At 36.4% G+C, this 115,343-nt stretch carries 118 protein-coding genes and 1 tRNA gene (2 of these 119 only partly in view); 70 read left to right on the top strand and 49 right to left on the bottom strand.

Annotated elements, in window-relative coordinates; all coding sequences use genetic code 11:
* The 6 genes from ileS to trpS all read left to right on the top strand — a co-directional run.
* Positions 1-1,663: the final stretch of an isoleucine--tRNA ligase gene (gene ileS, locus LC814_RS07775; RefSeq protein ID WP_226063374.1), read on the top strand. 1,964 nt of this gene lie to the left of the window's left edge; 1,663 of the gene's 3,627 nt are visible here — the last part of the coding sequence; the start codon falls outside the window, past its left edge; the stop codon is at positions 1,661-1,663.
* Between the two features lie 64 nt (positions 1,664-1,727).
* The gene (locus LC814_RS07780; protein WP_226063375.1) at positions 1,728-2,108 is read left to right on the top strand and encodes a TraR/DksA family transcriptional regulator; all 381 of its coding nucleotides are present in this window, start codon (positions 1,728-1,730) and stop codon (positions 2,106-2,108) included.
* Between the two features lie 82 nt (positions 2,109-2,190).
* The gene (locus LC814_RS07785) at positions 2,191-2,433 is read left to right on the top strand and encodes a DUF6576 domain-containing protein (RefSeq protein ID WP_226063376.1); all 243 of its coding nucleotides are present in this window, start codon (positions 2,191-2,193) and stop codon (positions 2,431-2,433) included.
* Positions 2,434-2,439: 6 nt separating this feature from the next.
* Entirely contained in the window at positions 2,440-2,640 is a 201-nt protein-coding gene (locus LC814_RS07790) for a DUF2683 family protein (RefSeq protein WP_226063377.1), read from the top strand.
* Positions 2,640-3,278, top strand: coding sequence for a lipoprotein signal peptidase (locus LC814_RS07795; RefSeq protein WP_226063378.1), 639 nt, complete (start codon positions 2,640-2,642; stop codon positions 3,276-3,278). Before LC814_RS07790 ends, LC814_RS07795 begins: the two co-directional genes overlap by 1 nt.
* Before the next feature lie 67 nt (positions 3,279-3,345).
* Positions 3,346-4,314 (top strand): tryptophan--tRNA ligase, encoded by a 969-nt coding sequence (gene trpS, locus LC814_RS07800; RefSeq protein ID WP_226063379.1) that lies wholly within the window; start codon positions 3,346-3,348, stop codon positions 4,312-4,314.
* 33 nt (positions 4,315-4,347) lie between these two features.
* Here the strand turns inward: trpS and LC814_RS07805 are convergent, their stop codons facing one another.
* The 6 genes from LC814_RS07805 to LC814_RS07825 form a co-directional block, all read right to left on the bottom strand.
* Positions 4,348-5,043: a YjjG family noncanonical pyrimidine nucleotidase gene (locus LC814_RS07805; RefSeq protein ID WP_226063380.1), complete on the bottom strand. Its 696-nt coding sequence runs from the start codon at positions 5,041-5,043 to the stop codon at positions 4,348-4,350.
* Between the two features lie 25 nt (positions 5,044-5,068).
* Positions 5,069-5,203: a hypothetical protein gene (locus LC814_RS12505; RefSeq protein WP_262903702.1), complete on the bottom strand. Its 135-nt coding sequence runs from the start codon at positions 5,201-5,203 to the stop codon at positions 5,069-5,071.
* A gap of 39 nt (positions 5,204-5,242) precedes the next feature.
* A complete protein-coding gene (locus LC814_RS07810; RefSeq protein ID WP_226063381.1) occupies positions 5,243-5,833 on the bottom strand; it encodes an RNA polymerase sigma factor in 591 nt (196 codons plus the stop codon).
* Between the two features lie 177 nt (positions 5,834-6,010).
* A complete protein-coding gene (locus tag LC814_RS07815; RefSeq protein ID WP_226063382.1) occupies positions 6,011-6,499 on the bottom strand; it encodes a hypothetical protein in 489 nt (162 codons plus the stop codon).
* Positions 6,500-6,572: 73 nt separating this feature from the next.
* Positions 6,573-7,853, bottom strand: coding sequence for a methionine adenosyltransferase (gene metK / locus LC814_RS07820; RefSeq protein ID WP_226063383.1), 1,281 nt, complete (start codon positions 7,851-7,853; stop codon positions 6,573-6,575).
* A gap of 188 nt (positions 7,854-8,041) precedes the next feature.
* Positions 8,042-8,995 (bottom strand): hydrogen peroxide-inducible genes activator, encoded by a 954-nt coding sequence (locus tag LC814_RS07825; protein WP_226063384.1) that lies wholly within the window; start codon positions 8,993-8,995, stop codon positions 8,042-8,044.
* A gap of 90 nt (positions 8,996-9,085) precedes the next feature.
* On the opposite strand from LC814_RS07825, the gene LC814_RS07830 reads away from it, so the two are divergent.
* The 6 genes from LC814_RS07830 (at position 9,086) to LC814_RS07855 (ending at position 14,024) form a co-directional block, all read left to right on the top strand.
* Positions 9,086-10,519 (top strand): catalase, encoded by a 1,434-nt coding sequence (locus LC814_RS07830; RefSeq protein WP_226063385.1) that lies wholly within the window; start codon positions 9,086-9,088, stop codon positions 10,517-10,519.
* Between the two features lie 103 nt (positions 10,520-10,622).
* The gene (locus LC814_RS07835; RefSeq protein WP_226063386.1) at positions 10,623-11,390 is read left to right on the top strand and encodes an enoyl-CoA hydratase-related protein; all 768 of its coding nucleotides are present in this window, start codon (positions 10,623-10,625) and stop codon (positions 11,388-11,390) included.
* A gap of 35 nt (positions 11,391-11,425) precedes the next feature.
* The gene (locus LC814_RS07840) at positions 11,426-11,863 is read left to right on the top strand and encodes a deoxycytidylate deaminase (RefSeq protein ID WP_226065783.1); all 438 of its coding nucleotides are present in this window, start codon (positions 11,426-11,428) and stop codon (positions 11,861-11,863) included.
* Positions 11,860-12,768 carry a site-specific tyrosine recombinase XerD gene (gene xerD / locus LC814_RS07845; protein WP_375373390.1) on the top strand — a complete coding sequence of 303 codons (909 nt, stop codon included), beginning with the start codon at positions 11,860-11,862 and terminating at the stop codon, positions 12,766-12,768. The genes LC814_RS07840 and xerD overlap by 4 nt, the downstream gene beginning before the upstream one ends.
* The gene (locus LC814_RS07850) at positions 12,768-13,280 is read left to right on the top strand and encodes an NUDIX hydrolase (protein ID WP_226063387.1); all 513 of its coding nucleotides are present in this window, start codon (positions 12,768-12,770) and stop codon (positions 13,278-13,280) included. The genes xerD and LC814_RS07850 overlap by 1 nt, the downstream gene beginning before the upstream one ends.
* A 66-nt stretch (positions 13,281-13,346) precedes the next feature.
* Positions 13,347-14,024, top strand: coding sequence for an RluA family pseudouridine synthase (locus LC814_RS07855; protein WP_226063388.1), 678 nt, complete (start codon positions 13,347-13,349; stop codon positions 14,022-14,024).
* Between the two features lie 3 nt (positions 14,025-14,027).
* Here LC814_RS07855 and LC814_RS07860 read toward each other — a convergent pair whose 3' ends face one another.
* Both LC814_RS07860 and LC814_RS07865 read right to left on the bottom strand, forming a co-directional pair.
* Complete coding sequence (locus tag LC814_RS07860) at positions 14,028-16,223, bottom strand: outer membrane beta-barrel protein (protein ID WP_226063389.1); 2,196 nt, start codon at positions 16,221-16,223, stop codon at positions 14,028-14,030.
* 124 nt (positions 16,224-16,347) lie between these two features.
* Positions 16,348-18,624, bottom strand: a complete 2,277-nt coding sequence (locus LC814_RS07865; RefSeq protein WP_226063390.1) for an aconitate hydratase — start codon at positions 18,622-18,624, stop codon at positions 16,348-16,350.
* 168 nt (positions 18,625-18,792) lie between these two features.
* On the opposite strand from LC814_RS07865, the gene LC814_RS07870 reads away from it, so the two are divergent.
* From LC814_RS07870 to LC814_RS07910, 9 genes are all read left to right on the top strand, one after another.
* Positions 18,793-19,167: a DUF2752 domain-containing protein gene (locus tag LC814_RS07870; RefSeq protein ID WP_226063391.1), complete on the top strand. Its 375-nt coding sequence runs from the start codon at positions 18,793-18,795 to the stop codon at positions 19,165-19,167.
* Positions 19,168-19,202: 35 nt separating this feature from the next.
* Positions 19,203-19,955 carry a WG repeat-containing protein gene (locus LC814_RS07875; RefSeq protein ID WP_226063392.1) on the top strand — a complete coding sequence of 251 codons (753 nt, stop codon included), beginning with the start codon at positions 19,203-19,205 and terminating at the stop codon, positions 19,953-19,955.
* Positions 19,956-20,136: 181 nt separating this feature from the next.
* Positions 20,137-22,254: a TonB-dependent receptor gene (locus LC814_RS07880; protein ID WP_226063393.1), complete on the top strand. Its 2,118-nt coding sequence runs from the start codon at positions 20,137-20,139 to the stop codon at positions 22,252-22,254.
* 108 nt (positions 22,255-22,362) lie between these two features.
* Positions 22,363-23,121 (top strand): HU domain-containing protein, encoded by a 759-nt coding sequence (locus tag LC814_RS07885; RefSeq protein ID WP_226063394.1) that lies wholly within the window; start codon positions 22,363-22,365, stop codon positions 23,119-23,121.
* Positions 23,088-23,606 carry an acyl-CoA thioesterase gene (locus LC814_RS07890; protein ID WP_226063395.1) on the top strand — a complete coding sequence of 173 codons (519 nt, stop codon included), beginning with the start codon at positions 23,088-23,090 and terminating at the stop codon, positions 23,604-23,606. Before LC814_RS07885 ends, LC814_RS07890 begins: the two co-directional genes overlap by 34 nt.
* A 13-nt stretch (positions 23,607-23,619) precedes the next feature.
* Positions 23,620-24,555 (top strand): 2-hydroxyacid dehydrogenase, encoded by a 936-nt coding sequence (locus LC814_RS07895; RefSeq protein ID WP_226063396.1) that lies wholly within the window; start codon positions 23,620-23,622, stop codon positions 24,553-24,555.
* Positions 24,556-24,638: 83 nt separating this feature from the next.
* Positions 24,639-25,898: a serine hydrolase domain-containing protein gene (locus LC814_RS07900; RefSeq protein WP_226063397.1), complete on the top strand. Its 1,260-nt coding sequence runs from the start codon at positions 24,639-24,641 to the stop codon at positions 25,896-25,898.
* A gap of 28 nt (positions 25,899-25,926) precedes the next feature.
* Complete coding sequence (locus LC814_RS07905; protein ID WP_226063398.1) at positions 25,927-27,603, top strand: Ig-like domain-containing domain; 1,677 nt, start codon at positions 25,927-25,929, stop codon at positions 27,601-27,603.
* Positions 27,600-28,058 (top strand): heme-binding domain-containing protein, encoded by a 459-nt coding sequence (locus LC814_RS07910; protein WP_226063399.1) that lies wholly within the window; start codon positions 27,600-27,602, stop codon positions 28,056-28,058. The genes LC814_RS07905 and LC814_RS07910 overlap by 4 nt, the downstream gene beginning before the upstream one ends.
* An 83-nt stretch (positions 28,059-28,141) precedes the next feature.
* On the opposite strand, the gene LC814_RS07915 is transcribed toward LC814_RS07910, so the two are convergent.
* From LC814_RS07915 to LC814_RS07925, 3 genes are read right to left on the bottom strand one after another with little or no spacing between them, the layout of a single operon-like run.
* Complete coding sequence (locus LC814_RS07915; protein ID WP_226063400.1) at positions 28,142-28,471, bottom strand: hypothetical protein; 330 nt, start codon at positions 28,469-28,471, stop codon at positions 28,142-28,144.
* Positions 28,471-29,286 (bottom strand): 3-methyl-2-oxobutanoate hydroxymethyltransferase, encoded by an 816-nt coding sequence (gene panB, locus LC814_RS07920; protein WP_226063401.1) that lies wholly within the window; start codon positions 29,284-29,286, stop codon positions 28,471-28,473. Before panB ends, LC814_RS07915 begins: the two co-directional genes overlap by 1 nt.
* Positions 29,287-29,332: 46 nt before the next feature.
* Positions 29,333-30,046 (bottom strand): Crp/Fnr family transcriptional regulator, encoded by a 714-nt coding sequence (locus LC814_RS07925; protein WP_226063402.1) that lies wholly within the window; start codon positions 30,044-30,046, stop codon positions 29,333-29,335.
* 90 nt (positions 30,047-30,136) lie between these two features.
* Here LC814_RS07925 and LC814_RS07930 point away from each other — a divergent pair, with 90 nt between their 5' ends.
* From LC814_RS07930 to LC814_RS07970, 9 genes are all read left to right on the top strand, one after another.
* On the top strand, positions 30,137-32,527 hold the full coding sequence (locus LC814_RS07930) for a heavy metal translocating P-type ATPase (RefSeq protein ID WP_226063403.1): 2,391 nt from the start codon (positions 30,137-30,139) through the stop codon (positions 32,525-32,527).
* Between the two features lie 135 nt (positions 32,528-32,662).
* Positions 32,663-32,842, top strand: a complete 180-nt coding sequence (ccoS, locus tag LC814_RS07935) for a cbb3-type cytochrome oxidase assembly protein CcoS (RefSeq protein WP_375373406.1) — start codon at positions 32,663-32,665, stop codon at positions 32,840-32,842.
* A 22-nt stretch (positions 32,843-32,864) separates the two neighbouring features.
* A complete protein-coding gene (gene ccoN, locus LC814_RS07940; protein WP_226063405.1) occupies positions 32,865-35,144 on the top strand; it encodes a cytochrome-c oxidase, cbb3-type subunit I in 2,280 nt (759 codons plus the stop codon).
* Positions 35,145-35,168: 24 nt separating this feature from the next.
* Positions 35,169-35,360 carry a cbb3-type cytochrome oxidase subunit 3 gene (locus tag LC814_RS07945; protein WP_226063406.1) on the top strand — a complete coding sequence of 64 codons (192 nt, stop codon included), beginning with the start codon at positions 35,169-35,171 and terminating at the stop codon, positions 35,358-35,360.
* A gap of 21 nt (positions 35,361-35,381) precedes the next feature.
* Complete coding sequence (locus LC814_RS07950) at positions 35,382-36,260, top strand: cbb3-type cytochrome c oxidase N-terminal domain-containing protein (RefSeq protein ID WP_226063407.1); 879 nt, start codon at positions 35,382-35,384, stop codon at positions 36,258-36,260.
* Positions 36,261-36,354: 94 nt separating this feature from the next.
* Positions 36,355-37,803 carry a cytochrome c oxidase accessory protein CcoG gene (gene ccoG, locus LC814_RS07955; RefSeq protein ID WP_226063408.1) on the top strand — a complete coding sequence of 483 codons (1,449 nt, stop codon included), beginning with the start codon at positions 36,355-36,357 and terminating at the stop codon, positions 37,801-37,803.
* Positions 37,804-37,809: 6 nt separating this feature from the next.
* A complete protein-coding gene (locus tag LC814_RS07960) occupies positions 37,810-38,265 on the top strand; it encodes a FixH family protein (protein ID WP_226063409.1) in 456 nt (151 codons plus the stop codon).
* The gene (locus tag LC814_RS07965) at positions 38,256-38,999 is read left to right on the top strand and encodes a sulfite exporter TauE/SafE family protein (RefSeq protein ID WP_226063410.1); all 744 of its coding nucleotides are present in this window, start codon (positions 38,256-38,258) and stop codon (positions 38,997-38,999) included. The genes LC814_RS07960 and LC814_RS07965 overlap by 10 nt, the downstream gene beginning before the upstream one ends.
* A 76-nt stretch (positions 39,000-39,075) precedes the next feature.
* Positions 39,076-39,858: a hypothetical protein gene (locus tag LC814_RS07970; RefSeq protein WP_226063411.1), complete on the top strand. Its 783-nt coding sequence runs from the start codon at positions 39,076-39,078 to the stop codon at positions 39,856-39,858.
* Positions 39,859-39,913: 55 nt separating this feature from the next.
* Here LC814_RS07970 and serS read toward each other — a convergent pair whose 3' ends face one another.
* From serS to LC814_RS08025, 11 genes are all read right to left on the bottom strand, one after another.
* Complete coding sequence (gene serS / locus LC814_RS07975) at positions 39,914-41,182, bottom strand: serine--tRNA ligase (RefSeq protein WP_226063412.1); 1,269 nt, start codon at positions 41,180-41,182, stop codon at positions 39,914-39,916.
* A 64-nt stretch (positions 41,183-41,246) separates the two neighbouring features.
* Positions 41,247-41,744 (bottom strand): hypothetical protein, encoded by a 498-nt coding sequence (locus LC814_RS07980; protein WP_226063413.1) that lies wholly within the window; start codon positions 41,742-41,744, stop codon positions 41,247-41,249.
* A 15-nt stretch (positions 41,745-41,759) separates the two neighbouring features.
* Positions 41,760-43,010, bottom strand: coding sequence for an oligosaccharide flippase family protein (locus LC814_RS07985; RefSeq protein WP_226063414.1), 1,251 nt, complete (start codon positions 43,008-43,010; stop codon positions 41,760-41,762).
* A gap of 2 nt (positions 43,011-43,012) precedes the next feature.
* A complete protein-coding gene (locus LC814_RS07990; protein WP_226063415.1) occupies positions 43,013-44,659 on the bottom strand; it encodes an asparagine synthetase B family protein in 1,647 nt (548 codons plus the stop codon).
* Between the two features lie 60 nt (positions 44,660-44,719).
* The gene (locus tag LC814_RS07995; RefSeq protein ID WP_226063416.1) at positions 44,720-45,841 is read right to left on the bottom strand and encodes a glycosyltransferase; all 1,122 of its coding nucleotides are present in this window, start codon (positions 45,839-45,841) and stop codon (positions 44,720-44,722) included.
* 99 nt (positions 45,842-45,940) lie between these two features.
* The gene (locus LC814_RS08000) at positions 45,941-46,432 is read right to left on the bottom strand and encodes a hypothetical protein (protein ID WP_226063417.1); all 492 of its coding nucleotides are present in this window, start codon (positions 46,430-46,432) and stop codon (positions 45,941-45,943) included.
* Positions 46,422-46,598 carry a hypothetical protein gene (locus LC814_RS08005; RefSeq protein ID WP_226063418.1) on the bottom strand — a complete coding sequence of 59 codons (177 nt, stop codon included), beginning with the start codon at positions 46,596-46,598 and terminating at the stop codon, positions 46,422-46,424. Before LC814_RS08005 ends, LC814_RS08000 begins: the two co-directional genes overlap by 11 nt.
* Positions 46,598-47,380, bottom strand: coding sequence for a (Fe-S)-binding protein (locus LC814_RS08010; RefSeq protein ID WP_226063419.1), 783 nt, complete (start codon positions 47,378-47,380; stop codon positions 46,598-46,600). Before LC814_RS08010 ends, LC814_RS08005 begins: the two co-directional genes overlap by 1 nt.
* A gap of 67 nt (positions 47,381-47,447) precedes the next feature.
* Entirely contained in the window at positions 47,448-48,779 is a 1,332-nt protein-coding gene (locus LC814_RS08015; protein WP_226063420.1) for a 4Fe-4S dicluster domain-containing protein, read from the bottom strand.
* A gap of 11 nt (positions 48,780-48,790) precedes the next feature.
* The gene (locus LC814_RS08020) at positions 48,791-49,741 is read right to left on the bottom strand and encodes an MlaD family protein (RefSeq protein WP_226063421.1); all 951 of its coding nucleotides are present in this window, start codon (positions 49,739-49,741) and stop codon (positions 48,791-48,793) included.
* Between the two features lie 122 nt (positions 49,742-49,863).
* Positions 49,864-52,011 (bottom strand): SurA N-terminal domain-containing protein, encoded by a 2,148-nt coding sequence (locus tag LC814_RS08025; protein WP_226063422.1) that lies wholly within the window; start codon positions 52,009-52,011, stop codon positions 49,864-49,866.
* Positions 52,012-52,246: 235 nt separating this feature from the next.
* Between LC814_RS08025 and lon the strand changes: the two genes are divergently transcribed.
* On the top strand, positions 52,247-54,652 hold the full coding sequence (gene lon, locus LC814_RS08030; protein ID WP_226065788.1) for an endopeptidase La: 2,406 nt from the start codon (positions 52,247-52,249) through the stop codon (positions 54,650-54,652).
* A gap of 152 nt (positions 54,653-54,804) precedes the next feature.
* Here the strand turns inward: lon and LC814_RS08035 are convergent, their stop codons facing one another.
* Entirely contained in the window at positions 54,805-57,051 is a 2,247-nt protein-coding gene (locus tag LC814_RS08035) for an inorganic phosphate transporter (protein WP_226063423.1), read from the bottom strand.
* A gap of 266 nt (positions 57,052-57,317) precedes the next feature.
* Between LC814_RS08035 and LC814_RS08040 the strand changes: the two genes are divergently transcribed.
* The 8 genes from LC814_RS08040 (at position 57,318) to LC814_RS08075 (ending at position 65,387) form a co-directional block, all read left to right on the top strand.
* Entirely contained in the window at positions 57,318-58,427 is a 1,110-nt protein-coding gene (locus LC814_RS08040; protein WP_226063424.1) for an AI-2E family transporter, read from the top strand.
* A gap of 156 nt (positions 58,428-58,583) precedes the next feature.
* Positions 58,584-60,224, top strand: a complete 1,641-nt coding sequence (pgi, locus tag LC814_RS08045; RefSeq protein WP_226063425.1) for a glucose-6-phosphate isomerase — start codon at positions 58,584-58,586, stop codon at positions 60,222-60,224.
* Between the two features lie 31 nt (positions 60,225-60,255).
* Positions 60,256-61,140, top strand: coding sequence for a bifunctional 5,10-methylenetetrahydrofolate dehydrogenase/5,10-methenyltetrahydrofolate cyclohydrolase (locus tag LC814_RS08050; RefSeq protein WP_226063426.1), 885 nt, complete (start codon positions 60,256-60,258; stop codon positions 61,138-61,140).
* Positions 61,133-61,765 carry a 7-carboxy-7-deazaguanine synthase QueE gene (locus LC814_RS08055; protein WP_226063427.1) on the top strand — a complete coding sequence of 211 codons (633 nt, stop codon included), beginning with the start codon at positions 61,133-61,135 and terminating at the stop codon, positions 61,763-61,765. The genes LC814_RS08050 and LC814_RS08055 overlap by 8 nt, the downstream gene beginning before the upstream one ends.
* 36 nt (positions 61,766-61,801) lie before the next feature.
* Positions 61,802-63,175 carry a sugar transferase gene (locus LC814_RS08060; protein WP_226063428.1) on the top strand — a complete coding sequence of 458 codons (1,374 nt, stop codon included), beginning with the start codon at positions 61,802-61,804 and terminating at the stop codon, positions 63,173-63,175.
* 40 nt (positions 63,176-63,215) lie between these two features.
* Entirely contained in the window at positions 63,216-63,968 is a 753-nt protein-coding gene (locus LC814_RS08065) for an MlaE family ABC transporter permease (protein WP_226063429.1), read from the top strand.
* Complete coding sequence (locus LC814_RS08070; RefSeq protein ID WP_226063430.1) at positions 63,968-64,786, top strand: ABC transporter ATP-binding protein; 819 nt, start codon at positions 63,968-63,970, stop codon at positions 64,784-64,786. The genes LC814_RS08065 and LC814_RS08070 overlap by 1 nt, the downstream gene beginning before the upstream one ends.
* A complete protein-coding gene (locus LC814_RS08075) occupies positions 64,770-65,387 on the top strand; it encodes an outer membrane beta-barrel protein (protein WP_226063431.1) in 618 nt (205 codons plus the stop codon). The genes LC814_RS08070 and LC814_RS08075 overlap by 17 nt, the downstream gene beginning before the upstream one ends.
* Positions 65,388-65,426: 39 nt before the next feature.
* On the opposite strand, the gene LC814_RS08080 is transcribed toward LC814_RS08075, so the two are convergent.
* Positions 65,427-65,750, bottom strand: coding sequence for a hypothetical protein (locus LC814_RS08080; protein WP_226063432.1), 324 nt, complete (start codon positions 65,748-65,750; stop codon positions 65,427-65,429).
* Between the two features lie 69 nt (positions 65,751-65,819).
* Entirely contained in the window at positions 65,820-66,629 is an 810-nt protein-coding gene (locus LC814_RS08085; protein WP_226063433.1) for a M48 family metallopeptidase, read from the bottom strand.
* Between the two features lie 162 nt (positions 66,630-66,791).
* Here LC814_RS08085 and LC814_RS08090 point away from each other — a divergent pair, with 162 nt between their 5' ends.
* Both LC814_RS08090 and LC814_RS08095 read left to right on the top strand, forming a co-directional pair.
* A complete protein-coding gene (locus LC814_RS08090; protein ID WP_226063434.1) occupies positions 66,792-67,322 on the top strand; it encodes a DUF4251 domain-containing protein in 531 nt (176 codons plus the stop codon).
* Positions 67,323-67,384: 62 nt separating this feature from the next.
* Complete coding sequence (locus tag LC814_RS08095) at positions 67,385-67,990, top strand: DUF4251 domain-containing protein (protein ID WP_226063435.1); 606 nt, start codon at positions 67,385-67,387, stop codon at positions 67,988-67,990.
* Between the two features lies 1 nt (position 67,991).
* On the opposite strand, the gene meaB is transcribed toward LC814_RS08095, so the two are convergent.
* Positions 67,992-68,975, bottom strand: a complete 984-nt coding sequence (meaB, locus tag LC814_RS08100; RefSeq protein ID WP_226063436.1) for a methylmalonyl Co-A mutase-associated GTPase MeaB — start codon at positions 68,973-68,975, stop codon at positions 67,992-67,994.
* Positions 68,976-69,134: 159 nt separating this feature from the next.
* Here meaB and LC814_RS08105 point away from each other — a divergent pair, with 159 nt between their 5' ends.
* The 4 genes from LC814_RS08105 to LC814_RS08120 are packed head-to-tail and all read left to right on the top strand — an operon-like array spanning position 69,135 to position 70,867.
* Positions 69,135-69,446, top strand: coding sequence for a cytochrome C (locus LC814_RS08105; protein ID WP_226063437.1), 312 nt, complete (start codon positions 69,135-69,137; stop codon positions 69,444-69,446).
* A 10-nt stretch (positions 69,447-69,456) separates the two neighbouring features.
* On the top strand, positions 69,457-69,798 hold the full coding sequence (locus tag LC814_RS08110; protein ID WP_226063438.1) for a tRNA-binding protein: 342 nt from the start codon (positions 69,457-69,459) through the stop codon (positions 69,796-69,798).
* A gap of 26 nt (positions 69,799-69,824) precedes the next feature.
* A complete protein-coding gene (locus LC814_RS08115; protein ID WP_226063439.1) occupies positions 69,825-70,523 on the top strand; it encodes a 3'-5' exonuclease in 699 nt (232 codons plus the stop codon).
* Positions 70,524-70,540: 17 nt separating this feature from the next.
* A complete protein-coding gene (locus LC814_RS08120) occupies positions 70,541-70,867 on the top strand; it encodes an SUF system Fe-S cluster assembly protein (RefSeq protein ID WP_226063440.1) in 327 nt (108 codons plus the stop codon).
* A 39-nt stretch (positions 70,868-70,906) separates the two neighbouring features.
* Here LC814_RS08120 and LC814_RS08125 read toward each other — a convergent pair whose 3' ends face one another.
* The 3 genes from LC814_RS08125 to LC814_RS08135 form a co-directional block, all read right to left on the bottom strand.
* Positions 70,907-71,311 carry an OsmC family protein gene (locus LC814_RS08125; RefSeq protein ID WP_226063441.1) on the bottom strand — a complete coding sequence of 135 codons (405 nt, stop codon included), beginning with the start codon at positions 71,309-71,311 and terminating at the stop codon, positions 70,907-70,909.
* Between the two features lie 121 nt (positions 71,312-71,432).
* Positions 71,433-71,840 (bottom strand): OsmC family protein, encoded by a 408-nt coding sequence (locus LC814_RS08130; protein WP_226063442.1) that lies wholly within the window; start codon positions 71,838-71,840, stop codon positions 71,433-71,435.
* A 21-nt stretch (positions 71,841-71,861) separates the two neighbouring features.
* Entirely contained in the window at positions 71,862-72,710 is an 849-nt protein-coding gene (locus LC814_RS08135; RefSeq protein ID WP_226063443.1) for a hydroxymethylglutaryl-CoA lyase, read from the bottom strand.
* A 185-nt stretch (positions 72,711-72,895) separates the two neighbouring features.
* Between LC814_RS08135 and pepT the strand changes: the two genes are divergently transcribed.
* Positions 72,896-74,155: a peptidase T gene (gene pepT / locus LC814_RS08140; RefSeq protein WP_226063444.1), complete on the top strand. Its 1,260-nt coding sequence runs from the start codon at positions 72,896-72,898 to the stop codon at positions 74,153-74,155.
* Positions 74,156-74,248: 93 nt separating this feature from the next.
* On the opposite strand, the gene LC814_RS08145 is transcribed toward pepT, so the two are convergent.
* The 3 genes from LC814_RS08145 to LC814_RS08155 form a co-directional block, all read right to left on the bottom strand.
* Positions 74,249-74,322, bottom strand: a tRNA-Asn gene (locus LC814_RS08145).
* A 74-nt stretch (positions 74,323-74,396) separates the two neighbouring features.
* On the bottom strand, positions 74,397-75,734 hold the full coding sequence (gene rseP, locus LC814_RS08150; protein ID WP_226063445.1) for an RIP metalloprotease RseP: 1,338 nt from the start codon (positions 75,732-75,734) through the stop codon (positions 74,397-74,399).
* A gap of 111 nt (positions 75,735-75,845) precedes the next feature.
* Positions 75,846-76,289 carry a DUF6646 family protein gene (locus LC814_RS08155; RefSeq protein ID WP_226063446.1) on the bottom strand — a complete coding sequence of 148 codons (444 nt, stop codon included), beginning with the start codon at positions 76,287-76,289 and terminating at the stop codon, positions 75,846-75,848.
* 130 nt (positions 76,290-76,419) lie between these two features.
* On the opposite strand from LC814_RS08155, the gene LC814_RS08160 reads away from it, so the two are divergent.
* Positions 76,420-77,175 (top strand): amidohydrolase, encoded by a 756-nt coding sequence (locus tag LC814_RS08160; RefSeq protein WP_226063447.1) that lies wholly within the window; start codon positions 76,420-76,422, stop codon positions 77,173-77,175.
* 2 nt (positions 77,176-77,177) lie between these two features.
* On the opposite strand, the gene trxA is transcribed toward LC814_RS08160, so the two are convergent.
* The 12 genes from trxA to LC814_RS08220 form a co-directional block, all read right to left on the bottom strand.
* A complete protein-coding gene (gene trxA, locus LC814_RS08165) occupies positions 77,178-77,477 on the bottom strand; it encodes a thioredoxin (RefSeq protein WP_226063448.1) in 300 nt (99 codons plus the stop codon).
* Between the two features lie 42 nt (positions 77,478-77,519).
* A complete protein-coding gene (locus tag LC814_RS08170) occupies positions 77,520-77,726 on the bottom strand; it encodes a hypothetical protein (RefSeq protein WP_226063449.1) in 207 nt (68 codons plus the stop codon).
* Complete coding sequence (locus LC814_RS08175) at positions 77,723-78,034, bottom strand: rhodanese-like domain-containing protein (RefSeq protein ID WP_226063450.1); 312 nt, start codon at positions 78,032-78,034, stop codon at positions 77,723-77,725. Before LC814_RS08175 ends, LC814_RS08170 begins: the two co-directional genes overlap by 4 nt.
* Positions 78,027-78,242: a DUF6132 family protein gene (locus LC814_RS08180; protein WP_226063451.1), complete on the bottom strand. Its 216-nt coding sequence runs from the start codon at positions 78,240-78,242 to the stop codon at positions 78,027-78,029. The genes LC814_RS08175 and LC814_RS08180 overlap by 8 nt, the downstream gene beginning before the upstream one ends.
* Positions 78,243-78,336: 94 nt before the next feature.
* On the bottom strand, positions 78,337-78,705 hold the full coding sequence (locus LC814_RS08185; protein WP_226063452.1) for a rhodanese-like domain-containing protein: 369 nt from the start codon (positions 78,703-78,705) through the stop codon (positions 78,337-78,339).
* 6 nt (positions 78,706-78,711) lie between these two features.
* Positions 78,712-80,121: an MBL fold metallo-hydrolase gene (locus tag LC814_RS08190; RefSeq protein ID WP_226063453.1), complete on the bottom strand. Its 1,410-nt coding sequence runs from the start codon at positions 80,119-80,121 to the stop codon at positions 78,712-78,714.
* Positions 80,122-80,180: 59 nt separating this feature from the next.
* Entirely contained in the window at positions 80,181-80,564 is a 384-nt protein-coding gene (locus LC814_RS08195) for a hypothetical protein (protein ID WP_226063454.1), read from the bottom strand.
* Positions 80,561-81,364 carry a sulfite exporter TauE/SafE family protein gene (locus tag LC814_RS08200; RefSeq protein ID WP_226063455.1) on the bottom strand — a complete coding sequence of 268 codons (804 nt, stop codon included), beginning with the start codon at positions 81,362-81,364 and terminating at the stop codon, positions 80,561-80,563. Before LC814_RS08200 ends, LC814_RS08195 begins: the two co-directional genes overlap by 4 nt.
* A gap of 72 nt (positions 81,365-81,436) precedes the next feature.
* Complete coding sequence (locus tag LC814_RS08205; protein WP_226063456.1) at positions 81,437-81,880, bottom strand: hypothetical protein; 444 nt, start codon at positions 81,878-81,880, stop codon at positions 81,437-81,439.
* A gap of 87 nt (positions 81,881-81,967) precedes the next feature.
* On the bottom strand, positions 81,968-83,956 hold the full coding sequence (locus LC814_RS08210) for a TonB-dependent receptor plug domain-containing protein (protein WP_226063457.1): 1,989 nt from the start codon (positions 83,954-83,956) through the stop codon (positions 81,968-81,970).
* A 123-nt stretch (positions 83,957-84,079) separates the two neighbouring features.
* Positions 84,080-84,946, bottom strand: a complete 867-nt coding sequence (locus LC814_RS08215) for a FixH family protein (RefSeq protein ID WP_226063458.1) — start codon at positions 84,944-84,946, stop codon at positions 84,080-84,082.
* 108 nt (positions 84,947-85,054) lie between these two features.
* Complete coding sequence (locus LC814_RS08220) at positions 85,055-85,417, bottom strand: hypothetical protein (RefSeq protein ID WP_226063459.1); 363 nt, start codon at positions 85,415-85,417, stop codon at positions 85,055-85,057.
* A 131-nt stretch (positions 85,418-85,548) separates the two neighbouring features.
* Here LC814_RS08220 and LC814_RS08225 point away from each other — a divergent pair, with 131 nt between their 5' ends.
* From LC814_RS08225 to LC814_RS08260, 8 genes are all read left to right on the top strand, one after another.
* Positions 85,549-87,075 carry a helicase HerA-like domain-containing protein gene (locus LC814_RS08225; protein ID WP_226063460.1) on the top strand — a complete coding sequence of 509 codons (1,527 nt, stop codon included), beginning with the start codon at positions 85,549-85,551 and terminating at the stop codon, positions 87,073-87,075.
* Between the two features lie 16 nt (positions 87,076-87,091).
* Positions 87,092-88,318 carry a 3'-5' exonuclease gene (locus LC814_RS08230; RefSeq protein WP_226063461.1) on the top strand — a complete coding sequence of 409 codons (1,227 nt, stop codon included), beginning with the start codon at positions 87,092-87,094 and terminating at the stop codon, positions 88,316-88,318.
* 203 nt (positions 88,319-88,521) lie between these two features.
* The gene (lysA, locus tag LC814_RS08235; RefSeq protein WP_226063462.1) at positions 88,522-89,721 is read left to right on the top strand and encodes a diaminopimelate decarboxylase; all 1,200 of its coding nucleotides are present in this window, start codon (positions 88,522-88,524) and stop codon (positions 89,719-89,721) included.
* A gap of 66 nt (positions 89,722-89,787) precedes the next feature.
* Complete coding sequence (locus LC814_RS08240) at positions 89,788-90,279, top strand: hypothetical protein (RefSeq protein WP_226063463.1); 492 nt, start codon at positions 89,788-89,790, stop codon at positions 90,277-90,279.
* A 203-nt stretch (positions 90,280-90,482) separates the two neighbouring features.
* The gene (gene miaB, locus LC814_RS08245; protein ID WP_226063464.1) at positions 90,483-91,916 is read left to right on the top strand and encodes a tRNA (N6-isopentenyl adenosine(37)-C2)-methylthiotransferase MiaB; all 1,434 of its coding nucleotides are present in this window, start codon (positions 90,483-90,485) and stop codon (positions 91,914-91,916) included.
* Between the two features lie 227 nt (positions 91,917-92,143).
* Complete coding sequence (locus tag LC814_RS08250) at positions 92,144-93,424, top strand: sigma-54 interaction domain-containing protein (protein WP_226063465.1); 1,281 nt, start codon at positions 92,144-92,146, stop codon at positions 93,422-93,424.
* Positions 93,424-93,990, top strand: a complete 567-nt coding sequence (locus LC814_RS08255; RefSeq protein ID WP_226063466.1) for an LptE family protein — start codon at positions 93,424-93,426, stop codon at positions 93,988-93,990. Before LC814_RS08250 ends, LC814_RS08255 begins: the two co-directional genes overlap by 1 nt.
* A gap of 1 nt (position 93,991) precedes the next feature.
* Complete coding sequence (locus LC814_RS08260) at positions 93,992-95,845, top strand: DUF8458 domain-containing protein (RefSeq protein WP_226063467.1); 1,854 nt, start codon at positions 93,992-93,994, stop codon at positions 95,843-95,845.
* A 31-nt stretch (positions 95,846-95,876) separates the two neighbouring features.
* Here LC814_RS08260 and LC814_RS08265 read toward each other — a convergent pair whose 3' ends face one another.
* Genes LC814_RS08265 through LC814_RS08280 form a run of 4 tightly spaced genes read right to left on the bottom strand, consistent with a single transcriptional unit; the run spans position 95,877 to position 98,318 of the window.
* Positions 95,877-96,524: a DUF4126 domain-containing protein gene (locus LC814_RS08265; RefSeq protein ID WP_226063468.1), complete on the bottom strand. Its 648-nt coding sequence runs from the start codon at positions 96,522-96,524 to the stop codon at positions 95,877-95,879.
* Positions 96,525-96,584: 60 nt separating this feature from the next.
* A complete protein-coding gene (gene rnpA / locus LC814_RS08270; protein WP_226063469.1) occupies positions 96,585-96,965 on the bottom strand; it encodes a ribonuclease P protein component in 381 nt (126 codons plus the stop codon).
* Positions 96,958-97,686: a tRNA threonylcarbamoyladenosine dehydratase gene (locus tag LC814_RS08275; protein WP_226063470.1), complete on the bottom strand. Its 729-nt coding sequence runs from the start codon at positions 97,684-97,686 to the stop codon at positions 96,958-96,960. Before LC814_RS08275 ends, rnpA begins: the two co-directional genes overlap by 8 nt.
* Entirely contained in the window at positions 97,683-98,318 is a 636-nt protein-coding gene (locus LC814_RS08280; RefSeq protein ID WP_226063471.1) for a TatD family hydrolase, read from the bottom strand. The genes LC814_RS08275 and LC814_RS08280 overlap by 4 nt, the downstream gene beginning before the upstream one ends.
* A gap of 82 nt (positions 98,319-98,400) precedes the next feature.
* On the opposite strand from LC814_RS08280, the gene LC814_RS08285 reads away from it, so the two are divergent.
* The 8 genes from LC814_RS08285 (at position 98,401) to LC814_RS08320 (ending at position 106,822) form a co-directional block, all read left to right on the top strand.
* Positions 98,401-99,027: a TetR/AcrR family transcriptional regulator gene (locus LC814_RS08285; RefSeq protein ID WP_226063472.1), complete on the top strand. Its 627-nt coding sequence runs from the start codon at positions 98,401-98,403 to the stop codon at positions 99,025-99,027.
* Between the two features lie 106 nt (positions 99,028-99,133).
* Positions 99,134-100,108 (top strand): outer membrane protein assembly factor BamD, encoded by a 975-nt coding sequence (locus LC814_RS08290; RefSeq protein ID WP_226063473.1) that lies wholly within the window; start codon positions 99,134-99,136, stop codon positions 100,106-100,108.
* A 41-nt stretch (positions 100,109-100,149) separates the two neighbouring features.
* Positions 100,150-100,473 (top strand): DNA-directed RNA polymerase subunit omega, encoded by a 324-nt coding sequence (locus tag LC814_RS08295; RefSeq protein ID WP_226063474.1) that lies wholly within the window; start codon positions 100,150-100,152, stop codon positions 100,471-100,473.
* A 137-nt stretch (positions 100,474-100,610) separates the two neighbouring features.
* On the top strand, positions 100,611-101,807 hold the full coding sequence (gene coaBC, locus LC814_RS08300) for a bifunctional phosphopantothenoylcysteine decarboxylase/phosphopantothenate--cysteine ligase CoaBC (protein ID WP_226063475.1): 1,197 nt from the start codon (positions 100,611-100,613) through the stop codon (positions 101,805-101,807).
* A 37-nt stretch (positions 101,808-101,844) separates the two neighbouring features.
* A complete protein-coding gene (porD, locus tag LC814_RS08305; protein ID WP_226063476.1) occupies positions 101,845-102,750 on the top strand; it encodes a type IX secretion system protein PorD in 906 nt (301 codons plus the stop codon).
* Positions 102,751-102,918: 168 nt separating this feature from the next.
* Positions 102,919-104,568 (top strand): DNA repair protein RecN, encoded by a 1,650-nt coding sequence (locus LC814_RS08310; RefSeq protein WP_226063477.1) that lies wholly within the window; start codon positions 102,919-102,921, stop codon positions 104,566-104,568.
* Positions 104,569-104,615: 47 nt separating this feature from the next.
* Positions 104,616-106,085, top strand: a complete 1,470-nt coding sequence (locus LC814_RS08315) for a DUF5687 family protein (RefSeq protein ID WP_226063478.1) — start codon at positions 104,616-104,618, stop codon at positions 106,083-106,085.
* Between the two features lie 23 nt (positions 106,086-106,108).
* A complete protein-coding gene (locus LC814_RS08320; protein WP_226063479.1) occupies positions 106,109-106,822 on the top strand; it encodes an ABC transporter ATP-binding protein in 714 nt (237 codons plus the stop codon).
* Between the two features lie 73 nt (positions 106,823-106,895).
* Here the strand turns inward: LC814_RS08320 and fumC are convergent, their stop codons facing one another.
* Positions 106,896-108,278: a class II fumarate hydratase gene (fumC, locus tag LC814_RS08325; RefSeq protein WP_226063480.1), complete on the bottom strand. Its 1,383-nt coding sequence runs from the start codon at positions 108,276-108,278 to the stop codon at positions 106,896-106,898.
* A 141-nt stretch (positions 108,279-108,419) separates the two neighbouring features.
* Here fumC and LC814_RS08330 point away from each other — a divergent pair, with 141 nt between their 5' ends.
* The 7 genes from LC814_RS08330 to scpA all read left to right on the top strand — a co-directional run.
* A complete protein-coding gene (locus tag LC814_RS08330; protein ID WP_226063481.1) occupies positions 108,420-109,514 on the top strand; it encodes a helix-turn-helix transcriptional regulator in 1,095 nt (364 codons plus the stop codon).
* 210 nt (positions 109,515-109,724) lie between these two features.
* Positions 109,725-111,332, top strand: coding sequence for a fumarate hydratase (locus tag LC814_RS08335; RefSeq protein WP_226063482.1), 1,608 nt, complete (start codon positions 109,725-109,727; stop codon positions 111,330-111,332).
* A 95-nt stretch (positions 111,333-111,427) separates the two neighbouring features.
* Positions 111,428-111,709, top strand: a complete 282-nt coding sequence (locus tag LC814_RS08340) for a hypothetical protein (RefSeq protein ID WP_226065790.1) — start codon at positions 111,428-111,430, stop codon at positions 111,707-111,709.
* Between the two features lie 309 nt (positions 111,710-112,018).
* On the top strand, positions 112,019-113,107 hold the full coding sequence (gene prfA, locus LC814_RS08345) for a peptide chain release factor 1 (protein ID WP_226063483.1): 1,089 nt from the start codon (positions 112,019-112,021) through the stop codon (positions 113,105-113,107).
* Between the two features lie 51 nt (positions 113,108-113,158).
* Positions 113,159-113,428 (top strand): hypothetical protein, encoded by a 270-nt coding sequence (locus LC814_RS08350; protein WP_226063484.1) that lies wholly within the window; start codon positions 113,159-113,161, stop codon positions 113,426-113,428.
* 102 nt (positions 113,429-113,530) lie between these two features.
* A complete protein-coding gene (locus LC814_RS08355; RefSeq protein WP_226063485.1) occupies positions 113,531-113,830 on the top strand; it encodes a hypothetical protein in 300 nt (99 codons plus the stop codon).
* Positions 113,831-113,935: 105 nt separating this feature from the next.
* Positions 113,936-115,343, top strand: partial view of a methylmalonyl-CoA mutase gene (gene scpA / locus LC814_RS08360; RefSeq protein ID WP_226063486.1) — the 5' portion only. Its footprint extends 710 nt past the window's final position; the window shows 1,408 of its 2,118 coding nt (coding positions 1-1,408); the start codon lies at positions 113,936-113,938; its stop codon lies off the right edge, out of view.

Genomic DNA, 115,343 nt, shown 5'->3' on the forward strand with positions numbered 1-115,343 from the left:
TGATTTGCATAAAAATATTGTTGATGAAATCATCTTGGTTTCAGCCTCAGGAAAACCAATGAAACGCGAATCTGATTTGATAGATGTTTGGTTTGATTCAGGCTCAATGCCTTACGCACAATTGCATTATCCTTTTGAAAATAAGGAAATGATTGATTCGAATAAAGCTTTCCCGGCAGATTTCATCGCTGAAGGAGTTGATCAAACAAGAGGTTGGTTTTATACTTTACACGCAATCGCAACAGCAGTTTTCGATTCTGTAGCGTACAAAAATGTAATGTCGAATGGTTTGGTTCTGGACAAAAACGGCCAGAAAATGTCGAAACGTTTAGGAAACGCCGTTGATCCATTTACGACTTTAGAAAAATACGGTCCCGATGCAACGCGTTGGTATATGATTTCAAATGCGAATCCATGGGAAAATTTAAAATTTGACTTAGAAGGAATTGATGAGGTTCGTCGTAAATTCTTTGGAACCCTTTATAACACGTATTCTTTCTTTGCTTTATATGCAAATGTTGACGGATTTACGTACGCTGAAAAAGACGTTGAAAACCGTCCGGAAATTGACCGATGGATTTTATCTGAACTGAATTTATTGGTAAAAGACGTTACTTCTTTCTACGAAGATTACGAACCAACGAAAGTTGCCAGAGCTATTAATAATTTTGTTAATGACAACTTAAGCAACTGGTACGTAAGACTTTGCCGTAGAAGATTCTGGAAAGGCGATTATTCTGAAGACAAAATTTCTGCTTACCAAACTTTATATACCTGCTTAGAAACGGTAGCGAAAATTGCAGCGCCAATTGCGCCGTTTTTTATGGATCAATTGTATCAGGATTTAAATAAAATTACCGGTAAAAATGCGGCAGAATCAATTCACCTCACAGATTTCCCGAAAGCTCAGGAAAAATTGATCGATCAGGATTTGGTGGAAAAAACGCATTTGGCTCAGCAAATTACGTCGATGGTATTTTCATTGAGAAAGAAAGAAAACATCAAAGTAAGACAGCCACTTCAGAAAGTGATGATTCCTGTTTTGGACAAGAAAACTGAAGCACAAATCTTAGCAGTTTCGGATTTGGTAAAACAGGAAGTGAATGTAAAAGAACTGCAACTCATTAATGCTGATGAAGCGGCGGATTTAATTATCAAACAGATCAAGCCAAACTTTAAAACGTTGGGCGCACGACTTGGAAAAGATATGAAAACGGTGGCCGGAGAAATCACGAATTTTACGGCTGAACAGATTTCAACTTTAGAAAAAGAAGGAAAAATGGAAATTCAAGGCTATGAAATTTCATTAGATGATGTTGAGATTTTCACGAAAGATATTCCAGGTTGGACGGTTACCAGTGAAGGTAAGTTAACGGTAGCGTTGGATTTGACACTCACCGACGAACTAAAAGCAGAAGGCGTTGCACGAGAATTCATCAATAGAATTCAGAATTTAAGAAAAGAAAAAGATTTCGACTTAACTGACAGAATATCAATTCGTTTAGATGAAGAATGTCCTTTTACAAAAGAAATTATTAATAATAAGTCATATATTTCTTCGGAAGTATTGTCAGATAGAATAGAAATTGTAAATTCACTCTCAAATTTTGATGAAATTGAAATCGATGACCTCGCTTTCAAAGTTGAGGTTCAAAAAATATAATAATTTGAAAAGTGACGGCTTCATGTAGACAGTCACATTAACCAATTAAAAAAACACACGCGCTATGACTGAGGACAGACAAAGATATAATGACGCTGATTTACAGCAGTTCAAAATACTTATTCAAGGTAAAATTGATAAAGCAGAGAGAGACTTGATGCTTATCCGGGAAAGTTTCATCAACGACCAAAATAATGGAACCGATGACACTTCGCCCACATTCAAAGCTTTCGAAGAAGGTGCTGAAACATTAAGTAAAGAACAAAATGCGATCTTGGCAGGAAGGCAGGAAAAATTTGTTCGGGATTTGAAAAACGCACTCGTACGTATTGAAAATAAAACGTATGGCATTTGCCGCGTAACCGGAAAGTTGATCCCGAAAGACAGACTACTAGCGGTTCCTCACGCAACCCTCAGCATCGAAGCTAAAAATATGCAACGGTAAATTTATCATTTAATATGAATGATGTACAAAGTACAATGTATATTTCTATGCAGAATACTTTGTACATTTTTATTTTAAAATCATGAACACGGTTTTCATTTTACTGGCAGTAGCAGTTATTTTTATCTATTTTTTTCGAAAAAATATCAAAGAAAAGTTTGTCCCGAATAAAGACAAGTATCTTACAATTGATGACCGGTACAATGCTGAGAAGAAAAAAAGACAGGACGAAATTGATGCTATACTGAGTAAAATAGGTAAAAACGGCTTGAAAGATTTGACCGTAGAAGATAAAAAACGCCTCGACGAACTCTCAAAAAAATAAATTAAAATGGAATCCCTTATCGTACATCCAAAAAATCAAATGGAACTTAATGCGCTGAAAAGTGTGATGAAAGAAATGGGTATTAAATTTGAAAAATTTCACACCAGAAATTTGAAAACTCCCTCTGTTACCGAGACAAAGACTGCTGCTCCAAAAAAAGCTAAGCCCACAAACACATCTAGAAATTATCCTAAGAAAGACCTGTAATGAAGAAGATCGCTTTAATAACTTTTATAATATTACTCATTGATCAAGTCTCGAAATTTTATATAAAAACCCATTTCAATTTGGGCGAAAGCGTAAGCGTATTGCCCGGTTTTAAATTGACTTTTGTGGAAAATCCCGGCATGGCCTATGGTTTTCATTTCGGTGGTTTGATCGGAAAATACATTCTTGTAATTATTCGTGTATTTTTAATTGGTGGCATGGTTTATCTTTTCAGCAAGTGGCTGAAAGAAGGTGCTAGCAACTATCTGCTCATTCCAATGTCTATGATATTTGCCGGCGCAATCGGAAATTTGATCGACGGAATGTTTTACGGAATGCTGTTCGACAGCGGAACTGTTTATGATGAAAGCATCAGCAGATGGATTGAATACGGTGGAATTTCGAAAGTCGTACCGTTCGGACAAGGCTATTCTACCTTCATGAAAGGTTGCGTGGTCGATATGCTCCACTTTCCTTTGGTTGATTGGTATGTTCCGGAAAGCTTCCCAATAATTGGGGGAAAACACATTGAATTTTTTAAATATATTTTCAACATTGCAGATTCTGCAATTACTGTCGGCGCTGCATTATTACTGATTTTCAGAAAAAAAGCTCTACCGAACGGCTTAGATTTCTAACGAATTACCAGTTCTTTCGAAGTCTTTTATTATTATTTTTGTAAAAATTTTAAGTTAAACTCATTTAATGTCCAGAATACTAACCGGAATACAGGCAACAGGAACTCCACATTTAGGAAATTTACTCGGCGCAATTATTCCCGCCATTGAACTTTCTAAAAAGAAAGAAAACGAATCTTTTTTATTTATTGCCAATCTGCATTCTTTAACGCAAATTAAAGATGCCGCAGAGTTGAAGAAAAACACCTACGAAATTGCCGCAGCTTGGCTTGCATGCGGCTTGGATACTGAAAAAACGTTTTTTTACCGCCAAAGCGATATTGCCGAAGTTTGCGAACTTTCCTGGTATTTATCCTGCTTTTTTCCTTATCAGAGATTGACGCTAGCCCATTCCTTTAAAGATAAAGCCGACCGTTTAGAAGACGTAAATGCAGGTCTTTTTACGTATCCCGTTTTAATGGGTGCTGATATTTTACTGTACAATGCGGAAATTGTCCCTGTTGGGAAAGATCAGTTGCAGCATTTAGAAATGGCTCGCGATATGGGCGCACGATTTAATCATCAAATGGGTGAAGTTTTCGTACTGCCAAAAGCTGAACTTCAGGAAGACACCAAATATGTACCCGGAACAGATGGTCAGAAAATGTCGAAATCAAGAGGGAATATTATTAATATTTTCTTGCCAGAAAAGGAACTGAAGAAACAGGTGATGGGAATAGAAACCGATTCAAAATCACTAGAAGAACCGAAAGATCCAGAAACTGATAAAGTTTTCGCTTTATTCGAGTTAATTGGAACTCCAGAACAAACAGAAATTTTAAGACAAAAATATTTAGCCGGAAATTTCGGTTATGGCCACGCGAAAACAGAATTGCTGAATTTAATTTTGACTAGATTTTCAAAAGAAAGAGAATTGTTCACCTATTACATGAACAACCTGCCGGAATTAGAAGAAAAACTGCAACAAGGTGCGGTAAAAACGAAACAAATTGCAGCCGAAACGCTGAAAAAAGTTCGAAACAGTTTAGGCGTTTAAAACTAAAAACCTTTCCAAGTTGGAAAGGTTTTTTTATAGAATATTTTTTATTTCCTGCAGTTTACGTATTACTTTCACCTCGTTCGCTTCATATTTATCATCGAAAACATCGAAATAGACAACTTGCATTCCAAAAGATTTGGCACCTTCAACATCAGCAATCCAGTCATCACCAATCATGATGGATTCTTCTACTTTCGCATTTGCTTTTTTCAAAGCATAATCATAAATCTCTGGTTTTGGTTTGCGAATATTAATTTCATCGGCGCTCGTAATGGTTTTAAAATAATTCTGGATTCCGGAAAGTTCGCATTTTCTGGCGGTCACTTCCTGGAAACCATTAGATAAAATATGCAGCGTATAGCCTTTATCGTGAAGATATTCCAAAATGTCGAAAGCGCCTTCCACGAGATCGTTATAATTCAGAATTTCATCTAAAAAATTATTTTCAAAGGTTTGAGAAAGCTCAAAATCATCAATGCCGAAAAAAAGAAAAGAATCATAAAAGCGATGTTTCCGAAGATATTCTTTGTCGATTTCACCATCCCTGATTTGCTCCCACAATCGTTCATTAATGGTAAAATATTCACGATGGAAATCGTCAAAATTGATATTGTATTTGTCCCGAACTTCTTCTCTTTTAAATATTTCTTTGAGGGTGAGAAACGCATTGCCCCGATGATCCCACAGTGTATTGTCGAGATCAAAAAAAATGTGCTGAATTTTCATACAGCACAAATTTAGTTAAATTAGGTTAGTTTTTAGAAACAATGTGAATTTTAGAACCTGATTTTAGAGCCTGAATACTCTTGGAATACATCAGCAAAAAATCAACGGTTATTTTTTTTGGTTTCAACAGGCTTCCGTTTAGAGTGTAATCTTTTTTCATAGGCAAAGTTTCACTAAAAACGAAGTTTATTACATATTATTATCTGGTTAAACTAATTTGATGTTCTTCCATAATTTTTCGGAGATTAATTAAAGCATAACGTACACGCCCCAATGTTGTATTAATGCTCGTATCGGTTTGTTCAGCGATTTCTTTAAATGAAAGCGCATCGAAAAAACGCAGTTTTACAACTTCCTGTTGGTTTGGTGGCAGAAATTCCAGCATCTTCATTAGATCTTCTTGAATCTGGCGGGAAATCAGTTGTTCTTCTATATTTTCTTCATTAATGCTGATCAGATCGAAAATAGAATATTCTTCATTATCATATGATGTTTCAGAAACTTTGTTGTGTTTCGCTTTTAATCGGTAATGATCAATGATGAGATTGTGCGCAATTCTTTTCGCCCAGAGAACAAACTTGCCTTCTTCGTTATATCGCCCTTCTTTTAAGGTGATAATAATCTTCATAAAGGTATCCTGGAAAACATCATTTGCTAATGTGTCGTCCATTACTTTATAGAAAATATAAGAAAATATATCTTTTTGATGCCGTTCGATCAAGATTGCGAGGGCTTTTTCGTTTCCATCTTTGTACGCGGAAATCAGCCAGCTGTCTGTATTTGTATTCATAACTCGTGTCTAAAAATTCACCAAACGAATGCACACCTAAAATTTTTGGGCTGCTTTTTTCGTTATTTAAAAAATCAGTAGAGTTTTATAATCATACAATTTCGTTGTTATGTAAAGGCTAAATTAAGCAAAAAGTTAATACTATGTTAAAAAAAATGTTAAAATTTTTAAAATCTGTTATTTTAATAAATCATGAATCAAGACAATGGGTACATTTACCGTAAAATTAATATTTAAACCTTCCAATTTCTTTCCATTAATACCTTCTTTATCTATCGAAAACGCGTAGCCACCAGTTAAATCGACCAAGCCGAATAAAGTTACTCCGATCTTCGGCGAGATATATTTAGTAGTAGCTTCGGCGCCAGCTAAAAAATAATAAGCGTGATAAAGATCTACATTCCGCTGAAAATTGAGCAAAATATCACCCTGTACTTTCGGTAAAGCGACAAATTTTCCGTTTGTACTTCCGAACATTCCTGCAGCACCAAGTCGGAATATCATATCATCATTTTCTAAAAACAATAAGCGCCCGCCCACTTCAGCAAAGCTTTGATTTTGATAAACATAGCCCGCATGAACCATTTTGTGTACCGTAAGCTGCGCATTAAAACTTCCAGAAAAAACAATCAGCAATAGTGCCGTGATAAAAAATCGTTTCTGCATTACTATGATTTTAGATTGGGGATAAAGTTAAAAAAATGCTTTAACATTTTTTTGTTAAAGCATTTATATTTAGTTATAAATTAAATTCTTTCTTAATTTCTTCTACTTTATCCAGTTTTTCCCAGGTAAAGAATTCCAGGTCTTTAATCACCAATTCTTCGCCATTTGCCTTTTTAAAAGTTTTATCAGCGATATAATGTTCACGACCCATATGTCCGTAAGACGCAGTTTCCTGATAAATAGGATTTCTAAGTTTAAGATTTTGTTCGATGGCGTACGGTCTTAAATCGAAGAGTTTCTGAATCTTTTCGGAAATCTCCCCATCGTGTAAATCGACTTTAGCGGTGCCATAAGTGTTCACATATAATCCACAAGGTTCAGCGACACCAATGGCATAAGAAACCTGTACTAGAATTTCATCTGCAACGCCCGCAGCTACAAGATTTTTGGCGATATGACGAACTGCATAAGCCGCACTTCTATCTACTTTAGAAGGATCTTTTCCAGAAAACGCTCCACCACCGTGTGCACCTTTTCCGCCATAAGTATCAACAATTATTTTCCGGCCAGTTAAACCGGTATCACCGTGCGGACCGCCTATTACAAATTTACCTGTAGGATTAATGTGGTACTTAATCTGATCATTAAAAAGATCCTGAATAGCGCGAGTTTGTTGGGCTTTCACTTTCGGGATGAGAATTTCTATAATATCTTTTCGAATTTTAGCCAACATGGCTTCTTCACTCCCAAAATCATCATGCTGCGTTGAAACGACAATTGAATCAATTCTTACTGGTTTGTGATCATCAGAATATTCAATCGTAACCTGCGATTTAGCATCGGGACGAAGATATTTGATTGCGTCGCTTTCTTTACGAAGTGTAGATAATTCTTTTAAAATGGTATGCGCTAAATCAAGTGCTAGCGGCATATAGTTTTCAGTTTCATTGGTCGCGTAACCAAACATCATTCCCTGATCACCTGCACCTTGCGAATTAGCACGACTTTCAAAATCATCATTTTCAGAAATCCGGTCAACACCCTGATTGATATCTGGAGACTGTTCGTGAATGGCAGAAATTACACCGCAAGAATCACCATTAAACATGTATTCTCCTTTCGTATAGCCAATTTTGTTGATTACTTTTCGGGCGATATCCTGTACATCCAGGTATGCTGTAGATTTTACTTCTCCCGCCAAAACCACTTGTCCAGTTGTTACCATTGTTTCACAGGCAACTTTTGAATTGGGGTCATTTGCTAAAAAATTATCGATTAATGCGTCGGAAATCTGATCAGCCACTTTATCCGGATGTCCTTCGGAAACGGATTCAGAGGTAAATAAATAAGACATATTTCTTTTGTTTTTAAATTAAAAGTACCGGAAAAGAAAGGAGTTGATTGCAAAAGAAACTAAAAGAGAAAATCGGTTTTAGCATTTTTTAATGAGGTTGCAATCAGTACAAATTTTTCCTCCCGAAATTATAGGTGCAAATTTAATTACTATTTACGGAATCGCAAAATTTATTTGGATGTAAAAAATTATTGAGGTTTAATGACCACAAATTCCTCTGGATTTTTATTAAAGTTAAGCTTTGATTTTAGAGAATCGGCGATGAAAAGAATCATCTCGTCTAAAATTTTCTGCTTGTAGGTAGGTTTGTAATAAATCATCGAAATTTCACGATACGGAAAAGGTTTTCTAAATCGTTTTACTTTATCGCGTTGTTGATCAGAAAGTTGATCTACCGCCAGTTCGGGCAAAATACTGATGCCACCCAATTTGTCAACAAGCTGAACCAACGTGTTGATATTCGATGCAACAAATTCTAAATTTTTCGGCGTAATCGTATTTTCGCGCAGTTCACATATATTTTCAAACTGTGTCCGCAGGCAGTTCCCTTCTTCTAAAAGCCAAACTTTCTGCACATCAATTTTATCGGGGATCACAAAACTATCTTCTTTCTGATCATCACTGTCGTCCGCAGAATACAGCATCAATTCTTCATTAAACAAAAAGTCATGGTAAAATTCATTGGCCGCTGCGAACGGTGTTGAAATTATTCCTGCGTCTAACTCACCGGCTTTTAAAGCTTTAATGATGTTTTCGGTGGTCATCTCTTTTACGTTCAATTGAATTTTCGGATGATTTTTTAAGAATTCGAAAATTTCTGCAGGCAAAATAGACCCAGAAACAGTTGGGATAATTCCTAAATTTAACTTTCCGGCCAAAACATTGTTAAGTGCGTTTGCTTTACTTTTTAATTCATTGATGGAGTCTACTACTTTTTTAGCTTCAATGATAAGTTGCGCGCCAACATCTGTTGTCCGGATTGGATGAGTTGTGCGGTCGAATATTTTCACGTCCATCTCATCTTCAAACTTCTGTATCATTGCGCTTAAAGTCGGTTGAGTAATAAAGCAGGCCTGCGCTGCGTTTCCAAAGTGCTTATATTTATCTACCGCGATAAGATATTCCAATTGCTGAATGTTCATTTCATTAATTTTATCTATGCCAAATATACTGAGATTTTGCCGTAATCCCATTAATTTTAAATAAATTTGAAGGTTATAATAATCCGAATTATGAGTATCAAGAAAATGGGTGATTTCACCCAGAACCCTTACTACGAGAAAGACGATGTATCATTAAATATTCAGGGGAAATCGATGAATCAAAATACTTTTTCCCTTCAAGAAGATCTTTCACAAATTGTACGTGAGCGCATTCCAGAACGTTTAATTTACACGAAAGGAACCGGTGCTTACGGCACATTTACGGTGACCAACGATATCTCGAAATTTACAAAAGCTAAATTATTCTCCTCAATTGGAAATACCTGTAAGGTTTTTACGCGATTTTCAGCGTCGCAAAGTGAGAAAGGAAGCGCCGATACAAACAGAGACACCCGTGGCTTTGCAATAAAATTCTATACCGAAGATGGCAATTGGGATCTCGTGGGAAGCAGCAGTCCCGTATTTTTTGTAAAAAGTCCAGCAAAGTTTTCGGACCTGATAAAAACACAACAACGTTCTCCTAAAACAAATTTGAAAAATCCTACGGCAATGTGGGATTTTTATAGTGCAAACCCGGAAAGTCTCCATCAGTTACTTATTCATTTATCTGGTCGTGGAACGCCACGAGGTTACCGTCATATGCATGGATACGGTTCGCATACGTACGCAATGATTAATGCTGACCATGAACGAGTTTGGGTGAAATATCATATCAGGACAAAACAGGGGATAAAAAACTTCCCACCGAATCAAGCTTCACAACTTAAAAATTTAAATCCCGATTTCGCGCAGGAAGATTTAATAAATGCTTTACAAACAGGTGACTTTCCGAAATGGACCATTTATATTCAAGTGATGACGGAAGATCAAGCAAAAGAGTTTCGTTGGAATCCCTTCGATGTAACCAAAGTCTGGTTTCAGGACGAATTCCCTCTTCATGAAATTGGCGAATTTGAATTGAACGAAATACCTACAGATTATCAATCGCATGTGGAGCAGGCGGTATTTTCGCCCACAAATATTGTTGATGGTTTGGCGCTTTCACCAGATCCTATTTTGCAAACAAGAGTATTTACTTATCCCGATGCACAAAGATATCGAGTCGGCCGTCATGCAAATTTGCTTGAAGTAAATCGGTGCCCATTTTCAATTGATAAAAACATAAAAAAAGGTGAATCAAGTTATTTTGAGGAAAAAATAGTTTCTAAAAATCCCATCGAATTAGAAGACAATTATACTGAAAGTGCCTACAGCGAGAATGAAGATGATCATTTTACACAGCCAGGGCTTTTTTATTCAAAAGCACTTCAAGATTATGACCGCGTTGAGCTTATAAGAAATATCATAGAATCTATGAACGAAATTACTGGTTCTCAGCGGGAAGAAATTATCAACCGACAAATTTGTCACTTTTTCCGTTCCAACATCGAGTTAGGGATGAAAGTAGCGATGGGCCTTAAAATTAACATTGATGCAAACATGATGAATCATGCAGGATCATAGATATAATAGAAAAATATCATCATTCTTATATGAATAACACATTAATAGAATATACTTTATTGGAAAATATTGTTTAATTTGCGAAAACACTATACAACAAAAAATGTCTTATCAGAATATCAATATAGAATCGGATCAAAAAACTGCGATAATTACAATTAATCGACCTCAAAGTTTAAATGCTTTGAACGCTTTAACGATTACCGAATTAAGTAAAGCTTTGAGTGAAATTGAAAATGATACGCAATACAGAGCGGTAATCATCACGGGAAGTGGAGAAAAATCTTTCGTTGCAGGTGCAGACATCAAAGAATTTTCAGATTTTGGAACAACTGCTGCAGAAGATCTGGCAAGAAACGGACAAAATATTTTATTTAACAAAATTGAAAACCTCAGCAAGCCCGTAATTGCAGCTGTCAATGGATTTGCACTGGGTGGAGGATTAGAACTTGCAATGGCCTGCCACATTCGGTACGCCTCCGAGAATGCAAGACTTGGCCTGCCGGAAGTAACATTAGGACTTATTCCAGGATACGGCGGCACGCAAAGATTGCCAAAACTTGTAGGAAAGGGCCTCGCAAACGAAATGATATTTTCGGCGAAAATGATTCCCGCACAGCGTGCTAAAGAAATCGGTCTTGTAAATGATGTTTTTACGTTAGAAGAACTGTTGCCCAAAGCAAAAGAATTAGCCACTCAAATCGCACAGAACTCCCCGATGGGTATTGCGAAAGCGATAGAGGCGGTGAATAAATCAGACAGCGAACAAGGTTTTGAAATTGAAATTAAATCATTTGGCGAGTTGTTTGAAATGGACGATAAAAAAGAAGGTGTAGCAGCTTTCCTGGAGAAAAGAAAACCTTCTTTCTAGAAAAAAGTGATTTTTGTAAATTAAAATATTTGAACATTACTAAATTTGATGTTGCCTACTTAGAAATGGCAATGGTCTGGTCCCATCTATCCCACTGTAAAAGAAAACAAGTTGGCGCCCTAATCGTAAAAGACAGAATGATCATCTCTGATGGTTATAATGGAACGCCCTCAGGTTTTGAAAACTGTTGCGAAGATGAAACCGGAAAAACCCAATGGTTTGTATTGCATGCTGAAGCTAATGCAATCCTAAAACTCGCACGATCAACACAATCAGCAAAAGATGCCACCTTATATCTTACTTTGTCGCCTTGTAAAGAGTGCAGTAAACTGATTTTACAGGCCGGAATTAGCAAAGTTGTCTATATCGACGAATATTCTGATGAAGATGGAATAGAATTTTTAAAAAATCATGGTATTGAACTTTTACGGGTTTCACATGAGACTTTAAAGCTAAAAACAAACACAAAATGATAACCTGGACAGACAAAATACAAGATTTCGAAACATTTTTAAAATTTGAACGAAATTTTTCCGATAATACGGTAGATGCTTATCTACGAGATATTAAAAAATTGCAAAATTATGCCGAGTTCGACCTGGAAGGCGTAGGACCGCTAGACATCAGTTATGAAAATATTCAGGAATACCTTTACCAGTTTTCCAAGAAAAAATTTAGTGAAAGAACGCAGGCACGATGGGTTTCTTCCATTAAATCATTCTTTAAATATCTAACCGATGATGAAGTACGTGCGGACAATCCTGCAACTCTGGTTGAAGGACCAAAATTAGGACTTTATTTACCCGACACTCTGAGTTTTGTAGATGTTGAAAGAATAATTAAAGCAATCGATACCAACACTGAATTGGGGAAAAGAAACCAATGCATGATCGAAGTCCTTTACGGATGTGGCTTGCGGGTTTCGGAATTGATTGATTTGAAAATATCCAATATTAATTTCAAAGAATATTACCTGAAAGTTGAAGGCAAAGGGAATAAAACCCGTTTTGTCCCACTGGCCGCTTATACTGCTGAATTAATTAAAGAGTACATCAACAACGTTCGGTCGAAATATAAAATCAATAAAAAATGTGAGGATATTCTTTTCTTAAATAGCAGAGGTTCATCCATGTCCAGAGTTATTGTTTTTATCATTATTAAAGAATTGACCGAAAAAGCTGGGATCAGTAAAAAGATTTCACCACACACTTTCCGACATTCGTTCGCAACACATCTCTTGCAAAATGGTGCAGATTTACGATACATTCAGGAAATGCTCGGACATTCCAGTATTACTACAACTGAAATTTATACCCATCTTAAAAATGAGGAATTGCGCGATGTTATTCTCAATTATCATCCGCGAAATATTACCTAATGCAAGATCTTAATTTCTGCCCAAAATGCGGAAACAAATCTTTACTTTGGGATGGCGAAAAAAAATGGAGCTGTTCTCATTGTGACTATGTCCTTTTTCACAATGTTGCAGGTGCAGTAGCCGTAATTATCTGTCATAAAGATGAAATTCTTTTCACTCGTCGCAATCAAGAGCCTAAAAAGGGAAAACTTGATTTGGCTGGTGGTTTTGTAGATCCAAAAGAAAGTGCGGAAGAGACTTGTGTACGCGAACTTTTCGAGGAAATGCAAATTAAATTTGATATCGCGGAACTAAAATATCTCGGTAGTTTGCCTAATGTTTACGAGTATAAAAGCATCCCTTATCATACCTTAGATCTTTTCTACGAATACGTCGTACAGGAAAAATTTGAGGTCGAACTGGAGCAGTCGGAGATTTCTGAAGCAATATGGATCAGAACGTCAGACCTAATTTTGGATGAAATCGCGTTCGATTCCCAGAAAGTTTTCCTTAAAAGCTATATAACAACTTAAGGGAAAAACGGAATCTTTCCTTACTCCTTCTTTTAGCGTAAATTTGAAAATCCTAATTTTCATTTTATGCAAGAACAAATCGTTTTCGAAGATAATCATCTTTTAGTTATCAATAAAAAAGCCGGACAACTAGTTCAGGGCGATAAAACTGGCGATTTATCTTTGCTGGATCTGATCAAAAATTTCATTAAAAAAAGAGATAACAAACCTGGAAATGTATTCTTGGGTTTGGTTCACCGAATCGACCGACCAACGTCTGGACTTGTTATCTACGCGAAAACTTCGAAAGCGCTTTCCCGTTTAACGCAGATGGTGAAAAATCGGGAAATTAAAAAAACTTATTGGGCAGTTGTTCCGAAAACTGAAATTCCACAAAGTCAGCGGTTGGTTCATTACCTTCAGAAAAATGAAAAGAATAATAAATCAACTGTTTTCCCAAAAGCCACAGAAGGTGCGAAGGAAGCAATTCTTAATTACGAAATTATCAAGGTTTTAGATAATTTTCAGTTACTGGAAGTTGATTTAGAAACAGGCCGCCATCATCAGATCCGCGCACAATTATCGAAAATTGGAGTTCCAATTAAAGGAGATTTAAAATATGGTTCACCTCGTTCAAATCCTGATGGTGGCATTCACCTTCATGCGAGACAGTTAGAATTTATTCATCCAGTTACGAAAGAAAATATAAAAATAACCGCACCAGTTCCTCAGAATGATGCGGTTTGGAAAGCGTGTGAAGATTAATTTTTACGGCTGCGTTGGCGGAACAACACCTCCGTTACTATCAGTTTGATTGGTTTGTTGCAAAATATTCGCATCTTCTTTAGCCAGTTTATTCTTGGTCGGAATTTTATAATTTACAGAAAACCCAAAGTTTCTGGTATCTGTTTTACTGTAAAGAAAAACGCTGTTACCAACTAATGGTTTAGAGTGAAGTTGCGTAACCTGGGTATTAAACAAATCATTTCCATAAACGGAAACCGTTAATTTTTCATTTAAGAATTTCTTAGAAAAAGTAAGGTCAAATCTTTCATTGAAGGGTCTTTCTGATTCAAAATAATAGAAGCCCGCTTTCTTCGACAGTACATTATAATTTGCCGTCATTTTAATCTGAGATGGCAACATGATTTGCGCCATCAGGTTCAATATAAACATTCCTTTCGGATCAATTTCCTTAATTTCGTGCTTCACATAACCTGCGTAAACATAAATAAAATTGATTTTATCAGGATTGAAATTGACCTTCATAATTTCACTTAAAGGCGTCGTAAAAATCATAAACGGAATCGGCATTCCAATATTAAAATTGTGAATCCTCATATTGGGGATATTCACTTGCTCATTTTTAATCACGTCTCCTTCTCTGGAGAGCAATTGCGCCACTTGGTTATCAATGGAGGAAACATTATAGCCGATAAAAGCATAATCGAATGCCGAAAGTTTAATTTCAAAATTATCAAAAATAGTCGGCTGCAGATACGGGTTTCCAGTGATGCTAGAATTGGGACCAGTGAATGTATTGTTGTTTGGATTCAGCGCAGAGATACTTGGCAAGGTGATTTTCTTATTGTAGTTCAAGGCCAAATAAACCTGATTCATCAGATTATATTGAACGCTTGCATTAGGAAACAGCTTAAATTTATTAAATGGAATTAATGTTTGCTCCTGTAAAATTCCAGCGGAATCAGTTAACCTTGTCGTACCAGAAATATCGTAATTTTCAGCTCTTGTTCCTAAGACAAAATCGAACTTTTTTAACTTCGCTTGAAATTCCAGATAAGTGGAAGCAGTATTTCTTTGATAATCCAGATTTGTAATTCCTTTACTTTCGGTATCGAAAATCTGATTTTCGTATAACCCGCCGAAACTTACTTTTCCTTCATCCAAAATTTTAATCGGCTGCGAAAAATCGACTTTAAAATTAGAAACCTGCATCACCGAATTGTTATCCAGTAATCGTCCTTGATTTTGTAAACCGTCAACCGTCGATTGATTGTAAAGATTATCCTGGTAAAAATCATTATCAGATCGCGTATAACCAGCCTGAAAATCTAATTTTTTATTTTTGTCATCAAATCTTTTTTGATAAGTTACTACTGCTTCTTGTCGTAAAGAATTCGTTTTCGCGGCATCGAGTGCTGTGAAATTATTCACAATATCATTTGGCAATCTAAATGAACCATTACTTAAAGTGACGTTGTCGTTGTTATTACTATAAATATCATAATTAAATAATAATTTATCATTTTTAAAATCAAAAGTTACTCCTGCTTTTGCAAAAGTTCCGCGCGCAATTCGATCTGTATTTGAAAATACCAGATTATCCTGATTGCTGTTCATTTCGCTTTCCCGATAGCTTTGACCAACTCTCAATTGCCAGCCGAAATATTTATTTCTGGCATTTAAACTTAATGAATTATTGGTTCGACTTCTGAATTTATCTTCATTGGTAAAAGCATAATTTCCAGAATACGTTGCGGTTAAATATTTATTTGTATTTTTAATGGTAATAATATTCATAATTGCTCCGCCTGAAGAAGCAGGAAATTCTGCACCAGGTTGGGTAATTACTTCAATTTTCTCAATGGAGTTTGCAGGCATTCCCTCCAGAAAAGAAGTCAAATCATTGGTTGAAATATTGAGTGGACGGCCGTTTAAATAAACATCAAGAAGTTTTCCCTGATACATCATTCCGGCAACATCAGTTGCAATTAAACCCGGAAGTTTTTTTATTCCTTCCATTGCAGAACCCGTATTCAGATATTCCTGCTCTGAAAAATCGAATATCGTACGGTCCGCTTTCTGCTCAACGGCTTTTTTAGTTTTGGTAATAACAACTCCTTCAATTTCTTTTTCCTTGGGTTCAGTGTTGGATTTTTCCTGGGAGAAATAAAGTTGAGAAAATAATAATGCTACAGATGCAGCAGTTAATTTTTTGATCATAAATAAATATCTAAAGCATTAGACACCTTTAAATCCGAAATGTTACAAAAATAATTCTTTAAAAATGGAAAATAAAAAACCGCCCAATTTCTTGAGCGGTTTCTGTTGTAATTATATGACCTGATTATGCATTTCTTGCTGCTTCAGCTGCAATCAGGTTTAATGCAGAACCTGCTCTGAACCAGTCGATTTGCTGCGTATTATAGGTGTGATTTGTCAAAATTACATCTGTACTACCGTCGGTATGAGCCAATTCCAAAGTTAAGGGCTTACCTGGAGCAAACTGATCCAAATCTAAGAAGTTTACCGTATCATCTTCTCTAAATTTATCGTAATCTTCTTCATTTGCAAATGTAAGACCCAACATTCCTTGCTTCTTTAAGTTTGTTTCGTGAATACGTGCAAATGATTTTACCAAAACTGCTTTTACACCAAGATGTCTTGGTTCCATTGCAGCGTGTTCTCTGGATGAACCTTCACCATAATTCTGGTCTCCTACAACAATCGTCGGAATTCCAGCTGCTTTATAAGCTCTTGCTACAGCAGGAACTTCGCCGTATTCTCCCGTTAGAAGGTTTTTCACGGTGTTGGTTTCCATATTGTAAGCATTGATCGCTCCAATCAACATATTGTTAGAAATATTATCTAAATGTCCACGGTATTTCAACCATGGTCCAGCCATAGAAATATGATCGGTTGTACATTTTCCGAACGCTTTAATCAAAACTTTCGCTCCCTTGATATTTTGACCATCCCAAGGTTGGAAAGGAGTTAACAATTGAAGTCTGTCAGAAGTTGGGCTTACCGCGATCTGAACCGAAGAACCGTCGTCCGAAGGTGCTTGATAACCATTGTCATCAACTGCGAAACCTCTTGCCGGTAATTCGAAACCTTTTGGTTCATCTAATTTAATTTGTTCCCCAGCTTCGTTTGTTAAAGTGTCAGTAAGCGGGTTGAAATCTAATCTCCCTGCAATCGCAACAGCCGCGACCATTTCTGGTGAAGCCACAAATGCGTGGGTATTTGGATTTCCGTCGGCTCTTTTTGCAAAGTTTCTGTTAAATGAATGGATGATTGAATTTTTCTCTCCTTTTTCAGAACCTTCTCTGTCCCATTGCCCAATACAAGGTCCACAAGCATTGGTAAATATTCTTGCAGATTCGAATTTTCTAAATGAATCTAAGAAACCATCTCGTTCTGCCGTAAATTTAACCTGCTCAGAACCTGGGTTAATTCCTAAAATAGCTTTTGGCTTCACTCCTTTCGCAAATGCATCCTCTACAATTGAAGCTGCTCGTGACAAATCTTCGTAAGATGAATTGGTACAAGAACCAATTAATGCCCATTCTACTTCTATTGGCCAGCCATTGGCCACTGCTTTATCATGGAAATCAGCAACAGGTGTCGCCAAATCTGGTGTGAAAGGTCCGTTTAAATGTGGAGATAAAACATCAAGATTAATTTCAATAACCTGATCAAAATACAATTCTGGATTTTCATATACTTCGGGATCACCAGTCAAATGATCAGCGATCTGATCTGCAGCGTCGACCACATCTTGTCTTCCCGTTGCAGATAAATATCTTCGCATGGAATCATCATAACCGAAAGTAGAAGTAGTTGCGCCGATTTCAGCACCCATATTACAAATCGTTCCCTTTCCGGTAGCTGAGAGTGATTTTGCACCTTCGCCAAAATATTCTACAATACAACCAGTTCCACCTTTTACGGTTAAAATTCCGGCTACTTTTAAAATAATATCTTTCGCAGCAGTCCAGCCGCTTAATTTTCCAGTTAATTTAATACCGATTAATTTCGGCATTTTAAGTTCCCAAGGCATTCCCGCCATGACATCAACAGCATCTGCTCCACCTACACCAATGGCAACCATTCCCAATCCACCTGCATTTACAGTGTGTGAATCGGTTCCTATCATCATTCCTCCCGGAAAAGCATAGTTTTCTAAAACTACCTGGTGAATAATTCCAGCGCCTGGTTTCCAGAAACCAATACCGTATTTATCACATACAGAACTTAGAAAATTAAAAACTTCTGAATTTTTATTGATACCTTCCTGTAAATCAGACTCCGCTCCAACTCTCGCCTGGATTAAGTGATCAGCATGAGCGGTTGATGGAACTGCTACTTTTGGTTTTCCCGCCTGCATAAACTGCAAAAGAGCCATTTGCGCGGTCGCATCCTGCATCGCTACTCGATCCGGTGCGAAATCTACGTAGGAATTTCCTCGCTCATAAGTTTGTGTTGCATTACCTTCCCAGAGGTGGGTATAAAGAATTTTTTCTGCAAGTGTTAGTGGTTTGCCAACCGCCTGTCTGGCAGCTTCGACCCGTGATGGATACCGCTCGTACACTTTCTTAATCATATCAATGTCGAAAGTCATATTTGTATATTTTTTTTATAAACTTTAGGATCTCAAATTTACAAAAATTTTTAGTGACAGGCGTCTTAAACTCATTTAGAATAAATATAAATATAATGATTCGTTTCTATTTTTATATTTTTAACGAAATTTATTCATTCAAAACGCCTCTTCCATTAAATGGTCATTATGGTAAAGAAAAAAACTCCAGTTATCCTCCTTCTCAGTTTCCTTCTGGTAGCAGGTTTGGTGTTTTATTTCTATTCACCTCGTAATTCACCCTTTTATCCAAGTTGTATTTTTAAAAGTTTCACGGGTTTAAGCTGTCCAGGTTGCGGTTCTCAACGGGCGTTTCATGAACTTCTCCATTTTAATTTTTCGGCCGCGTTTGCTTATAATCCCCTATTTATAGTGTCAATTCCGTATGGTTTGGCGCTTTTCTTCTTAACGCAGACTTCTGCAGGACAAAAACTTCCCGCCATTTATAGGCTACTGGCCGGAAAAATAACATTACTGATTATTGGTTTGATAGTTTTAGCTTTCTTTATCTTCCGAAATTTATAAATGCTTATTTTTGGTCACGTTTTTGCAAAATGATTATGATGAAAAATTATCTGAATTTATTACTTCTCACCTTTTCCGTAACAATATTTGCACAGAAGCAAATGAGTTCTCTTAAAACCTCTCCTTCTACAACTACGCTAAAAAATACAAATTCAACACCGGAACTATCAAAGATCAATGATTCCGTCACCGCTTTAATTCCGTACAAAAAAGACGGAAATTTTGGTTTTATCAATCAGCGTGGAAAGATCATAATCCCACCGATTTACAGCAATGTCGGCTTCTTCACTGAAGATTGTAACCTCCTGAATTCTCCTAATAGTAAAGCTAAAAAATTTGGAACTTCTGACTATGCATCCGTACGGCTTAATGGAAAAGATTACCGTATAAATAGGTTGGGGCGTCGTGTATATTATTTCAAAGACGAAGATTTGGGCAAATGCCAATCCGAATTTAGGGCACAGCTTTTCCACGCATACATCATGAATTACGCTTACGGCATTATTGAAGATTCAAAATTTAAAAATCCTGCTGATTACAGAGATTTCACCATCTATCCACAGTATGATTACCTTCATATCTTAGAAGGCGATGATTTGAAAAATCCAATGATTGTGGCGTCGCGTGGGAATAAATTCGGAATTATTGACATTAATAACAAGGTCATCGTCCCGTTCGAGTACAGCGATATCAAACGAAATTACAGTTGGAAACTTGCGCGTTTATTTGAAGTTACCAAAGATGGCGAACATTATTATTACATCGATATCAACAACACGAGATATTAGGAAAAAATTTGTAGTTTTGCCATTAGAAATTAAAGGGGTGCTGTAAAAAGCTGAGATTATACCCAATGAACCTGGAACAGATAATGCTGTTTAGGGACAATTCGACTCCATCAAAAATGTTGCTCGAAACCGTATAACAATCGATACCCCTTTTATTCAATTAATCTTAAAAATTAAAAGAATGAAAGGATTTATTATTTTTGGACTTATCGCAGGGCCATTCTACTTTGCACAAAACACCGTGCAGGATTCCCTTAAAACGAAGGAAATTGAAAGCATCAACTTTCTAAAACGACTTCCCGTCACCAAAGAAATCATCAACGTTGAAAAAGATTTAGGTTCAAAAAATCTCGGCCAGGATTTACCGATTTTATTAAAGAACCAAATGTCTGTTATCTCAACTTCTGATGCTGGAAATGGAGTTGGTTACACTGGGTTTCGGATTCGGGGTGTTGGCGGAACAGCAATTAATGTCATGATGAATGGCGTTCCCTACAATGATTCTGAAAGTCAGGGAACTTTTTTTGTTGATGTTCCAGATTTGGCCAGTTCAGCTTCACAGATAATTATTCAGCGCGGCGTAGGGACTTCTTCTAATGGAGTTTCAGCTTTTGGTGCAAGTGTAAATGTAATTTCAAAAGATCCTGAAAAACAATTTTATGTAAAATCAGATAACGCTTATGGATCTTTCAATACGTATAAATATTCCGCAGAAATTGGAAGTGGAAAGTTTTGGAAAGACCGATTATCTTTAATGGGGCGATATACCAAAATTCATTCTGATGGCTATATCGACCGCGCTTTTTCTGATTTAGATTCGTATAATTTCTCCGCACTATTTGAAGAGAATAAAACAAAAATTCGGTTATTGGCTTTCGGCGGAAAGGAAAAAACCTATCAAGCCTGGAATGGAATTGACAAAAAAACCTGGGAAAACAATCCAAAATTCAATTATTCTGGCGCGATCTACGATGCAAATTGGGAAAAGATCGTCGGATTTTATGATAACGAAACCGACAATTACAGACAAAATCATTACCAATTACTGTGGGAACAAAACTTAAATGATCGCTGGAATCTAGAAACAACCTTTCATTACACGAAAGGAAAAGGATATTACGAAAATTACAAACAAGATGCGAAGTTTTCAAAATACAATTTACCAGACTTAAGCACTGATAATCAAATCATTAAAAGAACCGATTTCATCCGTAAAAAATGGTTGGATAATGATTTCTATGGCGGCGTTTCTACACTTTATGGAAAGTTTGAAAGTCTAGATTTGAACTTTGGAATCGTCGCGAATCAATATGAAGGCAAACATTACGGAAATGTTTCTGGCGTTTATTATCCCGAATTTAACGAACATGAGTATTACAGAAATAAATCTGTAAAAAATGAGTTTGCAGGTTTTGCAAAAGCAATTGTAAAACTCAATCAAGTCGAACTCTATGGCGATTTGCAACTTAGAAACATTAATTACGATACTGAAATTATTCAGCAAGGTGATGATGAAGGTGCAGACCTCAATAAAAACTGGCTGTTTTTTAATCCAAAAATTGGCGCTAATTATAAAATTAATTCCGGGAAATTATTCGTTTCCTATGCGCACGCGCATCGGGAACCGAATCGTGACGACCTTTTCGCAAATCCGGAAATTCAACCTGAAAAGCTACACGATTTTGAAGCTGGTTTAGAAAAATCATTTGGAAAAGTTTCGTTCACAACTAATTTATATTATATGAATTATGTGAATCAATTGGTTTTGAACGGCCAGATTAATGACATTGGCGAATTCATCAGAGTTAATTCCGGAAAGAGTTATCGACTCGGAATTGAATTTGGTGCTTTGGCAAAACTTTCTGACCAGTGGAATATCTCGGGAAACTTTACCTTTAGTAAGAACGAAAACAAAGACTTTAAAAATGAAACCGAAAGTGGATTTGATAACCTCGGAAATACTCCAATTTCATTTTCCCCAAATTACATGGGAAATGTTTTGGTCAATTATTCGCTAGCGAATAATTTCAGTTTATCAATTCAGAATCAATATGTTGGAAGCCAATACTTAGACAACACCAATAATGAAGACTTAAGACTTAACAGTTATTTTTTGACCGACTTTAATGCGAAATATTCTTTAAACTTAGGACGAACTGAAGTTGACTTTAAATTATTAGTTAATAATATTTTTAATAAAAAGTACGTCAATAATGGTTTTGTTTATGATCAAAATCCGTTCTATTTTTCCCAGGCTGGGACAAATTTTATGTTTGGTATGTCCTTTAAAATAAAGTAGAAATGAACGATTTATTGTAGCAATTTGTATTTTGAATGGCTTGGGTTGAATTTTTAGCGGTCTTTTTTATTTGCATTACATGATACAAAAAACATAAATTTGCCCTATATGAATTTTTCTCATCTTCTTCTCGAATTTTTAAAGAAAAAAGGCAGTGTTTCCGTTGCCGGTTTTGGCACATTTTATCTCCATACAATCAATGCGACATTCGATGAAGACGGGAAAAATATTTTACCACCAGGAAACGAAATTGCTTTTGACTCCTCTAAAAGTGAAAACCACGATGAATTTTTATGCTTTTTAGCTGACCAAAAAAATATCGGCAAAGAAGAAGCCGAAAAGGAAATTGCGAAGCAGGTTACGTACTGGAATTCTGCCCTCGAAAAAAATCATAAAGTAGAAGTCGAGAATTTAGGATCGTTTTATCTTGAAGACAGCAAACTTATCTTTTCCGGAAACCGTCTCGAAAATCTTTCGCCAGCTTTTTTCGGTTTGGAAGAAATAAATATTTCAGAAATAAAAAAAGGATCCAGAACTCGACGTAAACCTTACACATTTGTTAGGATACTTGCGTGGCTTCTACCCTTAGGTTTGTTAGCATCAGGACTTACGTACGTGGGACTTGCAAGACCTGAAATTGTTTTCGGTAAAAAATCTATCCTTACAGAACCGCCGCAAAAAGACGCCCTTATTGTAAATAAAGACAGGTTAAAATCCGATTCAATAAATACGGTTTTTGAGAGTGATTCAATTATAAAAGATTCCATTATACCCGTTCTGCCTCCAGTAAAAACTGCCAAAAAATGGACATCCAAATCATATAAAAAAAATAAATGGAAAAAATCAAAAAAGCGTCAGAATCGTTAACAATCATGACCAATATCGTTTTACCGAACGAAACAAATTCTTTACGAAACTTGTTTGGTGGTGAACTCTTAGCAAAAATGGACCGTTGTGCATCAATTTCTGCAGCGAGACATTGCGAAAGACGGGTTGTAACCGCTTCTGTAAATCACGTTTCTTTTGATCATCCGATTCCCGAAGGTGGTATTGTAGTTTTAGAATCAAAAGTTTCACGTGCTTTTTCTACTTCTATGGAGATTTATGTTGATGTTTGGCTGGATGATCCCATCAATCAGAAGAAAATTCACACCAATTCTGGCATTTATACTTTTGTTGCAGTTGATGAATATAACCGACCTATTCCTATTCCTAAAATGGAACCAGAATCTGCAGACGAGATAGAAAGGTTTGATGCGGCACTTCGCAGAAAGGAACTTTCCCTCATTCTTTCTGGCCGTATGAAAGCAGCCGATTCCATCGAATTAAAAAAACTTTTCGGGTCGAATTAAATAAAACGTTCTCATGAAAATTTTACTTTTAGATAAAAACCATCCCTTAATAACGGAACAGCTTTCTAAAAAAGGTTTTGTCTTAGAGGAAGATTTCACGTCGACTTACGAAGAAGTGTTGACTAAAATTCCGAATTACGAGGGTATCATTATAAGAAGTCGTATTCCGCTGGATGAGAATTTTTTAAAACACGCCACCAACTTGAAATTTATCGCAAGAGTCGGCGCCGGTATGGAAAACATCGATGGAGAATTTGCAAAAAAAATGAATATTGCACTCATCAGTTCGCCGGAAGGAAACCGTGATGCAGTCGCAGAACAAGTTCTGGGAATGCTTCTCGTTTTGATGAACCGTTTATTTATTTCCGCAAACGAAGTAAAAAATGGAATCTGGAGACGTGAAGAAAATCGTGGCGAAGAATTGCTAGGCAAAACTGTTGGTCTCATCGGCTACGGAAATATGGGAAAAGCAGTGGCGAAAAGACTTTCAGGTTTTGGCTGCACCGTTATTTTTCATGATATATTACCGAATATTGGTGATGAGTTTGCCACCCAACTTTCTTTGGTAGATTTAAAAAAAGAAGCAGATATTATTAGTATTCACCTTCCGATTACGGATGAAACGCACTATATCATTGATGAAACATTTATTAATGATGTGAAAAAGAATTTTTATTTCGTGAACACAGCACGCGGTAAAAATGTAAAAACTAAAGATTTAGTTGGAGCTTTAAAATCTGGAAAAGTAAAAGGTGCTGCTCTTGATGTTTTGGAATACGAAAAATCCTCTTTCGAAAAATTAGAAACTGAAAATTCTGACTTAAGCTATTTACTTCATTCTGAGAAGGTTCTCCTCACACCTCATATCGCTGGCTGGACCGTAGAAAGCAAAGAAAAACTGGCGCAAGTTATTGTAGATAAAATTTTAGTCCAATTTCCTCAATCTTAACAAATGTTTATGACTTCGGTCTTAAGAAATTTTGCCAAAATCCCTTATATTGCGGGGATTTTTCAAGTCAAAATCTTCTTTAAATGAAATTTTTACACGCTTTCTTTTATATCCTTTTTCTTTCAACTGCAGTAATTTCCTGTAAAAAAGAAAACTCCACCAAACCAAGTCAAAAAACATCTTTACCAAATTTCGGAAATGTAGATGTGGATCACATCTTTAAACGAAAAGATGGAAAGCTTGAAAACAAAGATTCAATCGTTGCTGTTCTGGATCGATATTATAAAAAAGTGTGGGAAAAAGGCGATTTATGGGGCGGTTTTCTCGTTGCGAAAGGCGATGAAATTCTCTATGAAGGTTACCGCGGATATGCACAAGATAACAATCAGGAACCAATTAATGATACCGTCGCACTTCATGTAGCTTCCGTTTCTAAAACACTTACAGCGATGGCGACTTTGAAATTGGTTGAAGCCGGACAATTAAAGTTGGATGATCCGCTGACTAAATTTTTTCCGAATTTCCCTTATCCAAAAGTGACAGTTTTCACCCTGTTAAGTCAACGAAGTGGCCTGCCAAAATATGAATATTTTATCGAGAAAATTAAGCCACAACCTGTTGAATTATCAAAGGAATACTTGACGAATAAAGATATTTTAAATATGCTGATTCGGTACAAACCTGATCTTTCCCGCGAGACCGATACCGGATTTATGTACTGCAATACTAATTTTGCACTTCTTGCACTTCTGATTGAAGATATTACAAAAACTCCTTTTCCGAAAGCGATGGATGAAATGATTTTCCAACCTTTAAAAATGGAACATACTTATATATTAGAAGAAAAAGATATGGAACGCTCGGCAAAGTCATTTTACCAGCGCGGACCGCGAGTTTACCCATACGATCGTCTCGACTTAATATATGGAGATAAGAATGTATACACGACACCGCGAGATTTACTTAATTTTTCTAAAGCGCTCTTCGCCAAAAATTTCTTACGTACAGATTTGAAAGAATTGATATTTCAGCCGTACAGCAACGAAAGACCAGGAATTAATAATTATGGATTGGGCTTTCGTATGAAAGTTTTCAGCGAAGATGAAAAACTTACCTATCACAACGGTTGGTGGCACGGCACGAACTCGGTATTTGGCCATCTATTAAAATCCCAAGTGACCATTATCGCAATAGGAAATAAATATTCTCCCCGCATTTATTCGGCACTTGCATTATCTGGACTTTTTGAAAATTTTCCGTATGAGACGGCGAAATTTCAAAAAGAATTAAATGAGACCGATACTTTAAAGCAAAATTTGAACAACGACGCGTACAGTGAATAAATTTGTTAATTTTGCAGAAATGCGTCTCATGAGAAGATTTCTATTCCTCGTCATCATCAGCTTTCTTTTCGCTTCTTGCGCGCGAGTTGGTTCGCCAGTTGGTGGGTCCAGAGACAGTATTCCACCGCAAGTCACGGGCAGTAATATTGATAGTCCAAGAACAAACGTGTCGAGAAATATTAAAGAACTGCGCATCGATTTCGATGAATATATCAATTTAAAAGAAATCAATCGGCAGCTTATTATTTCGCCGCCTATAAAAAAAATCTCAAAAATACTTCCTTCAGGTATCGCCAATAAATTTTTATTGATCAAATGGGACGATACTTTACAGGAAAACACCACTTATAATTTTAATTTCGGAAATGCCATCGTAGATCACAATGAAGGAAATGCCTTAGCATACTATAATTTTGCCTTTTCTACGGGTGATAAAATCGATAGTTTATTTATCAGCGGAGAAGTGAAAAAGATTTTTACTGAAAAAGAAAATAAATCCGAGGAAAAGAATGTTGTTGTTGGTCTTTATCAGCAGAAAGATTCTATGGATTATCGCCAGAAGCCATACTACATAACAATGGCTGATCCAGACGGGTATTTCGAACTGAATTATCTATCTCCCGGAAAATATACCGTTTTGGCTTTTGAAGACAGTAATTCGAATTCGGTTTTTGATATCGGTAAAGAAAAGGTAGCATTTTTAAAAGAAGATATTAATCTAGATAAAAGTATTTCGGGACTTCAGCTAAATCTTGTTCCTTCTAAAAAAAGCAATAAATATTTAGAAATGGCGGAAATTCCAGGTGGAATTCTGATGACTTTTGAAGGAAATCCAGAGAAAGTAGAGGTTTTACCTTTAAATGAAAAGCTAAAAGAATATAAAATTACGCACGCACCAAAATCAGATTCTGTTTTTGTGTGGTTTAATGCAAAGCAGCAAAATATTGGTATAGATGCTAATGAAAATCTAAAATTCAGTTATGATAATGGAATTAAACAGGATACTGTTTCTGTTTTTTACCGCTATAACACGAAAAATGAAATGACGCTCGGGAATGCACGTGGCAACTTATTACCTCCGCAAAAAGATTTCGTCATTCGCAGCAATCATTATATTAATGAAATTACGCGCGATAACTGGACATTTGTTTCAGACAGTCTTCAGCAGAATTTTACGGCTGAAATATCGAAAGAAAATCCATTTGAAATTAAAATTAAATCAGATTTTAAGGAAGGTAAAAAATATTCTTTGACCATTCCCAAAGAATCCGTTTCTTCTTTTTTCGAAAAAAATGAAAAATCATATCGTTTTGATTTTGAAACCGACAAAACTGAAAATTACGGCGATCTTTCCCTTACATTGATCAACGCACCAGCTCAAAAATTCTGGACGGAACTTGTAAATCCAAGTGGTGAAGTTGCTTACTCGAAATATGGAACAGATTCTTCAATCAACTTCAAAGGTTTAAAACCGGGGAAATATGAACTTCGAATTTTGGTGGATGAAAATGAAAACGGCATTTGGGACGCTGCCGATTTTGCGAACACCATTTTTTCTGAACCGGTTTATACTTTTGAAAAAGTAGTTGAAGCACGACCGTTGTGGGAAATCAGAGAAACTTGGACGCTGCCAACAATTGCCGAACCAGAAAGTACGGAAGTTCAGATTAAAAAGCCAGAAAAGCTCAATGTAAAACAACCATGAAAATTTTTTCTACCATCGTTTACTGGTTTCTTATCGTAATCGCGCTGATTCAATTTATTCCCGTAAACAGAACGAATAAGCCCGTTGATTCTAAGGCTAACTTTGTAAATATTTATAGCACTCCAAGGAACGTTCAACAAATTCTTAAAAAGGCATGTTACGACTGTCATTCCAACGAAACGGTTTATCCAGATTATGCGTATGTGGCGCCGATTTCCTGGTCAATTAAAAATCATGTAAATGAAGGTCGGGTTCATCTCAATCTTTCGGAGTGGGGAAATTTGAATAAAGAATTAAAGAAAGGAATGCTGGAAAAGTCCATCCATTCTATAAAAGATTACACGATGCCAATGCCGGGATATATTTCTAAACATCCTGCAGCGAATTTAACAAAGGCCGAGCGTGTTTTACTTTCTGATTATTTCGATACTATTTTAAAGACAAAAAACTATTAATCTAATAAAAGAAAAATAGTTTTTAAAATATAATCTATTTCAGCTGAAAGAAATTATTGTCTTAGAATTCTGAATACAGAATTTTATCCGCGAGTCACTTTCGGTCTGCTGAAAATTGACATTAAAACTCCAGCAAATAAACCGATTGTCTTAATGATCGCAACCTGTGAATCTGGACGCATAAACGCACCAATAATACACAATCCTGCGGCGATATACATTGGATAAATTAAATTTTTGTTCGTAAGAGTTGGTGCCTGTAAAAAGAAACTAGCGCCAATAAGCACGTAGAAAAGCCGATGGTACAGGAAATCATTCACATCTTGCGAAAAGAGATTGAAAAACCCTACTACGATGCAGATCAGCGCACCGATTGATAAAATTCCCTGAAGGGTTGTTGTGTTTAGGTTCATTAGTAACTTTCGTTTTGGTTAGGGAAATCTCCGGTTTTTACATCTTTTACAAAGCTGGAGACTGCGCCTGTAATTTCGGTATATAAATCTAAATATCTTCTTAAAAATTTTGGGGAGAAACCTTTATTCATTCCCACCATGTCGTGGTACACAAGCACTTGCCCATCACACCCCGCACCCGCACCAATCCCGATCGTCGGAATAGAAATGCTTTCGGAAACTTTCTGGGCTAAATCAGCGGGTATCTTTTCTAAAACAAGAGCAAAGCATCCTAATTTTTCTAGTAATTTAGCATCGCTCATTAGTTTTTCGGCTTCTTCATCTTCTTTCGCTCTCACTTTATAGGTACCGAACTGATAAATTGATTGTGGTGTTAATCCCAAATGTCCCATTACAGGAATTCCTGCATTGATGATTTTGGTGATTGATTTTTCAATTTCTTTTCCACCTTCAATTTTCACCGAATGTGCGCCACCTTCTTTCATCATTCTCACTGCAGATTCCAACGCTTTTTCTGAATTACTCTGGTAAGAACCAAAAGGTAAATCAGCAACAATGAGTGCGCGGTCAACACCACGAACCACACATTGCGTATGATAAATCATCTGATCCAAAGTAATAGGAAGCGTAGTTTCATATCCTGCCATAACATTTGCTGCAGAATCTCCAATTAAAATGGCATCAACTCCGCCGGCATCTACCATTTTGGCGGTAGTGAAATCATAGGCGGTCAGCATCGTGATTTTCTCTTTGTCGAATTTCATTTTTCGCAAAGTTTCAGTGGTAATCTTCTTTATTTCTGAGTGTACAGACATAATAGGTAAAAATGAAGGTTGAGTAACGTAGACCTGAAATCTTTTATTACATAGTGACGTGCCCTAAGCGGATCAGTTTTTCGTGGTTCAATATTTTGATATTTCGACCTTCCACTTCAATTAGTTTATCCTGTTTAAATTCAGAAATCAATCGAATTGCACTTTCTGTTGCGGTCCCGATGATGTTGGCAATTTCTTCCCGCGTTAGGGAGATTTTAATAAAACCTTCCGGGTCGGTGCCCAACTTCTGCTCTAATAAAAGAAGAATCTCTGCGAGTCTTTCGCGAACGGTTTTCTGTGCTAAAAAAGTAACTGTATTTGAAGATTCACCTAATTCAAAAGCAATTTTTTGTAACATCACAAAAGAAAGCTGTGGCATTACTTCTAATAAATGAATAAAAAGATCAGACGGTAAAAAAGTTGCTTCGATATCCGTCATTGCTTCTGCGCAGGCTTGAAAATCTTCTCCACAAAGAATGGAACGGTACCCAATTAAATCACCTTCTTTAATAAAACGTAAAATTTGGTCTTTACCATAGACACCCTGTTTGGATAATTTGGCGGTTCCTTTGTTCAAAAAATAAACCCCATCGGTTGTTTCACCATCTTCAAACAGGATTCCGCCTTTATGAAAGGTGAGGGATTTTTTCTCGTTTATATATCGATCATAATCTTCCGCAGACAATGATTCTTTAAAGGTTTGATCGTTAAAGACGTGTTGCAGTCGTTCTTCGATCATCGTATGTTTCTCTAAGGACATAATTATATGACATTTATCAGCAAAAATAGGGTATTTAACTGCCAGACCCAAATATATTTTTATAATTTTGCAGGCTTAATTAAGATTAAATTGCCAGAAAACTGTTTCCACTGTGGTCAGACGATCGACAGAGAACGCATTTCATTTGATAGTAAAGCCTTTTGTTGCAACGGGTGTAAATCAGTTTATGAGATCCTGAATATGAACGATCTAGGAAACTTTTATGAAATGAATAAAAGTTCCGGAATCAGACCAAATGACGAGAATATGTCGCAATTTGACTATCTCGATACGCCAGAGATTTTCTCTAAATTCACCGATTTTTCCGAAGGTAATACAACGTTGGTTACTTTTAAAATTCCTGTAATCCATTGTTCATCCTGCATCTGGCTTCTGGAAAGTTTGCAAACGCTGAATGAAAACATCAATTATTCGCAGGTAAACTTTACAAGAAAAAATGTTCAAATATCCTTTAATCATAATGAATTAAAGTTAAGCGAGCTGGCGAAATTTCTCACCAATCTCGGCTACAAACCAGTGATCAATCTGGAAACTGCAGATAAAAAAGAGGAATTTATTGACAAAACTTTAATTGTAAAATTAGCAATCGCAGGATTTGCGTTTGGAAACGGGATGTTTTTTTCCTATCCGGAATATGCCGAACAGGTGATGGGAACTACCGATTTCTGGATGGATACTTATAAAAATCTGTTCCGATTTATCATGTTTCTTTTAGCGACGCCCGTTGTTTTTTATTCCGCTTCAGATTACTTTAAATCGGCGTGGTTTGGCTTGAAGAATAAAATTGTAAATATTGATGTTCCAATTGTTTTAGGGATTTTGATGTTGTATGGAAGAAGTATTTATGAAGTTTTAACCGATTATGGACCAGGTTATTTTGATACATTATGTGGACTTTTATTCTTTATGCTTCTAGGGAAACTGTTTCAGAAAAGAACGTACAGCGCTTTATCTTACGATCGCGATTATAAATCTTTTTATCCGATTGCGGTCACCAAAGTAGATTTTGCAGGCAATCAGCAGAATATTCTTCTGAATGAACTGAATGTTGGAGACCGAATTATAGTGCGCAATCAGGAAATTATTCCGGTTGATGTGATCTTAATTAAAGGAGAAGGAAATATCGATAACAGTTTTATCACTGGGGAAAGTGCTTCTATTCCGAAACAAGCGGGAGACAAAATATTCGCCGGTGGAAAACAAATCGGTTCTATTTTGGAGCTTGAAGTGATAAAAACGGTGAATCAAAGTTATCTTACCCAATTATGGAACAAAGAAGCTTTCAAAAAATTTGAGACCGGCTTGGATACCATTACAAATGATATCAGCAAATACTTCACTATTATTATTTTAGGAATTACACTCATTGCTGGGATTTACTGGGGACAACATGATTTTGAAAAGATGTTTCAAGTCGTTGCAGCAATCTTAATTGTAGCATGTCCATGTGCGTTGGCATTATCAGCACCATTTACTTTAGGTCATATTATGCGGATTTTAGGACGTAATAAATTTTATGTAAAAGATACGCTGACCATTGAGAAATTAGCAAAAATTAATACGCTTGTCTTTGATAAAACCGGAACGATTACGCATAACAAAGAAGCCAATATCATATTTGAAGGTGATAGAATTTCAGATTTTGATATGATAAATCTGAAAAGCTTGCTGAAAAACTCCAATCATCCCTTATCGAAAAGTTTGTACCAACATTTAGAAGTCGGCGAGGAATATCTACCTGTTAATGATTTTATTGAAACTGCAGGCAAAGGGTATTCGGGAACGGTAAGAGGTAAAACTTATAAAATAGGGTCCGCTACGTTCAACAAGAAAACTTCCAAAAACCTAGAAACGGCAGTACATATTTCCAGAGACGAAGAATATTTAGGCAAATTTATTTTCACGAATGAATACCGGGAAAATATGGATGAAATGTTTTCAAAACTAAGTGATTATCAACTTCATATTTTAAGCGGTGATAATGCTTCGGAAGAGAATTCGCTGAAGAGTTTGGTGCCGAGTGTTGTAGGAATGAAATTTAATCAAAGTCCGGAAAACAAACTGAATTATATTAAGGAACTTCAGGACGAAAATCATAAAGTTGCCATGTTGGGTGACGGTCTTAACGATGCCGGCGCACTAAAACAGAGCAATGTAGGGATTGCAGTGGCGGATGATACCCATTCCTTCACGCCTTCATCTGATGTGATTATGGCGGGCGAGAAGATGAAATACTTAAAAGACTACCTCGATCTGTCTAAAGACGCCATTAAAATTGTAAAACTTACCTTCGGAATCAGCTTCTTTTATAACATCATCGGATTGACCTTTGCGGTTACTGGACATCTGTCGCCGTTGGTTGCAGCGATACTAATGCCCATCAGTTCTATAACTGTGGTGATATTTACGTCGGTTGCGACTTGGGCTCGATCTGCTAAATACTTTAAAACCAACGTATAAGGTTAGAAAATCAACTTATTTAGAAGCAATTTAAATTAACAAAATTTAACACCACGTGAGGAATATCATAATTTTTAAGTAAATTTGACCCACATATTCCCTAAATTTGCAGTCGACATGGAAATATTGTACTTAATGATTCTTTGCAGCGTTACACTAGCTGTAATTTTTTTGATCATTTTTATCATCAGTGCAAGAAAAGGGCAATTTGAAGATGATGAGTCGCCTGCGGTCCGAATACTGCTGGAATCCGAGATTATAAAAGAGAATACTGGGAAGCCGAAATCCCAACCGAAAGAAGAGAATAAAAAATAGAAGAAAAAAGTGATTAGTTAATATGGAGACACAAAAGTTTAGTTATGACAATAACATTGTGCGCGCATTTCTTTATGCAACAGTAATCTTCGGGATTATTGGATTTTTGCTGGGACTGACTGCAGCCTTAATGTTATTTTACCCCGAACTTCCTGAATACTTCTTTGGAACAGACGATGCAACCATCGTTAGTTTACAGAGTGGAAACCTTCAGGGTTTAATTAACACGCATGGTGCTTTCGGTTTTGGCCGTATTAGAATGCTGCACACCAGTGCGGTAATTTTCGCATTCGTGTGTAACGGTTTTTTTGCAGGCGCTTATTATTCCCTGCAGAGATTGTTAAAAACCAGAATGTACAGCGATACCCTTTCTTGGATTCACTTCTGGGGTTGGCAGTTGATGATCGTTGCTGTAGTTATTACATTCTTAATGGGAATCAACACTTCCAAAGAATACGCAGAGCATGAATGGCCTATTGATATCTTAATCACAGTGATTTGGGTTATATTTGGTGTTAACATGTTCGCTACCATTATCAAGAGAAGAGTGCGTCACTTATATGTTGCGATTTGGTTCTATCTAGGAACTTGGGTTGCGATTGCAATGCTTCATATCTTTAATAACTTAGAAGTTCCATTAACCTTTACAGGCTGGAAATCTTACTCTGCGTATGCTGGTGTTAAAGATGCTTTGGTACAGTGGTGGTACGGTCATAATGCAGTAGCATTTGTATTAACAACACCAATTCTTGGTTTGATGTATTACTTCTTACCGAAAGCTGCTGACAGACCTGTTTTCTCTTATAAACTTTCAATTATTCACTTCTGGTCATTAATATTCGTTTATATCTGGGCAGGACCTCACCACTTGCAATATACTGCAATTCCAGGTTGGGCACAGGCATTGGCTACCGGATTCTCTATCATGCTGATCGCACCGTCTTGGGGAGGAATGCTCAACGGTCTTCTTACCTTAAGAGGAGCTTGGGATAAAGTGAGAGAAAATCCAGTACTTAAATTTTTCGTTGTAGCAATTACCTGTTATGGTATGGCAACGTTTGAAGGGCCATTATTAGCAACAAAAACATTAAATAAAATAGGCCATTACACCGATTGGGTTATTGGACACGTTCACGTAGGAGCTTTAGGTTGGAATGGCTTTATGACCTTCGGGATGATTTATTATCTCTTGCCAATTATGTGGCGAACTAAACTTTGGTCTGTAAAATTAGCAAACTGGCATTTCTGGTTGGGAACTTTAGGAATTATTTTCTATGCCGTTCCATTATACATTGCAGGATTTACACAAGGTTTAATGTGGAAACAATTTAATCCAGATGGAACTTTAGTTTATAAAAACTGGTTAGATACGGTAACGGCAATTATCCCTTATTATCAAATGCGATTTGTAGGTGGATTGTTATACATCTCCGGAGCAATTTTAATGTGTGTGAACCTTGTTGCGACAGTAAGAAGCGGTTCATTCCAGAAAGATGTTCCTGCAGAAGCACCGGCTTTGGCAAAAATCAGTAATAAAAGAAAAGAAGGCGAAGGACTTCACCTTTGGATCGAAAGAATGCCGACCTTATTAACCGTACTTGCATTTATTGCAGTTGCTATTGGTGGTTTCCTGGAGATTGTTCCGACATTAACCATTAAAGAAAATGTACCGACCATCGCGGCAGTGAAACCTTATTCACCACTGGAACTGGAAGGACGAGATTTATACATCAGAGAAGGTTGTAACGCGTGTCACTCCCAAATGATCAGACCGTTCAGAGATGAAGTGGTAAGATTTAACGGTAAAAATGGACAATATTCCAAAGCTGGAGAATTTATTTATGATCGACCATTCCTTTGGGGATCAAAAAGAACAGGACCAGATTTACACCGTCAAGGAGGTAAAAACCCAAGTTCTTGGCACTATAAGCACATGTTGAATCCAAGAGTAACTTCTGCAGGTTCGATCATGCCACGTTATCCTTGGTTAATTTCTACCGATTTAGACCGAAGCCAAATGGTTGCTAAAATTGAATTGATGAAAAACACGTTCGATGTTCCATACACGCAGGCGCAAGTCGATTCAGCGGATGCCTGGGCTGACAATCAGGCTGCAGCGATTGTGAAAGAAATTTATTCTGAAGCAGCCGATGTGAAGAAAGCGTATGCAGATAAGAAAGCAGCAGATGGCGCGAACTTTACTCCACTGGAGAAAAAAGAAATTATTGCACTAATTGCTTACTTGCAAAGACTTGGAACAGATATAAAAACGACTGAGATTAAAACGGCTAGCACCAATTAATCATTTTATAAAACTGCATTTATCATGATACCTCAAAGCGTAAAAGATATCGTAGCAAATGGCGAGAATGTTGGTCTCTACCAAACTATCGCCATGATATTATTCATCATATTTTTTTTAGGTATCGTTTTCTACGTTTTTTCAAGACCCAAAAAGTTTTATGAAGAAGAAGCAAATGCACCTTTAAACGATGACATAGAAGATACAGATCTTTAATTTTAGAAAAATTAAACTATTATGAAACAAAGAACGCCCGTATACATTACCATACTTGTAATCCTTACGATTTTATTCATCGTATACTACATGTTCGTGCAAGATTCATCATTCATGTCCTCACCCTATTTCTGGGGAACTGTTGTTATTGCCGTAATTTTGTCGATGATTCACAGTGCAATTGGAGATTTGATCGAAAACGACCAGTTCAAAAAATTAACCGCTGAGGGCAAGACAGAATATCTAGCAGTGAAGCAGAAACCTTATTTTAAAGGTCTTTATGAAAGTGCCTTTAAAAAGCAAAGTGTCACCGAAGAAAAAGATATTCTTATTGACCACGGTTTTGATGGTATTATGGAGTTGGATAATCAATTACCGAAATGGTGGTTGGGTTTATTCTGGTTCGGAGTTGCCTATTGCGTGGTGTATATGATATCGTACTGGACGACAGATTTTGCACATCAGGGACCAGAATACGATCGTGAATATATCGCACAAACTGCGAGTATTGATGAATACATGAAAAATACTCCGCCTCCAACAATAGAAAATGCGGCTTTCTCTCCAGACAATATTGCAGCGGGTGAAGAAGTGTTTAAAACAAACTGTGTGTCTTGTCATAGTGATGGTGGAAAAGGAGGAATTGGACCAAACTTAACAGATAACAACTGGATCAACCAACCTGAAAAAACATTATTTAAAAATGTCTTTCACGTAGTTGAAAACGGAAGTCCAAATAATCCTGCGATGCAGGCATTCGGAAAAAATGGCGTACTTACAGGATTTGATATCCAAAATGTAGCAGCCTATGTTTATCATATCAATCAGGAACAATCACCAATAACACCTGCACAAGGCGGCGCAGCTCCTCAGGGAACTACTGCCAACTGGGAGAAATAAACATCAAAAAAACAAAAACTACTATGAAAACATAATTTGTTATCTTTATAAAAAGAGATAGCGAATTATGTTTTTTTTAATTTGAGAAATAACAATGTCAGAAGAACAGAATTATAGAGGTGGACAAGGACAGGTAATCGAAAGTGAAACTTTTAGAGATTCAGTAGGAACCATGGAACAGTCTGGTAAGCGAAAATGGGTATTTCCTCGGAAACCCAAAGGTCGCTACACAGACTACCGAACCTTAGTTGCCGTGATTTTACTTGCATTCTTTTTCGCCATTCCTTTTATTAAAGTTAATGGCAATCCTCTATTATTAATAAATATACTAGATAGCCAGTTCTTTATTTTTGGACAACCATTCTATCCGCAGGATTTCTTTATTTTGGCGATGGGAGCAATTACCTCTATCGTTTTTATTATTCTTTTTACGGTAGTTTTTGGTCGAATTTTTTGCGGCTGGATTTGTCCTCAGACTATATTTTTGGAAATGATTTTCCGCAAGATCGACTATCTCATCGAAGGTGACCGAAACAAACAGATGAAACTGGATCGTCAGGAATGGAATGCCGAAAAAATCTGGAAACGCTCCCTTAAATATTTTATATTTCTTGTAATTTCACTGATCATCACCCACTGGATGTTCATGTATATCGTAGGATATAAAGAAGTTCTAACCATCATGCAGGAAGGACCTTTTGCGAACTTCTCGAATTTCTTGGTGATGATTATATTCACCGCTGCCTTCTATTTTACCTTTGCTTGGTTCCGGGAACAGGTTTGTACTTTGGTTTGCCCATACGGTAGGCTTCAGGGAGTTTTAATAGACAAACAAACCATCAATGTTTATTATGATTATAACCGGGGGGAAAACCGTTCTAAATGGAGAAAAGGCGAAGATCGAGCTGCGGAAGGAAAAGGAGATTGTATCGATTGTAATCAGTGTGTCGTAGTATGTCCGACAGGAATTGATATTAGAGATGGTCAGCAGCTGGAATGTGTAAACTGTACCGCTTGTATTGATGCCTGTGATGAAGTTATGGTGAAAGTGGGTCTTCCGAAAGGCCTCATCCGATATGCAACCGAAGACGAAATAGAAAAAGAAATACCTTTCAAATTCACAAACAGAATGAAAGCCTACTCTGCTGTTTTATTATTAATGGTTGGTTTTCTAGGATTTCTTTTAAGCAACCGAGGCGTTATGGAAGCAAAGTTTATCAAGCCTGCGGGTTCAACCTATTTTGTACGCGATGGTAACATTACCAATATTTATAATTATACCTTTCTTAATAAATCCACAAAAGATCAAATCGTAACGGTAAAAATCATCGAACCTAATCACGGAAAAGTCACTTTGAGCGGTGAAGAAAGAATCATGCTGAAGAAGGATCAGATTACAAAAGGTACGGTAAACATCAGTTTTCCAGAAAAAGAAATTCAGCTTTCAAAACAAAAAGTAGAAATTGGCGTTTACGATACGTCAGGCAAATTACTGGATACCTTTGATACTTATTTCGAAGGTCCATTTAAAATTCAATTTTAATATCATATGTTCAAAAAATTCACTTGGGGTCACGGCGTTGCGGTAGCCTTGGGATCATTTATAGCATTCATCTTATTTATGATTTTCATATTTTCGAACGGGCAGCAGAATTCTGAACTCGTTTCTGATAATTATTATGAAGATGAATTGGTTTACCAACAAGTCATTGATGCAAAGAAAAACGCCGAACAGCTCACCGAAAAACCAACTTTTAAGCAAATTCCGGCCGGAATTAAAATTTTATTTCCTACTGCAGTATTGCCGGAAACCCGAAAAGTAGATTTTGAACTTTTCCGGACTGACGATGCCAATTTAGATGTAAAAAAAGAGCTCGCTTTGGATGCATCAAACGCGCTGCTTATTCCGAAGCAAGTAATATCTAAAGGTTCTTATACTTTAAAAATTAAATGGCTGCAAAATAAAAAGCCTTATCAGGTAGACTACGACGTCTTATGGAATTAGCACTTATTATTTCAGCATTGGGTTTAGGCTTCGCGTCTGGCTTTCACTGCATCGGAATGTGTGGTCCTATCGCTCTTTCGATGGGTCTTACAAAAAAACAGGCCACTAATTTTTATCTCCAAAATCTCACCTATCAGTTTGGTCGAATTACGACTTATTCTATTTTAGGAGCATTTTTAGGAATTATTGGGCAGGGGTTTGAAATGGTTGGTTTTCAACAATATCTTACCATAGCCGTTGGAATACTTCTCATAATAATGGCTGTTTTTTCTTTTGGTGGAAAAGATTTCGCTTCTAAACTTCCTTTTCTTTCTGCCTTTCTTTTTAAAGTAAAAATGAAATTGTCTAAACTTTTGCAAAAGGCCGATTATCGCTCACGTTTTGCAACAGGAATTTTAAACGGATTACTACCATGTGGAATGGTATATATGGCTCTAACTGCAAGTTTAGCAGCAGGTGGAATCTGGCAAAGTGCGGGATTTATGGCGCTTTTCGGGTTAGGAACTTTACCTTTCATGTTTTTGGTTGTTTTAGTAGGGAATTTAATGACCACTGCGTTACGAATTAAAATCTTGAAATTCGTGCCGGTGATGATGATTATCCTGGGCGGATTATTTATTCTCCGCGGCATGGAGCTCGGTATTCCTTATGTTTCTCCAAAAAAAGAATCTATGAAAATTATTCATAACAATTCATCTGATCATCAACAAGGAAATCACGAGACCTGCCACTAAAATCCTCTTCCCAATTTAACTTAATCTTCGATTTGGTATCTATTTTGAACGTCAACGAAATAGAAATAAATTCAAAATGATCAAAAAATTTGGACTCTGGATTTCAGCAATATCTTTAGTTGCTCTGCAATCTTGCTCCGTAAATACCGAAACTACTTATTATAAAGACTCTGCATCAAGCATGGAGTCTAATATTCTTGTTGATAAAGGCATGCTTTCGATGATGAATATGATGGGCGGCGATCAAACCAAACCTTCAGCTCTTACCAACCTTTCCACTGAGTGGAAAAGTTTATATGATATTCAAAAAGATGGCGTAGTGACTTTGAACAAAGATTCTACCAAAGTTTTACAGAAAATGTTTTTAAAATTGAATAAAGACAAAGGTGAAATTTACGGACTTTCTATAAAATACGATAAATTATTACCTCAGGAAGTGACCTCTTTATTGCGGCAAAGCAAAGAGTTGAAAAGACTTCCTCTGCAGAATATTGCGAAATGGAACGGCAATACCTTGACAATAGATACTGATAAGTTTAATTCCACTTCATTTTTAAGCGCAATAGAAGAGAACGCTGAAGGAAAAGAAATTAAAAATCCAAAAACCAAAAGTGATTCGCTGGAAGTTTATGGCAGACAAATGGCGCAAAGTGTGATTGGAATGATGAAGATGTTTCCTGTAAACTTCTCCAGCACCATCAAATTTCAAAAGCCCATAAAATCGATTACGGGTAAACATGATTTTATCAAACAGATTGATAAGAAGACAATCCAAATAAATGTCCGCAGTAATGAACTTCTTGATGATAAAAATAAACTGGTCGATAAAGATCAGAAAATAATCATCACCACTGAGTAAAGTAAAAACCACCGAAAAACCGGTGGTTTTTTAATAAGTAAGAATTTAAATTCCTTTAATTAATTAGATCAAATTTAGTGTATTCTACTACTTTCGCGGGAATTTTAATTCCATTTTCAACTTGATTATTTTCTAAAAGCGCCGCCATAATTCGCGGGAGCGCAAGTGCAGAACCATTAAGGGTATGCACCAACTGCGTTTTCCCTTCACTTTTAAATCTACATTTTAAACGGTTAGCCTGAAAGGTTTCGAAATTAGAAACTGAAGAGACTTCCAGCCACTTTTCCTGTGCTGCACTCCAAACTTCAAAATCGTAAGTCATGGCCGACGTAAAACTCATATCACCACCACACAATCTTAAAATACGGTACGGAAGTTCTAAATCCTCCAACATCGATTTTACGTGTTCCACCATTTCTTCTAATGCTGCGTAGGAGTTCTCTGGTTTTTCAATGCGTACGATTTCTACTTTTTCAAACTGATGCAAGCGATTTAAACCCCGAACGTGTGCACCATAGCTGCCCGCTTCTCTCCTGTAGCATTGTGAGAAAGCAGTATTCTTTAAGGGTAGATCTTTTTCATCAATAATTACATCACGGTAAATATTTGTCACGGGAACTTCGGCGGTAGGAATCAAATAGAGATTATCTTCTGTTACAAAATACATTTGACCTTCTTTATCGGGAAGTTGTCCGGTTCCGTAGGCAGAAGCTTCATTTACAACGTGTGGCGGATTCACTTCCGTATAACCGGCATCCACATTTTTATCTAAAAAATATTGAACCAAAGAACGCTGTAATCTTGCGCCCTTTCCTAAATAAACGGGAAATCCAGCGCCAGCGATTTTTACACCCAATTCAAAATCGATTAAATTATACTTTTTTGCCAATTCCCAATGCGGAATCGCGCCTTCGCCCAAACCTTCCACATCATGCGATTGATAGATAATTTCATTGTCCTCCGCCGTACTTCCGGCTTTCACTTTTTCGTAAGGAATGTTTGGAATCAGGTATAATATTTCTAAAAGTTGAGCTTCAACTTCCTTTAAATTTTGCTGGACTTTTTGCGAGTTTTCTTTGTATTCCGCAGTTTTAGATTTCGCACTTTCGGCTTCTTCTTTTTTACCTTGACTCATCAGCATACCGATTTCTTTCGAAATCTTTTTCATTTCTGCTAAATTTTGGTCCAGTTCAAACTGCAATTTTTTTCGGTGATCATCCATAGAGATTGCATCATCGATTAGTGCGGTTTGCTTAAAATTTCGTTTTTCTAAACCCGCAAGAATGCGGTCTTTATTTTCGCGTAAATAACTAACTTGTAACATAAGATAAAAAATGTTGAATTCTTAATTCACGGAAAAACCCCTGAATAAGTGGCAAATTTAAGAATTATTTAGAGATTTCTACCACATTAAGAAGGGCATCGGTTTTTGTAAACTTCAGGACGTTGTTATACCAAATTTTAGAAACCTGGAAAAGTTCTGGTGAAGACTGATATTGAATTTTCATTGTATCGTTTGTCACCATTTTCGTAGAATCATTGATTTTCTTGGTCAAAGTGAGCGCTAGTTTAGATTCATATATTTTGAAATTTGAAGTGGAATCAACGATGATTCTTCTGGCCTCTGCAACATATTCCAGGTAATTCACAGTATCCTCATTTTTCTTGAGAGACACGTTGATAGGCGCATTGTCGGTAAGTCCGTAAACATCGTTAATTTTAATTTCTGTGTAAGAACCGGGCAGTTTAGAATTCAATAAATCCTGACCTGCAGAATCGATGTACAGCTGAATTACCTGATCAATCTGCTGAATATCTTCCCCATCATTTCGGCAGGATATGAAAGCAAAAAGGCCCATCATCAATATAAAAAAGACATTTCTCATGACCACAAAGATAAATTATTTTAAATCTTTCCAATAAAGATAAAAGCTAAAAGTAAGAAGAAGTCCGCTGATCACCATACTGAGCGTTAAACTAATTGCCATGCCCATCACTCCCATTCTTCCAACAAAAATAAAAGAAAAACTAAATAATAGGAGCAGGGTTATAAATGAGATAATGGTATTCGTTTTCATTCTTCCTACCGCTGAAAGCAAATTGCCATAGAGATTTCTCAGCAACATATTAAAGCAGAATCCGGCGAGTAAAATGATAAATATGGTAGAATTTCCACTGTATTTTATACTAAAAAATAAAGATAAAATTTCCGAGCGAAATATAAAACCTACGATTAAAATAGTGGCAGTTATCGGAATGAAAATTTTATAATAATTGGCGATGTAATTTTTAAGAAATTTTTTATCACGATAGTTTTTCGCAAGAAGAGGAAAATCACTTTGCATAAAGGTAAGAGACAAGAAAGTGATATTTGCGGGAATGAGGATTGCCACTTTATAATTTGCCACCGCAACAGCATTCATTAGAAAGCTGAGAAGTAATACATCGGCAGAAAAAAGCGTATCGGATAAAAGTGCTGTGCCGGCAGAATAAAGCCCATATTTTCGCATTTCTTTACTATTCATGGAATGTGGCTCCGATTTTAAATGAGAATAAAGATCTCGCCGAAACCAGAACAATGCTATAAAAGGCGTTACCGCTATGGCAATGAGATACCCTTTTAAACCAAAAAAATAGGTCAAGAAGAGTAATAAAAATAAGCCCACCAAATTAACGGTATTGGTCAATTGTGAAAAACGAAGATTATTTCCAAAAACCCGAGCTTCCGATTGCAAATGATTAAAGAAATAAAAACCAATTAATCTGATTGTAAAAAAAATAAAAAGAAGAACAATGTCCTCATATTTTTCAATGTAAACGAAAGCAACTGCCAAAAAAATAAAACTCAGAAAGAGTTGCTTATAAAAACCTTCTTTCAATAAAAATTTTGAAAGCATCATTTTATTTTCGACTTTGGCTTGCAACGATCCATATCGCAGTAAACTTTGTTGACTCCCAAAACCACTAAATGGCAAGAAAATCGCGAAAACCGACGCAACAATACTGATCATTCCAAATTCATTTTCCGGTAAAAATCTTATAATCAATAGCGATCCAACAAATGCACAAATTTTCGCAATTAAAAGCGACAAAAAAACATGCTGCCCTTTATTTTTAAAAAAATCAGTGATAAAAATTCTGAGACTTTCCATTTCTAAAAAAATAATTTAAAAATTGCCAAAATATTAATTGCCTGAGATTTGGAACTAAAATCATTAGAAGAAAAAAGATCTTTTATATCGCTTTCCAATTCATGATATCCACTCAATCTGTAAATATTTTGCTCGTAATATCGCGAATAATATTCCTGAATTTCCTTCTGTGATTCAAAATAAAACTGGTAAGGGTACATGCTTGAACTGGCTGGAGTTTTTAAAATTTTCTCATTCAATATTTTAAATCCGCGTTTGATAATTTGATCGCCCACCTTTGTTTTCCAGTGCGCATCTGGTTTCAGAAGTGTTCGTTCCCATCGGTATTTTGTTGCCTCTTTGCAATGTTTATTGATCCATTCGATATAAAACTGATGGTTATATTTCCAAGTTTCAGGCAGGGAAATTGCCATTTTTAGAAAATCTTTCGTCATAAAAGGAGAAGTCTGATAGGCCTTTTGTTGCAAAACATGAGCGCCAAGAACCGTACGATTGTAGGCCACATTCCGTAGAAGAAACAGTTCTTCGGTTTCGTACCGTTTCATCATGTCATCCAAAGAATCTTTAATATAAGGAAGAAATTTCTGGTTCTCAACAATTTTAAAATATGAAGGTTTTTTTGGAAAAGGTTCCGTATTAAATCCACCCAAAACTCCGTCACCAATTTGTCCACTGTGAAACAAGGCAAAATTCTCATATTGTAAATGATCCATGGCATGCTGCACGTGGATCGCACCCGTGTATAAAACCATTCCTTCCGAGACAGCTGCTAATTCGTCAATTTTTTTTAAAAATAATCCGCCATCTAAGGGAATAAATTCATAATGAATATTATTATCGTGCGCAATCTTCTCTGAAATGGTATGATCGAAATAACCCGATTGCGAAAAACACAGCGCATTTTCAGGTCGGTGTTTATTTTTTAAAGCATAAAACATCGCCACGCGACTGTCTAAACCTCCACTTAAAAGAGCTAAGTGATTCTTTCCTAATTCTGTATCTTTCTCATATTCTAAAAGTACTGATGATTGAAAAACTTCATGAATCAAATCAATTGCTTTATTCTTCTCGCCCTTAAATGTACCTACTTCTGACAAATTAAAATATTCCTTTTCGGTCACAGAAATTTCTGAAATATCAATCTCAAGAAAATGGCCATCCAAAAGTTTTTTTACATTTTTTACGGGCGTTTTATCTTCCGGCATATTCGTAAAACACAACATCTGATAAATCGATTCTACATCTGGCTCTGCTTTTATATCATAATCATTGAGTGCAGCCGTAAGTCTTTTTAAGTCGCTATCGACGAAAATTATATCATTAACTAAAGTATAGAAAACTCTTTGCGTAGAAGTAATATTGGTAAAAACGAAAAGCTTGTTTCGAACTTTATCAAAAATAAATCCGCGGTATTCGCCTTCAAAAAGTGTAATAATTTGTTCCTTCTTTAAACGATAAAGTTCCCAGATAAATGTTTCAAAATCTGTTAAGGCATGTTCCTGAAGGAGTTTCCGCTTATTTAAAAGTACGCCTTCTAAAAGAAAATCAAATCTTTCCGATCTAAAGTACACATCATCATATTCCTCTGCTAAAAAAGAATGTGCGTTTACATGCTGCAAATTGATGGTAATCGAAAACCCTTTCTTCATTAAAGTTATACTAATTCACGGAACCTTAAATTTAATTATAATTCTTCCAGTTTTAGACGGTTAGCGTAAAACTTTCTGATAAATTTCATCAAATTTCCGCGAGATAGTTTCCATTGAAAAGTGATGGTTTACAAATTCGTGTAACGTGTGAGGTTCATCAAAATCAATTTGTTCCAGAAGCACATCTTTCATTGCATTATACAGTTCAATTTCGCATTTGGAAATGAGAATCCCATTCCTTTCGTTTATAATTTCTGGGATTCCGCCTACTTTTGTAGCAATTGCGGGCGTTCCTGCCGATAAGGTTTCCAACAGAACGCAGGGGAAATTTTCGTAATCACTGAAAAGAATAAAACAGTTGCTGCTTCTCATTTTGTAAGCAACTTCTTCAGATTTCAAGGTCGGGAAAGTCTTAATATAATCACCGGCTTTGTGATTCAGAATTATTTTGTTTAAAATTTCAATATCGCCATCGCCGCCGATGTGCAATTCAAAATTATCAAATTCGCTTCTCAGTTTTACAGCTACATCAATAATCTTTTCCGGATTTTTAATTGAAATTAAATTCGAAATGTGAAGAAATTTAAACTCGTCCGCAGAATGTCTTTTAACATGAAACAGTTCAGTATTGACCACATTTTCAATGACTTGAAAATTCGTTTGCAAACCCAATTTCCTTAAATCGGTTAACAGATAATTGCTAACCGGCAAAATGTAGGAAGCATGTCTCGCAATTTCTCTTGTAATACGCAAACCGAGTTTGGAAAGCTGGTGTTCATTTATTTTTAAAAAGCCCGACCAGTGCTCGCTCACGACGAAAGGTATTTTAAACTTCCGTTTGAGATACACGGCAAAAAGCATTGAATTACGCAAAATATTCGCGTGAACTAAATCTGGTTTCTGCATTCTTCGAAAGCCTTTTTTATAGCTTCTCATTCGACGGTAGAAATTCAGCGCGGGATTTGAGGTCTTTCTATAATAGACAATTAATGTTCTGATTCCATTTATAATTTGCTCCTCAAAGACAAAAGATTTCTTTTGATCAGGATCGCCGATGGCGTGTAAAATTTCAACATCATTTCGAAGAAAAGCAGCTTCTGCGTGTCTTTGCACAAAATTTCCGTTTGTAGGCTCCAGCTTATTGGGAAACCAAGAAGAAATAAAGAGTATTTTGTACCGCATAACAAATGTTAGTACGTAAATTTACGCAATTAAATGCACAAAGAAAACCCTTTAATGCATTTAAGTTAAAGGGTTTACCGTAATTTTTATCATAAAATTTTAATCTGTATAAATTCCTGCCCAACTTCTTTTCAGAGGCAAGAGGAAATCACTTAAAAAAGCAACGTAGGTATTTTTCGAAAAATCAAAAACCTGAATTTCTTTTGAAATTGACCCCGTTTTTAAACCATTTCTAAAATCCTGCAATTTCATGGTTTTAATTTCGCCGTTTTCAAGGTAACTTGCTTTCATGCGGTCAAACAATCCGAGTTGAAATTCCTCATCAATTTCGCGCATTACACGGCCCAGTTCATCAATAGAACATCCGGAAGCTGCTTCTATTTCTTCATCAACGGATACAATGATAAATTGATTCTTTTCTATTTTAAACGAGGAAGATAATGGTTTTCCGTGTGCAGCCCAAGTGGCAAGAAAATCAAATAATCTTTCCGTTATCGCTTTACTTTCCCTCGCGCTTAAAGGTCGCGAAGCTGGGTAAATTATGATTCGATAATCATTGGTTTCTACTATAGTTGACTCTTCAATTTTCATTTTTCTGTTTCGTATTTAATTTCAAAAAACCTACGATCACCATTAATACGCTTGCGCCAGAACTCAAATAATTTATTTTTGAGGTATCGAAATCTGCAGACCATAAATTTAGGATAAACAAAACCAGACCCGCGATAATTAGAAAGTACGTTAGTCTTTGATTCATTATAAATCTTCAGCTTCGGCTAAAAGTTCTGCGATATCTCTGACATCCACTTCGCTGTTATTAAAGTGTTTTACACCATCCGTAAGCATGGTATTACAGAATGGGCAACCTGTCGCGATGATATTAGGTTTCATAGCTAATGCTTCTTCAGTTCTTTCGATATTAATGTCTTTATCACCTTTCTCGGGTTCTTTAAACATTTGTGCACCACCAGCTCCACAACATAATCCGTTTGATTTACATCGTTTCATTTCGACCAACTCTGAATCTAGTTTTTCGAGCAGTTGTCTGGGCGCTTCATATTCGCCATTACCACGTCCCAAATAACACGGATCGTGGAAGGTAATTTTCTTTCCTTTAAATGATCCTCCTTCAATTTTCAGACGTCCTTCTTCCATCAATTTTCGCAGAAACTGCGTATGATGCATTACTTCGTAATTTCCACCTAGACCTGGATATTCATTTTTTATAATATTAAAACAATGCGGGCACGCTGTTACAATTTTTTTAACTTCGTACGCATTCATAATTTCGATGTTGGTTAAAGCCATCATTTGGAATATGAACTCATTACCAGCGCGTTTTGCTGGATCTCCATTACAGGATTCTTCCTGACCTAAAACTGCAAATTCTACTCCTACTTTATGTAAAATTTTACACAATGCTTTGGTCACTTTCTTGGCCCGATCATCAAAACTACCCATACATCCTACGAAAAATAAGACTTCGGGTGCTTTACCTTCTGCGGCATATTCTGCCATTGTTTTTATTGTGAAATCCATGTTTATTTTGCAAATTTTCAATATTCCATTCTTTGAATTGACTGGAAATTATTGATTTTAAAATTTTCTAATTATCGGTAGCCCATTTCAATCGATCGGCCTGATTATATTGCCACGGCGCAGCATTATTTTCGACATTGGTCATCATTTGATTAAGTTCTTGTGGCGCGGCAGACTGTTCCATGACCAGAAAACGTCGCATCTCAATAATTATCGATAATGGGTCGATAAGAACCGGACAAGCTTCAACACAGGCGTTGCAAGTGGTACACGCCCAAACTTCTTCGCGTTGAATATGATCGTCTAATAATTTTTTGCCATCATCTACAAACTTTCCATTTTTATTAATGTTTCTACCAACTTCTTCCATTCGGTCCCGCGTATCCATCATTATTTTCCGTGGAGAAAGTTTCTTACCTGTCATGTTGGCTGGACAAACAGCGGTACACCTTCCACATTCTGTACATGAATAAGCGTTGAGGAGTTGTACCTGATTCAAATCAAAAATGTCACTGGCGCCAAATTTCTCAGGAACTGCATTTGGATCAGCTTCGGGTTGGGCTGCGTAAGGATCAGCATTTGGATCCATCATCAGTTTAATTTCTTTTGTTACAGAATCTAAATTGTCGAATTTTCCTTTAGGATCCAATTTAGCATACCAGGTATTGGGAAATGCCAATACAATATGAAGATGTTTCGAGTAATACAAATAATTCATGAAGAATAAAATCCCCAGAAAGTGGAACCACCAAGCTCCTCTTTCCATTAAAATCAAACCATTATCACTCAGGTTTTGCAATACTGGTGCAAAAATAGAAGCAGAAATAGGAAAACTTCCATGTGCTGAAAATACTGCACGCTGCTGTAAAACCCAATCCGAACCATTCATGGTAAAGAAGGCCATCATCAACGCAAATTCGATAATCAAAATCCAGTTTGCATCATTCTTTGGCCACCCAAATAGCTCTTTCATTTGAAACCGCTTGATGCCGTAGAAATTTCTTCGGATAAAAAATAAAACGACGGCAATTACAACCAAGAGCGCCAAAATTTCCAGCGTCGCAGTAAAGGCAGAGTAGAACGAATCGCCCATAATTCCTGCCAGGAAACGATGGGTTCCAAATATTCCGTCAATAATAATTTCAAGAAGTTCAATGTTGATAATTACGAAACCAACATACACAATGACGTGAAGAATACCCGCAATCGGACGTTTCGTCATTTTACTTTGACCCATTGCAACACGTGCCATGGTTTCCCACCGTTTCGGTTTTTGATCACTTCGGTCAATTTCTTTACCTAATTGAATATTTCGATAAATTTCTTTTAAACTTTTAAAGAAAAGTCCGAACCCTATTACGAGTGCGACAAAAAAAAGAATATTGTCAATATATTCCATAGATAAAGGTTTTAGTCTTTTGTATTCTTACCGAAAACTGAAAAATTAAGATATCTTTTAGGATTTGCTTTTAAATCTTCAACCAGAACATTTAAATTTTCGGCAGTTTTGTTTAGGTTCTGGTAAAGTTGCTCATCTTTTGTCAATTTACCAAGACTTCCTTCACCATTTTGTATGCCCGTAATAACACCGTTCAATTTATCTGCCGTCAAGCTGAGTTTATCAATGGTATTATTTAATTTTTGAACATCAACTTCGTCAGCTACTCGACCGTATTTATCGATTGCAGTTTTAGCACTTACAGTCGCCAAATTCGCATTATCAAGCATCTTCTGAATTCGAGGATCATTGTTGGCAAGAAGTGCATTCGTTTGTTTAGAAGTTCCTTCGAAAGCAGCAACAGTTCTATTGAGATTATTTAATAAGGCTCTAATTTCTGCACGGTTTTGATCATCAAAAATCTTGTTGGCATTCGTCGTTAGGGAATCAACTCTTTTCAACACAACCTGTACCTGATCTTTAACTGGACCCACTTGAGAAGAAATACTATTTAACATTGAAAGTTTGAAGTCTCCATCTAAAGTATCACCATCTTTTGCCATAGGCTGACCGTAGGCTAAATTTACCCGCATTTCTTTCCCTGACATTAATCCTGGTTCGAAAATTTCCAAGGTAGATTTTTTTGAAAACTCAAAATTATCATCAATAATAACCTTTACGACAAAGTGAATTTTCCCATCGCTTTCGGTGACCGGAATGATTTTATCAACCTGACCAACTTTCAAACCGTTAATAGAAACGGGGTTAGATGCTGCTAAACCTTCAACATTATCAAATTTTGCGAAGAAAATATTATCGGTAGTGAAGAGACTTTTACCCTTCATAAATTGGAACAAAAAGACGAAGCCAACGATGGCTAAAAGTGCGATAAGTCCTGCTTTTATTTCTTTTGTGAATTTCACTTTTGTGTATTTTTTAAGCGACAAATATAATAAATTTTAAATAAAGTGCAGGTAAAACCTTGCGCTCTAAAAACAGAGAAAGCGACGGTTAAGTCGCTTTCTGTTTTATGTATTTTTAAGATTTACTGTTGCGTCGTACGGTTGTACAATTCAATTCTGTAATCTTTAATCTTCGCATTATCTTGTAAGCTCTTCAAGAAATTCTGACCAAACTGCTGCGAGTTCTGTCTGGCAATTGCCTGAATCATTTGCTTAAGATCGCCCGGTTGTTTATTTATGCTCTCAGATTTTTTCAAGACAACATAAACACCAGTTAAACCTTCTACAGGTTTCGACAATTTGTTTTTTGCTACACCAAATGCAGCTCCTGCAACTTTAGGTTCCATAGCACCGTTCACTTGTGGATTTAACATATTCACCTGCGCAGATTCTTTAGTAACTCCAAATAATTTTGCGATCTGATCTAGGTTTGAAGCATTTGCTGCGTTAATTTTCTCCGTAATTTTCTTCGCCAATAATTTATTTTTCACAATTGGTTCTACTTGGTCGCGAACTGCTTCCGGATCTGCAGAACCTGCATCCTGAACACCGTTTACGTATGCGACAATTCTGTCTCCCGTTCCATCAACAGTGAAAATATCGGTATCTCCTTTTTTGGTTTTCTTGTTGAAAGCCCAAGCAATAATGTCTTCATCTTTGTCAGTAGCTAAACCTGGCAGCTGTCCTTGGAATCTTCCTACTTCTTTTGGATTAGAGAAATTGTAATTGTTTTTCTTCGCAACATTGGCGAATTCATTAAAACTTTTCCCTTGAACTTGCTGAATAAATTTCGTGGCTTTCGTGTAAATCTCGTTTTCCGTTTTATCGGAAGGTTTGATTGCTTTAACCAAGTTTGCAACTTTATAAGTCATTGCACCACTTTTCTTATCTTCAATATTGATGACATGGTAACCGTATTGTGTTTCAACAACAGCAGTGGCACCTTTGCCATTATTTGCCAAAAAGCTAAGGTATTCCGGTACGAAAGGAGTTTCTGGAGTTGTCCAACCCACGCTTCCTCCTTGTGCAGCAGAACCTGGATCAGCTGAATACTTTAAGAATTCTACAAATTTAGAAGGATCGGCTTTTACTGCATTTCCAATAGAATCTGCTAATTTCTTCGCTTCTTCTTTCGATCTTGTCTCTTCTCCACCAGCTTGGTTTCCTTTGTAAGTAACCAAAATGTGTCTTGAAAGTGTAGAATCAGAAGGTTTTTTATCTAAAAGTTTAGACACTACATAAAAATTCTGCTCTTTATAAGGACCGAAGGTTGTTCCGACAGCAGCAGTTGCCACTTTATCTTTAATTTCTGCAGGCAATTGATTTGCCGGAAAATATTGCGGATTAAAAGGTAAGTCGGAGTTTAAAGCAATGAACATCGAGTCATTCTTTGTGTTTTGGAAATTTTCATTTCCTTCACTCGTCGGACTACCTACCGTAAATAACTTATTGATTTCGGCTTGCATCGCAGTGTCGTCTTCTGCACTTGGAGCAGCAGGAAAATAAACAACTCCTAAATTACGACTTGCATCTCTCTTATATAAGGTTGGATGAAGTTTTATATAATCTGAAATATCAGCAGTGGTAACTTTAACCGGATTTTTCTGTGCAAATGCAGCATAATCTACCTTTACAAAATCAATGTCAGCAAGCTGATCTCTTTCTTTTATAATTTGCTCAGCTTCTTTTTTACTCACTGTAATCCCTGTGGTTACATTTGCAAAAAGCTGACGAGCCATCATTCTGTACTCGATTGTTTTTCTGGTTTTAAGCCAATTATTATACACCTCAACGTTAGAACTTTTCATTTGTTCAACCTGGCTTTTAATTTCCTGAACTTTAAAATTCCCTTTTTCGTCGAAATTTTCTTTATTCTGCGCAAACATAGGATCGAACTGAAGTTGATTCCAGAACATATCTTCAGTTAAAGTAAGACCCATTTTATCGAATTGCTGCTTAATTAATTTAGATTGAACCAACATTTGCCATGCTTGTTCTTCTAAACCTTTGGCGGGCTGTCCCTGTTGTTGAGCCTGCTGTTGTAGCATAAATAGCTGATCGTCGAAATCTTCTTTAGTAATCTCTTCGCCGTTTACTTTACCATACACACCAGTTTGGGGGCCGAATAATTTTTCGAGACTGTCTGGGTTGACCACGAAAGCCAGCATTGCTACTGCAATAATCCCCATTAAAAGCCAAGGTCTGTTTCTTATTTCTCCTAAAATTGCCATCTTTTTTTGTATAATTTTATCAGTGTGCGAAAATACACATTTTTAACAGATTAGAAAAAAAATAACCTACTTATTTAAGCACATACTCTTCCTCATGCCAATTTTGTCTAGGTTTTTGAGTGGCATAAACCTTGTGAATTTATAGAAACCTTTTTAAAAGGAGTATTAACCCTCAATCTTGATACAGGAACTCCTTAATTATCTATAAAAAATGACAATTTGTCATTCTACTATTATGACAGAATTTGAAGAAATGAACTTTGACGAAATTTTAGACGATGGATTCAGCATCGTAACCGAAGAAATAAATATATCGGATATCGTGAACAATGAAGATGATGATCAGCAAAACATTTTCCCCATTTTACCAGTTAGAAATATGGTGATGTTTCCTAAAGTGATCATGCCCATCACCGCAGGACGGGAAATGTCGATCAAACTGCTGGAAGAGGCTCAGAAAAATAATCAGCTGATCGGAATTTTGAGTCAAAATAACTCAAGTATTGAAAATCCTACAGAATCTGATTTATTTCAAATCGGAACTTTAGCCAAGATTATTAAAATCATCAAGCTTCCGGAAGGAAATATTACAGCAATTACCCGAGGTTTCCAACGGTTTAAAATAAAAGAATTTAAGGCGACTAAACCTTATTTTCAGGCAGAAATCGTGAAGTTGAAAGATACCTCAACGAAAAAGAAAGAGCAATATGAAGCGCTTCTGGAAAATATAAAAGCTTTGGCTTTAAAAATTATTGAATTAGATCCCAATTTGCCGACCGCCGCGAATTTTGCCATCAATAACATCAGTGATAATGATGATTTATTAAACTTCATCTGTTCTAATGCTAATTTTTTGGCCAATCAAAAACAGAAATTGCTGGAAGAAAGAAGTTTAATGATCCGCGCTGAAAAATGTTATACGCTAATGCATGACGAATTCCGTAAATTGGAATTGCGAAGCCAAATCCATCAAAAAACATCGAAAGATCTCGACAAGCAACAACGGGAATACTTTCTAAATCAACAAATTAGAACAATACAAGAAGAATTAGGCGGCGGTCCAGAATCTGATGTAGAAGAATTACTCGACAAAGCCAAAAAACTAAAATGGAATGCCGATGTTGAAGAGCATTTCAAAAAAGAAATTCATCGTCTGCAACGACAAAACCCAAATTCACCCGATTATAACGTACAGCGAAATTATCTTGATTTCTTTACCGATTTACCGTGGAATAAATATTCTAAAGATATTTTTGATATTGTTAAAGCAGAAAGAGTTTTAGACAAAGCACATTATGGTTTAGAAGATATTAAGAAAAGAATTTTAGAACACATGGCGGTTCTGAAACTCAAAAACAATATGAAATCGCCCATTCTTTGTTTGGTTGGTCCTCCGGGAGTTGGAAAAACTTCGTTGGGAAAATCAGTGGCCGATGCTTTAGGCAGAAAATATGTACGTGTGTCTCTGGGCGGACTTCATGATGAATCAGAAATTCGCGGCCATCGTAAAACGTATATCGGTGCGATGGCGGGAAGAATTTTGCAATCCATTAAGAAAGTAGGAACCTCAAATCCTGTTATTGTTTTGGATGAAATAGATAAAATTGCCACTGGAATTCATGGTGATCCGAGTTCCGCTTTATTAGAGGTTTTAGATCCTGAACAGAACAATTCTTTCTATGATAATTTTCTGGAATTGGGTTACGATTTATCCAAGGTGATGTTTATTGCAACAGCAAATTCATTATCGACGGTGCAACGCCCGCTTTTAGACCGCATGGAAATTATTGAAATTGCTGGCTACACCTTAGAAGAAAAAGTAGAAATTGCTAAACGACATTTAATTAAAAAACAGCAGGAAGAAAATGGTTTAGACAGCAAATCCTTTAAACTTGGGAATGCTGAATTGAAACATATTATCGATGCACATACCTCTGAAAGTGGCGTTCGCCGTTTAGAAAAACAGATTGCATCCGTTGCCCGATGGGTTGCTTTGCAAACCGCAATGGAGAAAGAATACGACCCAAAAATTACCATCGAAAAAGTTGATGAAATTTTAGGTGTTCCTCGCCCGAAAGGTTTTTCAGAAATTACAGGCGTTCCCGGCGTTGTCACAGGTTTAGCCTGGACCGAAGTTGGTGGCGATATCCTATTTATTGAAAGTATTTTGAGCGAAGGCAAAGGAAATTTAACAATGACAGGGAATCTGGGAAACGTGATGAAGGAATCGGCGACAATTGCTTTGGAATATATCAAAGCAAAGCACGATGAACTGGGAATTTCAGCCGAGGATATAAAAGAAAAAAATATTCATGTTCACGTTCCAGAAGGTGCAACTCCTAAAGATGGACCTTCCGCCGGAATCGCAATGCTGACTTCAATTGTTTCCAGCTTTAAAAATAAGAAAGTAAAATCTCATTTGGCGATGACCGGGGAAATTACGCTTCGAGGAAAAGTGCTTCCTGTCGGTGGAATTAAAGAGAAACTTCTCGCCGCTGCACGAGCGGGAATTAAAGAAATCATTCTTTGTGAAGCCAACCGAAAAGATGTGGAAGAAATTAAAAAAGATTATTTGAAAAACCTCCAAATACATTACGTTCAGCGCATGAGTGAGGTAATTGATCTGGCAATTGAATCTTAATTATATTCATTCACATCATAAAATTTTGATAGCTGATCAGTATAAATTGCAAAAAAATTCTGTATTACTACAGAATTTTTTTTGTCCAATTTCCTCAACATTGAAAGTCTATTTCGTCTGGCAAAAAGTTTTTTTTAACAGGTTTGCAATTATTACCTCTTATTAAGTTGATTAAACTCCTTAAATAATTCTAACAAATTCATAATCGATTTCAACAGATCATTGGTTTCAAGCAATAATGCGAGATAAAACTTACTGTTTTTAGGGCTCGTTTCTGTGGTTCTAATTCTTATAATTTGCTTCGTTATCAGTTCAGATACGGTATTGAAAACCATCTCCTTCTCCTCTAAAATTAGGTCGATTTTATGGAAATCATCAGATTTGAAACTTTCCTCTAATAGGTATAATAACTGACTCATTTGAGAATCAATGGTTTTTAAATCACTGATCTGATTTTCTTTTAAGGGTTTATGGTTATTATCAACATGCGAATAACTATTACTGGTTAGAAAATCGATAGACTGCACCATATCTTGCAAATAACTTAAAATCAGAATATAAAATTTACTCGCTTCTACAGAGTTATCATCTAAATTTTTAATGAAATAAAATATATTACTTTTCAACTCATCAATTCCCTTTTCTAGACTTTTCTGTTCTTTTTTATTGGCTTTCAGCAAAGCCAGATCGTAAGAACTTATATTATTAATTAGGCTGCTATAGAGAGAATTTGTTTTATTAAAAACCTTGGATATTTGTGCAGAACTTTCCTTAATCATTTCATTAACGGTGCCAATATCTTCTCGACGCAATGTTTTTATTTCTGCCTCAACTGCGACTTTCTTTTTATGTTTTCTAGAACTTCTATAAAGTATGATTGCCAACAAAAGTAAAAGGCCAACAAAGGCGAACACTTCCCCAATTTTCAATATATATGCAATTGTGCAGGCCAATAAAAACGCAACAATTGCTGTGAAAAACCAGCCCCCGATCACTTTGAAAACACCCGCAATTCTGTAAACTGCACTTTCCCGATCCCATGCTCTATCTGCAAATGAAGTTCCCATGGCAACCATAAAAGTAACGTATGTGGTAGATAATGGTAATTTCATAGAGGTACCAATTGCAATTAAGATACTTGCAACCATTAAATTAACCGAAGCTCTTACCATGTCGAAAGCTGGTTCATCGGCTGTATTTTTAGTAGATTTCGGTACGCTTTGAAATCTTCTATTGATCTTAATTTGAATTCTTCTTGGTAAAAAATGATTGATACCTTCTCCAATATTTACTCCGGCTCGTACGATCGCGCGGGAAATGGTATTCGGGGTGAATTTTTCCACACCGTCTCCTTGTCTGGACAGATTTACTCCAGTTTCGATAACGCTTCTTGCCTTTTTAGAAGTCCAAAGGGTAATAACCATGATCACCCCCGCAAATAATAAAAAATAGAAGGGAGCAACAATATCATTACTAGCCAAATCTCCCATCATAAAGTCATCGCCAGAAATGCCACTTCCATTAAAAATTTCATAAGAATTAAAAGCTGCGATCGGAACCCCAATAAAATTAACCAAGTCATTCCCGGCAAATGCAAGCGCCAACGCAAAGGTGCCAATCAAGATGATGACCCGCAAAATATTAATCTTGAAAACACTAATTAATATTTGAGATAATACTGTGAAAAAAATAAAATTACCACCTAAAATTAGAAATTGATGTTGATCGATCCACGCAAATTGTTCCTTAGATATGAATGAAACTCCTTTTAATCCTTTAATCAAAATAAAAAAAGTAATTGCTGATATTGCGACACCACCGAAGATGGATCCAAAATATTTAAGCTTCTTTTCAAAATGAAATGTAAATATTAAACGGGAAATATATTGTACAAAACCACCAATCGAGAAAGATAAAAATACGGATAAAAGTATACTGTAAACAATTATAGTGGCCTTTTTTGTATTAATATACGCTCCCAAATTATTTAAGCTATCATCAGAAGTCACAATCTTATACACTGCCAGACAAACCGCCGCACCTAATAATTCGAAAATAATAGAAACCGTGGTTGAAGTAGGTAACCCCAAGCTGTTGAAAACATCTAACAGAAGAATGTCGGCAATCATAACGGCTAGAAAAATGATCATCACATCATTAAAGCTAAACATGCTGGGAACAAAAATACCGCTTCGGGCAATCTCCATCATCCCACTTGAAAACATGGCGCCAATAAGAACTCCAAGACTCGCCACAATCATGGTAATTTTAAAGGAAATGGCTTTCGAACCTATTGCTGAATTTAAAAAATTTACTGCATCATTGCTCACACCAACAACCAAATCGATGATTGCTAATATTCCTAAGGCAATAAGCATGATTATATAAATCTGCTCCATTTATAAACGTTTTATTGAACTGCAAAAGTCGGATTTCATTTTCGATTATACATTAACACAATGTTAAATTACAATAATTATAAGATTTCGAGTTCTAAAAGTATGATTATACAGCATGTAAATGCTCTATTTTGTTAATTTTTTTTTTGAAAAAATAATGAATTTTTGACAAAAAAATTTCTTTTTGATCAGTTGTATTTATGTTATATTAATTCTCCTCAAACCAAAAAAAAAATATCTTTGTACGATTAAATAATTGCTTAAAAATGAAGGATTTAAAACTACCATTTGTAGCCAAACTAACTTTGGTACTCATCAGCATTATCCTCATTGGATTCTTGGCTAAAGTTGGGAAAACAGTTTTGGCGCCGCTTTTCTTTTCGGTTTTAATGGCATTGCTTTTTCTACCATTTGCCAATTTTTTAGAGAAAAGACTTCGTTTTTCCCGCACTATTTCAACCTTTTCTTCATTACTGATTATGTTGTTTGTTCTGTCGGGCCTTGTTTATTTCTTTTCTGTACAATTAAGTGATTTCGCTAATGATTTTCCTGTTTTAAAAGAGCAGGTTTCAAAATCTTTTAATGATCTACAGCTTTGGATTTCTCGGACTTTCAATTTAAATATCCATTCGCAGATGAGTTACATCAACCAAGGTTTAGAAAAATTGCTGGCATCTACGGCAATAATTCTGGGTTTTACGGTGTCGATGTTTTCTTCAACCATGGCTTTCTTTATTTTTAGTGCTTTATTCTTTATTTTTATTTTAAACTACCGTCGACTTCTCTACAACTTTATCATTTCAATTTTCCAGAAGGAACATTTTGCGAAAGTAAATGAAGGTATAATGGAAATACAGAAAATCATTAAAGAATATATATCGGGATTATTTATTCAAATTATCATCGTCAGTATTTTAGCGGCAATTCTCCTTTCAGTTCTTGGCGTTAAATATGCAATTCTGCTGGCTGTGCTTACCGGTTTACTTAATATTATTCCCTACGTTGGCATTATATTTTCGGCTCTTGTGGCTTGCCTTATTTCATTCGCAACGGGCGGTGAACATACGCTAATTGTACTTATAGGTTATCTCGTGATACATGCGGTGGATGCAAATCTTACGCTTCCCTTGGTTGTAGGATCGAAAGTTAAAATAAATGCATTATTTACTTTTATCGGACTTTTGATCGGAGAAGAACTTTGGGGAATTTCCGGCATGTTCCTGAGCATTCCTTTTTTGGCAATTTTAAAAATTATTTTTGAACGTGTGGAAGGTTTACAACCGTGGGGAAGAGTTTTAGGCGAAGAGAGTAAGCAACATAGAGTACGGCGGAAATACAAAATCACGAAAAACATCACGCTGGAAGAAAAGGAATAAAAACATAAAGTTCTTAATTCTAAATTCCACAGCGTAATTGAATAACCCATTTAAAATCAACCTCCGTATTTTTTTCGGAGGTTTTATTTTTCCGTAAATTTGCAGGGAATTTAAAACCATCTGGAATTTAAAATCAATCATTAAAACTTTGAAGATATGTTACCAAAAATAAATCCAACCCAAACGACAGCGTGGAAAAATCTTAATACGCACTTTACGGAAACAGATTTCGATTTCAGATCTTTATTCAAATCAAATTCTGAGCGTTTTAATCAGTTTTCAATTCAAAGAGAAAACTATCTTTTCGATTATTCTAAAAATTTAATTGATCAAAAAACCTTTGACCTTTTGCAGGATTTAGCGGTTGAATGCGACCTTCAATCAGCAATTAAATCGATGTTTTCCGGCGAGAAAATCAATGAGACGGAAGGTAGAGCAGTTTTACACACGGCATTGCGTGATTTTTCTGATAAAGAAATTTTAGTAGACGGAGAAAACATAAAACCTGGGATTAAAAGAGTTTTAGCCCAAATGAAAACCTTTTCAGAGAAAATTATATCTGGAGCCCATAAAGGTTTTTCTGGCGAGGAAATAACTGATATTGTTAACATCGGAATCGGCGGATCCGACTTAGGTCCAGTGATGGTTTGTTCGGCTCTGAAACATTTTAAAACAAGACTTAATGCACATTTCGTTTCGAATGTTGACGGAAATCATATTGCAGAAGTTTTGAAAAATTTAAATCCTGAAACGACATTGTTTATCATTGCTTCAAAAACTTTTACAACTCAGGAAACAATGACCAACGCAGCATCTGCGAAAGATTGGTTTCTGAAAAGTGGAAAGCAGGAAGACGTGGAAAAACATTTTGTGGCACTTTCCACAAACATAGAAGCCGTAAAAAAATTCGGGATTGCAGAAGAAAATATCTTCGAATTCTGGGATTGGGTCGGCGGAAGATATTCCCTTTGGAGCGCGATCGGTTTAAGCATTGTACTTTTTGTAGGGTATGAAAATTTTGAACAACTTTTAAAAGGAGCAAACGAAACTGATAAACATTTTCAAACTGCTGATTTTAAAGAAAATATTCCGGTTTTAATGGGTCTTTTAGGAATTTGGTATCGCAATTTCTTTGATGCCGGAACCTATGCAATTTTACCTTATTCGCAGTATTTAGATCGTTTTCCCGCCTATCTTCAACAGGGCGATATGGAAAGTAACGGAAAATGTGTAGATAGAAGTGGAGAGTTTGTAGATTATGAAACTGGACCAGTTATTTGGGGAGAACCCGGAACGAACGGTCAACACGCTTTTTATCAATTAATTCATCAGGGAACGCAGCTAATTCCGGCTGATTTTATCGCGTATGCAAAATCATGCAACGTAGTTTCAGACCATCAGGAAAAATTACTGGCGAACTTTTTTGCCCAAACCGAAGCTTTAGCATTTGGAAAAACTGCAGAAGAAGCAAAAACCGAATTGATGAAATCTGGAATTTCGGAAGAGGAAGTTGAGAGACTCGTTAATTATAAAGTCTTTCACGGTAATACACCTACCAATTCATTCATTTTTAATGAGTTATCTCCATTTTCATTAGGACAATTAATCGCATTGTATGAACATAAAATATTTGTTCAAGGGGTTATCTGGAACATTTTCAGTTTCGACCAATTTGGCGTAGAGTTAGGAAAAGTATTGGCCGGAAAAATTTTATCAGAATTAAAAAATCCAGACCCAGTTACTTCCCATGATTCTTCTACGAATGGACTTATTCATTATTATAAAGAGAAAAAGTAATCTGACTCAATAAATATAAAGTAAAAATAACATGGCACAAATTCTCGACGGACTAAAAGTTTCCAAAGAAATTAAAGAGGAAATCCGCATTGACGTAGAAAAAATTGTTAAAGGCAAAAAACGTCCTCCACATTTGGTAGCGATTTTGGTCGGCAAAAACGGCGCGAGTATGACCTATGTAAATAATAAAATTAAAGATTGCAAGCAAGTAGGTTTCAAATCATCTCTCGCGGAATTCCCAAGTACCGTTTCAGAAGCTGAACTTTTAGAAAAAATCGACGAACTGAATAAATCAAAAGATGTCGACGGTTTTATTGTGCAATTGCCTTTACCAAAACAAATCGATCAGGAAAAAATAATCCTGGCAATAGATCCTCGAAAAGATGTGGATGGTTTTCATCCGGAAAATTTCGGTAAAATGGCTTTGGAAATGGACACTTTTTTACCAGCAACGCCTTTTGGAATTCTGACTTTATTAGAAAGATATCAAATCGATACGAAAGGAAAACATTGTGTCATCATTGGCAGAAGTAGAATCGTGGGCAAACCGATGAGTATTCTAATGGGAAGAAAAGATTTTCCCGGCAATTCAACCGTAACATTGACGCATTCTTACACGCCACATATTGAAGAATTCACCCGAAATGCTGACATAGTAATTACCGCACTTGGCGATCCAAATTTTTTAAAAGCAGATATGATTAAAGATGGAGCAGTGATCATCGATGTAGGAATTACGCGCGTAGAAGATCAGTCTGAAAAAGGATACACTTTATTTGGGGACGTAGACTTTGAAAGTTGCAAAGAAAAAGCCAGTTGGATTACTCCTGTTCCCGGTGGAGTGGGGCCAATGACACGAGCAATGTTGATGAAAAACACACTCCTTGCTTACAAAACATCAGTATATAATGACTAAAGAAGAAGAAAATATTTTATTAAAAGAAGGTAAAATGCTCCCAGTAATGGAGCATTTTTACACGATACAAGGCGAAGGCGCCCACACCGGAAAAGCGGCGTATTTTATAAGATTGGGTGGTTGCGATGTCGGCTGCCACTGGTGTGACGTGAAAGAAAGCTGGGATCCCAATTTGCATCCGCTGCGAAACACAGAAGAAATTGCAGAAATTGCAGCAAAACATTGTAAAACTATTGTTTTAACGGGCGGAGAACCATTAATGTGGAATTTAGAAATTTTAACCAACAGGTTGAAACAGTTGGGTTGTGAAATTCATATTGAAACTTCCGGAGCTTATGAAATGAGCGGCGATTTAGACTGGATTACACTTTCACCGAAAAAAACCGGTCTGCCAAAACCCGGAATTTATGCAAAGGCAAGCGAACTGAAAATTATTATTTTTAATAATAGCGACTTTAAATTTGCAGAAGAACAAGCCTCAAAAGTTTCGGAAAACTGTGTTCTTTATTTGCAAAGTGAATGGAGTAAGCGAGAAGAAATGTATCCTAAAATTACCGATTTTATTTTGGCAAATCCACAATGGCAAGCATCAGTACAAACCCATAAGTATTTGAATATTCCGTAATTAATAGTAGATTTACGAATTGCTTAAGGTTGCGCGATGCAGAAAATCAGGTATTCCCGATATTTCAGATTTATTTTCATACTTCTCGATGTCCTGGTGATTTCGGCGGTTTTCATTTTTTTCTTTTTACGGAATTACAGTGAATTATTCGCCGCTTACAATCGCGAACAAAATATTCTCTCGATCACTTTACTTATCTTATTCTGGATTTTACTAAGTGGCCGTACGAAATTATATTCTGTCCCTAGAAATATAACCTATACAATTTATCTAGAGCGTTTAGTAACCCATATCTTGATTTTTATTTTCGGGGTGATGTTATTGGCAAAAGTTAGTAACAACGATTTTTTAAAACAAGACCGAACTTTCATTGGCCTCAGTCTTTTTTTAATTCTCTTCGTTCTAAAATCCGCAATTTTTTTCGCCTTAAAATATTTTCGAACTTTGGGTCTGAACTATCGGAATATTATGTTTCTGGCGGATGATTCGTCTACTAAAATGTTAAAAACTATTCTGAATGAACGAAAAGATTACGGATTTAAAATTTGGGAATACCCTCATGTAGAGCAGTTAAATTTTGAAAAATTGGTCAGTTTTTGGCAGGAAAAGGGAATTCATACCATGTATTTATCAGCAGAACCGGGTGGAATAAGGGGTGAAAACGAATACAATATCTTTAAGCTCGCCGAAAAGCATAAAGTTCGAATTTCATTAATTCCGAGCGTAATTAAAAACAATTTTTTTGAATATGATTTAGGTTATATCGAAACCCAACCTGTGTTAATACGGTCTAAATTTCCTTTGGATAACCTAACAAACATACTCTTAAAGAGAACATTTGACATTTTATTTTCTGTACTCGCTTTACTATTGATCTGCAGTTGGCTCTTCCCCATCATCGCCATTTTAATTAAACTTGATAGCAAAGGTCCTGTTTTTTTCGTGCAGAAAAGATATGGCTTTCATGATCATATTTTCAATTGTATAAAATTTAGAACGATGTGCGTAAATGGAGAATGCACATCGAAAACTACAGCGCAGGATGATAAACGAATTACGAAGATTGGTAAGTTTTTGCGAAGAACAAGCCTCGATGAAATGCCTCAATTCATCAATATACTTAAAGGAGAAATGTCGGTAGTTGGGCCCAGACCACATATGATAATGATTGACGATTTTTACAAATTGAAAATTGGCCGCTACTCCATCCGAAGTTTGGTTAATCCTGGCCTTACAGGCCTCGCACAGGTAAATGGACTTCGTGGCGACAGCGGAAATATGGAAATTGCCATGCAAAAACGCATTTTAGCTGATGCCTTTTATGTAAAAAAATGGACGATGAGCCTTGATTTGGTCATTATCATTAAAACTATTTTTTTACTATTTAGAGGTGATAAGAATGCGCGGTAAAATTGATTACAGAAAAAATAAAAAACACTAATTTAGCAGCATGTTAAAAAACCTGTTGAGCCAAGTTGGCGCTTACATCCTACTTTTATCGAAAACCCTAAAAAGACCTCAAAAAACATCGGTGTTTCTAAAGCTTTTTATGCGTGAAATCTATGATCTTGGAGTTAATTCTTTTGGTTTAACGCTGTTTACCTCTACATTTGTAGGTGCTGTAGTTGCCATTCAGATGTTTAACAATTTCTCGGCATCCAGTTTTCCCATTCCCAATTCCTTTATCGGATACGCAACCAAAGTGGTATTAATCCTTGAATTTGCCCCAACAATTATCTCTGTAATTCTGGCAGGAAAAGTGGGTTCTTATATCGCCTCTAGTATCGGCACAATGCGTGTTACGGAACAAATTGATGCCTTAGATATTATGGGAGTAAATTCCCCCAACTTTCTTATTTTACCGAAAATTTTAGCGAGTGTAATTTTCAACCCTCTACTTATTGCAATTAGTATTGTATTTGGGATCTGGGGTGGTTATCTTGCTGGACTTGCTACGGGAAGTTGGAGTAAAGCCGACTATATCACCGGAATACAAATGTATATGCCACAGCATTTTATATGGTATGCCTTTTTCAAGACCGCTGTTTTCGCCTTTTTAATTGCGACAGTACCAGCCTATTTTGGCTATAACGTGAAAGGCGGCTCGCTGGAAGTTGGACGTGCAAGTACCCAAGCCGTAGTTTGGACGATTGTTGCCATCATTATTATGAATTTAATATTAACACAAATGTTCCTCAGCTAATGATAGAAGTAAAAGATTTAAAAAAGAGTTTTGATGAAGTAGAAGTTTTGAAGGGAGTTTCTACAACTTTTGAAACAGGAAAAGTTAACCTTATCATTGGGCAAAGTGGTTCTGGTAAAACGGTATTTCTGAAAAGTTTACTAAATGTATATCAGCCCACTTCTGGAGAAATTTTATTTGATGGTCGGGATATCAATAAAATGTCGCGCGACGAAAAACAACTACTTCGTGCAGAAATTGGAACCGTTTTCCAGGGAAGTGCACTTTTCGATTCGATGACGGTCGAAGAAAATATTACGTTTCCGTTGGATATGTTTACTAATCTTACTTTTCGGGAGAAAAAAAGACGCGCTTTCGAAGTTATTGGCCGCGTTCATCTGGAAAAAGCCAATCGTAAATACCCGTCGGAGATTTCGGGCGGAATGCAGAAACGGGTAGCGATTGCACGTGCCATCGTAAACAATCCGAAATATTTGTTTTGTGATGAACCCAATTCTGGTCTTGATCCGTACACATCTAATATTATTGATGATCTTCTGCTGGAAATTACCAAAGAATATAAAACGACTACCATCATCAATTCTCATGACATGAATTCGGTAATGACCATTGGTGAAAAAATTGTTTATCTACGTTTAGGTATCAAAGAATGGGAAGGAGACAAAGAAGTCCTCATCAATGCGGGCAATAAAAATCTCATTGATTTCGTTTACTCCTCAGAGTTGTTCAAAGAATTACGCGAGTACTTCATGAAGACCAACAAAACCTCAATTGATAATATTATAACAAAACCTCCATCAAATGAAAAAAGTTCTTAGTATCGCTTTAATAGGAGCAAGTCTCCTTAGCTCTGCCCAGGTGAAATTTGCAGGGAAAGCGAATTTACTTTTTAAAACCGACTCGCCGAGCTGGCAGAATTTAAAAAACAGCGCTGTTTCGGCGTATAATGAATCAGGTAAAAACAATGTGGGATTTAATGTTGGCTTATCAGCCAAAATCGATTTGCCTGCATCTCTTTTCTTAATGCCTGAAATTTACTACACAACATTTAAAAATGAATTTGAGGTACCCAATTCCTCCACAACAATTGCTGCGAAAAGCAATAGAGTTGCTGTTCCTGTATTGTTAGGTTATCGATTATTGGGAGATAATTTAGGTGTATTTATAGGACCGGTAGCGTCTTATAATCTTTCATCTGATAATCAGTACAATGATTTTAAAGAAAATGCAACAAAGGATTTTACCTTAGGTTATCAGTTTGGTGCACAGGTTCAAATTCAGAAATTAATTTTGAATGCGAAGTATGAAGGTGCATTTACAGATGATCAAAGAGACTTTATTAATGGAACAAACAATGAAGTTATTCGATATGACAGCAGACCAAGTTTATTTTTGGTAGGAATTGGCTATCAATTGTAGATTTCAAAAACGTTATCAAAAACTATAAAATCCTCTGAATTAATAATTCGGAGGATTTTGATTTTCATCAGAAACATAAGTCACCGTTTGCTGTTTTGCAAGTTCAGCAGCTTGTTTTTCTAAATCTTCTTTTTCTTTTCTAAGCTGTCGCAATTCTTTGCGTTTTTCTTCCTGTTTAAGGGCAGTTCCTTTACTTACATAGCCCACAATTCCCCCGATAATTAAACCAATGCCAATACCCGCGAGAATTCCCATCAAACTCATGGGTTCAAAAAGTTTTACGGCTGAAAATTCCGGCAACATATAATAGAGTAAAAAGGCCAATCCTAAAAGCAGTAAACCAATAAAAGATAAATTTTTCATAGTTATAAATTAAAAAACCTTCCCAAATTTAAGAAATTTTTGGAAAGGTCTGTTATGATTAATTGTGTTTTATAATTTTCCGCCAGCTGCTTTGTAATATTGCAAAGCTTTCGGCATGTGCTCCTCCAAATCAGCTCGTCTTGTATCTGGATTTGGGTGAGTAGAGAGGAATTCTGGTGGTCTGTTTCCTGAAGATGCTCCTTCCATTCTTTGCCAGAAAGGTTGTGCTTCTCGTGGGTCATAACCAGCCATCGCCATCAAATACAGTCCCATTTCGTCAGCTTCCAACTCCTGGCTTCTTCCATATTTTAAAAGTGCAACTTGCGCACCGATAGGGTAAGCTTGTTGGAAGATAGCCGCTAATTGACCATTTGAAATTGTACTTCCCAAAATTGCCCCTCCATATTGTGCAACCATCGCTTGAGAAATTCTTTCGTTACCATGACCAGCTAATGCGTGAGAAATCTCGTGACCCATCACTACTGCTAATCCAGTATCTGTTTTCGTAACAGGGAAGATTCCTGTATAAACTGCTACTTTTCCACCTGGCATTGCCCACGCGTTAATTTGCTTATCGTCTATAACATTAAACTCCCATTTATATCCTGCAATATCCGCTTCACGACCAATTCCTCGATAGTAATTATTAGCAGCGTTTTTTATTCTTAATCCAACATTAGTAACACTTTTAGCCTGACTCGTTCCGGTAACAACCTTTGCCTTAGAAAGTGTTTCCCGATATTGTTGTAAAGCCATAGCTTGAATTTCTTGATTATTGGCCAACTGAAGTGTTTTTCGACCGGTTATCGGATTTGTGCTACACGCCAACATCATCACTGATATTACGCTGAGGCCTACTAATTTATTTAATTTTTTCATAGTGATAAATGTTAATTTCCTTTCACTAAACAATTTTTATTCCAAATGGTGATTACGGAGAAGTATTGCATAATTTTTGATACAATTCAAAAATAAATAAGAAATTATTATAAAAGTATATGTTGGAAAAACCAATAATTACTTAACTCATAAATCTTTACAATGAAAAATTTTATTACAATAATCAGCTCATTTCTCTTACTCATTTTTATGAATTCATGTGGCTCTCAAAGTAATATTTCTCCAGCAAACGTTCAGAACCTTTTAGATAAAGGCGAATTTACTTTTATGGCGGAACATGCCAATCCTACCAACTATGATGTTATAAATGTGATGAACTCATTACCAAATGGAAGTGCGTCGCGTATGCTGACTTTAGATTCGGGATATACTATTCAATTAAAGAAAGACGAAGTTGAAGTTACGCTGCCTTATTTCGGTAGAATGTACACGTCTTCAATGAAAGGTGATAATTCATTCAGATTTACATCAAAGGAATTTACAGTTAACCGATCTGTTGGATCAAAAGGAAGTTCAGTCTTTACGGTCTTACCAACTGATCAGAAAGAGGTTTCCAGAATTGTTATTGAAGTTTTTAAGAATGGGAAAACATATGTAGCAGTACAATCAAATGATCGTCAACCTATTTCTTATGACGGTTATATTAGTGCGAATTCAACAAGAGAAAAGTAATTTTTTTATATGTAATAATGTTTGTAGATTAGTCTTGTTATAATCAATTCAAAATTACATATATGAAATATCTATATCAACCATTATTTTTAATTTCTTTTATGGCAATGTTATTATCCTGTAGTTCTCAAACTAAGGTTGTTAATAATAACGCAAGAACATTAATAACAAAGGGAGAATTCACTTTTATTGCCGAAAAGGTTAATAAAGACGGCTCTTCTTATACACCTTATACTACATCGCAAATGAAAGGAAAGAGTTGGGACAATGTACCGGAATTACGCGATAAGCAGATTTTTACCAACCCAAAATCAATAGACCTAGAATCGGGATACGGAATGACCGTAACAAAAAATGAATTACTGGTCAATTTACCATCTTTTGATGGAAAAGTTACCACAACGGTTAATTTACCTCAAACGATTACCGTAACGACTAGGGAAGCTGACGTAATTCAATTTACTGCAACTGATTTCACCGTTAATGAAAAAACAAATAAAAAAGGAAAAACCTCTTTGACAATAATTGCTAACGTTATCAACAATCCTATTACAATTAAGATGGATATTTACAAAAATGGAATGACGTATGTTAATGTTGGACGTGGTTCCAAAAAATCAGTTTCTTATGAAGGATATGTAACTAATAATGCAATTGCAAAAAATTAGGTTATTTCTTCAATAATTTTTCTACAAATACTTTTGCTTCTGAACTTGGATTAACCTTCAGGTCGGAAGCATTTTTTTTATGTAAATCATACTGTGTTTCTCCTTCTTTTCCCGATTTTGTATGTTGTAAAATGTATTCCTTAACCCAGTAATCAAAGCGTTTTTCAGCCTGTCTTTTTCTGGTTTCCTCAAAAGAAGAAGTAGCAACTTTTAAATCGATGAATTCCTGAACCTTTTCATACACTGCATCTAATCCCTCGTTATTCAAAGCAGACCCAAGGAAAACCGGAACTTTCCAATCTTTTTCCTTTGATGGCATAAAGTGTAAGGCTCGAAGTAATTCGATTTTCGTGTTTTTTGCTTTCAGACGATTTTCTTCTTCCACTTTATTTATGAAAATAAGATCTACCATTTCCATAACGCCGCGTTTAATTCCCTGCAACTCATCGCCTCCGCCAATAATTTTTAAAAATAGAAAAACATCGGTAATATCAGAAACCAAAACTTCGCTTTGTCCTACTCCAACTGTTTCAATTAAAATATAATCATAACCTGCAGCTTCGCACAGAAGCAGTGATTCAAAGGTTGCATTTGCAATTCCTCCCAAAAAACCAGAGGTCGGACTTGGCCGAATAAAAGCATTTTTTTCGCGTGCTAATTCTTCCATTCTGGTTTTATCGCCCAGAATTGATCCCTTGTTTAAGGAAGAACTCGGATCGACCGCTAATACCGCGACTTTCTTGCCGTTCGCTATGGCAAACTTTCCGAAATTTTCGATAAAGGTAGATTTGCCAGCCCCAGGCACGCCTGTAATTCCTATTCTAATTGAATTTCCGGTAAAAGGCATAATCGCTTTTAATAAATCTTCAGCTTGATCGCGATGTTCTGCCTTTTTACTTTCCACCAAAGTAATGGCTTTTGCAAGCAATCTTTTATCACCCGATCGTAAACCGTCGATTAATTGGGAAGTAGCGTAGGTTTTCATGTACTCAAAAATACAAATTCTTTTAATAACTACAGAAGATTTAAGTTTTACAATCTACAGATAAGAACTCCACCGATAAAAATTATCATTAAAGGTTGACTCATTTTCTTAAATAGAAATTTCTTATTTTTGAAGTATTAGTCCCTCTAAATCTTAAAAATGAACAATAGAAAGCTGAAAAACACCTCCAATCCAACAACTTTTTTACTATTTGCCTTTGTCGTGATAGGAACTGCATTTTCATGTACGCCCAAATTACAGACGGCGTCGAATACCGTATCCGCTGAATATTTAGCAAAGGGGAAAATTATATTCGAAAATTCATGTGCAAAGTGCCACGATTTGCCAAATGCTTCCGATCATTCTGCCGAAGCTTGGACTGGGATAATGAATGAGATGGCACCTAAAGCAAAACTTACCGCACCGCAACATCAAATGGTGTATAACTACATTGTGTCTGTTAAAAAATAAAAACTTTAAGATGCTTAAGCCTGAAATCAGTTGGACTGACTTTGAAAAAGTAGATATAAGAACTGGAACAATTGTCGCAGTTTCTGATTTTCCTGCCGCTAAAAATCCATCTTATCAGCTGGAAATAGATTTCGGAACATTAGGAAAAAGAAAATCGTCTGCACAAATTACCGATTTGTATACCAAAGAAAATTTAGTTGGGATCCAAATTTTAGCCGTGGTAAACTTCCCAAAAAAGCAGATCGCTAATTTTATGAGCGAATGTTTGGTATTGGGAATTTACGGAAATAACAATGAAGTCGTCTTAATTTCACCGATTCAGAAAGTTGAAAATGGATCGTATTTAGGATAATTTCTTCAACTCAAAACACATTAATTATGATTCAAAATATTCCCTTAGAAAAAATTTTATTTTTAGATATTGAAACAGTACCGCAGTTTGGTCATTGGGATGAATTAGCAGAAACTGACCAGTATCTTTGGGATAAAAAGACAAAATTTCAACGGAAAGATGAATTTACCGCAGAAGAATTCTATCAGGAAAGAGGTGGAATTATGGCGGAATTTGGGAAAATAATTTGTATTTCGGTAGGGATTTTAGAAAAAAGTGAGCGATTGCTCATCAAAAGTTTTTACGGCGATGATGAGAAAAAGCTATTGGAGGAATTCGGGGAGATTTTTAACCGGCCAAAACTACGCGAAGTCGTTCTCTGCGCACACAATGGAAAGGAATTTGACTTTCCCTGGATTGCACGGCGATTTTTAATTAATGGAATGCGACCGCCAGCGCCGTTCCAGATGTTTGGGAAAAAACCCTGGGAAATCCCGCATCTTGACACTTTAGAACTCTGGAAATTCGGCGATTATAAATCTTTTATTTCTCTGGAACTCCTCGCACATGTCTTCGGAATTCCCACGCCGAAAGATGATATCGACGGCTCAATGGTTTCTTCAATTTATCATATAGAAAAAGACTTATTTAGAATCGTTCAATATTGTGAAAAAGATGTCTTAACTTTGGCAAATGTTTTTCGGCGCATGCGTCAGGAAAATTTATTAGACAAAATCGAAAGTTAAACCCTGCCAATTATAGAATGAAATATACAGAAGAACAAATTGCTGAGCTCGGAGAAAATATTATAGTCGCCTTAAAGACCGTTTATGACCCAGAAATTCCGGTGGACATTTATGAACTAGGTCTTATCTACGACGTTCAGATTTCTGAAGAAGGAGCGGTGAAAGTTATTATGACTTTAACAACGCCGAACTGCCCCGTTGCAGAAAGTTTACCTGCTGAAGTCCGTCAAAAGGTGACTGAAGTTGAAGGTATTAATGAAGTAGACTTGGAATTAACCTTTGAACCAGCCTGGAACAAAGATATGATGAGCGAAGAAGCCCGGTTCGAATTGGGTATGTTTTAAATAATAAGCCGGATTTCTCCGGCTTTTATTTTATTATTTTTATTTACCAAACTCAAACAGTACAGTGCGCTGCACATTCGGGTGAATAGAAAGAGCAACAGGACAATTAAGCGCTGTTTCTTCTATAAATTTCTTTTGATTGTCTGTATAAGTTCCAGGAAAACGAACAATACAGAAAATGGTTCCAATTCTTTTCGGTTGTGGATGGGTAGATTTCTTAAGATCGCAAGTCGCTCCCGTAATATCAATTCCCTTATCCTTCCCTAAAACAGCTACCGCCATCAGCATTGACTGTCCCAGAGAAATCCCAAAAAGATCTGAAGGCGAAAACATTTCAGAAGTTCCTCCTTCTCTTAATGGTGCACATGTTATAATTTCAGCACCAGATTTTTCGTGTTTAGAGGAGATTTTAAAATCTCCTAAATAAGTAATTGTTGAAGTCATAGTATGGTATTTTTCTAACTATAAAGATAGTTAAAAACAGCCTACATCCTTTGCGAAAAAATATAATTTAAATCATAAAAACTGCAAATTATTGCAGTTTATCGTTTAAAAATTTACGAAATTAATTATCGTACGTAAAACTTATGGTTTTCTTTAAGTCAGAACTAAGAGATAAAGCAACAGGGCAATTATTGGCCGTCACTTCTATAAATTTTTTCTGAACATCGGTAAAATTTCCTTTCATATGCATATTACAAACGATTTCTGAAATTTTCCTTGGCGTAGGATTCATGTTTTTTTGAACTTCAGCGTATGAACCATCGATTACGACTCCGCGATCTTTACCTAAAATCGCAATTGTTGTCAACATGCACTGGGCTAAAGAAGTCGCACAAAGATCTGTAGGGGAAAACATTTCGCCCTTTCCGTGGTTATCAGTAGGTGCATCGGTATAAATTACTGTTCCAGATTGTAGATGTTCAGATTTGCATCGCAGGTCGCCTGCGTAGCTTACTTTGGATGTTGCCATAAAATTTATATTGAATTAAATTTAAAAATGAAAAATATTTTTTGCTCTGTTAAAGGCACTTTCAAAATTTAGCAAATTGAGGGAATGGTCGATTTTTTCCACCGCCATGAAATTAATAACCTGCTCCGTAGGCATATTTCCGACCAAATCATCTTTTGCCATCGGACAACCACCAATACCTTTTATCGCAGAATCAAAACGGCGGCAACCACTGTCATAAGCCACTTTTAATTTTGAATAGGAATCCTGATATCGATTGTGAAAATGAGCACCGAAATCGATATGAGGATATTTTTTTGGAATAGAATTAAAGAGTGATTGAATTTGATCCTTCGTTCCAGTGCCTGTCGTATCTGAAAGTAATATATTTCGTATACCAATATCACTGAAGCGCTGCGCCCAATAGTCGACCTCTTCCCATTTCCATTCTTCCCCGTACGGATTTCCAAACGCCATAGAAAAATACACATTTAGAATTCTTTCGTCGTTTTTGAGCAACTCTGTAATCTTCTTAATATCAATAAATGCTTCTTCCCGACTTTTATTGGTGTTTCTGTGTTGAAAGGTTTCGGAAATTGAAAAGGGAAAACCCAATATATCAACCGACTGATGTTTAAGCGCCTTTTCCGCACCCCGAAAATTAGCAACAATTACCGAAAGTTTCGTATTTGAAATTCCTTTATCGATCTCATCAAGCACAATTCCAGAATCAGCCATTTGAGGAATGGCCTTCTGCGACACAAAGCTGCCGCAATCAAGCACATCAAAACCGACCGCCATTAAGGAATTGATATAGTCGACTTTGGTTTGGGTAGGGATGAAATCTGGCCATCCCTGCATGGCGTCCCGCGGACATTCGGTTAAAAACATTCTACTTTTTGATTTTCTCAAATATACCAAAACTTTAAAAAACGGTAAAAATACCGCTTGCCAATTTTAATATCCTGAGTGTGTTTATTTTATGAATTCTGTGAACTTTGACACAGCAAAAATAATTCCTAAATCATGGTCACAACCTCAGCCTAAAATTCTAACTTTGTTAAAAATACTGTAATATGACTACGATCGACTTTAATCTTGACTGGAAACTTAAACTGCAAAACCGTTTCATTAATTATGTAAAAATATATTCTACAAGTGATCCAGAAAGTGAATCTACACCTTCCAGTCCGCAACAATGGGATATTGCAAATTATATTTTTGAGGAATTGAAAACGCTTGGGTTAAGTGACGTTTCTATGGATGAACACGGATATATTTATGCGTACGTCCCATCAAATATCCCAAATGATGATGAACCTGTCGTCGGATTTATTGCGCATTATGATACATCGCCAGACTTCAATGGAAAAGATGTAAAACCACAAATTTGGGACGATTACGACGGTAAAGATTTGCTGTTAAATAAAGAAACAGGATTTACTTTATCTCCTGCAAAATTTGAAACATTAAAAGATTACGTTGGCAAAACTCTTATCACGACTGACGGAACATCTTTACTCGGTGCAGATGATAAGGCAGGATTAGCAGAAATTGTTACCGCAGCGGAATATTTACTCGCTCACCCGGATATTAAACACGGTCGAATTGCCATTGGTTTTACACCTGATGAAGAAATCGGTCGTGGCGCACATAAATTCGACGTTGAAAAATTCGGTGCAGAATGGGCTTATACCATGGATGGATCGGAAGTTGGAGAACTTGAATATGAAAATTTTAATGCAGCCGGTGCTGTCGTGAAAATTCATGGTCTTAGTGTTCACCCAGGTTATGCTTATGGGAAAATGGTTAACTCAGCTTTACTTGCAGCGGAATTTATACAAATGTTACCGGAAAATGAAACGCCAGGAACTACACAGGGATTTGAAGGTTTTTACCACTTAATGGAAGTAAAAGCTGATATTTCAGAAGCGAAGCTGCAATATATTATTCGTGATCACGACAACGAAAAATTCGAAGCACGAAAAAAGTACATTACGGATCAGGTTTCTGAATTTAATAAAAAATTTGGAGAAGGAACTGCGGAAATTGAAATCAAGGAACAGTATCGAAATATGAAGCAACAATTTGAGGGTAAGATGAATATCATTGATATCGCTGAGCAGGCTTTAAAAGACGCGAATATAGAACCGAAAATCAAAGCTATACGAGGCGGTACCGATGGCGCACAACTCTCTTATATGGGCTTACCTTGCCCGAATATTTTCGCAGGCGGAATCAATTTCCACGGGCCTTATGAATATGTATGTTTAGAGTCTATGGAGAAGGCTGTAAAAGTGATTGTAAATATTGCAAAAGCAACGAAGAAGAAATAGTTTGACCTCTATTAATGAAAGCCTTCACTTAAATGATGAAGGCTTTTTCAGGTCTAAAAACAAAAAAACCACCACATTTCTGTGATGGTTTTGCTCCTCTTCTTGGGCTCGAACCAAGGACCCTCTGATTAACAGTCAGATGCTCTAACCAACTGAGCTAAAGAGGAGTGTTTCTCTTTGCTGTAAGCGTTTGCAAATATAAAAACTTTTTTAATTCTGCCAAAATATTTTGGGGAAATTTTTAAAATTTATCCATGATGAGCTTTAATATATCATTTCCGAAGATAACAATCATTAAACCTAACAAAAATATAACTCCAACCATTTGCGCATTTTCTAAGACTTTCTGCGGCACAGGCTTGCCTGTAATCATTTCCCAAAGGGTGAAAACCACATGACCTCCATCTAATCCCGGAATCGGAATTAAATTTAGAAATGCCAACCAAACAGAAAACATCGCTGTAAAACTCCAGAAAAACTCCCAGTTTACTTCTGTCGGCATTTGTTTAATAATCCCAATTGGTCCAGAAACTTTCTTATAACCTTCTGTTTTGGTATTGAAAACAATTTTAAACTGTTTTATTTGCATAGTCAACACATCGATCGTTCGTGTTAAACCACGTGGAATTGCTTCGGCTAAGGTATATTGCTTTTTAACTCGTGTTTTTTCAAATTCCTGCTGAATTACTGAACTGTCTGCCGCGAAACCAAGTTCACCTTTTTGATCAACTTTAACATCAATCGCTTGCCTTGCACTATTTCTCTCAACACCTAAAACTACATTCTGATTTTTAAACTGTGAAAGTTCAGAAACCAACTCATCAAAATATTTAATTGGCTTCCCATTAATTCCTACAATTTTATCTCCTTTCATAAGACCTGCCGCTTTTGCAGTTCCGCTCGGAAGTAAACTGTCGATTACCACAGGAAATCTCGGACTGAAGTACGCTTTTGCCTCATTTTCTGCCAAAACGTCTGCAACACCATCTTCATTTACTGGAAAAGTTACTTCTTTTCCGTCCCGTAAAACTGTAACGTCATTGGCAAAAAGCATATTAATGGTAGAAGTTTCCATTCGGTCGGCCGTCTTACCATCAATTTTTAAAATCTGATCGCCTGTTTTAAGACCCATTTTTTTGGCCGCAGGAGATGCAGCTATTCCGTTTTCGAATTTTGCGTTTTCGTGGAACGTTTCCCCATTAAAATAACTTAGTGAAGAATAAATAAACCATGCGAGAAAAAAATTCACCGTTACCCCGCCCATCATAATGATGAGCCTTTGCCAAGCTGGTTTACTACGAAATTCCCAAGGCTGAGGAGGTTTACTCAATTGCTCAGTATCCATGCTTTCATCAACCATTCCGGCGATTTTAACATAACCGCCAAATGGTAACCAGCCGATTCCGTATTCGGTATCACCAATTTTTTTCTTTACAAGAGAAAACCATGGATCAAAAAAAAGATAGAATTTTTCAACTCTAGCTTTAAAAAGTTTAGCGGGAATAAAATGTCCCAATTCATGCAGACCAACCAGAATTGAGATACTCAATATAAATTGAAATAATTGTATAAATGTCATTGATAATTTTTAATAATATTTAAAGATTGCGAAGATACGCATTATCAAAAGTATGCCAAAAGAAAAAGGCTCTCAAAATGAGAACCTTTTATCTAAATTATCGTGCGATTTCTAGAAGTTAAATGAAACTCCAATACTTCCGTTGTTACCTGCTTCAAGATATAGTCCAACATTTTGGTTGAAGAAATATCTTACACCAACGTGTGCACCGAAATAAGTACCACTTTTACCTAAAAGACCTAAATCAACACCTGGATAAATATCCCAGTTTTCAGGTAAACCTAATGGTTCTTGTAAGTGAAAGTTTAAACGACCAAATACTCCAAAGTCATCATCTTTGTATTTGTCATTATCATGGTCAAAGAAGAAATTTGCACCAGCTCCTAATGAAATGATTTTAGACAAACCATAATCATAAGTAGCTGTAATACCAGTTCCATAACCCCAACCGTTAAATCCAACTTGGACTTTTTGATCACCTTTACCGTTCCACGCTTGTGCGAATGCCATTTGTCCTACGAAGAACAAGGCGAAAGCTAATGCTAACTTTTTCATAATTTTTAAATTTTTAATGTTATATAATGATGAATTTTGATATTCAAATATAAGACCAATTTATGATTTCTTTAACTTTTAACATAAAAAATTGTATATTTAAGTTTACGTTTTACCTATTGACAGAGAAATGGATTTAAAAATTACCGCGATAAACCTAGATATAAGCTGGAAAGATAAATCAGCAAACTTTCAGAAAATTGAAAATCAACTTTCCGGATTAGCCACTGACATTTTGATTTTACCCGAAATGTTTCCCACAGGATTCTATATGAAACCGCAGGAAATTGCGGACCAACACGAGGAATCCCTCGCGTGGATGCGTAAAGTTGCAAAGGAAAAGGGTTTTGCAGTTTGTGGCAGCGCCTCCGTGAGAGAAAACGACCATTATTATAACCGTTTCTATTTCGTAGAACCTTCTGGAGATTTTAAATACTACGATAAACGGCATTTATTCTCCTACAGCGGCGAAGAAAAGACTTATTCACCTGGAAAAGAAAGAGTGATTGTACATTACAAAGGTTGGCGCATATTATTACAGGTTTGTTATGATTTACGTTTTCCTGTATTTTCCCGAAACGATTCGGCTTACGATGCCATTTTTTATGTTGCGAACTGGCCTTCAACACGGATTGAAGCCTGGGAAACCCTGCTCAAAGCAAGAGCTATAGAAAATCAGTCTTATGTTGTAGGTGTTAACCGAATTGGGAAAGATGGTAATGGTCTAGAATATCCAGAAAGCACTTATTGTTTTTTCGCCGACGGTTCGGAAGTTTCGGACAAAGAGAAAAATCTTGTACACGCTGAACTGGCGATGAAAAAATTAGAAGATTTCAGAAAAAAATTCCCGTTCCTTTCTGATCGGGATGATTTTAATATTATCTGAAATCAGGAATACTGCTTCAGTAAATTTGTCAAGGTATTTACATCGTGCACCCCACTTTCTTTCCAAAGCATTTGTCCATTTTTGAAAACTGCTAAAGTAGGAACACCGCGTACGCCGTATTCTGCAGCGATTGCTGGAAACTGATCAATATCTATTTTTACAATTCTGGCATCGGTGCCAATATTTTCTTTTACGGTAGTCAAAACCGAAGACTGAACTTTACAAGGACCACACCACGTAGCAAAAAAGTCAATAAGCACGGGCCGTTCTGAGTTAATTAATTCTTGAAATTTCTGTGACATAATTTTTAAATATTACAGTTTTTATTATTACTAGAGACACGTTCACTTGGAGTGATTTATATCTTCATTTGGCAAAATGTCGCAAGTGCCGGAAGCACAACCAAATCTGAATAGAGCCATCGCTGCAAAATAAAGCCCAAACGGAATCATAAACCATACTCTATCATTAACAGCAACTAAAATAAAGAATATTCCAGCTGCTAAATAAAGAAATCTACTGATCGTCCAGTTTTGGAGGATGTTCTTCATCTCTTAATTTTATTTTCTAAGGCATTCCAACTGCCACCATTATATGCTTGAAATCCGTTTTGTTCCAAAATAGATTTTGCAGAAGCACTTCGCATACCACTCGCACAACATGTAATGATCGGCTTTTTTACATCGAATTTCTTCATTCTGCTGTTCAGTTCCTGTAACGGAATATTTACTGAATCTTTAATATGACCATTTTGAAATTCAGATGGTGTACGAACATCGATAATTTTTGCACCTTCCTGATAAAGTTGCTTAAAGTTTACAGAATTACCGCCAAAAAGTTTCTTTATAAAATCAAGCATTTTGTTTGGGTTGTTTTGATTTTTCAAATACAGAGAACATCAAATATCCCATCACCATACCGTATGCGATAGAGTTAAATGGTTTTGATGTAATGGCGCATGTTCCAGTGTTACACCCAATAAAATGATAATAAGCATAGCCTAAAATACCGCCTACTATTACACCAACAATACTCAATTTATACTTTTGAAAAAAGTTATTCATCATACTACATTTTTTGAACTGAAAAGAAAGATTCATCTTACCACAAAAAGACCTTTTTAATGAATCTAATTAAGAAATAATAATCTTCTTTTTTCAGTTATTTTTCGTTTTTAATGGCTTCAACGTTTGTTAATGTTTTGGCATTATAAACGTTTTTAATTCCATTTTTTTTCAAGATCTCAAGTGCTTCACCAGATTGTCTTCCGGAATTACAGAAAACGACAATGTTTTTTTTACCTTTCAAAAGATCGATATTATTTTCAATTTCGGCTAAAGGAATATTGATCGCACCTTCAGCTGTTTTTTCTGCAAACTGTTCCGGAATTCTCACATCAACCAAGGTCGTTTCAGGATCCAAAACCAACGCTTTTATTTCGGTTCTATCGGTGTTTACAGCAACCGGCATTTTAGTCTGACAAGACATCACAAATAGTGACATCATCATCAATACAATTATTTTTTTCATTTTTATTTAATTTAAAGTTTTAGTCTGACAGACAAAATTACTTTTAGGAACACCTGTCTCTTTTATCTTTCCAAACCCACCTTCTACTTCGGTGAAATTTCTAATGCCTCGGGAATTAAGAATACTTGCCGCAATCATGCTTCGATAACCGCCGGCACAATGCACATAAAAATGTTCTTCAGATTTTAAGGAAGGTGCCCATTCATTAATTTCTACCAACGGTCTGCTGTACGCCTCATTCACGTGCTCTGCAGCATATTCTGTTGCATTTCGCACATCTATAACTTTTGAATGTTCTGATAATTCTGCTGCAAAAGTCTCTGCTGAAATTCTTTTTACATGATCGATTTCTTTTCCAGATTTTTCCCATTCTGGAAAGCTACCTTTCAAATAGCCAATCACATTATCAAAACCTACCCGCGCTAATCTGGTGATAGTTTCTTCTTCGGATCCTGAGTCAGAAACCAAGAGTAAAGGCTGCTGAACATCAACAATCATTGCGCCCACCCACGGTGCAAAGTCGCCTTGCAAACCAATATTGATCGAGTTAGGAACGAAACCCTTATGGAATTCAGCCGCATTTCTCGTATCTAAAATTAATGCGCCAGAGTCTTCCGCAACTTTCTCAAAATCATCCGGCGAAAGTGGGTGATTTCCTTTCTTAAAAATAACATCAAAATCCTCGTAACCTCCTTTGTTCATGGCTACATTCATTCCGAAATATTTTGGTGGAGCAGATAATCCATCCAGAACTTCTTTAACAAAAGCTTCTTTGTTCGGTTGATTTAAAGCGTAATTGCTTTTCTTCTGATTACCCAACGTATCAACAGTTTCCTTCTGCATATTTTTACCACAGGCAGATCCTGCTCCGTGCGCGGGATAAACTATAATATCATCAGCAAGCGGCATTATTTTGTTTTGCAAACTGTCATATAAAATTCCAGCCAATTCCTCTTGAGTCATACTTGCTGCTTTTTGAGCCAAATCAGGCCGTCCAACATCACCTAAGAAAAGAGTATCTCCACTGAAAATAGCAGTTTCTTTTCCGTTTTCATCAATTAAAAGAAAAGTAGAACTTTCCATCGTATGACCCGGCGTGTGCAACACTTTAATTTTTATATCTCCCACTTCAAAGATCTGACCATCAGTTGCAATAATAGCTTCAAAATCAGGATTTGCGGTCGGCCCATAGATAATCGGCGCACCTGTTTTTCGGGAAAGATCTAAATGCCCAGAGACAAAATCAGCATGAAAGTGAGTTTCAAAAATATATTTCAATTTTACCTCGTCTTTTTCTAAACGATCCAGATAGGGTTTCGTTTCTCGCAACGGATCAATAATTACGGCCTCTTTTCCAGAGACAATATAATACGCTCCCTGCGCCAGACATCCTGTATATATTTGTTCTATTGTCATGATATTTAAATTTAAAGGATCTAATCCTTGTTTAATTAAGCCAAATAATGAAATTTGGTCTATTTAGTTTTTTCTATTTCTTTATATTGCATGCTGTTTCCTGCAGCGTCAGAAAGTTTTCCGCCAGTTCCGATACTTCCTTCCCACATCCATTTTTCGTTTGTAAATACGGGTTGACCTTTTGACGAAACTTTTTTAGCAACAAGAATCTGTTCGGGCTCACCTTGTTTTTCCATCTTCATGGCAACGTCGTTTCCTTGCGCAAAATACGTCACTTTCAGAAGTTCGCCTTTTGAATTTTCCAGTTCAATGGCTTCTTGCATAAGACTTACTTCTTTTGGATCATTTGATGAAACTGTGGAAGCACCTTCCGCTGCAACCTGCTCTTTTTGGCAGGCGGTAACAAGTGTAAGTGCAAATGCAACTATTAATAACTTCTTCATATTGTTATTTGTTTAAAAAATATTTCTTTTACTATTATAAATATGCCCATAAATAGCACAAACCACCCGAAAGCAGGTTTTAATTTACGGCTGTCAATTTTCTTCGACACAGCGATTCCTACAAAAATTCCGAGGACTGATAATGCTGTAAAAACCAACATAAATGTCCAATCTTTTTCTACCATTTTCATGGAACTTAAAAAACCTAGAACGGAGTTCATCCCTATAATAAACAGCGATGTAGCTACGGCTCTTTTCATTGGCAAACCCAGCAACATTACTAAAGCAGGTACAATTAAAAAGCCACCTCCTGCACCAATTAATCCTGTTATAATTCCCACCAATAGCCCCTGAGAAACCAAGATGGTATAATTATTTCCGTTTTCCTTTCTACCAAATGGACGCTCCGTTTTCCTGATCATTTTTACAGAGGCGACCAACATCAAAAATGAAAAAAGCAAAAGCAGAAACATATCTTTAGTTACTACCATACCCCATTTATTAATAATGTATTCCGGTAAATGGGGCAAAATTAATCGTCGCGAAAATAAAACTCCCAAAATAGAAGGAATCCCAAATATCCAGGCAGTCCGGAAGTCGATCAATTTTTGTTTTAAAAAACCTGCAGATCCGACAAAACTCGTAATTCCAACCACAAATAATGAAAGTGTAGTTGCGGTTACAGGATCAAAACCAAACAGATAAACAAAAATAGGCACGCTTAAAATACTTCCGCCACCACCAAGCAAACCCATTATGAGTCCGACAAATAGCGCTGAAATATAACCGATTACCTCCATTAATTACTTTTCACAAAATTACGCTATAAAAATCATGTCCACCGTAACCAAAGTTACACAAGCCGATTTTTTCTAACTAAAGTTTTTGATTTCAGCGGTATCTGAACCTATTTCAACTTGATCACCAGCTTTCTTACCTTTAATTTTTTCAAACACCGGCGTTTTATCAGAAAAAGTGATCACCTCCTTATTTTCAAACTTAAAAACAGGAACTGAAATTCCTACAAACAAAAAATTATGGTCGGTTTCAATGAGCGTTCCATTTTCAATTTTTTCGTGTTTCAGCTCGACTTCACCTTCTAAAAAAGACAAATTCTGTGTCGCTTCACGCAACATTTTTTCATAACGAAGCTGCATATCTTTTGCTTGTGTCTGCTGGGAAAAGTCTTCGGGATCATGCGTGCTTTCCTCATCGAGATCAGATGCTGTTTTGTAACGGTTTACTGATTCTTTAAGGTTTTGAATTACTTTATTCTGCTCTTCAATAATTTTATTGATAATTTCTTTACGTTTCATTTTTAATGCTTTGATATTTACAAATTTACTCAAAATTTTCTGCAAATTTTTTTGAACTTCTATGATGTTTGACAGAATTCTAAACTCCTATAGATTAAAATTTAAATTGATAAAGAAGTTACGGCCAGGTCTAGGTATTTGATTCCAGTCTGCGTAAGTTGTATAATATCTGTCGAAGATATTCTCTATGCCGGCCTTTGCAAAAACTTTGGTTCCTCCCACCGAAAGTTGATAACCCAAATTAAAATTGAGAAGAAAATATGCTGGTGTCTCAGATTCTCCGTAGATCATCGCATATTTTTCATGTTTTGTATTTCCTGTCATTAAAAATTCTGAGGACCATTTATTCAGATCGAATTTTAAGGAAGTCTGATAACCAAATGGACTCATAAATGGGAGATTTTGCCCTTCACTGTCTTTACCGCGCGTGTAAACAAGTTGCGAACTCCACTTTAGCGTTTCAGCAATTTGGAATTCGGTATTTAAACTGATATTAAAAATCCCAGCGTGCTCAAGCGCTGTATAATTTTTCACGCCACGCGCACCAATTGTCATTGGAACTAAATCATTAATAATTTTCCCCACAATATAATTTGAGATATGAAAGTAAGATGCAGATAATTTCGAACTGTATTTTTCCCGTTTTATTCCCAGGAATGCATTTGCTTCCAACGACGTTTCATTTTTCAAATTGGGATTACCTATATAATCGTATCGCTCGAAACTGTTGAATAAATAGAAACCATAACCTTCTGACACAGACGGTGCTCTGTCTCCATATCCCAAACCAAGGCCAGCTTGAAAAGAATTGTTATCAAACTGATAATTCGTCGCGAAACTTTTCAAAATCCGCGTTTTTTCCGCGTTCATTTCAGGATAAAAAATCTGCAGGCTGTTTAGGCCAAATTCGCTTTCAATTTTATTCTGATGAGCGGTTACCGACGCAGATAATTTTAGACTTGAATGCTCATCCATTTGCACTTGATCTTCCATATACAACGCCTGAGCAAGCGTTTTTACATCTGGCCACGTTAACATAAACATTAATTTTTCGCTTTTGTCATTCGGATACATGGTCATCTCAGCAGACGATTTATTATAAAATCCATTAATGTTCAGTAATAGATTATGATTTCTAACAATAGATTTGAGATGGGAATAGTAACCAAAAGTTTTACTCCAACCCGGCATATCCATATGAATAGGAACAGTAGGTCTTTTGGTATCATCCATTCTGTGCATAATATTATTGAAGTAAACTTTAGCTTCCCAACTTTTAAAAAAATTATTTACCGGCAATATTTGAAACTTAAACGAAGTGATGAGCGCTTCCGCAAGCGAGACATCCATTGGCAACGCGGGATATCCTACATCAGTGGCTTTATCATAAATTACGGAAGCTTCCACTAACTTATTTTCACCAATCTTAAAACCCGAAACTCCTGAAACATTTACTTTTTTGAACTTGGAATAGGGAATTTCTACATTTCCGCCGGCTTCATAATTTTCAGCATCACGACGCATAAAATTGACATCGCTATAAAACTTCTGCGATTTATATTTCGCTTCAGCACCCAAGATCTTTTGCATATTTACCGACTCGAAGCCACTATTCACATTAAAATTCCATTTTTCTGTTCCGAAAATAGATTTATTTCTTTTCAAGTCGATGGATCCTCCAATGGTATTTCCGTGGCAAGATCCCTCCTGACCGGAACTGATACTGGCTTCCATGAGGTTTGACACTTCAATATAAGAAGTGATAGGGTCCATCTTATCCGTACAGGCACCAAAAATTCGCATTCCATCGATGGTTACTAACGTCCTTTCGGTAGGCATTCCATTAATAAGCGGTTCCCATGCGTACGCACCGCGTTTAATCATATCAACTTTTGAAGATTTCTGCAGGTATTCGTCTATTGAACCCAATGGCTTGTTTTCTTTGGTTGAAACTTTGGTTGCACCAATTACGATTACTTCTTGTATATGATGAGATTTCCCGGAATCCTGAACCATCTGCGCTTTAAAATTAAAGGAATATAATAGGAGAAAGGATAATATTATAAGTTGTTTCATAATAATAATTTAGAATGTCGCTTTCTGGATTTTTTCAGAAAACAGTGATTTTTCTAAGCGATAAAAATGGAACCAGTTTACCGTAAAAGAAAAACTGGTTTCGTTTTGTACTTGGTAAAAGAATTAAAAATCAATTTCGAAAAAAATAGAGCTGGATAAATTGCTTTCAGAAACTTCTTCACCCTTGACGACTGAACCATCGGGGTTCAGTAATTGTAAATTTAGCTTCCAATAACCGGTCATGGTTAATGATAATTTTCCACTGTATAATTTCCCCGCGGCAGTTTGTTTAGCTGCGACATTGTTTGGAGAGCTGTGGTTGCCCATTCCAGGCATTCTTGGGTCAACCTTAACCGTAAGTCCATCTACAAGAGGATAATTCATCATATCCTGCATTTTCCAAACTCCTAAAACCAAATCATTTGTAGCCACTTTCGGAGATGTTGGTTCTATATAAGCAATGATATATTTTATATTGTCATTTCCCAGAAAAGCATTGACTGTTTTTTTTTCCGACGCAGGAACTTTCAAAACACTTGTTGCTGTATAACTTACCGAATCAATAGAATACTCAATGTTAATATCCCAATATTCAGATTCATTTTCCGGCATTTGAAAAACTATATAACCGCCATAAACTGAACCATCAACACTACTTTTCTGCAGGCCTGATCTCGGGCAGGAATGTGCCATTGTTGCCATATGCATTAACGGCGTCCATGTAACATTTGCTCCCTTTTCATACTGGTTTGTAGATTTATTTTTGATACGTAGCTTAAGATCATTATATCCCAAATGGGTCATCCCTGATTTAGAATAAAGCTCAATTATATGAGTGGCGTTCGTAATTTCTTTGATTTTTAAAAAGCCTTCAATTTCTGCAGTTGGATTAACAGGATTTAGTGGTTCATCAGAATCAGAAGTACGACATGCGGCGACAAGAAAAGCCATTGCCAATAAGGCAAATATAGTTTTGAAAGAAAATTTCATTTTGATAATTTTTAAGTCTAACTTTAGGAATACGCTTCTCTTTACACAAAAAAAGAAGGAATTTTACTTTATTTCTTACTGGAATAAAGTTTTAAAAAAGAGTTAAAGTTATACTTGCGGCGGCTGTGGAACTATTCCTAGAATAATTTCTGGAACAAATTGATCCTGATAAGCAAATTGGGGAATCGTTGCCAAAACACACGATTCTTTCATTATGGAAAATTCAGCAGTTTTTGCTGGCAAAATATTAAACTCAAAGGAATATTTAACCAAATTAAAAGGATTAGTCGATTTTTCATTTTCCTCTTTGGCCTGACATTTACCATGGCAATCCATTTCTGGCTTTGCTTTATTAATACAGTGAATTTCATAGAAATCCTGATTGATTTTATAATCAAGCATCAACAAACCATTTTGAAGACTAGCGCCCAAAATAACGATTGAAAATAAGATGCTTAATATGGATTTCATGACTTGTCAAAATTAAGACTAATAACTCTTATTTAAAAATGATTTTCATCAGTATTCCATTCTAATATTTAAGTTCAGAATAATTTAAACTCTGTAATATTTTTTATCTTTAACACTTGAAAAATAATGAAATGGCAGACAAAGCGAAATTCGTAGAAGAACTTACCGCGCGGTACACGCCAAAAGGCGAATTCATCACTTTAGGAAAAGGCATGCTCGACGGCGAAGTCGTAACGGAGGTAAATGTTACACTTCCCCTGAAAACAATCAACCGACACGGTTTAATTGCTGGAGCCACGGGAACGGGAAAAACCAAGACAGTTCAGGTTTTTGCGGAGCAATTATCACATGCCGGAGTTCCTTCTCTCGTCCTCGATATTAAAGGAGATTTTTCTGGAATTGCAGTTCAGGGAAATGAAAATGATATTATTAAAGAGCGTTACGCAAAAACTCAACTTCCCTATGAAGCACAATCTTTTCCGGTGGAATTGATGACAATTTCTGGGGCACCCGGCGTAAAACTTCGCGCTACGGTTACAGAATTTGGACCGCTTTTGCTCTCTAAAATTTTAGACCTTAATGATACTCAACAAAGCATTATTTCTATTGTCTTTAAATACTGTGACGACAAAGGTTTGCCTCTTGTTGACTTAGATGATTTGAAAAAGGTGCTGCAATATGTTACCGATAATCCACAGGGAAAGGCAGATTTAACGAATAACTATGGGTCTATTTCTCCCGCATCTTTAGGAGCGATTTTAAGATCAATCGTTGCAATGGAACAACAGGGCGCAGCGACCTTCTTCGGAGAACCAAGTTTTGACATTCACGATTTAATTCAGCAACGCGACGGTAAAGGCGTGGTCAATATTTTAAGAGTTGATAATATTCAGAGTAAACCTCAACTATTTTCAACCTTTATGTTATCTCTTTTTGCAGAAATTTATATGACTTTGCCAGAAGAAGGTGATTCCGGAAAACCGAAGCTGGTTTTGTTTATTGATGAAGCGCACTTAATTTTTAAAGAAGCTTCTAAAACGCTTCTAAGTCAGATCGAAACCATGGTAAAATTAATTCGCTCAAAAGGAGTCGGAATTTATTTTATTACCCAAATTCCGGGCGATGTACCAGAGAATGTTCTTTCTCAGCTCGGTTTAAAAATTCAACATGCTTTGCGAGGCTTTACCGCAAAAGACCGAAAAGAAATTTCTAAGGCCGTAGAAAACTACCCGATTACGGAGTTTTATAATTCGAAAGAATTAATTCAAAATCTGGGAATTGGGGAAGCTTTTATAACTGCATTAGATGAAAAAGGAATTCCTACTCCTTTGGTTCACACCTTTTTAATATCACCAGAATCTAGAATGGATATTTTAAATGCAGCAGAAATCGCCGATCTTACAAGTCGCTCCGCGATGGTCGCAAAATATGAACAGACAGTGAACAAAGATTCTGCTTACGAAATGTTAACGAGCAGAATGGAACAGGCAGTACAGGAATCGCCAGTAACTGTAAAATCACGCCCAGTAAAAGAAGAACCAGGAGTTTTTGAAAATGTAATGAAATCACGCGCCGGCAGAACTTTCACCACAACACTTGCGCGAGAAGGCGCCAAGTTTGTTTTGGGAATGTTTGGCTTAGGCGGAAGAAAAAGATAATTTAAGAACATAAATTTTGTACTCAGTAATTGATATAGAAAGTAACGGCGCAGGTTTCAGGCAGGAGAGCATTATTGAAATTGCAGTCTATAAATACGATGGTCATCATATCGTTGATCAGTTTATTTCTTTGGTAAATCCCGAAAGTTCCATCACGCCGTTTGTGCAGAAACTCACCAAGATTTCCCCAAAAATGGTCATAACAGCACCGAAATTCCATGAAATTGCAAAAAGAGTTGTAGAAATAACGCAGAATACTACTTTGGTCGGGCACAATATTGAATTTGATTACCGAATGCTTCGCCAGGAATTTAAACGATTGGGTTATGAATTTAAAATTAATACATTAGATACGATTCCTCTTGCGAAAAAACTGATTCCCACCGCCGAAAGTTATTCGCTCGGAAAATTGGTGAAATCCCTTGGTATTCCTCTGGTAGATCAACACCGCGCATCTGGTGACGCGCGTGCGACTTTAGAGCTTTTCAAATTGTTGATGATTAAAGATAAAAACTCTGAAATTATACAGCAACATCACGATGAAGTGAATGCAAAAACCTATCTCAACAAAATTCGGGATTTAACTCAGGATTTACCGGCAGAAAAAGGTATTCTCTACTTTCAAGACACGAACGGTAAAATTATCTTCAGTGATTTTGTGGATGATCTCAATAAATCATCGAAGATCATCTTCAATGCAAAATCAAAAAAGTGGACCTCAATTCAAGAAAAAACAGAACAGGTCCATTATGAATTAACCGGCAACGATATTCTGGCAAAACTCATGATGAGAACAAAAGGAATTAAAAAAGGTGAGTCTTTGCCCTTTGGTCTCTATTATAAAAACGGAAAATATTTTACAGATAAAATAAACAATCAATTGAGTGTAGAACCTTTTCTGAAATTTAGATCTTTTACCCAAGGCAGCAAAGCAGTAAGTTTTATTCAATCCCGAAAAGTGTTTGAAGATCCAAAAAAACTTGCCGATTTATTATCCATTAGTCGTGAAAATGCGCTTTGGATTACTACCGGTCGCGTTTTAGGTGAAAAATCTTTTTTACTTTTCGAAAAGGAAAAACTAAGCGCTTACGGTTTTTATGAACTTTATACGCAGATTGAAACTTTGAACAAACTTTCCAGTATAAAAATCGATATCGATTTCTCTACAACCGATTTGCAAAATGATTTAAAACTGGGACTTTTACGAGGAGATTTTGAAATTATATCTCTTCCACAAAAATAAATTAGTAAAAATTAAATTAAAAATTTTATTTTTGTCAAAATTTTAGCAAATAAAAATGGTTATTCTTAAATCTTCAAAACTGTTTATCGCAAAGGGAAAGAAGTTTTTCTCTAAGGCAAATTGTGTGGATTAAGAGCTCGTGTTTTTTAATATTGTAAAGCAGACTCTTTCGGGTCTGCTTTTTTAATTTCAAAAAATTATTTATGACTGATAAAAACTTACTGAAAATTGCCGAAGAATTCGGAACCCCAGTTTATGTCTACGATGCAGAAAGCATCAAAAATCACTATGAGAAACTCACCTCTTCATTTCATAAAAGCACACGATTTTTTTATGCAGCGAAGGCTCTCACGAACATTAATATTTTAAAATATATAAAAAATTTAGGTGCCAGTTTAGACTGCGTTTCGATCAACGAGGTGAAGTTGGGATTAAAAGCTGGTTTTTCCCACGACAAAATTTTGTTTACGCCAAACTGCGTTGATTTGCAGGAAATAGAAGAAGCGATGGAATTGAAGGTTCATATTAACATCGATAATATTTCGATTCTGGAACAGTTCGGAACTAAATTTGGGCACACTTATCCCATTTTCGTACGGATAAATCCACATATTTACGCGGGCGGAAATCATAAAATTTCAACAGGTCATATCGATTCTAAGTTTGGAATCTCTATTCATCAACTTCGCCACATTGAACGCGTTATGAAATCTACCAATCTATTGATTGAGGGACTTCACATGCATACGGGAAGTGAGATAAAAGATGCCGACGTTTTTTTACAAGGTCTCGAAATAATGTTCGAACTCGCAGAACATTTCCCCGATTTAAAATATATCGATATGGGAAGCGGCTTTAAAGTTCCCTATCAAGACGGCGATCTGGAGACCGATGTGAAAGCTTTGGGAAAAAAAGTGGAAAAAGCCCTCACTGACTATCATAAAGAAAGCGGACGTAAATTTCAATTATGGTTTGAACCCGGCAAATATTTAGTGAGTAAAAGCGGTCATTTCATTGTAAAATCAAATGTGATCAAACAAACTACGGCTACCGTTTTTGTAGGGATTAATTCAGGATTTAACCACCTGATTCGCCCCATGTTTTACGATTCTTATCATATCATCGAAAATTTATCCAATCCAAAAGGAGCAGAAAGAATTTATACGGTTGTGGGAAATATCTGCGAAACAGATACGTTTGCGTGGGACAGAAAACTTCATGAAGTTCGCGAAGGCGATATCCTGGTATTTAGAAATGCTGGCGCCTACGGATTTGAAATGAGTTCCAACTTTAATTCGCGCTTAAAACCCGCTGAAGTGTTTTTCTTGGACGGAAAAGCACACCTTATTAGAAGAAGAGAAGAATTTGATGATTTGCTCAAAAATCAAATTGAAGTATTATAAAAGTCATGTTATTCTATCCTTTTTGAAGAAAGGTTTTTCGTAATTTTATCTTTTAATTATAGGATTATGAAAAGATTTTTATTCTTATTGATTTTTACGTCTGTGTTTTTTCAGGCGCAGGAAATTGAAGAATTGCAGGAAGGATTTTTCTTCTCTGAAACCAGCAAAAATTTCTTTAGGGTAGATATAAAAAAACCCTACGATTATTACAAAAATAGCCTTTGTGACAACGGTTCAGAATTTAGAAGAGCGCAATTTGAAGGAGGCGATGTCAATTTTAGCCGAGAACTTTTTAAATATATTTCAGCGTACGTAGATAAAGAAGTTTATGTAGTTAATGGAACGTTCTTTCTCCAAATTGATATTGACAAAGAGGGAAAAATGACGCAGCTTAATATTGTTCCGAAAGTCGAGAATAGCGAAATGTTTCTGCGTGATTTAAAATTCGCTGTGCGAAAAATAAAAAAAACCTGGACACCTTCTAAATGTAATAATATTCCAATTGATTCAAAACTCAGAATTAAGATGAATTTTATAACTGAAAGTGCAGATATTTAAGTAACTCTTAACAATAATTGATGTTTAAACTTTGTGATTCGTTGCAAAGTTTTTTCTATTTAAGGAGGAAATCGCCTGTTTTAAGGCTTAGAAAAAATTAGGGGAATTTAAAGCATTTCTGCCATTCTGTCACAGAAATTCTTATCTTTGCACTCACATTTTGAATTTTCAAAGTAAAATTCATATTTCAAATTTTTAAGAAAGTGCAAGAAAAATATATAGACGAAACCAAACAGGGCGAAGCCTTTGCGATCGCAGAAAAACCACAAAATTCTAAGAAGTTATTTTTGGAAAGCTACGGCTGTCAGATGAATTTCTCTGATTCTGAAATCGTTGCTTCGATCCTAAACGAGCAAGGTTACAACACGACTTTACTCCCCGAAGAAGCCGATTTAATTTTATTAAATACGTGCTCAATTCGTGAAAAAGCAGAACAGACCGTTCGGATGCGACTTTCTCAATTCAAAAATTTAAAGAAAGAAAAACCAAACTTAACAGTGGGCGTTTTGGGTTGTATGGCTGAACGTTTGAAAACCAAATTTTTAGAAGAAGAACAACTGGTCGATTTGGTCGTTGGTCCCGATGCGTACAGAGATTTACCCAATCTACTCAAAGAAACTGAAGGCGGCCGAGATGCCATTAATGTCATCTTATCCAAAGAAGAAACGTACGCAGATATCAGTCCGGTTCGTTTGGGCGGAAACGGCGTTACCGCTTTTGTGACGATCACCAGAGGTTGCGATAATATGTGTACATTCTGCGTTGTTCCCTTCACGCGTGGACGGGAGCGTAGCCGCGATCCTCATTCGATTATTGAAGAATGTAAAGAACTTTGGAATAATGGATACAAAGAAATCACCTTGCTCGGACAAAACGTAGATTCTTATCTCTGGTTCGGCGGTGGTGCCAAAAAAGACTTTAAAAAAGCCACTGAAATTCAGCAGTTGACCGCAATTAATTTTGCACAATTGATGGAAATGGTTGCGATTGCGGTTCCGAAAATGAGAATTCGATTTTCCACTTCCAATCCTCATGATATGAGTACGGAAGTTTTTATAGTGATGGCGAAGTACGATAATATCTGCAAATACGTTCACCTTCCCGTACAAAGTGGAAGCGACAGAATGTTGGACAAAATGAACCGTCAGCATACCCGCGCAGAATATTTGGCCCTAATTAATAAAGCAAAAGAACTCATTCCCGAGGTTTCGTTTTCACAAGATATGATTATCGGATTTTGCGGTGAAACTGAAGAAGATCATCAGATGACTTTATCGCTCATGCGAGAAGTAGAATACGATTACGGTTATATGTTCTCTTATTCCGAACGTCCTGGAACTCCAGCAGAAAAGAAAATGGAAGACGATATTCCAGCAGATGTTAAACAAAGAAGATTGGCTGAAGTCATCGCATTACAAGGCGAACTTTCCCGTAAAAGAATGCAAGGTTATGTTGGCCGAACTCATGAAGTTTTAATCGAAGGAACATCAAGAAAAAATGAAAACCAGTGGAAAGGCCGTAATTCTCAAAATGCAGTTTGCGTTTTCGATAAATTAGAAGGTCAGAAATTAGGTGACTTAGTGACCGTTTTCGTTTATGGAAATACACAGGGAACGCTTTTGGGGGAAACGGTTTAGCTTATTTGGGCAGACATTTCCGCCTAAATTTATCCTGAGCTTGTCGAAGGGGATCCCGCTTTTTTTATTGCTGACTTAGTTTCGACAGGTTCAACTGCCACTAAAAGCTCAGTCACCAATTAAAAGAGCTCAGTATAAGTCGAGCTGCAGATCATGTAGAAAAACCAAGTTGGTTTAATAATTAAAAACATTGTACTTTTTACATTGTACAGTATATAAAGACAAAAATGGCAGAATTACAATCCATAAAAACACGCTTCGGCATTATCGGAAATTATCCGGTGCTAAACCGTGCTTTGCAAAAAGCCATTCAAGTGGCGCCCACTGATATTTCCGTTTTGGTCATGGGTGAAAGTGGCGTTGGTAAAGAATATATTCCTAAAATAATTCACAGCGAATCCCGAAGAAAACACCAACCTTACATTGTGGTGAACTGTGGTGCGATACCAGAAGGAACTATTGATTCTGAATTATTTGGACACGAAAAAGGTGCTTTTACAGGTGCCACTTCCACCCGAAAAGGATATTTCGAGGTTGCAGATGGTGGAACTATATTTTTAGATGAAGTTGGTGAATTACCCGTGCAAACGCAGGTTCGTTTACTTCGTGTTTTAGAAAGTGGTGAATTTATGAAAGTAGGTTCTTCTCAAGTTCAAAAAACCAATGTAAGAATCGTAGCCGCAACCAATGTTAATATGCTCAATGCCATTAATAATGGAAGATTTCGGGAAGATTTATATTATCGACTCAATACCGTGCAAATTGACATGCCTGCTTTGCGAGAAAGAAAAGGTGATGTTCATTTACTTTTTAGAAAATTTGCCATTGATTTTGCCGAAAAATACAGAATGCCCGAATTGGTGTTGACCAATGATGCGGTAAATTATTTAGAAAACTATGCATTTCCCGGCAATGTTCGCCAGTTGAGAAATTTGGTAGAACAAATGACTGTTGTAGAACAGGAAAGAACGGTAAATTCCCAGAAATTAGCCGAATATATTCCCATTCAAAGTCAACTTCCTGCAGTCATTCAAAAAGGGGGTGGAGTTACTCCAAACGAATTTCATTCTGAAAGAGAAATTATGTATAAAATTCTTTTTGATATGCGTAATGATCTTAATGATTTGAAATCGCTCACTTCAGAACTGATAAAAAACCGTGGAAATGGTGATCTGAGCCATCAGGAGAAAAACCTAATTAATCGTGTTTTCACACCGGAAGCTCAAGCACAAAATCCCAATTCACTGCTTTATTTTGAAAATAAAAAACAAAATTCATATCAAGGCTCTTCGATCATTTCTGATACTGATGAAAATTATGATGATGTAGAAGACATTGAAATTGAAGAAACAAAAGCAGATTCACTTTCGCTTCAAAATAATGAAAGAGAACTGATCGTAAAAGCGTTAGATAAACACAAAGGGCGCCGTAACAAAGCTGCCGATGAATTGGGTATCTCGCAGCGTACACTTTATCGCAAAATAAAACAATACAATTTAGAAGACTGATGATAAAATTTCAGCTCGCAAAATATTCAATTACAACCAAGAATAGTCGCTCTTTTTGGCTCTTTTTCATTGGTTTTTTTCCATTGGCTCTTTTAAGTTCTTGTTATAGTTTTACAGGTTCGTCTTTAAGTGCAGACACGAAGACGATTGAAATTAGAGATTTCCCGAATAATGCGCCTTTGATGAACGCGAGTTTGTCTCAGGAATTTTCGACGGCAATACAGAACAGATTTCTGCAGCGCACGACTTTAAAAGGAACCAAAGATCGCCCAGACATTTTAATTGAGGGCGAGATTACAGATTATGCCATTACGCCAACAACCATTTCAAGCGCGGTAAATGCGCCCGGTGGAAATATTCAGGCCGCCCAAAACAAGCTGACTATTGTTGTAAAAGTGCATTATGAAAATAAAATTGAACCTGAAAAAAGTTTCGACAGAACTTATTCTGATGAAGCCGTATTCAGCAGCGATTTAGATATAAATGCGATCGAAGTGTCGCAGGTAAAATTGGTGAACGAAAGAATCATCAATAAAATTTTTAATGATATTGTAGCCAACTGGTAAGATGAACGGACGAATTTTAGAATTAGCACAAAACCCTGAATTAATACAGCTCACCGACTTAGATTTGCTGAAAAAGGAAATCACGAAACATCCGTATATCCAGAGTTTACGGGCTTTATATTTGGTCGGCACTCACCGTTTAAATCCGGAAAATTATGCCCATGAACTATCTATAACCGCGGCCTACACCACAGATAAAAAAATCCTTTACCAACTTATCAATTCAAAAGGTGAAGAAAAAGTGCAACTTGTAACTGAGTCCGATGATCAGCAAAATATTATTGTAGACGTAGATAACACATCTGATTCTGTGGAAAACCTACCTGATGTTAACCCTGAAGAATCTCATGAAAAGTACACGGCGATTGAATCCAAAGAAGTTGAGCTTCCCGGAAAGGTTTATGTTAATGGAGAACTTAACCGCATTTTATTTCCCGGAGAAGAAGATTTTCTGACGCGTGAACCTGAAGTTATCGATTTGGAATCTACTCTGGAATCTGGGAAGATTGTAACTCAGCAATCAGATGAGAAAACCGGTAAATCAAGCGCTACAATTTCAGATAATCATGTTCCGATCGAAGAAACCAACTTAAACAAAATTCCTGAAATTGAAATTTTAAACAGTGAGAAAATAGAAGTTGCAAAGTCAAACGATCATATATCTGGTAATGACAATTCTGAAATTTCCACAGAAATTCTAGAAATTCCAGAAACATCAGAAATAGAAGGTGAAACTCCTGAAGCAGTGGATGCAGAGAAATTCGGAGATAGTTCGGTTGGGGAAAACTTTACGAAAGAAAAAATAATTCACGAAGAAGATATTACCGCGCAAAAAGAGGTAATTACGGATTCGGCGAAACTTAGCTTTCATGGGTTAGATGAATTTTTACCTGAAGTTAAAATTGAATCTCAGGAACCTAAAGCCTTAATTACGAAAGCTCCAAAACCTTCCTTCAATAAGCATGAAGAAGAAATGAAACGCTTGATTGCGGAAGTAGAAGCGAAAATGAAATCTTCTAAAAAGGTGAAAACGGAAACGCCAGAAGATGTTGCGGGTAGCGCAGAAGTGAATTTTTCTGAGACCCAATCTTTCGAAATTATCAAAGACACAGAAATAACTCCTTCATTTAAAGCTGAAACAAATCCTGTTGAAAAAACAGATTCACAGCTGGAAAAAATTGCGAGCAAAGACGAAGAAAAGCAATCCGATATTTCTCCTGAAGTAGCCACGACATGGAAACCGATGTCATTTTCGACCAGTATATCAGAAAGTCAAGTTTCAAAAAGATTCTCTGAGAAGAATATCGCTGCTGACCCAATTGTTGAAGATCCTTTAGAAGAGATTCCATCACATAAACAAGACGGAACAAACGATATTGAAGAAGTTGAAAATGAAGTTATTTCGCCTCAACCAGAAGCAGCTGTTGAAGAAATTAAAGATGTAGAAAAATCTACGACTGAAAATACAAAAACTGAATCTCTACCGAAAGAAGAAAGCAATATTCCAAATTTTATTAACACTTGGCAAAGTTGGCTCAAAATTGACCGTACCGATAATAAGGCGGATAAAACTGAAATTTCGATTACCGAAATTAAAAACAAAGTCATTGAAAACTTTATCGAAAAGGAACCTAAAATTTCTAAATTGAAAGAAGAATCTGATTTTGTAATTAAAGAAAGAACCGATGACATTTGGCATCTAATGACCGAAACCTTAGCGAATCTTTACGTTGAACAGAAATTATATGCAAAAGCAATTAAGGCGTTTCATGTACTGTCTGAAAAATATCCGGAGAAAGCAGCATATTTTGAGGATAAAATAAAAGAAATAAAGATTTTACGTCAGAATAAATAATAAGGAAACCTGCTAAATCAGCAGGTTTTTTTTACTCCAAATTTTTGCGATTTACCGCTTCTACATCAATGGTGGTAGCAGGTTGTTTTCCTCTAAATCCTTGCACTTTTCGCCAGAGTTTGCGCCCCAAGACGATGACCACTATGATTAAAAGTATGGTTGCAATAAAAGCAATTACAGGCGCTGCCATCGCGAGAAAAGACATTACTCCGGCACCTGCAGTTTCAGTAGTTGCAACAACAGAATTTCCCAAACCTCCTGTAGTCGCGGTAGAAGCGACACGTGTTCCCGCAAAACCAGAACTTATGGCCGCCGCTGTACCGCCGCCCGCAATTAGCGCTAAAGCCCACTGAGGAAAAGTTCCCATATCGGCAAACTGACTTGCAAACATGACAGATCCTGCAATGGTTGCCAAAGGAACCGACATGGTATCTAAAATATGATCGACGAAAGGAATATAATAAGCCAAAATTTCAACCACTGTCGCAATCGCGGTCGTAATTAAAACAGGAAGTCCTGCAAGCCACTGGAAACTGTCATTCACGGGAATCCAGCCCATGTAAGATGCGAGGCTTACCGCAAACATGGGTAAAAAAACACGGAAACCTGTTGCAGCCGCTAATCCAATGCCCATAAAAGCACTAAGGACGTAAGGTAAGTAGGGAATATTATCAAACATTGCGGTAAATTTTTAAATTATGGTAATCAAATTTACAAAAACGGATGATTGCCGCTCAAATTATTTTTGGGTGGCGCACAGCTTTAAAAAATTTTCTTCCAGCGTTTTGAAATCTGACGGTTTTTTAGGAGAAACCCAGAAAATCATTGACAACGAGTTGGTCCCAAATTTCGCTACAAATTCGTCTTTATTTAACCGGTAGCTTTCCCGTAATAATCTCTTCACCCTATTACGATCTACCGCTTTTTTAAAATATCTTTTGGAAACCGAAACGCCTACTTTTTGTATACCGTAGAAAAAACCTTCCTGAGGTTTTTGATCTAAATTCAAGGTAATAATTCGCAAATTATCACAAGTCTTCCACTTTCCTTTTGCAAAGAGAAGATCAATTTCTTTTTTCTGCTTTAATTTTTGTTCCGTAGGAAAGGTATAATCACTCATCTTTTCTGATTAAATAATTAATAACTTCTGCCGCGGCATAAAGTCCGAAAAGAGCTGGTATATAACTAATCGTACCGTAAAAAGATCTTTTGTAGTTTGCCCCGTCCGTTAACTTCAAGCTGTCTTCATCTTGAATTTCAGAGGAGAAAACGCAGCGTACTCCTTTATCAATATTTTCTTTTTTCAGGCGTTTTCTCACCTGTTTGGCTAAGTGGCAATTTTGTGTCTTGTGAATGTCCCGTACCAAAACTTTGGCCGGATCCAATTTTCCACCCGCGCCCATACAACTTACGATTTTGACTTTTTTTCTGCGTGCACTTTTTATTAAAGTTACTTTCGGCGAAACACTATCAATACAATCTAAAACATAATCGAAATGCTGATCATCAAAAATCGTTTCCATGTCTTCAGGATTGAGAAATTGATTCTGCTTCGTGAGAATTAGGTCTGGATTTATATCCAAAAGGCGCTCCGCCACTACGTCAACTTTAGACTTTCCAATAGTAGAAATCAGCGCTGGAAGCTGCCTGTTAATATTCGTAAGATCTACGTGATCACCATCTACAATAGTCATTTTCCCAACGCCTACTCTGGCTAAAAATTCCGCGGCAAATGAACCTACACCACCCAAGCCAACAACGAGAAGGTTAGCGTTCTTCAACTTTTCTATGCCTACTTCATTAATGAGGAGTTCTGTTCTTTCAAGCCAGTCTTTTTTCATAAAATTTCAGAAATATTAAAGATTTTAAGATTTTGGTGAATCTGATTATTGAATTCCTCTAAGGATATGTTTTTAATTTCAGCTATTTTTGAATAAAGCAATTCAATATCAAAAGTCGCAGAATCGGTTTCCAGAAACATTTTTTCAAGAGGAAAATCCTTCACAAACTGCTGCAAATTTACATCATGCAAAACTGATTTGCCAAAACTTAGATAAAAATCGTGTTTAAGCAACTCAATACCGACAGTTTTCTTTTTGTTAAAACCATGTACAATTACAGGAACTTCGATTTTCTTTCTGATTGCTATCAATTGTGAAAACCTTCGAACACAATGTATAATTAAAGGTTTGCGCAGTTTATTTGCGAGGTGGATTTGGCGTTCAAATACGATTCGCTGAATTATTTCCGGAACTTTAACCAAACCATCTAAACCACATTCTCCTATGCCTAGGCAATTTTCACGTTGCGCCATTTCCTCAACCCATTTCCAATATTCTTCAGAAATACCTTCAGCTAAAGCAGGATGAATACCTACGGAAAAATAACTATCCGGTAGCGGTTCCCCAAAATTTAGATTATAAATACCGCAAATTTTCTGCGAATGATGGTGGTGAAGATCGAAAAATTCCATGACCAAAAATACCTAAATTCACTGCTATAACGTTAAACATTTGTTTTAAAAATTCCTTAACTTTACTCAAAACTACACACGGATGAAAAAAAAATTTACTGATAAACAAATCCATATTCTGAACGTTGCCGAAAAACTTATTGCAAAAAAAGGGTTTGAGGGAACTTCTGTACGGGATATTTCAACAGGCGCGAATATCAATGTCGCCATGATTTCTTATTATTTCGGGTCTAAAGAGAAAATGATGTCTTATCTCTACCGCTATCGGGTACAGAAAACACGTGAAAGTTTTGCAGAATTTGCAGAAATAATTCGTGATGGAAAACCTGAAATGCAGATGAAAGAACTCATTAAATATGTTACCAACCAACTTTTTAAATTCAATTATTTTCACGGATTTGTAACGCAGGAACTTCGTCATACCGAGCACTTGAAAGATGATTTGTTGGAATTTTATAATACATTCACGTCGAAAATTGATAGTGTAATCAAAAAAGGAGTGACAACTGGTGTTTTTACCAATGCGCCAAAACCTGAGGATATTTTGACATTAATTGTGGGCTCCTCTTTATTCGTCATCAGAAATAAAAATTTCTACGAGATTTACGTTCCGGGAAAAGAACAAAATTACTTGGAAGATGCGGAAAAAAAGGTGATGGCGAATCTATTGGTTACTATTTTTTCCCTTTTAGGCTACCAAACTGATTAATTAAATAGTTAAAATATCACAAAAAAAAATCTATTGACAAAAAAGTTATATTTTTGCACACTGAACCGCAGAAATTAGAACAAATAGTTTCTGCTATATTTTATTTATGAAAAAATACTTGATCATATTTCTCGCCTTCTTCGCGTTATCAGCCTGTAATAAACAACAGGAAATGGCCCTAAAAAGTGCAGATAAAGATTATATTCTGAAAGTTGCTAATGAAAACTTTGAAAACAAAAAGTGGACAGATGCACTTGCGCTCTACGAAAGACTTTCAAACCTTGTTGCGGGAACCGATGACGCGCCGAATGTAGTTTACAATTCTGCATATGCGAATTACTACGACAAAAATTACAAGTTAGCAGGTCATCAGTTTAAAAACTTTGCGGTAACATTCCCGCAGGATAAACGGGCAGAAGACGCTTCGTATATGTCGGCACTTTGTTACTATGAAGGAAGTATGGATTACAATCTGGATCAGACCAGTACAGAACTTGCCATTAATGAAATGCAAAATTTCCTGAACAGTTATCCAAATTCAGAAAAATCTAAGAATATTAATGAACTCATTGATGAGCTCACGTATAAATTAGAGTTCAAAGCATATGAAAATGCAAGACAGTACTATAAAATGGCTGATTTTAAAGCTGCTAGTACGGCATTTGAAAATGTTTTAGGAGATTTCCCGAGCACAAAACTTCGGACTAAAATTTATGATTATATCTTAAGATCTAAATATGAACTTGCTGTAAATTCAATTTACGATTTGAAAAAAGACCGTTTGGAAGAAGCCACCACATTCGCAAAGCAGGTAGAGCGCGAAATGCCAAATACCGAAATTTCTAAAACAGCGGTGGAATTGCGAAGCAAACTTCAGAAAGAAAAAGAAAACTTTGCAGAGGTTGAGAAAAAAGTAGAAGCCAGAAAAAAGGAAATGGCTGAAAAACAAAAAGAAGCTGAAGCGGAATTAAACGCGGAAAAAGACCAGCGCGATGCGGAGAAAAAAGCCCATAAGATGAAAAAAGACAGCGCAAATCTGGCAACACCAGCTCCAGCTGCAACTTTTAAAATCCAAAAGTAATCCGTATATTTGCAAACTCTAAATATAACAATCAACTGAAAATGAGTGTAAAAGATTCTAAAGCCGAATTAAGTACAATTACTTATGACCGAGATAAAATTGAAGAAAACGTAGGTTCTATCTACGAAGCAATCGTAGTGATGGGTAAAAGAGCTGAGCAGATCAATGCTGAAATTCGCTCTGAATTACACAATAAACTAGACGAATTTGCAGTGCACAATTCTACTCTAGAGGAAGTTTTCGAGAATAAAGAACAGATAGAAATATCTAAACATTATGAAAAACTACCAAAACCAACATCTATAGCGATTAGAGAATGGTTAGATGACGAAATCTACTACAGAAAAACTGAAGAAAGAAATTAATTATTTATTCCTTAATTATTATAAAGTCACAGACCATTTCGGTTTTGTGGCTTTTTTGTTATTATTCATAAGTTGCTCTCCCTAAATTAAGTTTAGCAAAATTTAAGTAAATTCGTTTCACCTTAAAAAATCTGGTCATGACACTTCAGGGCAAAAATATTCTCATTTGTATTTCCGGCGGTATTGCTGCCTACAAAATAACTTATCTCATTCGGGATTTTATTAAAAAAGGTGCCGAAGTTCAGGTATTAATGACTCCTTCAGCCGAGCACTTTGTATCTAAGCTCACCCTTTCAACCCTTTCGAAAAAACCAGTTTACAGCGATTTTTATTCTGATAACGGCACGTGGAATAATCATGTGGAACTGGCACTGTGGGCAGATGTAATTCTTATGGCACCTTGTACGGCAAATACGTTGGCAAAAATGGTAAATGGAATGTGTGACAATTTAGTTTTAGCCACTTACATGTCAGCGAAATGCCCGGTTTTCATTTCTCCGGCCATGGATTTGGATATGTATCAACATCCTTCAACTACGCAAAATTTAGAATTAGCAGAAGATTTTGGTCATCAGCTCATTCCCGCAGAATTTGGAGAACTGGCAAGTGGCTTATCTGGACAGGGCCGAATGGCGGAACCTGAAACCATCTCCAAAATTATAGAAGAATTCTTTAGTTCTAATAAAACCTTAACAGGAAAAACAGTTTTAATCACTGCAGGTCCAACCTACGAAGCGATAGATCCTGTGCGCTTTATTGGAAATCATTCCTCCGGAAAAATGGGTTTTGCAATCGCAGAAGAAGCCGCAAATCGCGGCGCAAAAGTAATCTTGATTTCAGGGCCAAGTGCAGAAATAGCGAAGCATCAAAATATAGAAATTCATCGGGTAACTTCGGCAAAAGAAATGTTTACCAAAGTTTTTGATTATTATGACAGTGTTGATATCGCGATTGCAAGCGCTGCAGTTGCGGATTATGCACCAAAAGAAATTGCTCAAGAAAAAATAAAGAAGAATGACGATTCATTAACGATTGAACTGGTGAAAAATCCGGACATTTTAAAGACAATGGGAGAACGCAAAAAAAAGCAATTTCTTGTCGGTTTTGCTTTAGAAACTCAAAATGAAGAGGAAAACGCAAAAGGCAAACTGGCGAAAAAAAACCTGGATATGATTGTGCTTAACTCTTTGCGGGACGACGGCGCAGGTTTTAAAGGCGCAACCAATAAGATAAAAATTTTAACGCGAGATTCTTTAACCGACTATTCGTTAAAATCAAAAAAAGAAGTAGCCAAAGACCTTCTTAATTTCGTGGAAGAACAGATGTTGAAATAATATCCCTAAATTTCCGTTTTCAAATTTTACGCATCCAATGAAGAAATTTTATACGATATTCCTCCTTTTTCTCATTTTTCAGCTGAGTTTTTCACAGGAACTTCTTGCCAACGTTCAGGTGAATGCGCAGCAAATTGCGGGCAGTAATACTCAGGTTTACAAAACACTAGAAAAAAACCTACGGGATTTTATCAACAATACCAGCTGGACAGGAAAAAAGCTGCAAAATTTTGAAAAGATAAAATGTAATTTTTCGATCATTATCAATGAACGTGCTGGAAGCAGTAATTTTAAAGGAAGCATTGTTATTCAGGCTGTTCGTCCAGTTTTTAACACCACTTACGAAACGCCGCTTTTAAATTTAAATGACACCAACTTTGGTTTTGATTATACTGAAAATGAAAATCTAATTTTTAATGAAAGGCAGTTTTCTGGAAAAAACCTCATTGATGTCGTCAGCTTTTATGTGTATACGGTTCTGGGTTATGATGGCGACAGTTTTCGTGCTCAGGGTGGCCAGGAATGGTTTGAAAAAGCCCAGAAGATTTCTAATAATTCACAGAATCAAAACTTTGCGGGTTGGTCTTTACTCGAAGGTCCGCGAACCCGCGCTTCACTTATTGACAATATGCTGAAACCTGAACAAAACACTTTACGAAACGTATATTACACCTATCACCGCGCCGGTTTAGATAACTTAGGAAAACAGGATCAGACTTCCGGAAAACGAATTATTGCCGAATCTTTACTTCAGTTAAAAGCGTACGAAAATAACTTTCAGATGAATTATCCGGTGAGCATATTCCTCGATACCAAAACGCAAGAAATTTTCGATGTTTTCGATAGTGGAAATAATGCAGGTATAAATATGGCCGATTTAAAGGCACTTCTCACCACTTTGTCGCCGAAAGATATTGACTCCAAATGGAATAAGTGGAAATAATTAATATTATTATCCATTATTGTACTGTTATTTTCTTAGTTAAACCAACATAGGGATGGCATTATTATAGCTTCCGCAACTCATTCTTCGTTTCATTATGTTTTTTTAAAGTCGTAAATTTGCAGACTGAAATTCAGACTTTAAATACACCCTTGTTTTTTTTAAAATATGCTATCACGAATTTTCATTCAAAACTTCGCGCTTATTGATTCCCTTGAAATTACTTTAGACAAAGGTCTGCAGGTAATTACAGGAGAAACCGGTGCCGGAAAATCTATTATTCTGGGTGCATTGCGTTTAATTTTGGGTGAAAGAGCAGATGCAAAATCTATTCAGAGTTCCGACATAAAAAGTATTGCTGAAGCTGAATTTATCGTTAACGAAAGTTTAAAAAATTTCTTTGAAGAAAATGACTTAGATTTTGAAAATAATACCGTCATTCGCCGGGAAATTTTGCCGACAGGAAAATCGCGTGCTTTTGTTAATGATGTTCCTGTAACTTTAGAAATACTAAAAAAACTATCCGAAAAACTCATCGATATTCACTCGCAGTTTGAAACATCGAATTTGTTTGAAGAAGAATATCAGTTTCGCATGATTGATGGACTTTCGAAAAATAAAGTCCTCCTATTCAATTATCAAAAGGAATTTATCTCCTACAAAAAATTGGTAAAAGATCTGGAAACTGCAAAATTCAAACTCGCGGAAGGAAATAAAGAAAATGATTATAAAGTATTTTTATTGACTGAACTTAACGAAGTAAATCTGGATGAATTTGATTTGGAGGAAGTTCAAGATCAGTTAAGTAAGCAAGAAAATGCAGAAAGTATTGTGGAAAATCTTTCCTTAATTTTCACTAAAATGGATCAGGAGGAAATCGGCGTTCTGGATTCTCTTTTAGACGTTAAAACGAAATTGGCTAAAGTGGCGTCTTTGTCTCACGAATACTCAAAACTTAATCAGCGGTTTGAGGAAAATTTTGTAGAGTTTAAAGATTTACTCTTTGATCTTCAGAATGAGGCTGAAAAGATGGAAACCGATCCCGAAATTCTTTTTGAATTAAGTGCGCAGTTAAATAAGATCAATTCTTTATTTTTAAAACACAAAGTAAACTCTGTAGAAGAACTCGTGGCGATTCGCGACCAGATTTTCGAAGAGCAAACAGGATTTGCTGATTTAGAAATTTTGATTTCTCAGCTTGAAGATGAAATTACAAAAAAGGAAATCCAACTTCAAAAATTAGCAGGTGAATTATCGACGAACCGAAAAAAGGCAATTCCTAATTTCATTAAAAAAATTGAGAATCTTCTTCATCAGTTAGGTCTTGAAAAAGCTAAAATAGAAGTTCAACTAAACGATTTAGAAAACTTTACAAATTACGGAAAAGAGAACATTCAGTTGTTATTTCAGGCAAATTCAGGATTCCCTTTGAAACCCATTCAAACTGCAATTTCAGGCGGAGAAAGATCTCGTGTGATGCTTTCTATTAAAAAATTAATGGCAGAAAATGCAGAACTTCCCACTTTAATTCTAGATGAAATCGATACCGGCGTTTCCGGAAAAGTTGCTGAAGAAATCGGAAATGTGATGAAGGAAATGGCTGAAAATATGCAACTCATCGTCATCACCCATCTTGCACAAGTTGCTGCAAAAGGAAACAATAATTATAAAGTCATCAAAAGGGAAATTTCGGGTAAAACGCAGTCAACGATCGTTCGACTCACCGAAGAAGAAAAGCTTCAGGAAATCGCGCAACTCCTTTCTGGTGCACAAATTACGGATGCTGCTGTTTCTCAAGCCCGAGAATTGATGAAGTAAACTGTAACAAAACACGGTCTTTGCTCACTTATATGTAAACGACCGCCATGTATGGTAAACTTTTAAGACTAGAACTCAAAAATTTTTTAAGAAATCCTCAATTCGGAGCGAACCTCGCCATGAAAATCCTCATGGGTTTTACGTACATGTGGTTGAGTCTTTCTATGGTAGCAATGGCATTTGCCCTTTATTTCTACAGTCAGAAAGAAATGAATACCGATCCTGTTCGGGTTTTTAGCAGATTTTTTCTTTACTACGCGGTTCTCGATTTGGTGATTCGGTATTTTATGCAACAGATGCCGACCCAAAATATCAAACCTTTTCTAAGCCAAAATATTTCAAAAAAAACTTTAGTTAACTATACGATACTGAAAATATTTTTTCATTTTTTCAATTGGGGTTATTTGCTTTTCATGATTCCTTTTTGTGGGTTGCTCATTTTCGATGGTGATTTCCCGGTTATAAATGTCTTGATGTTTTTAGTCGGAATTATGTTTGTTTTTTACTTCAATAATTTTCTGAATATTTTACTGAATAAAAAAACTGCAGTTTTATATACTGTTGCAGTATGTATTGCCGCTCTGGGAATCGCCGAATATTTAGGATACATTCATCTTTCTAATTATTCAGAACAAATTTTCTATGCATTTTATCACATTCCCGGAACTTTTTTAGTTCCTGTATTGCTTACTGCAATTACCGCCTACTTAGCGTATCAGAATATATTGAAGAATTTCTATCTGGATCGCGGCCTTGAAATGGAAAAGGAAGTGGGAAAGACAGAAAATATAGAGTTTTTAAACCGTTTTGGTACGACGGGAACATTCATCAACAATGATATTCGTCTTTTAAAAAGAAGTAAAGCTGCGAAATCGGCGCTCTTTGCCGGTGTAATGTTCCTATTTTATGGCTTACTGTATCTCACTGGCAAAACCTACAGCAGCGATTTTATGCAAATTTTCCTCGGACTATTTGTTACGGGAGGATTTCTGTTTATGTTTGGTCAAAGAGTTCCCGCCTGGGACAGTTCTTATTATCAACTCATGATGACCCAAAATGTGCCGTATAAAGAATTTCTAAAAGCAAAATGGAGTCTCGTGGTTTTGGTCACCGCAGTGTCAATGGTTTTAGCCATCGGTTATGTGTTTATCAGTTGGGAATTTTATCTGACCATTTTTGCGGCGGGCTTGTATAATCTTGGCGTAAACTCCTATCTCACCTTATTGGCGGGCGCTTTCAACAAAACACCGATTGATCTTAACGCGCGTGCAAAATCTTTTGGTGGGGGCACGAATAATATGAATATGAAAGTTTTGTTGATCCTTATTCCCCAAATGGGCGTTCCAATGGCAGTTTTTGCGGTGGTAAAATATTTCTTCGGATTAGAGATGGCGGTAGCGAGCTTAGGAATTCTAGGATTGGCGGGATTTCTCTTGCGGGACAAAATTTTTGATCAGATCGTAAAAACCTATAAAACTCAAAAATACTCAACGCTTAATGCCTTTAAAAAAGTTTAATAAACTTTAATAAAATTCAAATTATGATTACAATTAACAATATTTCTAAAGTGTACGGCGACAAAAAAGTTTTACACATTGACCAACTCGAGATTCCAAAAGGTCAGAGTTTCGGCCTTGTAGGAAATAACGGCGCCGGAAAAACCACTCTTTTCAGTCTCCTTTTAGATTTAATAGAATCTAGCAGCGGATTTATAGAAATTGATGGAAATAAAGTTAACGAAAATGAACTCTGGAAAAAGCAAGTTTCCGCCTTTATAGATGAATCTTTTTTGATTGGTTATCTAACTCCGGAGGAATATTTTAATTATCTTGGTGAATTACGTGGTCAAAACAAAGTCGCTGTAATGGAATTTCTCAATGAGTTTACCGATTTTTTTAATGGTGAAATTTTAAATGCGGGGAAATATATTCGAGATCTTTCAAAAGGAAATCAGAAAAAAGTAGGTATTGTAGGCGCATTAATTGGCACACCAGAAATTATTGTGCTTGATGAACCTTTTGCAAATCTGGATCCGTCATCGCAGATCAAACTGAAAAAACTTATTAAAAGCTGGTCGCAGAATGAAAAAGTTACCTTTTTAATTTCCAGTCACGATCTCGCACACACGACGGAAGTGAGCAACAGAATTGTACTCCTCAACAAAGGTGAAGTCGCAAAGGATATCATTACCACACCGGAAACTTTGCGGGAGCTGGAACTTTATTTTGAAGAAGAAGTTCTTCTGCCTTCCTAAAAATTAAAAACTAAAAAACTCCGGAAAATTCTCCAGAGTTTTTTCATTTCAATATTATTATCTATTCGTCTCCTTAAACCATATCTTCCGGTTTTACCCATTCATCAAACTGATCGGCAGTAAGAAGTCCAAGATTCACAGCTTCTTCTTTTAAAGTTGTTCCGTTTTTGTGGGCAGTTTTTGCAATTTTTGCGGCATTTTCATAACCGATATGTGTATTCAAAGCAGTAACCAACATTAATGATTTTTCTACCAACTCTTTAATTCTTGGTTCATTCGGTTCAATTCCAACCGCACAATGATCATTGAAAGAAATACAGGCGTCACCTAATAATTGCGCAGATTGTAGGAAGTTGTACGCCATCACAGGTTTGAAAACATTGAGTTCAAAATTACCCTGTGTTCCCGCAAAAGAAATCGTGGTATCATTTCCTAAAACCTGTGCACATACCATTGTCATTGCTTCATTCTGGGTTGGATTTACTTTGCCCGGCATAATCGAAGAACCTGGCTCGTTTTCCGGAATATGAATTTCGCCAATTCCACTTCTCGGTCCTGAAGCCAGGAAACGAATATCCTGCGCGATTTTATATAATGCAACCGCCAATTGTTTCAATGCGCCGTGAGTTTCGACAATCGCATCGTGCGCAGCAAGCGCTTCAAATTTATTTGGTGCTGTTTCAAACGGAAGTCCTGTAAATTCCGAAATATAATTCGCCACCAAAACATCGTAGCCTTTTGGCGTATTTAAACCTGTTCCAACCGCAGTCCCGCCGAGAGCCACTTCCTGTAAATGTTCGAAAGTATTCGTGATTGCTTTCATCGCATAATCCAACTGTGCGACATATCCTGAAAATTCCTGACCCAAAGTTAAAGGCGTGGCATCCATTAAATGCGTTCGTCCAATTTTTACTATTGATTTAAAACTTTCTGCTTTTTCGTGCAAAGTATCCCTTAATTTTTCTACCGCGGGTAAGGTATGTTCTACCACTTTTTTATAGGCTGCAATATGCATTGCGGTAGGATAAGTATCATTTGAACTTTGGGATTTATTGACATCATCATTTGGATGAATTTCAGATTTTTCCCCTAAAACCCCACCATTGTTTACGTGTGCTTTATTAGAAATAACTTCATTTACATTCATATTTGATTGCGTGCCGGAACCTGTCTGCCAAATGACGAGGGGAAACTGATCATTCAAATTTCCTTCTAAAATTTCATCACACACTTTTGCAATCATGTCTCTTTTTTCATTGGAAAGAACGCCCAATTCAGCATTGGTAAACGCTGCTGCTTTTTTCAGATAAGCAAACGCTTCGATGATTTCATGCGGCATGGAGGCTTCTGGTCCAATTTTAAAATTATTTCTGGATCGTTCGGTTTGTGCACCCCAAAATTTATCTGCGGGAACCTGAACATCGCCCATGGTGTCTTTTTCTATTCTGTAATTCATATGTTAAATTTTATAGATTTAAAGTTACTCAAATTTAAAATCTCCACAAAACTTGAAGTTTTAAAAAAAACTATAAAACAAAACATCATGAAATTGAATGTCTGGGGAAATCCTTACATTTAATCATCAAATAAAAATGAAATGTCAGACCGGTCTACGCGTTTACTTCTAATTTATGGCCGGTTGAAAAGCAGTCCGGTGACGATTGAAATGTTGCTCGAATGGGCTACTAAGCAGGATCTTAAAGTTTCACCGAGAACTTTGTATCGAGATTTGCAAGAATTAGAAACATCTTTAATATTACCCGAAGAAAAAGTAGTGGTTTCGGTGGGGGAAAAAAACCGGAAAACCTGGAAAATCGAATATGTAAATAGCGAACCACCTTTAAACGAATTCGACTTAAATTCTTACATCTTATTCAAAAACTTCCTTCCCTTGCCTGTCGTCTCCTCTAGAACTGAATCACTGTATAAAATTCGAAATATTTTTTATAAAAATTTCAGCAAGAGTCATTTCGAAAATTTTTCAACAATTGCCGAAACTCAAATCAGGTCCACCTATTTCTTTGAAGGAATTTACTTTAAAACCTACAGCAAAATTCTGGACGATTGCATTTGGAGCATTCAAAACAAAAGAGAAATTTATTTGGACTCTGTAAATTTCGATTATACATCTATGGGAAACAATCTTGTTTTTCCGCAGTCTTTTTTACCGCTTCAGCTATTGTATCATCGTGGTGTCGTCCATCTTTCGGGATATCTGAAAAATCAAAAGAAACTTTTGGTCATCGGATTAGAACAAATCAAAAGTTATAAACTGACCAACGAACTTTTTGAAGCAATGCATTTACTTACTAAATCGGAAGCTGAATTGGAAAAAAGATTTGGAATCACAGAAAACATGACCGAAGAAATCTATGATATCGAACTGGAATTCAGTGAGTTTACGGGAACTTTTGTTAAAAACCAATTTTGGCATCAGTCCCAAGTTTTTGAGCAACTAGAAAACGGTAATTATTTGATGTCGATGAAATGTGGTCTGAACAGAGAACTGGCGGGCTGGATATTTCAATGGATGAGCAATGTTAAAGTAATAAAACCCAAGATTTTAGGAGACATGATTATTGATAAATATAAAGACATTCTGCAAATGTATAATGATGACGCTTTCGTAGTTTCCAATAATTCTTTTCAGTCGAGCGAGTGTTTGACAGAAGTTGACAACCAAAGCACCTAAATTTGCACAAACACAAATGACGGAAGAAATATTTACGCATCTTTTTCTACGCAAAAAATTGAAAAAGATGCAAACTGTAATAATTATCTTTAAAGCATCTCAAAAAGTGAAGAAATCATTCTTCACTTTTTTTATTTTATAACACTCGGCATTTCCCATTAACTCTTAATTTTTCTGTAATTTTGCGGCTTTAAAATAAGTAATCATATTATGGAATTTCACTATCAGGAACCGTACCCAATTCTTGCGGACGACACGCAGTACAAAAAACTTACTTCGGACTATGTAACCGTAGAAAAAGTTGGTGATCGCCAGATTTTGAATGTCGATCCCAAAGCATTAGAATTGCTGGCAGAAAACGCATTGGCTGATGTTTCTTTTATGCTGCGATCTTCACATTTGGCAAAACTTCGGAAAATAATCGATGATCCGGAAGCAACAGATAACGACCGTTTCGTAGCGTATAATCTTCTACAAAATGCGGCGGTGGCTATTGAAGGCGCCTTACCTTCTTGTCAGGATACGGGAACCGCGATCTGTTCTGCCAAAAAAGGAGAAAACATTTACACTGGCGTAGATGATGCAGAGTGGATTTCAAAGGGAATTTACAACACGTACCAAAAGAGAAATTTACGATATTCCCAAGTCGTTCCATTAACCATGTTCGAAGAGAAAAATTCAGCTTCTAACCTTCCTGCTCAAATTGATATTTATGCGGAACGAGGAAACGAATACAAATTCCTGTTTTTAGCAAAAGGTGGTGGCTCGGCGAACAAAACATTTTTATATCAAAAAACAAAATCCCTACTTAACGACAGTTCTTTGGAAGCATTCGTACGCGAGAGAATTATGGATTTAGGAACTGCGGCTTGCCCGCCATACCATTTGGCGCTGGTTATTGGTGGTACTTCCGCAGAAGCGAATTTAGCGGCGGTGAAAAAAGCAAGCGCTGGATATTATGATCACCTTCCAACTGAAGGAAATATGGGTGGTCAGGCGTTCCGTGATCTGGAATGGGAGAAAAGAGTTCAGAAAATTTGCCAAGAAAGTTCCATCGGAGCACAGTTTGGCGGGAAATACTTAACACACGATGTTCGGGTAATTCGTTTACCGCGACATGCTGCTTCATGTCCTGTTGGAATGGGAGTTTCCTGTTCAGCAGACCGAAATATTAAAGGAAAAATCACCAAAGACGGAATATTTTTAGAACAACTAGAAACCAATCCAAAACAGTTTTTACCCTTAACTCCGCCGCATTTAGAAGAAGCGGTTTCCATTGATTTAAATCAACCAATGGCCGATATTTTAGCGGAATTATCAAAATATCCCATTAAAACAAGACTTAGCCTGAACGGAACTTTAATTGTCGCTCGCGATATCGCACACGCAAAAATTAAGGAATTATTAGACAGCGGTCAGCCAATGCCTGAATATTTTAAAAATCACCCCATTTATTACGCCGGTCCCGCAAAAACTCCACAGGGAATGGCCTCAGGAAGTTTTGGTCCCACAACCGCCGGAAGAATGGATGTTTATGTAGATGAATTCCAGTCAAATGGCGGAAGTATGATTATGCTTGCAAAAGGAAACCGGAGTAAAGAGGTTACCAACGCGTGTCATAAATACGGTGGTTTTTATCTAGGTTCAATTGGAGGGCCAGCTGCAATTTTGGCAAAAGAAAATATTACTGCGGTGGAAGTAGTTGACTTTGAAGAACTTGGCATGGAAGCCGTACGCAAAATAGAAATCAAAAATTTTCCTGCATTCATTATATCAGATGATAAAGGAAATGATTTTTTCGAATCAATCGCACACTAACTAAATTTAAAATCAATTTAAATAGCGAAAATCAAAGGTAAATCTTTTGTACACCAAGAAATTTATCCTATTTTTGCCTAAAATCTATTGCAATGATGATGTTATCAGCATTTTTCCCTTTCTACCAATTCCTCTGGACGGTTTATTTCGTAACCATGTTCCTTATCGGATTTTGGTGTATTTTCATGTTTTTCGGATATGTGATCCCAATCTGGCTTACCGCCGGTTTAGCGGAATATTTTGGGAAAACAAAAGCCTTCGATCCAGAAGAGATCAGAAGAAAAACGTTACCCGAGCAAGGAGCTGAAGTAATTTTCAGTAATCCAAAAGGGCGCGGTCCATTTCTTCATACGGGCGACAGTCACGGTCATCACTAGTTGATGTCATTGCTTTCCCACCTTAATTTCGGGAAAAGCAATCGCAAAGCAAAACTATATATTGAATCAGTTTCTATTTATTTAGAAGCTGATTTTTTTTGTGCGTTGTTTAAATAGGAGGAGCAACTCATTCCACATTTCTTTCACATTCAAACCCGCTCTTCGTTACAATTCCTCCCCGCCAGGGCGGGTCCGGGATTTTCACTGCGATCGGGGCTAAAACCTCTTATATTTTATCTTTCCACAGGAGAAATCCTACTTTTCACTTGCCTCATTTTTCTTTATCTTTGCACACACAAAATTTCAGAAATGTCAAAGTCTCTCATACCAAAACTCGAAGCCATCAAACAACGCTATAATGAAGTCGCAGATCTCATTATTCAGCCAGATATCATTTCTGATCAGAAGAAATATTCTACCTTGAATAAAGAATACAGCGATTTGGGAAAAATAGTTGCCGTTTTCGATCAGTATATGCAAGCTCTAAATACCATCCAAGAATCCGACGAAATTATCGCCGACGGTTCTGATAAGGAGTTTGTAGAAATGGCAAAACTGGAGAAATATGAAATGCTCGACAAAATCCCCGGCTTAGAAGAAGAATTAAAAGTTCTTCTAATCCCGAAAGATCCAACCGATGATAAAAACGTGATTGTCGAACTTCGTGCAGGAACTGGCGGAGATGAAGCCGCAATTTTTGTGGAAGACGTTTATCGCGCCTACGCCATGTATTTCAAATCAAAAGGTTGGAAACACGAAATTACAGACTCCAGCGAAGCTTCAAAAGGTTATAAAGAATTGATTATAAAAGTAGAAGGAAATGATGGCATTTATGGCATTATGAAATTTGAATCTGGTGTTCATCGCGTTCAACGTGTTCCAGAAACAGAATCTCAAGGCCGAGTTCATACTTCAGCAATTACCGTCGCAGTTTTACCAGAAGCTGAAGAAGTGGATTTTGAATTAAATCCTGCAGACATCGAAATGCAAACATCACGTTCTGGAGGTGCTGGTGGGCAAAATGTAAATAAAGTAGAAACAAAAGTACAGTTAACACATAAACCGTCCGGAATGGTGGTTGTTTGTCAGCAGGCACGTTCCCAGTTGGCAAACCGTGAATTAGCCATGGAAATGCTTCGAACCAAATTATACGACATCGAATTGCAAAAAGCCGTGGGTGACGTTGCTGCTCAAAGAAAATCAATGGTTTCCACAGGTGACCGTTCGGCAAAAATCAAGACTTATAACTATTCGCAGGGAAGAGTTACTGATCACCGCATCAATAAATCGATGTACAACCTTGATGCGTATATGAATGGAGATATTCAGGAAATGATCGATGCCGTTATTATGGCAGAAAATGCGGAGAAAATGAAAGGAGAAGAAGAAAATTATTAGTACTATAATAATATTTTAATATATTAGCAAAAATTTTAAAACAAACGTCTTATGAAAAAGTCAATTTTTATTCTTGGAGCTGTTGGATTTCTAGCTTTAACATCTTGTAAAAAAACAGAAACTGTAAATACAGATTCAGACATGGATACAACTGCATCAGTTATTATCGTAGATAATGATTCAATGCCAATCACTGATTCTGTTGATAATGCAACTGGCAACGCCATTGATGCTACAGGTAATGCTATCGAAGAGGGCGCAAATGCTGTTAAAGATGCTGCCAAAGACGCTACAGATGGCGATGGTGATATCACAAAATAAGTAAACGTATCGTTTATTGAGACCCTGCAATAATAATTGCAGGGTTTTTATTTTTACATCTTCAATTTTTATATATTTGACAAGCGCACAAAATTTACAATTATGAAAAAATTAATTATTGGATGTTTTATCCTTTCACTCGTTCTTACGGCGTGTGAAAAAAAAGTCACTACAACGATCGATGATGATGGTGACCGAACTACCGTAGAAACCGTGGGTCTAGATAGAGAAAGAATAGACTCTACCGCAGAAAAGGTTGGCAACAAAATAGAGGTAGCCGCAAAGCAAACAGGCGATGCATTAGAAACGACAGGCGAGAACATCAAAGAAGAAATTAATAAAGCCGATGACAAAGTAAAAGTGCAACGGAAAACGAGCAGAACAGAATCTGAAACCAAATAAAATAGGGCCTTACAATTTAATTGTAAGGTTTTTTTATAGTATGTTATTTTCAGTTTTCCTCGATGGTGGAATTTTGTAACTTTACTTGCTATAAAGCCAAGTAAAATGCGTCAAAAAATCCAAAATACAAATCCTGACTTTTCCTTAAAATCGGAAGCGACACTTCCCTACTTTTTTGAAAAAGACGGTTTGGAAATGAAATCTTCTTATACCGAAAACGATTCAAAAGTCCTCACAGAAAAACAGTATTCTGCCGGCGTTGCGCCCTATTTACGAGGACCGTATTCAACAATGTATGTTCAAAAACCCTGGACGATTCGTCAGTATGCCGGATTTTCTACCGCTGAAGAATCAAACGCATTTTACAGAAGAAATTTAGCAGCGGGACAAAAAGGGCTGTCGGTTGCCTTCGATTTGGCAACACACCGCGGTTATGATTCTGATCATCCGAGAGTTGAAGGTGATGTTGGAAAAGCCGGAGTAGCAATTGATTCTGTGGAAGACATGAAGATTTTATTTAATGAAATTCCATTAGATGAAATCTCGGTTTCTATGACGATGAACGGCGCCGTTTTACCCGTTTTGGCTTTTTATATTGTGGCTGCAGAAGAACAGGGAGTTTCTCAGGAAAAGCTTTCAGGCACGATTCAGAACGATATTTTAAAAGAATTCATGGTTCGGAATACTTACATTTATCCACCAACTCCATCCATGAAAATTATTGCTGATATTTTCGAATATACAGCCCAAAATATTCCGAAATTTAATTCGATTTCAATTTCCGGATATCACATGCAGGAAGCTGGAGCGACGCCCGTCTTGGAAATGGCATATACTTTAGCAGATGGTTTAGAATATGTACGAACCGGAATGAAAGCCGGAATGAAAATTGATGATTTTGCACCAAGATTATCTTTTTTCTGGGCAGTTGGAATGAACCATTTTATGGAAATTGCTAAAATGCGGGCAGCGCGATATATTTGGGCAAATCTCCTGACTCCATTTAATCCTCAAAATCCGAAATCACTTGCTTTAAGAACGCATTCTCAAACTTCAGGCTGGAGCTTAACCGAGCAGGAACCTTTTAACAATATTACAAGGACGACCATCGAAGCATTATCTGCAGCTTTGGGTGGAACGCAATCTTTACATACCAATGCTTTGGATGAAGCCATTGCTTTACCGACCGATTACTCCGCGAAAATTGCCAGAAATACCCAGATTATTTTACAGCAGGAAAGTGGCATCTGTGATGTGGTCGATCCAATGGGCGGAAGTCATCTGGTAGAAAGTCTGACGCAGCAAATGATTGATGAAGCCATGAAATTCATCGATGAAGTAGAAAAAGAAGGCGGAATGACAAAAGCCATTGAAGCCGGAATTCCGAAAATGAGAATCGAAGAAGCTGCGGCAAAAAAGCAAGCAAAAATCGATAGTGGCGAAGAATTCATTATTGGAGTTAATTCTTTCAAATCGACTCAAAAACAAATGGAGTTGGATATTTTAGATATCG

Origin of the sequence: Kaistella polysaccharea, from assembly GCF_020410745.1 — a bacterium.
GTDB classification, from domain to species: Bacteria; Bacteroidota; Bacteroidia; order Flavobacteriales; family Weeksellaceae; genus Kaistella; species Kaistella polysaccharea.

Excerpts from the sequence above, each read along its gene's own strand:
- LC814_RS07780 (WP_226063375.1), top strand. The coding sequence starts at position 1,728 with ATGACTGAGGACAGACAAAGATATAATGACGCTGATTTACAGCAGTTC.
- LC814_RS07785 (WP_226063376.1), top strand. The coding sequence starts at position 2,191 with ATGAACACGGTTTTCATTTTACTGGCAGTAGCAGTTATTTTTATCTAT.
- LC814_RS07790 (WP_226063377.1), top strand. The coding sequence starts at position 2,440 with ATGGAATCCCTTATCGTACATCCAAAAAATCAAATGGAACTTAATGCG.
- LC814_RS07795 (WP_226063378.1), top strand. The coding sequence starts at position 2,640 with ATGAAGAAGATCGCTTTAATAACTTTTATAATATTACTCATTGATCAA.
- trpS (WP_226063379.1), top strand. The coding sequence starts at position 3,346 with ATGTCCAGAATACTAACCGGAATACAGGCAACAGGAACTCCACATTTA.
- LC814_RS07805 (WP_226063380.1), bottom strand. The coding sequence starts at position 5,043 with ATGAAAATTCAGCACATTTTTTTTGATCTCGACAATACACTGTGGGAT.
- LC814_RS12505 (WP_262903702.1), bottom strand. The coding sequence starts at position 5,203 with ATGAAAAAAGATTACACTCTAAACGGAAGCCTGTTGAAACCAAAAAAA.
- LC814_RS07810 (WP_226063381.1), bottom strand. The coding sequence starts at position 5,833 with ATGAATACAAATACAGACAGCTGGCTGATTTCCGCGTACAAAGATGGA.
- LC814_RS07815 (WP_226063382.1), bottom strand. The coding sequence starts at position 6,499 with ATGCAGAAACGATTTTTTATCACGGCACTATTGCTGATTGTTTTTTCT.
- metK (WP_226063383.1), bottom strand. The coding sequence starts at position 7,853 with ATGTCTTATTTATTTACCTCTGAATCCGTTTCCGAAGGACATCCGGAT.
- LC814_RS07825 (WP_226063384.1), bottom strand. The coding sequence starts at position 8,995 with ATGAACATTCAGCAATTGGAATATCTTATCGCGGTAGATAAATATAAG.
- LC814_RS07830 (WP_226063385.1), top strand. The coding sequence starts at position 9,086 with ATGAGTATCAAGAAAATGGGTGATTTCACCCAGAACCCTTACTACGAG.
- LC814_RS07835 (WP_226063386.1), top strand. The coding sequence starts at position 10,623 with ATGTCTTATCAGAATATCAATATAGAATCGGATCAAAAAACTGCGATA.
- xerD (WP_375373390.1), top strand. The coding sequence starts at position 11,860 with ATGATAACCTGGACAGACAAAATACAAGATTTCGAAACATTTTTAAAA.
- LC814_RS07850 (WP_226063387.1), top strand. The coding sequence starts at position 12,768 with ATGCAAGATCTTAATTTCTGCCCAAAATGCGGAAACAAATCTTTACTT.
- LC814_RS07855 (WP_226063388.1), top strand. The coding sequence starts at position 13,347 with ATGCAAGAACAAATCGTTTTCGAAGATAATCATCTTTTAGTTATCAAT.
- LC814_RS07860 (WP_226063389.1), bottom strand. The coding sequence starts at position 16,223 with ATGATCAAAAAATTAACTGCTGCATCTGTAGCATTATTATTTTCTCAA.
- LC814_RS07865 (WP_226063390.1), bottom strand. The coding sequence starts at position 18,624 with ATGACTTTCGACATTGATATGATTAAGAAAGTGTACGAGCGGTATCCA.
- LC814_RS07870 (WP_226063391.1), top strand. The coding sequence starts at position 18,793 with ATGGTAAAGAAAAAAACTCCAGTTATCCTCCTTCTCAGTTTCCTTCTG.
- LC814_RS07875 (WP_226063392.1), top strand. The coding sequence starts at position 19,203 with ATGATGAAAAATTATCTGAATTTATTACTTCTCACCTTTTCCGTAACA.
- LC814_RS07880 (WP_226063393.1), top strand. The coding sequence starts at position 20,137 with ATGAAAGGATTTATTATTTTTGGACTTATCGCAGGGCCATTCTACTTT.
- LC814_RS07885 (WP_226063394.1), top strand. The coding sequence starts at position 22,363 with ATGAATTTTTCTCATCTTCTTCTCGAATTTTTAAAGAAAAAAGGCAGT.
- LC814_RS07890 (WP_226063395.1), top strand. The coding sequence starts at position 23,088 with ATGGAAAAAATCAAAAAAGCGTCAGAATCGTTAACAATCATGACCAAT.
- LC814_RS07895 (WP_226063396.1), top strand. The coding sequence starts at position 23,620 with ATGAAAATTTTACTTTTAGATAAAAACCATCCCTTAATAACGGAACAG.
- LC814_RS07900 (WP_226063397.1), top strand. The coding sequence starts at position 24,639 with ATGAAATTTTTACACGCTTTCTTTTATATCCTTTTTCTTTCAACTGCA.
- LC814_RS07905 (WP_226063398.1), top strand. The coding sequence starts at position 25,927 with ATGAGAAGATTTCTATTCCTCGTCATCATCAGCTTTCTTTTCGCTTCT.
- LC814_RS07910 (WP_226063399.1), top strand. The coding sequence starts at position 27,600 with ATGAAAATTTTTTCTACCATCGTTTACTGGTTTCTTATCGTAATCGCG.
- LC814_RS07915 (WP_226063400.1), bottom strand. The coding sequence starts at position 28,471 with ATGAACCTAAACACAACAACCCTTCAGGGAATTTTATCAATCGGTGCG.
- panB (WP_226063401.1), bottom strand. The coding sequence starts at position 29,286 with ATGTCTGTACACTCAGAAATAAAGAAGATTACCACTGAAACTTTGCGA.
- LC814_RS07925 (WP_226063402.1), bottom strand. The coding sequence starts at position 30,046 with ATGTCCTTAGAGAAACATACGATGATCGAAGAACGACTGCAACACGTC.
- ccoS (WP_375373406.1), top strand. The coding sequence starts at position 32,663 with ATGATTCTTTGCAGCGTTACACTAGCTGTAATTTTTTTGATCATTTTT.
- ccoN (WP_226063405.1), top strand. The coding sequence starts at position 32,865 with ATGGAGACACAAAAGTTTAGTTATGACAATAACATTGTGCGCGCATTT.
- LC814_RS07945 (WP_226063406.1), top strand. The coding sequence starts at position 35,169 with ATGATACCTCAAAGCGTAAAAGATATCGTAGCAAATGGCGAGAATGTT.
- LC814_RS07950 (WP_226063407.1), top strand. The coding sequence starts at position 35,382 with ATGAAACAAAGAACGCCCGTATACATTACCATACTTGTAATCCTTACG.
- ccoG (WP_226063408.1), top strand. The coding sequence starts at position 36,355 with ATGTCAGAAGAACAGAATTATAGAGGTGGACAAGGACAGGTAATCGAA.
- LC814_RS07960 (WP_226063409.1), top strand. The coding sequence starts at position 37,810 with ATGTTCAAAAAATTCACTTGGGGTCACGGCGTTGCGGTAGCCTTGGGA.
- LC814_RS07965 (WP_226063410.1), top strand. The coding sequence starts at position 38,256 with ATGGAATTAGCACTTATTATTTCAGCATTGGGTTTAGGCTTCGCGTCT.
- LC814_RS07970 (WP_226063411.1), top strand. The coding sequence starts at position 39,076 with ATGATCAAAAAATTTGGACTCTGGATTTCAGCAATATCTTTAGTTGCT.
- serS (WP_226063412.1), bottom strand. The coding sequence starts at position 41,182 with ATGTTACAAGTTAGTTATTTACGCGAAAATAAAGACCGCATTCTTGCG.
- LC814_RS07980 (WP_226063413.1), bottom strand. The coding sequence starts at position 41,744 with ATGAGAAATGTCTTTTTTATATTGATGATGGGCCTTTTTGCTTTCATA.
- LC814_RS07985 (WP_226063414.1), bottom strand. The coding sequence starts at position 43,010 with ATGGAAAGTCTCAGAATTTTTATCACTGATTTTTTTAAAAATAAAGGG.
- LC814_RS07990 (WP_226063415.1), bottom strand. The coding sequence starts at position 44,659 with ATGAAGAAAGGGTTTTCGATTACCATCAATTTGCAGCATGTAAACGCA.
- LC814_RS07995 (WP_226063416.1), bottom strand. The coding sequence starts at position 45,841 with ATGCGGTACAAAATACTCTTTATTTCTTCTTGGTTTCCCAATAAGCTG.
- LC814_RS08000 (WP_226063417.1), bottom strand. The coding sequence starts at position 46,432 with ATGAAAATTGAAGAGTCAACTATAGTAGAAACCAATGATTATCGAATC.
- LC814_RS08005 (WP_226063418.1), bottom strand. The coding sequence starts at position 46,598 with ATGAATCAAAGACTAACGTACTTTCTAATTATCGCGGGTCTGGTTTTG.
- LC814_RS08010 (WP_226063419.1), bottom strand. The coding sequence starts at position 47,380 with ATGGATTTCACAATAAAAACAATGGCAGAATATGCCGCAGAAGGTAAA.
- LC814_RS08015 (WP_226063420.1), bottom strand. The coding sequence starts at position 48,779 with ATGGAATATATTGACAATATTCTTTTTTTTGTCGCACTCGTAATAGGG.
- LC814_RS08025 (WP_226063422.1), bottom strand. The coding sequence starts at position 52,011 with ATGGCAATTTTAGGAGAAATAAGAAACAGACCTTGGCTTTTAATGGGG.
- lon (WP_226065788.1), top strand. The coding sequence starts at position 52,247 with ATGACAGAATTTGAAGAAATGAACTTTGACGAAATTTTAGACGATGGA.
- LC814_RS08035 (WP_226063423.1), bottom strand. The coding sequence starts at position 57,051 with ATGGAGCAGATTTATATAATCATGCTTATTGCCTTAGGAATATTAGCA.
- LC814_RS08040 (WP_226063424.1), top strand. The coding sequence starts at position 57,318 with ATGAAGGATTTAAAACTACCATTTGTAGCCAAACTAACTTTGGTACTC.
- pgi (WP_226063425.1), top strand. The coding sequence starts at position 58,584 with ATGTTACCAAAAATAAATCCAACCCAAACGACAGCGTGGAAAAATCTT.
- LC814_RS08050 (WP_226063426.1), top strand. The coding sequence starts at position 60,256 with ATGGCACAAATTCTCGACGGACTAAAAGTTTCCAAAGAAATTAAAGAG.
- LC814_RS08055 (WP_226063427.1), top strand. The coding sequence starts at position 61,133 with ATGACTAAAGAAGAAGAAAATATTTTATTAAAAGAAGGTAAAATGCTC.
- LC814_RS08060 (WP_226063428.1), top strand. The coding sequence starts at position 61,802 with ATGCAGAAAATCAGGTATTCCCGATATTTCAGATTTATTTTCATACTT.
- LC814_RS08065 (WP_226063429.1), top strand. The coding sequence starts at position 63,216 with ATGTTAAAAAACCTGTTGAGCCAAGTTGGCGCTTACATCCTACTTTTA.
- LC814_RS08070 (WP_226063430.1), top strand. The coding sequence starts at position 63,968 with ATGATAGAAGTAAAAGATTTAAAAAAGAGTTTTGATGAAGTAGAAGTT.
- LC814_RS08075 (WP_226063431.1), top strand. The coding sequence starts at position 64,770 with ATGAAAAAAGTTCTTAGTATCGCTTTAATAGGAGCAAGTCTCCTTAGC.
- LC814_RS08080 (WP_226063432.1), bottom strand. The coding sequence starts at position 65,750 with ATGAAAAATTTATCTTTTATTGGTTTACTGCTTTTAGGATTGGCCTTT.
- LC814_RS08085 (WP_226063433.1), bottom strand. The coding sequence starts at position 66,629 with ATGAAAAAATTAAATAAATTAGTAGGCCTCAGCGTAATATCAGTGATG.
- LC814_RS08090 (WP_226063434.1), top strand. The coding sequence starts at position 66,792 with ATGAAAAATTTTATTACAATAATCAGCTCATTTCTCTTACTCATTTTT.
- LC814_RS08095 (WP_226063435.1), top strand. The coding sequence starts at position 67,385 with ATGAAATATCTATATCAACCATTATTTTTAATTTCTTTTATGGCAATG.
- meaB (WP_226063436.1), bottom strand. The coding sequence starts at position 68,975 with ATGAAAACCTACGCTACTTCCCAATTAATCGACGGTTTACGATCGGGT.
- LC814_RS08105 (WP_226063437.1), top strand. The coding sequence starts at position 69,135 with ATGAACAATAGAAAGCTGAAAAACACCTCCAATCCAACAACTTTTTTA.
- LC814_RS08110 (WP_226063438.1), top strand. The coding sequence starts at position 69,457 with ATGCTTAAGCCTGAAATCAGTTGGACTGACTTTGAAAAAGTAGATATA.
- LC814_RS08115 (WP_226063439.1), top strand. The coding sequence starts at position 69,825 with ATGATTCAAAATATTCCCTTAGAAAAAATTTTATTTTTAGATATTGAA.
- LC814_RS08120 (WP_226063440.1), top strand. The coding sequence starts at position 70,541 with ATGAAATATACAGAAGAACAAATTGCTGAGCTCGGAGAAAATATTATA.
- LC814_RS08125 (WP_226063441.1), bottom strand. The coding sequence starts at position 71,311 with ATGACTTCAACAATTACTTATTTAGGAGATTTTAAAATCTCCTCTAAA.
- LC814_RS08130 (WP_226063442.1), bottom strand. The coding sequence starts at position 71,840 with ATGGCAACATCCAAAGTAAGCTACGCAGGCGACCTGCGATGCAAATCT.
- LC814_RS08135 (WP_226063443.1), bottom strand. The coding sequence starts at position 72,710 with ATGTTTTTAACCGAATGTCCGCGGGACGCCATGCAGGGATGGCCAGAT.
- pepT (WP_226063444.1), top strand. The coding sequence starts at position 72,896 with ATGACTACGATCGACTTTAATCTTGACTGGAAACTTAAACTGCAAAAC.
- rseP (WP_226063445.1), bottom strand. The coding sequence starts at position 75,734 with ATGACATTTATACAATTATTTCAATTTATATTGAGTATCTCAATTCTG.
- LC814_RS08155 (WP_226063446.1), bottom strand. The coding sequence starts at position 76,289 with ATGAAAAAGTTAGCATTAGCTTTCGCCTTGTTCTTCGTAGGACAAATG.
- LC814_RS08160 (WP_226063447.1), top strand. The coding sequence starts at position 76,420 with ATGGATTTAAAAATTACCGCGATAAACCTAGATATAAGCTGGAAAGAT.
- trxA (WP_226063448.1), bottom strand. The coding sequence starts at position 77,477 with ATGTCACAGAAATTTCAAGAATTAATTAACTCAGAACGGCCCGTGCTT.
- LC814_RS08170 (WP_226063449.1), bottom strand. The coding sequence starts at position 77,726 with ATGAAGAACATCCTCCAAAACTGGACGATCAGTAGATTTCTTTATTTA.
- LC814_RS08175 (WP_226063450.1), bottom strand. The coding sequence starts at position 78,034 with ATGCTTGATTTTATAAAGAAACTTTTTGGCGGTAATTCTGTAAACTTT.
- LC814_RS08180 (WP_226063451.1), bottom strand. The coding sequence starts at position 78,242 with ATGATGAATAACTTTTTTCAAAAGTATAAATTGAGTATTGTTGGTGTA.
- LC814_RS08185 (WP_226063452.1), bottom strand. The coding sequence starts at position 78,705 with ATGAAAAAAATAATTGTATTGATGATGATGTCACTATTTGTGATGTCT.
- LC814_RS08190 (WP_226063453.1), bottom strand. The coding sequence starts at position 80,121 with ATGACAATAGAACAAATATATACAGGATGTCTGGCGCAGGGAGCGTAT.
- LC814_RS08195 (WP_226063454.1), bottom strand. The coding sequence starts at position 80,564 with ATGAAGAAGTTATTAATAGTTGCATTTGCACTTACACTTGTTACCGCC.
- LC814_RS08200 (WP_226063455.1), bottom strand. The coding sequence starts at position 81,364 with ATGGAGGTAATCGGTTATATTTCAGCGCTATTTGTCGGACTCATAATG.
- LC814_RS08205 (WP_226063456.1), bottom strand. The coding sequence starts at position 81,880 with ATGAAACGTAAAGAAATTATCAATAAAATTATTGAAGAGCAGAATAAA.
- LC814_RS08210 (WP_226063457.1), bottom strand. The coding sequence starts at position 83,956 with ATGAAACAACTTATAATATTATCCTTTCTCCTATTATATTCCTTTAAT.
- LC814_RS08215 (WP_226063458.1), bottom strand. The coding sequence starts at position 84,946 with ATGAAATTTTCTTTCAAAACTATATTTGCCTTATTGGCAATGGCTTTT.
- LC814_RS08220 (WP_226063459.1), bottom strand. The coding sequence starts at position 85,417 with ATGAAATCCATATTAAGCATCTTATTTTCAATCGTTATTTTGGGCGCT.
- LC814_RS08225 (WP_226063460.1), top strand. The coding sequence starts at position 85,549 with ATGGCAGACAAAGCGAAATTCGTAGAAGAACTTACCGCGCGGTACACG.
- lysA (WP_226063462.1), top strand. The coding sequence starts at position 88,522 with ATGACTGATAAAAACTTACTGAAAATTGCCGAAGAATTCGGAACCCCA.
- LC814_RS08240 (WP_226063463.1), top strand. The coding sequence starts at position 89,788 with ATGAAAAGATTTTTATTCTTATTGATTTTTACGTCTGTGTTTTTTCAG.
- LC814_RS08250 (WP_226063465.1), top strand. The coding sequence starts at position 92,144 with ATGGCAGAATTACAATCCATAAAAACACGCTTCGGCATTATCGGAAAT.
- LC814_RS08255 (WP_226063466.1), top strand. The coding sequence starts at position 93,424 with ATGATAAAATTTCAGCTCGCAAAATATTCAATTACAACCAAGAATAGT.
- LC814_RS08260 (WP_226063467.1), top strand. The coding sequence starts at position 93,992 with ATGAACGGACGAATTTTAGAATTAGCACAAAACCCTGAATTAATACAG.
- LC814_RS08265 (WP_226063468.1), bottom strand. The coding sequence starts at position 96,524 with ATGTTTGATAATATTCCCTACTTACCTTACGTCCTTAGTGCTTTTATG.
- rnpA (WP_226063469.1), bottom strand. The coding sequence starts at position 96,965 with ATGAGTGATTATACCTTTCCTACGGAACAAAAATTAAAGCAGAAAAAA.
- LC814_RS08275 (WP_226063470.1), bottom strand. The coding sequence starts at position 97,686 with ATGAAAAAAGACTGGCTTGAAAGAACAGAACTCCTCATTAATGAAGTA.
- LC814_RS08280 (WP_226063471.1), bottom strand. The coding sequence starts at position 98,318 with ATGGAATTTTTCGATCTTCACCACCATCATTCGCAGAAAATTTGCGGT.
- LC814_RS08285 (WP_226063472.1), top strand. The coding sequence starts at position 98,401 with ATGAAAAAAAAATTTACTGATAAACAAATCCATATTCTGAACGTTGCC.
- LC814_RS08290 (WP_226063473.1), top strand. The coding sequence starts at position 99,134 with ATGAAAAAATACTTGATCATATTTCTCGCCTTCTTCGCGTTATCAGCC.
- LC814_RS08295 (WP_226063474.1), top strand. The coding sequence starts at position 100,150 with ATGAGTGTAAAAGATTCTAAAGCCGAATTAAGTACAATTACTTATGAC.
- coaBC (WP_226063475.1), top strand. The coding sequence starts at position 100,611 with ATGACACTTCAGGGCAAAAATATTCTCATTTGTATTTCCGGCGGTATT.
- porD (WP_226063476.1), top strand. The coding sequence starts at position 101,845 with ATGAAGAAATTTTATACGATATTCCTCCTTTTTCTCATTTTTCAGCTG.
- LC814_RS08310 (WP_226063477.1), top strand. The coding sequence starts at position 102,919 with ATGCTATCACGAATTTTCATTCAAAACTTCGCGCTTATTGATTCCCTT.
- LC814_RS08315 (WP_226063478.1), top strand. The coding sequence starts at position 104,616 with ATGTATGGTAAACTTTTAAGACTAGAACTCAAAAATTTTTTAAGAAAT.
- LC814_RS08320 (WP_226063479.1), top strand. The coding sequence starts at position 106,109 with ATGATTACAATTAACAATATTTCTAAAGTGTACGGCGACAAAAAAGTT.
- fumC (WP_226063480.1), bottom strand. The coding sequence starts at position 108,278 with ATGAATTACAGAATAGAAAAAGACACCATGGGCGATGTTCAGGTTCCC.
- LC814_RS08330 (WP_226063481.1), top strand. The coding sequence starts at position 108,420 with ATGTCAGACCGGTCTACGCGTTTACTTCTAATTTATGGCCGGTTGAAA.
- LC814_RS08335 (WP_226063482.1), top strand. The coding sequence starts at position 109,725 with ATGGAATTTCACTATCAGGAACCGTACCCAATTCTTGCGGACGACACG.
- LC814_RS08340 (WP_226065790.1), top strand. The coding sequence starts at position 111,428 with ATGATGTTATCAGCATTTTTCCCTTTCTACCAATTCCTCTGGACGGTT.
- prfA (WP_226063483.1), top strand. The coding sequence starts at position 112,019 with ATGTCAAAGTCTCTCATACCAAAACTCGAAGCCATCAAACAACGCTAT.
- LC814_RS08350 (WP_226063484.1), top strand. The coding sequence starts at position 113,159 with ATGAAAAAGTCAATTTTTATTCTTGGAGCTGTTGGATTTCTAGCTTTA.
- LC814_RS08355 (WP_226063485.1), top strand. The coding sequence starts at position 113,531 with ATGAAAAAATTAATTATTGGATGTTTTATCCTTTCACTCGTTCTTACG.